The organism is Polynucleobacter sp. AP-Reno-20A-A9, from assembly GCF_018882085.1.
Lineage (GTDB): Bacteria > Pseudomonadota > Gammaproteobacteria > Burkholderiales > Burkholderiaceae > Polynucleobacter.
In genome coordinates this window covers 62425-177767 of sequence record NZ_JACVPB010000002.1, presented here as the reverse complement: position 1 = coordinate 177767, position 115343 = coordinate 62425, and the positions used below count along the sequence as shown (strand labels likewise).

General features: G+C 45.9%; 114 protein-coding genes, 1 tRNA gene and 1 other RNA gene (1 of these 116 running past the window's edge). 64 read left to right on the top strand and 52 right to left on the bottom strand.

All coding sequences use genetic code 11. From position 1 onward, the window contains the following. The 5 genes in view from lptB to ICN39_RS02520 are tightly spaced (at most 28 nt apart) and all read right to left on the bottom strand, a layout consistent with a single transcriptional unit that may run on beyond the window. Positions 1-270 carry the 5' portion of an LPS export ABC transporter ATP-binding protein gene (gene lptB / locus ICN39_RS02540; RefSeq protein ID WP_216232553.1) on the bottom strand. The gene continues 498 nt to the left of window position 1, outside the view, so only the first 270 of its 768 coding nucleotides appear in the window; it begins with the start codon at positions 268-270; the stop codon falls past the left edge of the window. Continuing rightward, positions 267-821, bottom strand: coding sequence for a lipopolysaccharide transport periplasmic protein LptA (lptA, locus tag ICN39_RS02535; RefSeq protein WP_255532257.1), 555 nt, complete (start codon positions 819-821; stop codon positions 267-269). The genes lptB and lptA overlap by 4 nt, the downstream gene beginning before the upstream one ends. A 10-nt stretch (positions 822-831) precedes the next feature. After that, positions 832-1473, bottom strand: a complete 642-nt coding sequence (lptC, locus tag ICN39_RS02530; RefSeq protein ID WP_216232551.1) for an LPS export ABC transporter periplasmic protein LptC — start codon at positions 1471-1473, stop codon at positions 832-834. Between the two features lie 3 nt (positions 1474-1476). Further along, a complete protein-coding gene (locus ICN39_RS02525; protein ID WP_216232550.1) occupies positions 1477-2049 on the bottom strand; it encodes an HAD family hydrolase in 573 nt (190 codons plus the stop codon). A gap of 28 nt (positions 2050-2077) precedes the next feature. After that, positions 2078-3070 (bottom strand): SIS domain-containing protein, encoded by a 993-nt coding sequence (locus ICN39_RS02520; RefSeq protein ID WP_216232549.1) that lies wholly within the window; start codon positions 3068-3070, stop codon positions 2078-2080. Positions 3071-3081: 11 nt separating this feature from the next. On the opposite strand from ICN39_RS02520, the gene ICN39_RS02515 reads away from it, so the two are divergent. After that, complete coding sequence (locus ICN39_RS02515) at positions 3082-5064, top strand: monovalent cation:proton antiporter family protein (RefSeq protein ID WP_216232548.1); 1983 nt, start codon at positions 3082-3084, stop codon at positions 5062-5064. Positions 5065-5092: 28 nt separating this feature from the next. Here the strand turns inward: ICN39_RS02515 and uvrA are convergent, their stop codons facing one another. Beyond that, positions 5093-7999, bottom strand: a complete 2907-nt coding sequence (gene uvrA / locus ICN39_RS02510) for an excinuclease ABC subunit UvrA (RefSeq protein WP_216232547.1) — start codon at positions 7997-7999, stop codon at positions 5093-5095. Between the two features lie 37 nt (positions 8000-8036). On the opposite strand from uvrA, the gene ICN39_RS02505 reads away from it, so the two are divergent. Together ICN39_RS02505 and ssb are read left to right on the top strand one after the other, a co-directional pair. Next, positions 8037-9221 carry an MFS transporter gene (locus tag ICN39_RS02505; RefSeq protein WP_216232546.1) on the top strand — a complete coding sequence of 395 codons (1185 nt, stop codon included), beginning with the start codon at positions 8037-8039 and terminating at the stop codon, positions 9219-9221. A gap of 80 nt (positions 9222-9301) precedes the next feature. Next, positions 9302-9757, top strand: a complete 456-nt coding sequence (gene ssb / locus ICN39_RS02500) for a single-stranded DNA-binding protein (protein WP_216232545.1) — start codon at positions 9302-9304, stop codon at positions 9755-9757. Between the two features lie 77 nt (positions 9758-9834). On the opposite strand, the gene queF is transcribed toward ssb, so the two are convergent. Genes queF through ilvA form a run of 3 tightly spaced genes read right to left on the bottom strand, consistent with a single transcriptional unit; the run spans position 9835 to position 13136 of the window. Next, entirely contained in the window at positions 9835-10662 is an 828-nt protein-coding gene (gene queF, locus ICN39_RS02495; RefSeq protein WP_216232544.1) for an NADPH-dependent 7-cyano-7-deazaguanine reductase QueF, read from the bottom strand. 29 nt (positions 10663-10691) lie between these two features. After that, positions 10692-11600: a 5'-nucleotidase gene (locus ICN39_RS02490; RefSeq protein WP_216152472.1), complete on the bottom strand. Its 909-nt coding sequence runs from the start codon at positions 11598-11600 to the stop codon at positions 10692-10694. Between the two features lie 15 nt (positions 11601-11615). After that, positions 11616-13136 (bottom strand): threonine ammonia-lyase, biosynthetic, encoded by a 1521-nt coding sequence (gene ilvA / locus ICN39_RS02485; RefSeq protein WP_216232543.1) that lies wholly within the window; start codon positions 13134-13136, stop codon positions 11616-11618. A 134-nt stretch (positions 13137-13270) separates the two neighbouring features. On the opposite strand from ilvA, the gene ICN39_RS02480 reads away from it, so the two are divergent. The 13 genes from ICN39_RS02480 (at position 13271) to rnpB (ending at position 29131) form a co-directional block, all read left to right on the top strand. After that, positions 13271-17110 (top strand): FAD/FMN-binding oxidoreductase, encoded by a 3840-nt coding sequence (locus ICN39_RS02480; RefSeq protein ID WP_216232542.1) that lies wholly within the window; start codon positions 13271-13273, stop codon positions 17108-17110. Beyond that, a complete protein-coding gene (locus ICN39_RS02475; protein ID WP_215321057.1) occupies positions 17110-17508 on the top strand; it encodes a gamma-butyrobetaine hydroxylase-like domain-containing protein in 399 nt (132 codons plus the stop codon). The genes ICN39_RS02480 and ICN39_RS02475 overlap by 1 nt, the downstream gene beginning before the upstream one ends. Further along, positions 17508-18251 (top strand): bifunctional demethylmenaquinone methyltransferase/2-methoxy-6-polyprenyl-1,4-benzoquinol methylase UbiE, encoded by a 744-nt coding sequence (gene ubiE, locus ICN39_RS02470; protein WP_216232541.1) that lies wholly within the window; start codon positions 17508-17510, stop codon positions 18249-18251. Before ICN39_RS02475 ends, ubiE begins: the two co-directional genes overlap by 1 nt. 70 nt (positions 18252-18321) lie before the next feature. Then, positions 18322-19230: a Tim44 domain-containing protein gene (locus tag ICN39_RS02465; protein ID WP_216232540.1), complete on the top strand. Its 909-nt coding sequence runs from the start codon at positions 18322-18324 to the stop codon at positions 19228-19230. Positions 19231-19283: 53 nt separating this feature from the next. Further along, entirely contained in the window at positions 19284-19904 is a 621-nt protein-coding gene (locus ICN39_RS02460; RefSeq protein WP_216232539.1) for an SCP2 domain-containing protein, read from the top strand. Positions 19905-19907: 3 nt separating this feature from the next. Then, positions 19908-21494 (top strand): ubiquinone biosynthesis regulatory protein kinase UbiB, encoded by a 1587-nt coding sequence (gene ubiB / locus ICN39_RS02455; RefSeq protein WP_216232538.1) that lies wholly within the window; start codon positions 19908-19910, stop codon positions 21492-21494. 52 nt (positions 21495-21546) lie between these two features. Continuing rightward, positions 21547-22200 (top strand): DUF502 domain-containing protein, encoded by a 654-nt coding sequence (locus ICN39_RS02450; RefSeq protein ID WP_216232537.1) that lies wholly within the window; start codon positions 21547-21549, stop codon positions 22198-22200. 16 nt (positions 22201-22216) lie between these two features. Continuing rightward, on the top strand, positions 22217-24016 hold the full coding sequence (aspS, locus tag ICN39_RS02445; RefSeq protein ID WP_216232536.1) for an aspartate--tRNA ligase: 1800 nt from the start codon (positions 22217-22219) through the stop codon (positions 24014-24016). Positions 24017-24038: 22 nt separating this feature from the next. Next, entirely contained in the window at positions 24039-24482 is a 444-nt protein-coding gene (nudB, locus tag ICN39_RS02440; RefSeq protein ID WP_216232675.1) for a dihydroneopterin triphosphate diphosphatase, read from the top strand. Positions 24483-24519: 37 nt separating this feature from the next. Beyond that, entirely contained in the window at positions 24520-26343 is a 1824-nt protein-coding gene (locus ICN39_RS02435; protein ID WP_216232535.1) for an ABC transporter ATP-binding protein/permease, read from the top strand. A 9-nt stretch (positions 26344-26352) separates the two neighbouring features. After that, a complete protein-coding gene (locus ICN39_RS02430) occupies positions 26353-27705 on the top strand; it encodes a glycerate kinase (protein ID WP_216232534.1) in 1353 nt (450 codons plus the stop codon). Position 27706: 1 nt separating this feature from the next. Continuing rightward, positions 27707-28765, top strand: coding sequence for a dihydroorotase (gene pyrC, locus ICN39_RS02425; protein ID WP_216232533.1), 1059 nt, complete (start codon positions 27707-27709; stop codon positions 28763-28765). A gap of 59 nt (positions 28766-28824) precedes the next feature. Then, an RNA gene (rnpB, locus tag ICN39_RS02420) (RNase P RNA component class A) lies at positions 28825-29131 on the top strand. Here the strand turns inward: rnpB and ICN39_RS02415 are convergent. Beyond that, the gene (locus ICN39_RS02415) at positions 29132-29554 is read right to left on the bottom strand and encodes an OsmC family protein (protein ID WP_216232532.1); all 423 of its coding nucleotides are present in this window, start codon (positions 29552-29554) and stop codon (positions 29132-29134) included. A 409-nt stretch (positions 29555-29963) separates the two neighbouring features. Between ICN39_RS02415 and rplM the strand changes: the two genes are divergently transcribed. From rplM to erpA, 4 genes are all read left to right on the top strand, one after another. Continuing rightward, the gene (gene rplM / locus ICN39_RS02410; protein ID WP_015422034.1) at positions 29964-30392 is read left to right on the top strand and encodes a 50S ribosomal protein L13; all 429 of its coding nucleotides are present in this window, start codon (positions 29964-29966) and stop codon (positions 30390-30392) included. A gap of 9 nt (positions 30393-30401) precedes the next feature. Further along, entirely contained in the window at positions 30402-30803 is a 402-nt protein-coding gene (gene rpsI, locus ICN39_RS02405) for a 30S ribosomal protein S9 (RefSeq protein ID WP_072582726.1), read from the top strand. A 120-nt stretch (positions 30804-30923) separates the two neighbouring features. Then, positions 30924-31982, top strand: coding sequence for an N-acetyl-gamma-glutamyl-phosphate reductase (gene argC / locus ICN39_RS02400; RefSeq protein ID WP_216232674.1), 1059 nt, complete (start codon positions 30924-30926; stop codon positions 31980-31982). Between the two features lie 68 nt (positions 31983-32050). Then, positions 32051-32425, top strand: coding sequence for an iron-sulfur cluster insertion protein ErpA (gene erpA / locus ICN39_RS02395; protein WP_068319574.1), 375 nt, complete (start codon positions 32051-32053; stop codon positions 32423-32425). A gap of 19 nt (positions 32426-32444) precedes the next feature. Here erpA and ICN39_RS02390 read toward each other — a convergent pair whose 3' ends face one another. Beyond that, entirely contained in the window at positions 32445-33572 is a 1128-nt protein-coding gene (locus tag ICN39_RS02390; protein ID WP_216232531.1) for an anhydro-N-acetylmuramic acid kinase, read from the bottom strand. A gap of 76 nt (positions 33573-33648) precedes the next feature. Here ICN39_RS02390 and tyrS point away from each other — a divergent pair, with 76 nt between their 5' ends. Continuing rightward, on the top strand, positions 33649-34881 hold the full coding sequence (tyrS, locus tag ICN39_RS02385; RefSeq protein WP_216232530.1) for a tyrosine--tRNA ligase: 1233 nt from the start codon (positions 33649-33651) through the stop codon (positions 34879-34881). Here tyrS and ICN39_RS02380 read toward each other — a convergent pair. Further along, positions 34878-35210: a hypothetical protein gene (locus tag ICN39_RS02380; RefSeq protein WP_216232529.1), complete on the bottom strand. Its 333-nt coding sequence runs from the start codon at positions 35208-35210 to the stop codon at positions 34878-34880. The genes tyrS and ICN39_RS02380 overlap by 4 nt on opposite strands. A 159-nt stretch (positions 35211-35369) precedes the next feature. Here ICN39_RS02380 and ICN39_RS02375 point away from each other — a divergent pair, with 159 nt between their 5' ends. After that, the gene (locus tag ICN39_RS02375; RefSeq protein WP_216232528.1) at positions 35370-35621 is read left to right on the top strand and encodes a hypothetical protein; all 252 of its coding nucleotides are present in this window, start codon (positions 35370-35372) and stop codon (positions 35619-35621) included. Further along, on the top strand, positions 35621-37996 hold the full coding sequence (locus ICN39_RS02370; RefSeq protein ID WP_216232527.1) for an autotransporter domain-containing protein: 2376 nt from the start codon (positions 35621-35623) through the stop codon (positions 37994-37996). The genes ICN39_RS02375 and ICN39_RS02370 overlap by 1 nt, the downstream gene beginning before the upstream one ends. Before the next feature lie 25 nt (positions 37997-38021). On the opposite strand, the gene ruvB is transcribed toward ICN39_RS02370, so the two are convergent. The 10 genes from ruvB to ICN39_RS02320 form a co-directional block, all read right to left on the bottom strand. Beyond that, positions 38022-39092, bottom strand: coding sequence for a Holliday junction branch migration DNA helicase RuvB (gene ruvB / locus ICN39_RS02365; RefSeq protein ID WP_216232526.1), 1071 nt, complete (start codon positions 39090-39092; stop codon positions 38022-38024). 26 nt (positions 39093-39118) lie between these two features. Continuing rightward, the gene (gene ruvA, locus ICN39_RS02360) at positions 39119-39700 is read right to left on the bottom strand and encodes a Holliday junction branch migration protein RuvA (RefSeq protein WP_072582729.1); all 582 of its coding nucleotides are present in this window, start codon (positions 39698-39700) and stop codon (positions 39119-39121) included. A 29-nt stretch (positions 39701-39729) separates the two neighbouring features. After that, positions 39730-40248: a crossover junction endodeoxyribonuclease RuvC gene (gene ruvC, locus ICN39_RS02355; RefSeq protein ID WP_216232525.1), complete on the bottom strand. Its 519-nt coding sequence runs from the start codon at positions 40246-40248 to the stop codon at positions 39730-39732. Positions 40249-40274: 26 nt separating this feature from the next. Then, entirely contained in the window at positions 40275-41855 is a 1581-nt protein-coding gene (gene purH, locus ICN39_RS02350) for a bifunctional phosphoribosylaminoimidazolecarboxamide formyltransferase/IMP cyclohydrolase (protein WP_216232524.1), read from the bottom strand. 52 nt (positions 41856-41907) lie between these two features. Next, positions 41908-42147 carry a helix-turn-helix domain-containing protein gene (locus ICN39_RS02345; RefSeq protein WP_072582732.1) on the bottom strand — a complete coding sequence of 80 codons (240 nt, stop codon included), beginning with the start codon at positions 42145-42147 and terminating at the stop codon, positions 41908-41910. A gap of 59 nt (positions 42148-42206) precedes the next feature. After that, positions 42207-43223, bottom strand: a complete 1017-nt coding sequence (gene dusB / locus ICN39_RS02340) for a tRNA dihydrouridine synthase DusB (RefSeq protein WP_216232523.1) — start codon at positions 43221-43223, stop codon at positions 42207-42209. A gap of 128 nt (positions 43224-43351) precedes the next feature. Continuing rightward, entirely contained in the window at positions 43352-44509 is a 1158-nt protein-coding gene (locus ICN39_RS02335) for an FAD-dependent monooxygenase (protein ID WP_216232522.1), read from the bottom strand. Between the two features lie 16 nt (positions 44510-44525). Then, positions 44526-45893: a Xaa-Pro aminopeptidase gene (pepP, locus tag ICN39_RS02330; RefSeq protein WP_255532252.1), complete on the bottom strand. Its 1368-nt coding sequence runs from the start codon at positions 45891-45893 to the stop codon at positions 44526-44528. Continuing rightward, complete coding sequence (gene murU, locus ICN39_RS02325; RefSeq protein WP_216232520.1) at positions 45886-46602, bottom strand: N-acetylmuramate alpha-1-phosphate uridylyltransferase MurU; 717 nt, start codon at positions 46600-46602, stop codon at positions 45886-45888. The genes pepP and murU overlap by 8 nt, the downstream gene beginning before the upstream one ends. 10 nt (positions 46603-46612) lie before the next feature. Further along, positions 46613-47614, bottom strand: coding sequence for an aminoglycoside phosphotransferase family protein (locus ICN39_RS02320; RefSeq protein WP_216232519.1), 1002 nt, complete (start codon positions 47612-47614; stop codon positions 46613-46615). A 33-nt stretch (positions 47615-47647) separates the two neighbouring features. On the opposite strand from ICN39_RS02320, the gene ICN39_RS02315 reads away from it, so the two are divergent. The 4 genes from ICN39_RS02315 to rsmA are packed head-to-tail and all read left to right on the top strand — an operon-like array spanning position 47648 to position 53392. Further along, positions 47648-50170: an LPS-assembly protein LptD gene (locus ICN39_RS02315; protein ID WP_216232518.1), complete on the top strand. Its 2523-nt coding sequence runs from the start codon at positions 47648-47650 to the stop codon at positions 50168-50170. Positions 50171-50178: 8 nt separating this feature from the next. Continuing rightward, positions 50179-51630 (top strand): peptidylprolyl isomerase, encoded by a 1452-nt coding sequence (locus ICN39_RS02310; protein ID WP_255532251.1) that lies wholly within the window; start codon positions 50179-50181, stop codon positions 51628-51630. Next, positions 51605-52612: a 4-hydroxythreonine-4-phosphate dehydrogenase PdxA gene (pdxA, locus tag ICN39_RS02305; protein ID WP_216232516.1), complete on the top strand. Its 1008-nt coding sequence runs from the start codon at positions 51605-51607 to the stop codon at positions 52610-52612. Before ICN39_RS02310 ends, pdxA begins: the two co-directional genes overlap by 26 nt. Before the next feature lie 3 nt (positions 52613-52615). After that, positions 52616-53392 (top strand): 16S rRNA (adenine(1518)-N(6)/adenine(1519)-N(6))-dimethyltransferase RsmA, encoded by a 777-nt coding sequence (rsmA, locus tag ICN39_RS02300; protein ID WP_216232515.1) that lies wholly within the window; start codon positions 52616-52618, stop codon positions 53390-53392. 37 nt (positions 53393-53429) lie between these two features. Here rsmA and ICN39_RS02295 read toward each other — a convergent pair whose 3' ends face one another. From ICN39_RS02295 to ICN39_RS02255, 9 genes are all read right to left on the bottom strand, one after another. Further along, positions 53430-54164: a 1-acyl-sn-glycerol-3-phosphate acyltransferase gene (locus tag ICN39_RS02295; RefSeq protein WP_215362160.1), complete on the bottom strand. Its 735-nt coding sequence runs from the start codon at positions 54162-54164 to the stop codon at positions 53430-53432. Positions 54165-54171: 7 nt separating this feature from the next. After that, positions 54172-54744 carry a D-glycero-beta-D-manno-heptose 1,7-bisphosphate 7-phosphatase gene (gmhB, locus tag ICN39_RS02290; protein WP_216232514.1) on the bottom strand — a complete coding sequence of 191 codons (573 nt, stop codon included), beginning with the start codon at positions 54742-54744 and terminating at the stop codon, positions 54172-54174. After that, positions 54741-56879, bottom strand: coding sequence for a glycine--tRNA ligase subunit beta (glyS, locus tag ICN39_RS02285; RefSeq protein ID WP_216232513.1), 2139 nt, complete (start codon positions 56877-56879; stop codon positions 54741-54743). Before glyS ends, gmhB begins: the two co-directional genes overlap by 4 nt. Positions 56880-56906: 27 nt before the next feature. Then, the gene (gene glyQ, locus ICN39_RS02280) at positions 56907-57797 is read right to left on the bottom strand and encodes a glycine--tRNA ligase subunit alpha (protein WP_216232512.1); all 891 of its coding nucleotides are present in this window, start codon (positions 57795-57797) and stop codon (positions 56907-56909) included. A 59-nt stretch (positions 57798-57856) separates the two neighbouring features. Continuing rightward, positions 57857-59359 carry an apolipoprotein N-acyltransferase gene (gene lnt / locus ICN39_RS02275; RefSeq protein ID WP_216232511.1) on the bottom strand — a complete coding sequence of 501 codons (1503 nt, stop codon included), beginning with the start codon at positions 59357-59359 and terminating at the stop codon, positions 57857-57859. A gap of 38 nt (positions 59360-59397) precedes the next feature. Beyond that, complete coding sequence (locus ICN39_RS02270; protein WP_216232510.1) at positions 59398-60237, bottom strand: HlyC/CorC family transporter; 840 nt, start codon at positions 60235-60237, stop codon at positions 59398-59400. A gap of 30 nt (positions 60238-60267) precedes the next feature. Continuing rightward, on the bottom strand, positions 60268-60741 hold the full coding sequence (gene ybeY / locus ICN39_RS02265) for an rRNA maturation RNase YbeY (protein ID WP_216232509.1): 474 nt from the start codon (positions 60739-60741) through the stop codon (positions 60268-60270). Then, on the bottom strand, positions 60731-62077 hold the full coding sequence (miaB, locus tag ICN39_RS02260) for a tRNA (N6-isopentenyl adenosine(37)-C2)-methylthiotransferase MiaB (protein ID WP_216232508.1): 1347 nt from the start codon (positions 62075-62077) through the stop codon (positions 60731-60733). Before miaB ends, ybeY begins: the two co-directional genes overlap by 11 nt. A 66-nt stretch (positions 62078-62143) precedes the next feature. After that, on the bottom strand, positions 62144-63406 hold the full coding sequence (locus tag ICN39_RS02255; protein ID WP_216232507.1) for a putative Na+/H+ antiporter: 1263 nt from the start codon (positions 63404-63406) through the stop codon (positions 62144-62146). Between the two features lie 58 nt (positions 63407-63464). Between ICN39_RS02255 and ICN39_RS02250 the strand changes: the two genes are divergently transcribed. After that, positions 63465-63875 (top strand): rhodanese-like domain-containing protein, encoded by a 411-nt coding sequence (locus tag ICN39_RS02250; RefSeq protein WP_216232506.1) that lies wholly within the window; start codon positions 63465-63467, stop codon positions 63873-63875. A 47-nt stretch (positions 63876-63922) separates the two neighbouring features. After that, positions 63923-64312, top strand: coding sequence for an OsmC family protein (locus tag ICN39_RS02245; protein ID WP_216232505.1), 390 nt, complete (start codon positions 63923-63925; stop codon positions 64310-64312). Positions 64313-64380: 68 nt separating this feature from the next. Here the strand turns inward: ICN39_RS02245 and ICN39_RS02240 are convergent, their stop codons facing one another. Together ICN39_RS02240 and ICN39_RS02235 are read right to left on the bottom strand one after the other, a co-directional pair. Further along, positions 64381-64668 (bottom strand): glycine zipper domain-containing protein, encoded by a 288-nt coding sequence (locus ICN39_RS02240; RefSeq protein WP_173943507.1) that lies wholly within the window; start codon positions 64666-64668, stop codon positions 64381-64383. A gap of 47 nt (positions 64669-64715) precedes the next feature. Continuing rightward, complete coding sequence (locus tag ICN39_RS02235) at positions 64716-65078, bottom strand: Rap1a/Tai family immunity protein (RefSeq protein WP_216120266.1); 363 nt, start codon at positions 65076-65078, stop codon at positions 64716-64718. A 137-nt stretch (positions 65079-65215) separates the two neighbouring features. Between ICN39_RS02235 and ICN39_RS02230 the strand changes: the two genes are divergently transcribed. From ICN39_RS02230 to ICN39_RS02220, 3 genes are read left to right on the top strand one after another with little or no spacing between them, the layout of a single operon-like run. Then, positions 65216-66418, top strand: coding sequence for an ammonium transporter (locus tag ICN39_RS02230; protein WP_216232504.1), 1203 nt, complete (start codon positions 65216-65218; stop codon positions 66416-66418). 56 nt (positions 66419-66474) lie between these two features. Then, on the top strand, positions 66475-66999 hold the full coding sequence (locus ICN39_RS02225; protein WP_216232503.1) for a gamma carbonic anhydrase family protein: 525 nt from the start codon (positions 66475-66477) through the stop codon (positions 66997-66999). A 27-nt stretch (positions 67000-67026) separates the two neighbouring features. Next, positions 67027-67956, top strand: a complete 930-nt coding sequence (locus ICN39_RS02220; protein WP_216232502.1) for an AEC family transporter — start codon at positions 67027-67029, stop codon at positions 67954-67956. Here ICN39_RS02220 and maiA read toward each other — a convergent pair. After that, positions 67927-68607: a maleylacetoacetate isomerase gene (gene maiA, locus ICN39_RS02215; protein WP_216232501.1), complete on the bottom strand. Its 681-nt coding sequence runs from the start codon at positions 68605-68607 to the stop codon at positions 67927-67929. The two genes, ICN39_RS02220 and maiA, sit on opposite strands and share 30 nt — an antisense overlap. A 90-nt stretch (positions 68608-68697) precedes the next feature. Here maiA and ICN39_RS02210 point away from each other — a divergent pair, with 90 nt between their 5' ends. Together ICN39_RS02210 and ICN39_RS02205 are read left to right on the top strand one after the other, a co-directional pair. Beyond that, on the top strand, positions 68698-69327 hold the full coding sequence (locus ICN39_RS02210) for a trimeric intracellular cation channel family protein (RefSeq protein WP_216232500.1): 630 nt from the start codon (positions 68698-68700) through the stop codon (positions 69325-69327). A 233-nt stretch (positions 69328-69560) separates the two neighbouring features. Further along, complete coding sequence (locus ICN39_RS02205; protein WP_216232499.1) at positions 69561-71231, top strand: MFS transporter; 1671 nt, start codon at positions 69561-69563, stop codon at positions 71229-71231. Positions 71232-71284: 53 nt separating this feature from the next. Here the strand turns inward: ICN39_RS02205 and ICN39_RS02200 are convergent, their stop codons facing one another. Then, complete coding sequence (locus tag ICN39_RS02200; RefSeq protein WP_216232498.1) at positions 71285-71896, bottom strand: MOSC domain-containing protein; 612 nt, start codon at positions 71894-71896, stop codon at positions 71285-71287. A gap of 29 nt (positions 71897-71925) precedes the next feature. Continuing rightward, entirely contained in the window at positions 71926-72249 is a 324-nt protein-coding gene (locus ICN39_RS02195; protein ID WP_216232497.1) for a DUF6150 family protein, read from the bottom strand. Between the two features lie 57 nt (positions 72250-72306). Between ICN39_RS02195 and ICN39_RS02190 the strand changes: the two genes are divergently transcribed. The 4 genes from ICN39_RS02190 to ICN39_RS02175 all read left to right on the top strand — a co-directional run bounded on the left by ICN39_RS02190 (position 72307) and on the right by ICN39_RS02175 (position 77177). Continuing rightward, on the top strand, positions 72307-72738 hold the full coding sequence (locus ICN39_RS02190) for a hypothetical protein (protein ID WP_216860931.1): 432 nt from the start codon (positions 72307-72309) through the stop codon (positions 72736-72738). A gap of 319 nt (positions 72739-73057) precedes the next feature. Further along, on the top strand, positions 73058-74269 hold the full coding sequence (locus tag ICN39_RS02185; protein ID WP_216232496.1) for a site-specific integrase: 1212 nt from the start codon (positions 73058-73060) through the stop codon (positions 74267-74269). A gap of 150 nt (positions 74270-74419) precedes the next feature. Then, positions 74420-76279 (top strand): autotransporter outer membrane beta-barrel domain-containing protein, encoded by a 1860-nt coding sequence (locus tag ICN39_RS02180; RefSeq protein WP_216232495.1) that lies wholly within the window; start codon positions 74420-74422, stop codon positions 76277-76279. A 331-nt stretch (positions 76280-76610) separates the two neighbouring features. Next, on the top strand, positions 76611-77177 hold the full coding sequence (locus ICN39_RS02175; protein ID WP_216232494.1) for a site-specific integrase: 567 nt from the start codon (positions 76611-76613) through the stop codon (positions 77175-77177). A 35-nt stretch (positions 77178-77212) separates the two neighbouring features. Here the strand turns inward: ICN39_RS02175 and ICN39_RS02170 are convergent, their stop codons facing one another. Further along, complete coding sequence (locus ICN39_RS02170; protein ID WP_216232493.1) at positions 77213-78148, bottom strand: hypothetical protein; 936 nt, start codon at positions 78146-78148, stop codon at positions 77213-77215. A 135-nt stretch (positions 78149-78283) separates the two neighbouring features. On the opposite strand from ICN39_RS02170, the gene ICN39_RS02165 reads away from it, so the two are divergent. Together ICN39_RS02165 and ICN39_RS02160 are read left to right on the top strand one after the other, a co-directional pair. Further along, complete coding sequence (locus ICN39_RS02165; RefSeq protein WP_216232492.1) at positions 78284-79234, top strand: hypothetical protein; 951 nt, start codon at positions 78284-78286, stop codon at positions 79232-79234. A 50-nt stretch (positions 79235-79284) separates the two neighbouring features. Next, complete coding sequence (locus ICN39_RS02160; protein ID WP_216232491.1) at positions 79285-79995, top strand: AAA family ATPase; 711 nt, start codon at positions 79285-79287, stop codon at positions 79993-79995. A 57-nt stretch (positions 79996-80052) separates the two neighbouring features. On the opposite strand, the gene ICN39_RS02155 is transcribed toward ICN39_RS02160, so the two are convergent. Further along, complete coding sequence (locus tag ICN39_RS02155) at positions 80053-80502, bottom strand: hypothetical protein (RefSeq protein ID WP_216232490.1); 450 nt, start codon at positions 80500-80502, stop codon at positions 80053-80055. A 346-nt stretch (positions 80503-80848) separates the two neighbouring features. On the opposite strand from ICN39_RS02155, the gene ICN39_RS02150 reads away from it, so the two are divergent. The 12 genes from ICN39_RS02150 (at position 80849) to ICN39_RS02095 (ending at position 88974) form a co-directional block, all read left to right on the top strand. Next, positions 80849-81289, top strand: coding sequence for a DUF6641 family protein (locus ICN39_RS02150; protein WP_216232489.1), 441 nt, complete (start codon positions 80849-80851; stop codon positions 81287-81289). 72 nt (positions 81290-81361) lie between these two features. Further along, positions 81362-82387, top strand: coding sequence for a tyrosine-type recombinase/integrase (locus tag ICN39_RS02145; protein WP_216232488.1), 1026 nt, complete (start codon positions 81362-81364; stop codon positions 82385-82387). A 40-nt stretch (positions 82388-82427) separates the two neighbouring features. Continuing rightward, positions 82428-82574, top strand: coding sequence for a hypothetical protein (locus ICN39_RS02140; protein ID WP_216232487.1), 147 nt, complete (start codon positions 82428-82430; stop codon positions 82572-82574). Between the two features lie 2 nt (positions 82575-82576). Then, a complete protein-coding gene (locus ICN39_RS02135; protein WP_216232486.1) occupies positions 82577-82762 on the top strand; it encodes a hypothetical protein in 186 nt (61 codons plus the stop codon). 121 nt (positions 82763-82883) lie between these two features. Next, positions 82884-82960 (top strand) — tRNA-Met (locus tag ICN39_RS02130). 54 nt (positions 82961-83014) lie between these two features. Next, complete coding sequence (locus ICN39_RS02125; protein ID WP_216232485.1) at positions 83015-83557, top strand: DUF2878 domain-containing protein; 543 nt, start codon at positions 83015-83017, stop codon at positions 83555-83557. A 114-nt stretch (positions 83558-83671) separates the two neighbouring features. Then, positions 83672-84757: a recombinase RecA gene (gene recA / locus ICN39_RS02120; RefSeq protein WP_370623665.1), complete on the top strand. Its 1086-nt coding sequence runs from the start codon at positions 83672-83674 to the stop codon at positions 84755-84757. Positions 84758-84761: 4 nt separating this feature from the next. Continuing rightward, positions 84762-85283: a recombination regulator RecX gene (gene recX / locus ICN39_RS02115; RefSeq protein ID WP_216232483.1), complete on the top strand. Its 522-nt coding sequence runs from the start codon at positions 84762-84764 to the stop codon at positions 85281-85283. A 188-nt stretch (positions 85284-85471) separates the two neighbouring features. Next, the gene (gene sucC, locus ICN39_RS02110) at positions 85472-86641 is read left to right on the top strand and encodes an ADP-forming succinate--CoA ligase subunit beta (RefSeq protein WP_216232482.1); all 1170 of its coding nucleotides are present in this window, start codon (positions 85472-85474) and stop codon (positions 86639-86641) included. Positions 86642-86656: 15 nt separating this feature from the next. Continuing rightward, positions 86657-87550, top strand: a complete 894-nt coding sequence (gene sucD, locus ICN39_RS02105) for a succinate--CoA ligase subunit alpha (RefSeq protein WP_072582760.1) — start codon at positions 86657-86659, stop codon at positions 87548-87550. Positions 87551-87640: 90 nt separating this feature from the next. Beyond that, positions 87641-88342 carry a TerC family protein gene (locus tag ICN39_RS02100; RefSeq protein ID WP_216232481.1) on the top strand — a complete coding sequence of 234 codons (702 nt, stop codon included), beginning with the start codon at positions 87641-87643 and terminating at the stop codon, positions 88340-88342. 128 nt (positions 88343-88470) lie between these two features. Further along, on the top strand, positions 88471-88974 hold the full coding sequence (locus ICN39_RS02095; RefSeq protein ID WP_216232480.1) for a pilin: 504 nt from the start codon (positions 88471-88473) through the stop codon (positions 88972-88974). A 33-nt stretch (positions 88975-89007) separates the two neighbouring features. On the opposite strand, the gene ICN39_RS02090 is transcribed toward ICN39_RS02095, so the two are convergent. From ICN39_RS02090 to moaC, 3 genes are read right to left on the bottom strand one after another with little or no spacing between them, the layout of a single operon-like run. Further along, positions 89008-90243 (bottom strand): DUF3443 family protein, encoded by a 1236-nt coding sequence (locus tag ICN39_RS02090; protein ID WP_216232479.1) that lies wholly within the window; start codon positions 90241-90243, stop codon positions 89008-89010. Next, positions 90240-90689 carry a DUF2844 domain-containing protein gene (locus tag ICN39_RS02085; protein WP_216232478.1) on the bottom strand — a complete coding sequence of 150 codons (450 nt, stop codon included), beginning with the start codon at positions 90687-90689 and terminating at the stop codon, positions 90240-90242. Before ICN39_RS02085 ends, ICN39_RS02090 begins: the two co-directional genes overlap by 4 nt. Before the next feature lie 20 nt (positions 90690-90709). Continuing rightward, positions 90710-91189, bottom strand: coding sequence for a cyclic pyranopterin monophosphate synthase MoaC (moaC, locus tag ICN39_RS02080; RefSeq protein ID WP_216232477.1), 480 nt, complete (start codon positions 91187-91189; stop codon positions 90710-90712). Positions 91190-91212: 23 nt separating this feature from the next. Here moaC and ICN39_RS02075 point away from each other — a divergent pair, with 23 nt between their 5' ends. After that, positions 91213-92913, top strand: coding sequence for a M48 family metalloprotease (locus tag ICN39_RS02075; protein WP_216232476.1), 1701 nt, complete (start codon positions 91213-91215; stop codon positions 92911-92913). Here ICN39_RS02075 and ICN39_RS02070 read toward each other — a convergent pair. From ICN39_RS02070 to ICN39_RS02050, 5 genes are read right to left on the bottom strand one after another with little or no spacing between them, the layout of a single operon-like run. Continuing rightward, a complete protein-coding gene (locus ICN39_RS02070) occupies positions 92910-93500 on the bottom strand; it encodes a DUF2946 family protein (protein WP_370623657.1) in 591 nt (196 codons plus the stop codon). The two genes, ICN39_RS02075 and ICN39_RS02070, sit on opposite strands and share 4 nt — an antisense overlap. A gap of 32 nt (positions 93501-93532) precedes the next feature. Then, the gene (locus tag ICN39_RS02065; protein WP_216232474.1) at positions 93533-93967 is read right to left on the bottom strand and encodes a nuclear transport factor 2 family protein; all 435 of its coding nucleotides are present in this window, start codon (positions 93965-93967) and stop codon (positions 93533-93535) included. 17 nt (positions 93968-93984) lie between these two features. Beyond that, complete coding sequence (waaF, locus tag ICN39_RS02060) at positions 93985-95025, bottom strand: lipopolysaccharide heptosyltransferase II (protein WP_216232473.1); 1041 nt, start codon at positions 95023-95025, stop codon at positions 93985-93987. Between the two features lie 46 nt (positions 95026-95071). Next, positions 95072-95260 carry a zinc-finger domain-containing protein gene (locus ICN39_RS02055; protein ID WP_072582777.1) on the bottom strand — a complete coding sequence of 63 codons (189 nt, stop codon included), beginning with the start codon at positions 95258-95260 and terminating at the stop codon, positions 95072-95074. Between the two features lie 24 nt (positions 95261-95284). After that, positions 95285-96208, bottom strand: a complete 924-nt coding sequence (locus ICN39_RS02050) for a branched-chain amino acid transaminase (protein WP_216232472.1) — start codon at positions 96206-96208, stop codon at positions 95285-95287. Between the two features lie 209 nt (positions 96209-96417). Between ICN39_RS02050 and ICN39_RS02045 the strand changes: the two genes are divergently transcribed. The 7 genes from ICN39_RS02045 (at position 96418) to ICN39_RS02015 (ending at position 103949) form a co-directional block, all read left to right on the top strand. Further along, complete coding sequence (locus tag ICN39_RS02045; RefSeq protein WP_216232471.1) at positions 96418-97629, top strand: phosphoglycerate kinase; 1212 nt, start codon at positions 96418-96420, stop codon at positions 97627-97629. Positions 97630-97631: 2 nt separating this feature from the next. After that, the gene (pyk, locus tag ICN39_RS02040; protein WP_216232470.1) at positions 97632-99068 is read left to right on the top strand and encodes a pyruvate kinase; all 1437 of its coding nucleotides are present in this window, start codon (positions 97632-97634) and stop codon (positions 99066-99068) included. Between the two features lie 67 nt (positions 99069-99135). Next, on the top strand, positions 99136-100200 hold the full coding sequence (gene fba, locus ICN39_RS02035; RefSeq protein WP_216232469.1) for a class II fructose-bisphosphate aldolase: 1065 nt from the start codon (positions 99136-99138) through the stop codon (positions 100198-100200). A 7-nt stretch (positions 100201-100207) separates the two neighbouring features. Continuing rightward, positions 100208-101107 (top strand): phosphoribosylaminoimidazolesuccinocarboxamide synthase, encoded by a 900-nt coding sequence (locus tag ICN39_RS02030; RefSeq protein WP_216232468.1) that lies wholly within the window; start codon positions 100208-100210, stop codon positions 101105-101107. Between the two features lie 49 nt (positions 101108-101156). Next, positions 101157-101651 (top strand): 5-(carboxyamino)imidazole ribonucleotide mutase, encoded by a 495-nt coding sequence (purE, locus tag ICN39_RS02025; protein WP_216232467.1) that lies wholly within the window; start codon positions 101157-101159, stop codon positions 101649-101651. A gap of 4 nt (positions 101652-101655) precedes the next feature. Further along, on the top strand, positions 101656-102840 hold the full coding sequence (locus tag ICN39_RS02020) for a 5-(carboxyamino)imidazole ribonucleotide synthase (RefSeq protein WP_216232466.1): 1185 nt from the start codon (positions 101656-101658) through the stop codon (positions 102838-102840). A 2-nt stretch (positions 102841-102842) separates the two neighbouring features. Continuing rightward, the gene (locus tag ICN39_RS02015) at positions 102843-103949 is read left to right on the top strand and encodes an L-threonylcarbamoyladenylate synthase (RefSeq protein WP_216232465.1); all 1107 of its coding nucleotides are present in this window, start codon (positions 102843-102845) and stop codon (positions 103947-103949) included. Here the strand turns inward: ICN39_RS02015 and dacB are convergent. The 4 genes from dacB to ICN39_RS01995 are packed head-to-tail and all read right to left on the bottom strand — an operon-like array spanning position 103895 to position 109354. Further along, a complete protein-coding gene (gene dacB, locus ICN39_RS02010; RefSeq protein ID WP_216232464.1) occupies positions 103895-105424 on the bottom strand; it encodes a D-alanyl-D-alanine carboxypeptidase/D-alanyl-D-alanine-endopeptidase in 1530 nt (509 codons plus the stop codon). The two genes, ICN39_RS02015 and dacB, sit on opposite strands and share 55 nt — an antisense overlap. 31 nt (positions 105425-105455) lie before the next feature. After that, the gene (locus ICN39_RS02005; RefSeq protein ID WP_255532250.1) at positions 105456-107888 is read right to left on the bottom strand and encodes a response regulator; all 2433 of its coding nucleotides are present in this window, start codon (positions 107886-107888) and stop codon (positions 105456-105458) included. Beyond that, positions 107889-108512: a response regulator transcription factor gene (locus ICN39_RS02000; protein ID WP_215358589.1), complete on the bottom strand. Its 624-nt coding sequence runs from the start codon at positions 108510-108512 to the stop codon at positions 107889-107891. Beyond that, the gene (locus ICN39_RS01995) at positions 108512-109354 is read right to left on the bottom strand and encodes a diguanylate phosphodiesterase (protein ID WP_216232463.1); all 843 of its coding nucleotides are present in this window, start codon (positions 109352-109354) and stop codon (positions 108512-108514) included. The genes ICN39_RS02000 and ICN39_RS01995 overlap by 1 nt, the downstream gene beginning before the upstream one ends. A 317-nt stretch (positions 109355-109671) precedes the next feature. Between ICN39_RS01995 and ICN39_RS01990 the strand changes: the two genes are divergently transcribed. After that, on the top strand, positions 109672-109962 hold the full coding sequence (locus ICN39_RS01990) for a co-chaperone GroES (RefSeq protein ID WP_072582790.1): 291 nt from the start codon (positions 109672-109674) through the stop codon (positions 109960-109962). A gap of 28 nt (positions 109963-109990) precedes the next feature. Next, positions 109991-111640, top strand: a complete 1650-nt coding sequence (gene groL / locus ICN39_RS01985) for a chaperonin GroEL (RefSeq protein WP_072582791.1) — start codon at positions 109991-109993, stop codon at positions 111638-111640. 91 nt (positions 111641-111731) lie between these two features. Here the strand turns inward: groL and ICN39_RS01980 are convergent, their stop codons facing one another. Next, complete coding sequence (locus ICN39_RS01980; RefSeq protein WP_216232462.1) at positions 111732-112709, bottom strand: tripartite tricarboxylate transporter substrate binding protein; 978 nt, start codon at positions 112707-112709, stop codon at positions 111732-111734. A gap of 317 nt (positions 112710-113026) precedes the next feature. Here ICN39_RS01980 and ICN39_RS01975 point away from each other — a divergent pair, with 317 nt between their 5' ends. Then, entirely contained in the window at positions 113027-113761 is a 735-nt protein-coding gene (locus ICN39_RS01975) for a hypothetical protein (RefSeq protein ID WP_216232461.1), read from the top strand. 11 nt (positions 113762-113772) lie between these two features. On the opposite strand, the gene ICN39_RS01970 is transcribed toward ICN39_RS01975, so the two are convergent. Then, entirely contained in the window at positions 113773-114564 is a 792-nt protein-coding gene (locus tag ICN39_RS01970) for a hypothetical protein (protein WP_072582793.1), read from the bottom strand. 272 nt (positions 114565-114836) lie between these two features. Here ICN39_RS01970 and ICN39_RS01965 point away from each other — a divergent pair. Then, positions 114837-115343: tetratricopeptide repeat protein (locus ICN39_RS01965; RefSeq protein ID WP_216232460.1), on the top strand; the 507-nt coding region annotated here is incomplete at its 3' end.

Sequence of the window (115343 nt, the reverse complement as noted above, 5' to 3'; positions counted from 1 at the left end):
GAGCCCCATTCGGGCGCGCTCATGAATAGGTAAATGCGTAATATCTGCGCCATCTAAAACAATGTTTCCACCATCGAGCGGGACCAACCCAACAATCATGTAGAAGGAAGTGGTTTTGCCAGCTCCATTCGGACCTAGTAGACCTACAACTTCACCACATCTGACTTGTACGGATACGTCGCGAACTACGGTTCTAGTGCCATAACGTTTTTGTAGGTTATGGGCACTTAGTGTGGGCGCGTTATCGATGTGGGTTAAATCCTCAGTCATTTCTCTAGGGTTGCTTTTCGTCTTGGTGAAAGAATGGCTCTTGCTAAGGGCAGATCATCCGGTTTTGCATCTTTAGGGGGCGTGACACGATAGTACTGCTTTACATCATCGTACTCAATTTTCCAGCCCTTTAATTGATCAAGCATTTGCATATTGAGCAAACGCTTCAAGCTGGCGTCGCCTGTCAGCGTCAGATACTCTGTCTTGGCGTCATAAGTAACCTGGGCGCCACGTCCTTGCATGAATTCATCTGCAAGGCCTTCACGACGTTGTCTAAAGCTCGCTACCGCTTCGGGAGTGCCCACGACATCGATAAACTCATAACCCTGTGAATCCACTTCGATATGGCTATCCTCGCCAGTAACAATAATGCTGCCTTTGATGAGTAGCACCTGACCATTGAGGTCATAGATTTGCTTAACGTCGTTTACAGAAACTTTCTCTGCTTCCAAAATGACGGGTTTATCTTGGTCTGCTTTTTCCGCGAACGACAAAGATGCAATGGAGAGTCCGAGGCTCAAGAGCGCAAGGCGAACAAATAAAATTTTCATCGATGCCATTTTATTGCTGGCCCCGCGGAGCACGCTCAATACGTCCTTTGACTTGGCCGCTGAGGACCATACTTTGTTCGACGTTGTTAAATACGCCACCTTCAGTGGAGTTCATGATTGACATTCCCTGCTCAAGGGTAATTGGTCGATTCGTTTCAATAATGTCATCGTTAATGAGTACTTTGAAATAGCTTGAACTGGCCAACATTCTTAAAGTCGCCGGCTGTGATGCAGTTGCTTCTTGAGCCGGGCGAAAGATACTGGCGTTATCGTATAAATCGAGAATGGTGAGATCACCATCGATGTGCCCGGTATCTGACTTAACGGTTACTGGTGCTTTTTCAGCTTGGAACAGACGCATGCGAGGCGTCAGGATATCAATAGATGCATCGTCATCGTAGTGAGTGACTTTGACGCCTAAAACACGGTATTTGGTATTACCCAATTCATTTAGGGCGGATAGTGCACCATCTTTAATGGTGTAGTCAGGCTCATGTAAGCGGACGCGCTCTAGAGGGGATTTTTCTGGCGGAGTATTTTTTTGGACCAGCCAAAAAGTTGCCAGCGTGAGTGCCCCCATCAAAATCAAGGGCAGCAGGCGCAACAGGGCGCGACCGATACCAACTTTAATTTGCTGAGGCTTTAACTGCATTGCTTAGCTACAAGCTTTAAGAAGTAATTCTTCGTAGCGATTTTGGGCTTTGAGAATCAGGTCACATACTTCACGTACTGCACTATTGCCACCATTGCGAGTTGTCACTAAATGGGAAAATTCTTGAACAGCTTCATGACCTTGTGCTGGGCAAATTCGAAAGCCTGCATTTTTCATCATTTGCATATCTGGCCAATCATCACCCATAACGGCGCAATCGGCAGTAGTCAGCCCTAGAGATTGAACAACCTCTTTCAAGGCAATAGCTTTGTTTTCAACACCCATATGAACATGTTTTATGCCAAGCTCTTCACAGCGCGCTAAAACCATTTTGGAATTTCTGCCAGTAATGATGGCGGTCGGAATGCCGCACTGCTCTAATAATTTGATGCCTAAGCCGTCTTGAATATCAAAAGCTTTTAACGATTCTTTGCCGTCGGCGCCAATCCAAACTTGTCCATTTGTTAATACGCCATCAACATCCAATACCAAAAGTTTTACTTGACCTGCACGCTCCCAGGCTTGTGGATATTGAGCTAGAGGATTGGTGTTATGGGTATTAAAAGCACTAGGCATAAAGGGGCAGCTCGATTGCTAATAGAAATTAAATGACTTTGGCTGCAAATAAATCATGCAGATTTAATGCGCCCAATAAATGACCTTGGATATCTGTGACTACTAGATGATTGATGCGGTGTTTCTCCATCATTTCGATCGCTTCTTCGGCAAGCAGCTCTGCTGGAATAGTGCGAGGATCGGCAGTGGTTGCGCTCTCGAGTTTGATGCCTCCAAGGTCGGTAGTTTTTTCCAGGAGGCGACGCAAGTCACCGTCGGTCAAGATGCCAAATACTTTTTTGTTGGCATCTAGGATTACCACCATACCCATGCGCTTTGAGGTCATTTCTAGCAAGGCATCTTGGAGTGATGCATCGATGGAGATCTTAGGTGTGTCTGCAAGGCTGCGCATCACTTCGCTGACATGCATCAATTGCTTACGACCTAATCTGCCACCAGGATGCGAACGAATAAAGTCTTCAGCTTCAAAACCTCGAGCGTCTAGTAAAGCAACGGCCAATGCATCACCCATAGCTAATGCAGCTGTGGTGCTGGTAGTAGGAGCAAGGTTTAAAGGACAAGCCTCTTTTTCAACGCTGGTATCTAGATGCGCATCTGCCAATTTGGCAAGAGAAGAATTTGGGGCGCCAGTGAGGGCAATGAGTTTTGCACCAGTACGCTTCACGATCGGAACAATCGTTAAAAGTTCGTCGGTCTCGCCAGAGTTAGAAAGGGCGACAAAAACATCATCCCTTGTGACCATGCCTAAGTCACCATGGCTAGCTTCAGCAGGATGAACAAAAAATGCCGGGGAACCGGTGGAGGCAAAGGTGGCAGCAATTTTGCGGGCAATATGACCCGATTTACCGATTCCAGACACGACGATTCTGCCTTTGCAGCCATGCAAAAGCTCAACCGCCAGCACGAGGGCGTCAGCGTTGGCGCCCTCCAGGCGATCACGCATGGTTTGCAGTGCAGCAGCCTCAATAGTGAGGGTGTCGCGCGCAAGCTTTAGGGTACGTTCACGAGTCTTAGCTATCATCGAGTAAGTATATGCCGTCAGTCCTTCAATTAACCCTCATTCTCCTGGCCTCGGGTGTGGCCGGAGTGGTTATTTTCCGCTATTTTGGTTTACCCCCTATTTTGGGCTATTTGGCTATTGGTATGCTGATTGGACCCAATGCCCTGGGCTTGGCAAATGATTCAGCCACAGTGAAGTATTTGGCTGAATTTGGCGTGGTTTTCTTGATGTTCTCGATTGGCCTGGAATTTAACCTGCATAAATTAAGGGCAATGCGGTCTATCGTATTTGGCCTTGGTGGCAGCCAAGTCATTCTGACAATGCTTTTAGCAATCCCTGCCAGTTTGCTAATGAATTGGATTTATCCCATCTCATGGCATGCGGCTATTGCTTTGGGAGGCGCGCTAGCAATGTCATCTACCGCAATCGTGACCAAGCTGATTTCTGATCGCGCTGAGTTGGAGACAGAGCATGGCCGCAATGTCGTGGGTATTTTGTTGTTCCAGGACTTAGCGGTTGTTTTCCTGTTGATCTTATTGCCGTCCCTTGGAAAAAACCCTTCTGACTTGTTTGTTGCATTAACTGCAGCGTCTATCAAAATCACCGTCGCCCTGGTATTGATTTTCTTCATTGGCCAAAGCTTAATGAGTCATTGGTTTAAGTTGGTTGCTAAGTTGCGCTCACAAGAGTTGTTCATGCTCAACCTCTTGCTGATCGTATTGGGTATGGCTGGGTTAACCGAGCACTTTGGCTTGTCTTTAGCGCTCGGCGCATTCTTGGCAGGCATGTTGATTTCTGAAACGCCTTATCGCCATCAGGTAGAAGAGGATATCAAGCCGTTTCGTGATGTTTTGCTTGGCCTTTTCTTTGTAACGATTGGTATGTTGCTGGATTTCAATGTCATTCGTGAACAGTGGTTATTGGTTTTGGTTTTACTGGTCGGCCCACTCATCTTTAAGTTTGGCCTCATAGCCTTGTTATCAAGAGTATTTGGTTCAAGCCCCGGGATTTCCATTAGAACGGGCTTGTGCTTAGCTCAAGCGGGTGAATTTGGCTTTGTGCTGCTCAATCAAATAGATGGCTTGGATTTAATTGACCCCATCCTGAGCCAAGCAGTATTGGCAGCGATGTTGATCTCGATGTTCTGCGCACCATTCCTGATTGAATACAGCGATCGCATTGCAATGCGATTCGCTAGTAATGAATGGCTCCTGCAATCGCTTGCGTTAACTCGTGTTGCTGCCAAGAGTGTTCGCAATGAAAATCACGTGGTCATTTGTGGTTTTGGTCGTTCGGGTCAAAGTTTGGCGCGCATGCTTGATCAAGAAAAAATTCCGTACATTGCTTTGGATTTGGATCCTGATCGAGTTAAAGAAGCTGCGGCTGCTGGGGACAATGTGGTTTATGGCGATGCAAGTCGTGAAAACTATTTGGCGGCGGCGGGCCTCTCAAGAGCAAAGGCAGTTGTCATTACTTATGCCGATACTGCAGCAAGTATGCGTGTTCTCCGCCAAGTAGAACGCTTGCGTCCAGGTATGACTGTATTGGTGCGTACTAGAGATGATGCTGACATCGCAAAGCTACAGGCGGCTGGTGCAACTGAAGTGGTACCCGAGCTCATTGAGGGTAGCTTGATGATTGCCTCCCATGTTCTTTTGATCATGGGCGTGCCAATGCGTAAAGTAGTACGACGCATCACGACAGCAAGGGAAGAGCGATATAGCCTATTGAGAGGTTACTTCCGTGGGTCTGCGGACGATGACTTTGGTTCAAATGATTCTTGGCGTTTACATGCCATTACGCTGCTGCCCCATTCACAGGCGATTGGTAAAACTCTTGGCGAGCTTGACCTGGAGAAAGAAGGTGTCAATGTTCAGGCGGTGCGTCGCAAGGGTCGAAACGCAGATTATGTGAAGTTGGATCCCACTCCCGACCTCAGTCTTGAGGCCAACGATATTTTGGTGATCTCAGGCAATTCAGAGGCAACTGATTTAGCTGAAGCTAAATTACTCTGAGATCGATGAAGGTAGCAATATTAGATTGCTAGCTTGCCACTTTTTTCTTTTTACTAGCTACAGGAGTAGGAGCTTTTCGAGTCAGCAAAGGCGCCAAGTAGTGACCTGTAAAACTCAATTCATTTTTGGCAACATCTTCTGGTGTGCCGGTAGCAATGATTTGTCCACCGCCAGCGCCGCCTTTAGGTCCTAAGTCAATAATCCAATCCGCAGTCTTAATGACATCGAGGTTGTGCTCAATGATGACAATTGTGTTGCCTTGTTTCTTGAGTGTTTGAATCACGGTTAGCAGCAACTGGATGTCATGGAAATGCAAACCAGTAGTAGGTTCATCTAGGATATATAAAGTTCTGCCGGTATCGCGCTTAGAGAGCTCAAGCGAGAGTTTGACGCGTTGTGCTTCGCCGCCAGATAAGGTGGTTGCGCTTTGTCCAAGCTTCACGTAGCCCAGACCAACATCGAGCAATGTTTTGAGTTTCCGCTTAACAACGGGCACTGCTTCGAAGAACTCATGGGCTTGTTCGATGGTCATCGACAGCACTTCATGAATATTCTTACCCTTGTAGCGAATATCTAAAGTTTCACGGTTATAGCGTTTGCCATGACAAACGTCACAAGGAACATAGACATCTGGCAGGAAGTGCATCTCTACTTTGAGCACACCGTCACCTTCACAGGAATCACAGCGCCCGCCTTTAACGTTAAAGGAGAAGCGACCCGCTTCATAGCCTCGTTCACGTGATGCCGGAACACCCGCGAAGAGTTCTCTAATCGGGGTAAATAGTCCTGTGTAGGTTGCTGGGTTAGAGCGCGGCGTTCTGCCAATCGGGGATTGGTCAACGCTAATTACTTTATCGAAATGCTCTAATCCTTTGATTGCATCATGTGCTGCAGGCTCTGCATTAGAGCCATAAAAGTGTTGAGCAACTGCATGATGCAGGGTGTCATTGATTAAGGTGGATTTACCCGAGCCTGATACACCGGTAACGCAAGTTAACAAGCCGACTGGAATTTTTGCGTGAACAGATTGCAAGTTATTGCCACGCGCACCAATGATTTCTAAAAAGCGATCATTTACAGGAATACGTATTTCTGGAACTGCGATTGCTTCACGGCCAGCAAGGTAAGCACCAGTTAAGGAATTCGGGTTTGCTTCTACTTCGGCAGGCGTGCCTTGAGCAACCACTTCACCACCATGAACGCCAGCACCAGGGCCGATATCGATCACCCAGTCAGAGGCGCGAATCATATCTTCATCATGCTCAACGACTAAAACGCTATTGCCTAAATCACGCAGGTGCTTCAGGGTGCCAATCAGGCGATCGTTATCGCGTTGATGCAGGCCAATCGAAGGTTCATCTAAGACATACATCACGCCAGTTAATCCAGAGCCAATCTGGCTCGCCAGGCGAATACGTTGGGCTTCACCGCCCGAGAGAGTGTCGGCACTGCGCTCGAGTGAAAGGTAGTCCAGACCTACGTCATTTAAGAAGCGTAGACGTGCGCCAATCTCCTTGACAATCTTGTCAGCGATTTCTCGTTTAGCACCTTTGAGTTCAAGCGTCTCGAAATATTCCTTCGCTTCCTTCAGCGGTAGGGCACTGATCTCGTAAATGGCGCGCGATTGTTTCTTCTCGCCTACTTTGACAAAGCGTGCTTCTTTACGTAAGCGGCTGCCATTACATTCTGGGCAAGTTTGCACATTCTGATAGCGTGATAGTTCTTCGCGAACTGTCATGGAATCCGTTTCGCGATAACGTCTTTCAAAGTTGGCAACAATGCCTTCAAAGGCATGTTCACGAATACTATTCTTGCCACGCTCGTTGATGTATTCAAAAGGAATGGTGACATCACCAGACCCCAAGAGAAGCAGATCTTGTTGCTTTTTATTTAGAGTTTCAAATGGCTTCTCCACATCAAAGCCGCCATGTTTGGCCAGGGTCTGAAGAAGTTTGAAGTAGAACTGATTGCGGCGATCCCAGCCTTTAATGGCGCCGGAGGCGAGTGATAAATCGGGATGGGCAACGATGCGCTTTGGATCAAAGAAAGACTGATGGCCCAGGCCATCACAAGATGGGCAGGCGCCCATTGGATTATTAAAGGAGAAGAGGCGCGGCTCTAATTCTTGTAGGGAGTATGAGCAAACTGGGCAAGCAAACTTACTAGAGAAGATCATCTCTTTGCCAGTATCCATGTCAACGATCATGGCTTTGCCATCAGCAAGGCGCAATGCTGTCTCAAAAGATTCGGCAAGACGTTGCTGAATATCAGGACGCACTTTGATGCGATCAACCACTACTTCAATGGAGTGCTTGTCGTTTTTCTTGAGTGCTGGTAATTGATCAACTTCAAAAATTTCTGCTTTTGCTACGTTTGCTGTGCCACCGCCAGAGCGCACGCGGAATCGTACAAAGCCTTGTGCCTGCAGGTCTTGAAAGAGATCAACAAACTCACCTTTGCGCTCGCTCACCACTGGAGCCAGAATCATCAGCTTTGTATCTTCTGGCATTGACAATACGGTGTCGACCATTTGAGAAACGCTTTGCGCTTCTAGTGGAAGATCGTGATCTGGGCAATGTGGTGTGCCTGCGCGTGCAAATAACAAACGCAAGTAATCATGAATTTCAGTCACAGTACCAACGGTGGAGCGTGGATTATGACTGGTGGCTTTTTGCTCAATCGAAATCGCTGGAGAAAGCCCTTCAATCGTATCGACATCTGGCTTTTCCATCAGTTGCAAAAACTGACGGGCATAAGCTGATAGAGATTCCACGTAGCGGCGTTGACCTTCTGCATACAGAGTGTCAAAAGCCAATGAGCTTTTGCCTGAGCCAGATAAGCCAGTAAGGACGACGAGTTTCTCTCTAGGGATGTCTAGATTGATGTTTTTGAGGTTGTGGGTGCGGGCACCGCGGATCTTGATTTCGTTATTCATGATTTTTTAGCGTAACTTGTTAATATAGCTCTTTCCCATGAATCCTTCTGAACTTCGCTCCACTCTGGCCTTAGCAGGCATTTTTGGCCTCCGTATGCTGGGTCTATTCTTGCTATTGCCCATCTTCAGCATCCATGCGCGTGGCTTGCCGGGTGGTGAACATGCACTTTGGGTCGGCTTGACCCTTGGGATCTTTAATATTGTTCAGGCCTGTTTTTATATCCCTTTGGGCCGTTTATCAGACCGTATTGGCCGTAAACCAGTTGTTTTATGGGGCTTATCCCTGTTTGTGGCTGGAGCATTGATTTGTGCAGCCAAGGATGACTTGCTATGGATTGCCCTTGGCCGCGGGATTATGGGTGCTGGGGCGGTCTCTGCTGCGATTTCTGCCTGGGTAGCGGATTTGACTCGTGAACAGGTTCGCACCCGAGCTATGGCATTGGTTGGCGGCAGTATTGCTCTCTCATTTGCGCTGTCCTTAGTCATTGCTGCACCGATTTATCGTGCGATTAGTCTGAGTGGAATTTTTATTGTTCTGGCGGCGTTGGGTGTGATTGCGATGTTTGTTACTTATTACGTTTTGCCAACGAGTAAGCCTGAGGCAAAAGTTCAACAAGCTTCATTGAAAGAAGTTTTCTTTCGACCAGAGTTGATGCGTTTGAATCTTGGTGTGTATGTATTGCATGCAACTCAAGTCGCCATGTTCTTGGTAGTGCCCAGATTATTAGTGCAGGCAGGATTACCACTTTCCTCCCATTGGGAAATTTATCTTCCTGTGGTGCTGCTATCTTTTGTCTTCATGGCTCCCGCAATTATTTACGGCGAAAAGAAGCAGAAGCTAAGAACTATTTTGTTAGTCGCGATTGTTTTATTGCTGGTTGCAGAATTGATCTTTACGCAAGCGAATTCAGTCATGACGATTGCATCTGCGCTACTGGTTTATTTTGTAGGCTTCAATCTACTCGAAGCCTTACAACCCTCTTTGGTGTCTCGTTTTGCTAAAGAATCTAAAGGTACCGCATTAGGTGTTTACAACACTACGCAATCCATTGGCTTGTTCTCTGGAGCAGTTATTGGCGGTTATTTGATGGATAGCCATGGTGATTTATCGGTCTTTGCTATGGGCGCAGCACTCCTGGTTTGCTGGCTTATAATTGCTTGGTCGATGGGTGAAATGCCAACAAGAGCAATAGATTCCAAGGATATAAGCACAACGACATAACCGCAGCTTCATTGATTAAATTAAAGCGAGCAGTTTATTTTTAGCAGTAATAACAGCAGTATTTTTCTTCGGGAGACAACATGGCTTCGGTAAATAAGGTCATCATCGTAGGTAACGTAGGACGTGATCCAGAGACGCGTTACATGCCAAGCGGCGACGCAGTTACAAACATCTCAGTAGCAACATCTGATCGCTACAAAGATAAACAAACTAACGAAATGAAAGAAACCACAGAATGGCACCGTGTTGCATTCTTTGGCAAGCTTGCAGAAATCGCTGGTCAGTACCTTAAAAAAGGTTCACAGGTTTATGTTGAAGGTCGTTTGCGTACACGCAAATGGACTGACGCTAGTGGCCAAGAAAAGTATTCCACAGAGATCGTTGCAGAAACCATGCAGATGCTTGGCGGCAAACCAGTAGGCGGAAGTGGTGATGGTGGCGAGAGCTACAGCCGTTCAAGGCCGGCTGAGCAGTCTGCCCCAGCAGCATCAAACGCGGCATCATTAGGTGCAATGGACGACGATATTCCGTTTTAAGCAATAACAACTAGTGCGGTAATTACCGTAATAGCAAAAACCCCTTCTAGGATTTCCTACAAGGGGTTTTTATTTGCCTACTGTCTGGCGTGCCGAATATTATCTGGCCAGGGCGAATTGTGATCTGTGCGGAATGGGTTGATATCTAAACCGCCGCGTCTTGTATAACGGGCATACACAGATAATTTCTCCGGTTTGCACTGACGTTTGATATCAGTAAAGATCGTTTCCACACAATGTTCGTGGAACTCACCTAACTGTCTAAAGCCAATCAGATAGCGCAATAAGCCTTCCTCAAGGATTGGCCTGCCCTGATAACGAATCTGTACGCTCGCCCAATCTGGCTGGCCAGTAACTGGGCAGTTGGATTTCAATAGATGCGAAACCAGGCATTGTTCTATGGGGCCAAAGGATTCATTAACACCTAGCATGCTTGGGTCTGCGGGCAAGTTTGGATCAATCTCGATATCGAGCCGATCCATCAAAATGCCGCCCATTTCTTGCATCCCCTTTTTGGAGACTGCTTCAGTGGGGTTGATGCGGGTGGTAATCTTGCTGCCGGCAACTGCGGATAAGTCGGTAATGAGCCGCTCTTTAACTGCATTCTCATCTTCAAAGCGTGCACTGTTAAGGCTATTGAGATAAAGCTTGAAAGATTTAGACTCAATCATGTTCGGTGAGTCTGCAGGAATCTGAAACTCTGCCAAAGCAATTTGTGGCTTACCCTTTTGATTGAGCCAGCTCAGTTCAAAGGCATTCCAAATATCAACGCCTACAAACGGTAAGGACTGACCCTCTTTAATGCCGAGTTTCTTTCTGTTCTCAGATCTTGGGATGGGAAACAACAAGCTCGGATCATATTGATCTGGGTATTGTGTTGATTGTCCGAGTGGAAGCGTTGCCATGAAATACTTTTTTAAATTTTGTTTAGTGTTTAGTTCTTGGGTTTGTTTGAAACGCCCGATACAACATGTCCGGTTGGAGCTACAGAAGCGGCTGATTGGCAGTGGCCGGTTTGATCATCAAAGAAAAAGTCTGGCTCGAATTCTCGTAAGAACTCGCTCTTCGAGAGGCCACCCAAGAACATCGCCTCATCTACATCAATACCCCATGCCATCAGGGTGCGAATAGCTCGCTCGTGGGCCGGTGCTGAGCGTGCAGTCACTAATGCGGTACGAATGCGCATACCGTTTTCACTGGTGGAGCGCTGTAGTCTGTGGAGCGCTTCTAGTAAGGGCTTGAATGGGCCAGGAGGCAAGGGAATATCAACCTTCTTACTTTCGTGATCAACAAAAGCCTCAAGGCCCTTTTTCTGGAAGACTTGTTCGGCTTCATCGGAGAAAAGGACTGCGTCTCCGTCAAATGCGATGCGGATTTCATTGGGATGAGACTCAGCAGTTTTGCTGGACTCTGGATACACGCGTGCTGCAGGAAAACCTGCATCAATCGTTGCTCGTACATCATCTTCATTTGCGGACAAGAAGAGGTTCGCGTGTAAGGAACGTAGGTAGTGATACGGTGGCCTGCCTCTTGTAAATACGCCACGCTCAAGATGCAGGCCATGATGTTCGGCGGAGCGGAACACGCGCAAACCACTGACTGGATCGTTACGAGAAAGAATGACTACTTCGACACGCTGCTCACCCTCATCATTAAAAGCGAGGAGTTTCTTGACCAAGGGGAATGCCACCCCTTTTTGGGCGGCCTCACTCAGGCGCTCCAGCTGCAACTTCATATAAGCGCTGTCATCGGTTGATTCAAAGATGCGATTTTCTTCTTCGAAATCAAACAGGGCGCGCGATGAAATCGCAACGACGAGTTTTCCAGTGAGTGTGTATGACATCTTGCGGCTTATATCCTATTTGAGGAACAGGCGATAGGCGGGGTTATTGGTTTCATCCCAGTGCGGGTAGCCCAAGGTTGCCAAGAAGCTCTGGAATTTCTTTTGTTCATTCTTGGGAACTTGAAGACCAATCAGAATGCGGCCATAGTCAGCCCCATGGTTACGGTAGTGGAACAGACTGATATTCCAGTTGGGCGCCATACTGGTTAAAAACTTCATCAATGCGCCTGGGCGCTCTGGAAATTCAAAACGGTAGAGCAACTCATCTTTAGCAAGCGCAGAATGTCCGCCAACCATATGACGTAAATGCGATTTTGCTAACTCATCATGCGTGAGATCAATCGTTGCGAACTTTGCTTTGCGGAAATGCTTTGCAATCGCTTCGCTATCGCCGGATTTTAGTGTGCTGATGCCAACAAAAATATGGGCTTCACTTTGATCGCCAATACGATAGTTAAATTCAGTCACATTACGTTTGCCGAGTAATTCGCAAAAGCGTTTAAAAGAGCCACGCTCTTCTGGAATGGTGACTGCAAATACGGCTTCGCGGAACTCACCAACGTCTGCGCGTTCAGCCACAAAGCGCAAGCGGCTAAAGTTCATATTCGCCCCGCAAGCCACAGCCACCAAGGTTTTCTTCTTGATACGTTTTTTCTCGACATACTTCTTCATGCCCGCAATGGCAAGTGCGCCAGCAGGCTCAAGAATGCTACGCGTATCGGTAAATACATCATTGATAGCTGCACAGATTTCATCTGTGTCAACGGTGACGATTTCGTCTACTACTTTCTTGCAGATGCGAAATGTTTCTTTGCCAACTAATTTGACGGCAGTACCATCAGAAAATAATCCAACATCCCTCATCTCAATGCGTTTATTCGCTTTGAGTGATTGATTCATGGCATCTGAGTCAGAAGCTTGAACGCCGATCACTTTTGTCTTCGGGCTAACGGCTTTGATGTATTCGCCAATGCCGGAAATTAAGCCGCCACCACCAATGGCTACAAAAACTGCATCAATCGGTTTTTCGTATTGAGTAAAGATCTCGTGGGCTATTGTTCCTTGGCCTGCAATAACGTCGGGATCATCAAAGGGGTGAACAAAAGTTAAACCCCGTTTTTTACCGAGAATCTCGGAATGTTTAAAGGCATCGCTATAGGATTCACCATGAAGGATGATTTCTACCCAGGATCCACCTCTGGCCTTTACCGCATCGATTTTGACGCTCGGAGTCGTGACTGGCATCACGATGACGGCTTTGCACTTCATTTTGGCTGCCGAAAGCGCTACACCCTGGGCATGATTGCCTGCGGAAGCCGCAATAACCCCGCGTTTTAGGGCTTCAAGAGGCAAATGGGCCATTTTGTTATAGGCACCACGGAGTTTGAAGGAGAAAACCGGCTGGTTATCCTCTCTTTTGAGTAAGACCTGGTTGCCCAAACGCCTAGTCAGTTCTGGGGCGACCTGAAGTTCGGTTTCTCTGGCTACGTCATAGACGCGAGCCGATAAAATTTTCTTTAAATAGTTCGTTGCCATCCGATGAGCGTACCACGGATGGCTCCTAAGCCCTTAGATTTGCAAGGGTTTATTCCTTTGGGGAGCAACTTTCTCGGAATCCTGCCACTATCAGGTTCACTCAATTAAAATGCTTATTTATCAAATATGTCGCTATGAACGCACCATTAGCTTTGAACCAGTTGTTGGATGCTGAGGCGGGCTCCCCCCGTCTTCGCGAAATTCCCTACAACTACACCTCCTTTTCTGATCGAGAGATTGTGATTCGCTTATTGGGCGAGGAATCATGGCGCGTTCTCAATAACTTGCGTGGTGTTCGCCGTACAGGCCGTTCCGCTCGTATGTTGTTTGAAATTCTGGGTGATATTTGGGTAGTTCAGCGCAACCCTTTCTTGCAAGATGATTTGCTAGATAGCCCCAATCGCCGTAAACAATTAATCGATGCACTCTGGCATCGCTTGGGCGAAGTGAAGAAGCGCAATAGTGGCGATTCTGCTGACCAAGTGGAAATTCTATTAAGCGCTGCTTATCGCGCAATCGAAAATTTCGAAAACGGATTTAAAGAAGTTGAAGTCATTCGTAAGCGTGCTCGTAAAGAGTTAGGTCGCCATACTGCTGCAGACAATATTTGTTTTGATGGTGTGTCTCGCGCCGCTCACGTTACGGATGCAACAGACTGGCGAGTTGAGTTTCCGCTGGTTGTTCTAAAGCCGGATTACGAATCTGAAATCCCCGGTTTAGTTAAAGCTTGTATTGAATTAGGCCTCACGATCATTCCTCGTGGAGGCGGTACTGGTTATACCGGCGGCGCTATTCCGCTGTATGCAATGTCTGCAGTGATTAATACTGAGAAGTTACAAGATATTGGCGGCGTAAAAGCTAAAAAACTACCAGGGTTGGATCGCGAAGTATCTACCATCTTTACTGGTGCAGGTGTTGTGACCCGTCGCGTATCTGATGCTGCAGAGCATGCTGGTCTTGTGTTTGCTGTTGATCCTACTTCTGCCGATGCAAGCTGTATTGGCGGCAATATTGCTATGAATGCTGGTGGTAAGAAAGCGGTTCTTTGGGGAACTGCTTTAGATAATCTTGCTAGCTGGCGCATGGTGGATCCGCAAGGCAATTGGTTGGATATCGAGCGTCTTGAACACAATATGGGCAAGATCCATGATGTGGAAACTGTTCGTTTTCAGTTGACTTGGTCTGATGGAAATAGTGAGCCAGGTCAACGTATTCTCAAAACAGAATTATTAGAGGTTGAAGGCAGACGTTTCCGCAAAGAAGGTTTAGGTAAGGATGTTACTGATAAATTTTTATCAGGTTTACCTGGCGTGCAAAAAGAAGGTTGCGATGGTTTGATTACTAGCGCAACTTGGGTATTGCATCGCATGCCTAAATTCATGCGCACTGTTTGCTTAGAGTTTTTTGGTCAAGCGCGAGAAGCAATTCCGAGTATTGTGGAAATCAAAGCTTACTTAGATGGTTTAAGCAAGCAAGGTGGCCCAATCTTGGCCGGTCTTGAGCACTTGGATGATCGGTATTTAAGAGCAGTGGGTTATTCCACTAAATCTAAGCGCAATAGTTTGCCGAAGATGGTGTTGATTGGCGACATTGCTGGTGATGATGAAGAGGCTGTTGCTGCAGCTACTAGTGAAGTAGTGCGGATGGCGAATCTGCGAGTTGGTGAAGGCTTTGTTGCAGTAAGCGCTGATGCCCGTAAGAAGTTCTGGCTTGATCGTGCGCGCACAGCGGCGATTGCCCGTCATACCAATGCTTTTAAGATCAATGAAGACGTCGTGATTCCCTTGCCGCGTATGGGCGAGTACACCGATGGTATCGATCGCATTAATATTGAGCTCTCCCTCAAGAATAAGTTGCAAGTACTCGATGGGCTTGAAACTTTCTTGAAAAAGAGCGCATTACCACTGGGTAAGAGCGATGCTGAGTATGAAATTCCGACGGCAGAAATCTTGGGTGATCGTGTTCAGCAAGCTTTAGAGCTGATTGCCAAGGTGCGTGGACGTTGGGCTGAATGGCTCATTGAAATGGACTCTTATTTCCCGCGCCTACAGGATTACAGTCTGCGCGCTTCTTGGAAAGAAGAGGTGCGCTCTGAATTGCGCATCATTTTTGGCGGTTTGGCATTTGAGCCGATTCTGGCCGAGTTAGAAGCAATTCACAAAAATATTTTGCGCAAGCGCGTATTCGTCGCCTTGCACATGCATGCTGGTGATGGGAACGTTCATACCAATATTCCTGTGAACTCTGATGACTATGAGATGTTGCAAGATGCGCATCGCGCCGTAGATCGGATCATGAAATTAGCCCGCTCATTAGACGGAGTAATTTCTGGCGAGCATGGCATTGGTATTACTAAATTAGAGTATTTAACTGAAGCCGAACTCAAAGACTTCCGTAGCTATAAGAATCGCGTTGATCCGGAAGGTCGCTTTAATAAAGGCAAGTTGATGCCGCATGCTGACCTGAGTATGGCCTACACACCAAGCTTTGGCTTGATGGGCCATGAGTCGATCATCATGCAGCAAAGCGATATTGGTGCGATTGCCGATAGCGTAAAAGATTGTTTACGCTGCGGTAAATGCAAGCCTGTTTGCTCGACTCATGTACCACGTGCAAACTTGCTTTACAGCCCGCGCGACAAAATCCTAGCAACATCACTATTGATTGAAGCCTTCTTATATGAAGAGCAAACTCGACGTGGTGTTTCGATTCGCCATTGGGAAATGTTTGATGATGTCGCTGCGCATTGCACTGTTTGTCATAAGTGTTTAACTCCATGTCCGGTCAATATCGACTTTGGTGATGTGACCATGAATATGCGCAATCTTTTGCGTAAGATGGGTCAGCAGCGCTTCAATCCTGGAACTGCAGCATCCATGTTCTTCTTGAATGCAACCAGCCCAGAATCTATTAATCTCGCTCGCAAGATGATGATTGGTTGGGGTTATAAGTTGCAACGCTTGGGTAATGATGTCTTGCGTAAGTTTGCAAAACAACAAACTGCCCACCCGCCTGCAACAGTAGGAAAGCCGAGTGTTAAAGAGCAAGTGATCTTCTTTGTAAATAAGAAGATGCCTGGCAATCTTCCTAAGAAAACAGCGCGTGCTTTGTTAGATATTGAGGATGCGAACTACGTTCCGATCATTCGTGATCCTAAGACAACTTCAGCAGATACTGAGGCGGTGTTTTACTTCCCTGGTTGCGGATCTGAGCGTTTGTTCTCGCAAGTTGGCTTAGCTACTCAAGCCATGTTGTGGAATGTAGGCGTACAAACTGTATTGCCTCCAGGCTACTTGTGTTGTGGCTACCCACAGCGGGGTAATGGCGACTTCGATAAAGCCGAAAAGATGATTACGGATAACCGTGTGTTATTCCATCGCGTTGCCAATACTCTGAACTACTTAGATATCAAGACCGTGGTTGTTTCTTGTGGTACCTGCTATGACCAATTGGCGGGCTACCAGTTCGAACAGATTTTCCCTGGCTGCCGCATTATTGATATCCATGAGTTCTTGGCAGAAAAGGGCGTTAAGCTCTCTGGTGTAACGGGTGTGAAGTATCTGTATCACGATCCTTGCCACTCCCCAATGAAGTTACAAGATCCCCTGAAGACTGTGAATGAGTTAATTCAACTCGAAGACGGTAAAGCGATTGCAAAGAATGATCGTTGCTGCGGTGAGTCTGGCACATTGGCCGTCACACGGCCTGACATTTCTACTCAAGTACGTTTCCGTAAACAGATTGAGATGGAAAAAGCCGCGACTGAATTGCGCAAAGATGATTTCACTGGCGATGTCAAAGTGTTAACTAGCTGCCCATCATGCTTGCAAGGCCTGACCCGTTTTGATTCAGATAGCGACACTACAGCCGATTACATCGTTGTTGAAATGGCTCAGAAGCTGCTAGGTAAAGACTGGATGCAAGATTATGTAGCTAAGGCTAACCAAGGTGGCATTGAGAGGGTTCTCGTTTAATGATTCCAAGCAATATTGTTGTGCATCAGCAATCCAAGGTGTTGGAGCTCTCGTATGAGAATAACAATACCTATCGTTTGCCTTTTGAGTTGTTAAGGGTTTTATCTCCTTCTGCTGAAGTTCAGGGCCATGGGCCAGGGCAGGAAACATTGCAGACTGGTAAGCGCGATGTTTTGATTGCCAACATTGAACCTGTTGGGCACTATGCACTCAAGCCTAGCTTTTCTGATGGGCATGATTCGGGCCTGTTTACGTGGGACTACCTATTGTTTCTGTGTGAGAACCAGGAGCAGTTATGGAAAGAGCATTTGGATAAATTGGCTGCTGCCGGTTTAGATCGCGATACACCGATGAATCAGCCAGGCGGTGCATCAGGCCATTCTTGTGGAAGTCATTAATGAGTAAAACGCACTTCGGGTATCAAAGTGTTGATGAAGCTGAAAAAGCCGGCAAGGTTGCTGAAGTATTTCATTCGGTAGCTAGCAAGTACGACGTTATGAATGACCTCATGTCATTCGGACTACATCGTATTTGGAAAAAAGTGACGATTGCTCGCGCAAATGTTCGTCCTGGCCAAAAGATCTTAGATATTGCCGGCGGCACTGGTGATTTAGCCGCGGCTTTTGCAAAAGCGGCTGATTGGGGGCGCAACCCAGATGCTCAAGTTTGGTTAAGTGATATTAACGCTTCTATGTTGGGCGTTGGGCGTGACCGTCTATTGGATCGCGGCATGGCTTTACCTTGCGTACAGTTTGATGCTGAAAAAATTCCTTTTCCGAATAGTCATTTTGACGTGGTGACTGTTGCTTTTGGTTTGCGTAATATGACGCATAAAGAGATCGCTTTAGGTGAAATGTGTCGTGTGATCAAACCAGGCGGCCGTGTTCTGGTGCTTGAGTTCTCTAAGCCTGATGCCTTTTTGCAACCCGTATATGACACTTATTCATTTAAGGTTTTGCCTTGGTTGGGTGAGAAGATTGCGCAAGATTCAGAAAGCTATCGCTATCTAGCGGAATCTATTCGTATGCATCCTGATGCGGAAGCTCTCAAAGAAATGATGCTGGGGGTCGGTTTTGATGAAGTAGAAACCCACAGGATGACTGGGGGTATTGTTGCCTTACATATTGGTATTAAATACTAATAGTCGTATAGTTTTTAAAGTCTTAAAAACTAAAGAAGTTGAGTAGTTATCAAAAGGGGTGGATATAAAAATGAATAAACATTTTTTTAAAGCAGTGCTCTTGAGTTTTACTTTGATCATTGCAATGGTTGGCCAAGTTGATGCTGCTCGCTTAGGTGGCGGTAGAAGTCTTGGCCGAGCGCCAAGTGCACCAATGCAACGTCAGGCTGCACCTGTTCAAAAGCCGGTTCAGCAAGCGCAGCCGACTGCTCCAGCCCCAGCTCCTCAGGCACCTGCACCTAGTCGTTTTGGCGGCATGGGCGGAATTTTAGGCGGCTTAGCAGCTGGTTTGGGAATCGGCTACCTCTTATCCCATTTTGGTTTGGGTGAAGCAGCTTCTTCATTGATTACTGGTTTACTGATCGCAATGTTGGCAGGCTTTGTCATCATGTTTGTGATCCGTAGATTATTGCCGGCAATGTCTGGTGCAGGTCAAAACTCAAATGTTCCATCACAAGGTATGCAGCGCAATAATGTTGAGTCTCCAAGACAGGAGCCTGCATTTACTCCTGCTGCAAATGCATTCGGTGGGGTGAGTGCAGAGCCTGAAGTATTTCAGTCAACCTTGCCTCCTGGTTTTGATCAACAAACCTTCTTGGAAAATGCAAAACAATATTTTGTGACTTTGCAAAAAGCTTGGGATCAAGGTGATCTCGCGTCCTTACGTGAATTTACAACTCCCGACATGTTTGCCACGATTCAACAAGATTTAGCTGGTAGAACTGATGGTAGCAATCAAACCGACGTTGTGACCATCAATGCTCAGCTTTTGGGGGTTGAGACAGCAGATGCTCACTATTTCTGTAGTGTTCAGTTCACCGGCATGATTCGTGAGCAACAGGGTGCTCCAGCTAGCGACTTCTCCGAAATCTGGAATTTAAGTAAGCCTGTGGAAGGTCCTGGCGGCTGGGTACTGGCGGGTATCTCCCAGTTGGTTTAAGCTTTAGGTACTTTCCGTCGGAAAACCCGCACTAGTGCGGGTTTTTTACACTCATGAACAGACATTTTTCGACTACCCATACGATTGCTTCTGGCGCAGCTTGCCGGGGGATTAATCACGTTTTGAGCAGTGAGCCATGGGCATCGACTGAGTTGGCTCGTCATGCCAGCAAAACAATTTTGTTGCAACTACCCCTGGGTAACCTGTGTTTTGAGATCAAGTCAGATGGTTTATTGGCTAGCCTGAAAGAGATTGAGGCACCTTCACTAACCTTAGAGGTTTCTGCCAAGGCTTTGAGCGACTTAGCTGGCAGCACTGGCTCTTTGCGAGAGCAGGCTTTTAAGGCGGTCAAGATCACTGGTGATGCAGACTTGGCCCAATTATTGGGCCGTCTCGCAGGGCAGTTGCGCTGGGAGTACGAGGAAGATTTAGCTCGCCTAGTGGGTGATGCGCCCGCAAACTTTGCTGTGCGGCAGGGTAAAAAGTTTGCGTCTGCCACGCGCTCTGCTGCAACCGATTTGCTGGACAATGTAGTGGAATATGTCAGTGAAGAAAAGAAAATACTTTTAAATAAACGAGACTTTATGGTCCGTAAAACCGAATTAAGTGAATTACGTGAATCTGTAGATCGTATGGAAAAACGTATTCAACTTCTAGAGCAAAAGGCTAAATAAATCGTGCGTCGAATTACCCGCCTCTTTTTCATCTTCTTTACTGCATGGCGTTATGGTTTGTTGCCACTGCTACGCGATCTTCTAAAGCCAGGCATTCGTCGCGGTTGCTTATCCGTGCTTTGTTGGATGTCTCCAGGCAGTCATTTACCTAGAGGTGAGCGTATTCGATTGACGCTAGAGGCACTAGGCCCTATTTTTGTGAAGTTTGGTCAAGTGCTTTCTACTCGTCGTGATTTATTGCCAGAAGATATTGCCAATGAGTTGGCTAAATTACAAGATCAGGTACCGCCATTCTCAAATGAAGAATCTCGTCGCTTGATTGAAGTGGATCTGGGTCAGCCAATTGAGGAAATATTTGTTAGCTTTGATGCAACGCCGGTTGCTAGCGCTTCAGTTGCACAGGTGCACTTCGGCGTTTTGCGTGGCACAGATAAGCACCCTGAGTGGGAGGGTCGTTCGGTAGCCATCAAGGTCTTACGCCCTGGCATTCTGCCGGTGATTGATGGTGACCTGGCCTTGATGTACGACTTAGCTAAGGTAATTGAAAAAAGTTCCGAAGATGGCCGTCGTTTAAAGCCGCGTGAAAACGTCTCAGAGTTTGATACCTATCTTCATGATGAGCTAGATCTCATGCGCGAAGCTGCTAATGCGAGTCAGCTACGTAGGCAATTTGCGGATTCGAATAAATTAATGATTCCTGAGATGTATTGGGATTTATGTCACACCAATGTGATTGTCATGGAGAGAATGTATGGCATCTCCATTGGTAAAACTGCAGCACTCAGAGAAGCGGGTGTTGACTTTAAGAAGCTGGCTTCTGATGGCGTAGAAATATTTTTTACCCAAGTGTTTGAGTATGGTTTCTTCCACGCAGATATGCATCCTGGCAATATCATGATTAGCCTAGAACCAGAAACATTTGGCCGTTTCATATCTCTAGATTTTGGAATCGTTGGCGCATTAAGCGAATCCGATAAAAATTATTTAGCCTTGAACTTCTTGGCATTTTTTAATCGCGATTACCGTCGCGTTGCTGAGTTACACATCGAATCAGGTTGGGTTCCGGCGAATACCCGCGTTGAAGAATTGGAAGGTGCTGTACGTTCTGTTTGCGAACCGTATTTCGATCGCCCTCTGAAAGAAATTTCTTTAGGTATCGTGCTGATGCGTTTGTTCCAAACCTCACGTCGCTTTAAGGTGGAAATTCAGCCGCAACTCACCTTGCTACAAAAAACCCTCTTGAATGTCGAGGGCCTGGCCCGTCAGCTCGATCCCGATCTGGATCTTTGGAAAACGGCTAAGCCGATTCTGGAAAAATGGGTAAGCAAGCAGTTGGGATGGCGTGGCCTCATTGATGGCATCAAGGAAGAGGCGCCTACTTGGGCCAAAATTCTGCCAACATTGCCACGTTTGATTGCTGATAGCTTAGCGCAGGCCCGCTCCCCTATAAAAGACCAAAATGGTGAATTAGAGGTCTTAAAGGCCCTTTTGTTGCAAGAAAGACGTACTCATCGTCTTTTGGCGGGCGCTTTACTCTTTGCTGGCGGGTTTTTGGCCGGAATTTTGATCACCGGCCTAGGCATTTATTAGTATCTCGCTGATTGGCTGCTAACCCGCTAAAATAGCGGGTTAGGCAGAACACATGAAAAAATACTTTATCGCTGGCATCCTCGTTTGGGCACCATTGTCGATCACCATATGGGTGATTGCTTGGGGTTTGGGTTTGCTCGACGGTGTTTTTGGCTCTGTCATGCACGCCATTATTGTGGTTCTCCCAGAAGACGCTGCCAGAGATTTACAGCATTTTCGCGACCTCCCAGGCGTAGGAGTATTGATTGTGATTGTGGTCATCCTGCTCACTGGATTGACTGCTATTAATTTTGCAGGACAGTGGTGGTTAAAGGTCTGGGATAAATTTGTTAATCGCATACCAATTGTTCGCTCAATTTATTCCAGCGTTCAGCAAGTCTCATCCACTTTATTTTCTGGGAGTGGACAGGCTTTTAGCAAAGCCTTGTTGATTCGCTATCCCCATGCTGATTCTTGGGTAATCGCTTTTCAAACTGGCATCCCTGCAAGAGAAGTGACTGCCAAATTAGGTGAAGATTACGTTAATGTATTTCTCCCGACAACCCCAAACCCAACCTCTGGTTTTTTCATGATCGTGCCACGTGCACAAACGATTGAATTAGAGATGAGTGTGGAAGAGGCTCTGAAACACATTGTTTCAATGGGCTCTGTTCCTCCCAATAGTTCTAGTGGTTTAACTGCATCCCAGTTGCCACACCATTTTTGATTTATAGGAAATTGTTATGTCAATGCGAAGCCATACCTGCGGCCAGGTAAACGATTCACTGATTGGTCAAGAAGTCACACTATCAGGCTGGGTTAACCGCCGCCGTGACCACGGAGGCGTGATCTTTATTGACTTGCGTGACCGCGAAGGTTTTGTGCAGGTTGTTTGTGATCCTGATCGCCCAGAGATGTTTGCTCTTGCTGAGCAAGTTCGTAGCGAGTTCTGCATTCAGATTAAAGGTCTTGTACGTGCGCGTCCTGCTGGTACTGAGAACACTGATTTGGTCAGTGGAAAAGTAGAGATCCTCTGTCATAGCTTGGTGATTCTGAATGCTTCTGTAACCCCGCCGTTCCAAATTGATGATGAGAATCTGTCGGAGACTACGCGATTAACTCATCGTGTATTAGATTTGCGTCGTCCACAAATGCAAAAGAATTTGCGTTTGCGTTACAACGTAGCGATGGAGTGCCGTCGCTATTTAGATGACGCTGGCTTTATCGATATCGAAACGCCAATGTTGACAAAAAGCACCCCAGAAGGCGCGCGTGATTATTTAGTGCCATCCCGTGTGCATGACGGTCAGTTCTTTGCATTACCGCAATCACCGCAATTGTTTAAGCAATTATTGATGGTTGCCGGCTTTGATCGTTACTACCAAATTACTAAGTGTTTCCGCGACGAAGATTTACGCGCAGATCGTCAACCTGAATTTACTCAGATCGACTGTGAAACTGCTTTCTTAAGCGAGTTAGAAATTCGTGATTTGTTTGAAAACATGATTCGTCATATTTTCAAGAAGACGATGAATGTTGAGCTTCCTAACCCATTCCCGACCATGCCTTATTCAGAGGGAATGGCGCGTTTTGGCTCTGATAAGCCAGATTTACGTGTGAACTTTGAATTCACGGAATTAACGGATTTGATGAAAGACGTTGATTTCAAGGTGTTCTCCGGTGCTGCTAACCAAGTGGGTGGCCGTGTCGTGGGCTTGTGCGTGCCTGGCGGCGCCGAAATTAGCCGTAGCGAAATCGATGACTACACCCAGTTCGTCAGCATCTACGGTGCTAAAGGCTTGGCCTGGATTAAGGTGAATTCTGTTGCTGAAGGCCGCAATGGTTTGCAGTCACCAATCGTGAAGAATTTACATGATGCAGCGATCGAAGGCATCTTGAAGCGCACAGGTGCTAAAGATGGCGACATTATTTTCTTCGGCGCTGATAAAGAAAAAGTAGTAAACGATGCGATTGGTAATTTACGTTTACGTATTGGTCAATCCGCTTGGGGTAAAGAACATGGTCTCTTTACTGAGGGTTGGAAGCCATTGTGGGTGGTGGATTTCCCAATGTTTGACTACGATGAAGGCGAAGCACGTTGGGTGGCTTGCCATCATCCGTTTACAAGCCCTAAAGACGAGCACATGAAGTATCTGGAGTCCGATCCTGGCAAGTGTTTAGCTAAAGCGTATGACATGGTGTTGAACGGTAGTGAGATTGGTGGGGGCTCAGTCCGCATCCACCAAGAAGCGGTTCAAAGCCAGGTATTCCGCGCATTAAAGATTAATGCGGAAGAAGCGCAGGCTAAGTTTGGTTTCTTATTGGATGCACTTCAGTATGGCGCGCCTCCTCACGGCGGTATTGCCTTTGGTTTGGATCGCATCGTGACAATGATGACTGGTGCAGAGTCGATTCGTGATGTGATTGCTTTCCCTAAAACACAACGCGCACAATGTTTGTTAACTCAAGCGCCAAGCCCAGTGGACGAGCGTCAGTTACGTGAGTTACATATCCGTTTGCGTCAAGCCACTCCTGCTGCTTAAATTAATTTAAGTAGTGCCTACCTTGAAAATCCCTATTTCGGTTTTAGTAGTTATCTACAAATCGAATAGGGATGTTTTATTGATAGAGCGCGCTGATCGCTCTGGCTTTTGGCAGTCGGTGACTGGTAGTCTCGATGCTCTGGATGAAGATCTGGCTTTTGCAGCTGCCCGTGAGGTTTTAGAAGAAACAGGTATTGCGGTAGATCAATTGCCAAAGGATGCAATGCAAAACATGCATCATCAAATTGACTATGAAATCTATCCCGAGTGGCGCTTTCGTTATGCCCCGGGTGTCACACGGAATATTGAGCATTGGTTTGCATTACAGGTTGCTAATAACACTCAAGTTACGCTATCCCCAAGAGAGCATGTAGCTTACGAGTGGCTGCCATATGAAGATGCTGCTAAAAAATGTTTTTCTCCCAGCAATGGTGAGGCTATTCTGAAATTATTTTCACCGAACTAAGTCAAGCCAAATAGTCATTTAGGAATAAGATAGAGTGATGAGACATTCATCAGGACATCATCACGGTAGCGCAGATTCAAAAACATCTCAAAGGGGTGACTGGCGCGTTATTCGCGATCTCCTACCTTATCTCCTGGAGTATCGCTTTCGGGTAATTATTGCCCTGAGTTGTTTGATTGCCGCTAAGGTGGTTAATCTCGGTATTCCGATTGTGATGAAAGAGTTAATAGACTCTTTGGATATCAAAGCAAGTTCTGATCAAGCCCTTTTAGTTGTTCCATTGGGAATTATTCTGGCCTACGGCTTATTAAGAATTTCAGCATCCTTGTTTACGGAATTGCGGGAAGCCTTATTTGCCAAGGTCACCCAGAATGCAGTGCGCAAAGTTGCGCTTCAGGTATTTGAGCATTTACATTCACTCGCGCTGAGCTTTCATCTGGCCCGTCAGACTGGTGGCGTCAGTCGAGATATCGAGCGTGGCACCCGTGGTATTCAGTCTCTCATCTCGTACTCGCTCTATAGCATCCTGCCAACAGTAATTGAGTTTTGTTTGGTACTGGGCTACCTTGCCTATTCATACGATATTTGGTTTGCCGCAATTACATTCATAGCCTTAGTCCTCTATATTGTCTTTACGGTTGTAGTTACTGAGTGGCGCACCCATTACCGCCGCACTATGAATGATATGGATTCAAAAGCCAATCAAAAGGCTATTGATTCTTTATTGAACTTTGAAACAGTGAAGTATTTTGGTAATGAAGCTTTTGAGGCTAATCGTTACGATGAAAACTTACTGCGCTATCAATCCGCGGCAGTAAAGTCACAAAAGACCTTAGCCGTATTAAATCTTGGCCAGCAGATCATTATTGCCACTGGCTTAATGTTGATTCTGTGGCGCGCTACCGTAGGTGTTGTTAATGGCACGATGACTTTAGGCGACCTGGTGCTGGTAAATACTTTAATGATTCAGCTCTATATTCCGCTTAATTTCTTGGGGGTGATATATCGTGAAATTAAGCAGTCATTAACCGATATGGATCGGATGTTTTCTCTGCTGAATACCGATAAAGAGATTGCTGATTCTCCAGATGCAAGGCCGCTGCAAGTTCATGACCAGGGACATGGTCCGGACGTAAAGTTTGAACATGTATCGTTTCACTATGACGCGAAGCGTGAAATTCTGCGTGATGTTAGTTTCACCATCCCTGCTGGAACTATTACTGCGGTAGTGGGCCAAAGTGGCGCTGGTAAAAGCACTCTCGCAAGATTGCTATTCCGTTTTTATGATGTGCAGTCTGGTGAGATACTGATCGCTGGGCAGAATATTCAAGATGTGACGCAGGCTAGCTTACGCAAAGCAATCGGCATCGTTCCGCAAGACACCGTTTTATTCAATGACACGATTGGTTACAACATTGCCTATGGCGATCCTTCCGCAACAATTGAAGAGGTACAGGAGGCGGCTAGAGCAGCTCAAATCGATGGCTTTATTAAGCGCTTGCCAGACGGCTATGACACTCAAGTGGGCGAGAGGGGTTTAAAGCTTTCTGGGGGCGAGAAACAACGTGTGGCGATTGCGAGAACGCTCCTCAAGAAACCAGCTATGTTGATTTTTGATGAAGCCACTTCAGCTCTAGATTCCAAAACAGAGCGTGCTTTTCAGGAGGAGCTGCTTAGTTTGGCCAAGAACCGCACGACACTCATCATTGCGCATCGACTATCAACGATTATTCATGCCGATCAAATTTTAGTCATGGACCGTGGGCAGATCGTGGAGCGAGGAACTCACGAAGAGTTACTTGCAGCCCAAGGAAGGTATGCGGAGATGTGGCAGATGCAAGAGCGTGCCACGGTTGATTAGAATAGCTGGATGACTCTAAACAGTTCTTCACCTTCTATGGCAGCAAGTAAAGAAGCAATTCTTAAAAACGCTTTTGCTGCCGCAGTTGCGGTTGCTGATCCACAGGTCATTGTTCCCCAGCACTTGGCAAAGATATTTCCAGCCGGGCAAGAGCCCAAGGGGAGATGCTTGGTAGTGGGTGCAGGTAAAGCCAGCGCTTCTATGGCTAGCGCGTTAGAGGCTTATGCAAGAGTGCATTGGCCAGATGCGAAATTAGAAGGTGTTGTGCTAACGCGTTACGGTCATAGCTCGCCAACTACCCATATTAATATTGTTGAGGCAGGACATCCAGTGCCTGACCAGGCTGGTATGGATGGGGCTAAAAAAGTTTTAGCATTAAGCAATCAATTGGAGAAGGGCGATGTATTGATCGCCCTAGTGTCTGGCGGTGGATCAAGCCTTCTTACCCTGCCACAAGAAGGCATCTCGATTGATGATATGCGCAAGACTACAGAAGCACTCTTACGTAGTGGCGCACCTATCGAAGAAATGAATGTGGTGCGTAAACATTTATCTGCAATCTTGGGTGGCAATTTAGCTAGAGTAGCTATTGCCCGTGGCGCACGAGTAGAGGCTTTATTAATCTCTGATGTCACTGGTGATTCGCCGGCAGATATTGCTAGCGGTCCGTGTGCTGCTGATTACTCCACGTATTTAGATGCACTCAATATTTTGCAAAAGTATGACTTGGATACACCTTCTATACCTGTGTCCGTATTGAATCATCTCAAACAAGGTTTGGCTGGTGAAAAGCCAGAGACTCTGAAAGATTCTGATTTAATTTCTGCTCAAGTAGCCAACCATGTGATTGCAACTGCCTACAAAAGTTTGGAGGCTGCCGCCGAGTATGTCCGCACTCAGGGTTACGAGCCTACTGTTTTAGGAGATACCATTACTGGAGAAGCTCAAGAAGTGGGTATTAAGCAGGCCGCGTTAGTGCGTGACTATATTGCTAAGGGAGTTGATAAACCCCTAGCCCTGATCTCTGGCGGCGAATGTAATGTGACGATTCCTGAGGGTGTCAAAGGTCGCGGTGGTCGTTGCAGTGAATACCTGCTCTCGCTTTTGGCTGCTAGCTCTGATTTGCCAAGAATAGCTGCTTTGGCTGCGGATACGGATGGAATTGACGGTAGTGAAAAGAACGCTGGCGCCTGGTTTGATAATGCTGTGCGTCAGTCAGGTCAGGACAAGGGTCTTTTGCCAGAGAAATTCTTATCAGCGCATGATTGCTATGGCTTCTTTGCAGAATTAGGCGCTTTAGTGGAAACTGGCCCTACACTTACTAATGTGAATGATTTCCGCATCATCTTGCTCGAAAAATAATATGTCTAATAGACCTACACAAATTCAACTGATTCAGCCAGACGATTGGCATTTACACATTCGTGATGGCGAAGTCATGAGGGATGTGTTGGCAGATACTGCGCGTCAATTTGCGCGTGCGATCATCATGCCGAACCTCAAGCCACCAGTCACTACTGTAGCTTTGGCTCAGGCCTATCAATCTCGCATTGAATCGAATTTAAAGTCTCTGGGGGTCAGTGACTTCACGCCTTTAATGACTTTGTACCTCACTGACAACACTTCTGCAGACGAAGTTCGTAAGGCTAAGACTGCAGGCATTGCTGCATTCAAGCTGTATCCCGCAGGTGCAACTACGAATAGCGACGCAGGAGTCAGTGACCTCAAACATTGCCATGGTGCATTAGAGGTGATGCAGGCTGTTGGTATGCCCCTCTTAGTTCATGGTGAAGTAACCAGTTCTGAAATCGATATCTTTGATCGTGAAGCGGTATTCATTGATACGGTTTTAGAGCCTCTTCGTAAAAATTTTCCTGAGCTCAAGATTGTGTTTGAGCACATCACTACCAAGCAAGCAGCTCACTATGTGCGTGATGCCGCAACGGGTGGAAAGAATACGATTGCAGCCACGATTACTCCGCAGCATCTACTCATGAATCGCAATGCCATCTTTGCTGGCGGCATTCGTCCACACAATTATTGTTTGCCTGTGCTTAAGCGTGAAGAACATCGCGTCGCTTTATTGGAGGCTGCAACTAGTGGCAACTCTCGTTTCTTCTTGGGTACGGATAGTGCGCCTCATGCAAAGGGCGCTAAGGAGGCGGCTTGTGGTTGTGCAGGTTGTTACAGCGCCTTTAATGCCTTAGGCCTATATGCAGAAGCATTTGAGAGCGTAGGCAAGTTAGATCGGCTAGAAGGCTTTGCGAGTTTCTTTGGCTCTGACTTCTATGTATTACCACGCAATAGCAAAAAAATCACCTTAGTAAAGCAAGCGCAAAGTATCCCTGCTGAATTGCCATTAGGTGATGCCACTATTGTTCCGCTGCGCGCCGGCGAAACCATTGCCTGGTCACTCGTTTAAAAAACGCAAATCATTACTTTCTTAGCCAAATTGGCCTGACTGCGTTAGACTGCAGGCGCAGAGTCAATTGGGCAATCGCCGCCTCTTTATTGAGGGGGAGGAAAGTCCGGACTCCATAGGGAAGGGTGATGGCTAACGGCCATCCACGGCGACGTGAGGAATAGGGCCACAGAGACGAGCGTATTTAGTTACGGTGAAACGCGGTAACCTCCACCTGGAGCAATCCCAAGTAAGCAGGCGATGAGGCGTCCCGCTGAGTCTGCGGGTAGGGAGCTTGAGCCGTCAGGTAACTGCCGGCCTAGAGGAATGATTGCCCCTAGATGCAAATCTAGGCGACAGAATCCGGCTTATCGATTGACTCTGCACTTATTCCCCAATGATTTCGACGCTGTAAGTCAGTTCCGCAGTTTTAGCCAGCATGGTCGTAGCTGAGCAATATTTTTCATGTGAGAGCTTTACGGCGCGATCTACCTTTGCCTGATCCAAGCCTTTTCCTTTGACCGTAAAGTGCAAATTGATCTTAGTGAAGACTTTAGGGTCTTCTGTCGCTCGCTCAGCCTGGAGAGCCACTTCACAGCCACTAATGGCCTGACGAGCCCTTTGTAGGATTAAAACCACATCAAATGCAGAGCAACCGCCGGCACCTGCTAAAAGCAGCTCCATTGGCCTCGGAGCGAGGTTTTTGCCACCAGCTTCAGGGGCGCCATCCATGTTTACGAGGTGGCCGCTGCCAGTTTCTGCGGAAAAAGCCATGCCGCCATTACCCAACCAACTTACTCGACATTCCATTATTAGTGACCCTTAACTTACTAAATTAATCAATATTATCAATAGTTTACCTATTTTATGGGAAATCAAGTTGCTGCATAGCAACATAAAAATATTGATTTTGGTCAATTTTCTTGCGTTGCACCATGCATATGGATACAATAACCATATTGGTAGTCAGTCTTGTATAAGACTGCGACTTACCTCCCAGTGTCTCCTCCACCCAAACATAGGTGGATTCCAACCCAGGACTCGTTCCTGGGTTTTTTTTAGGTTACAATTCAAGGCTTTACTGAATTACCGAGCCGGTCAGCGGTAATTTGTTGTACCAAGTAAATTGCAGAATCTGCGAGCTTGCAAATATAAGCAGGGCCAAGGTGGACGTAATTTGATTGGAGTAATTTTTTTGACTATAACAATTTGAGAAATCATGAAAACTTTTTCTGCAAAATCCCATGAGGTAGTGCATGAATGGTTCGTGATTGACGCTACGGACAAAGTCCTCGGTCGTGTCGCCAGTGAAGTGGCACTCCGTCTACGCGGCAAGCACAAGCCTGAATACACCCCACACGTTGATACTGGCGACTTTATTGTCGTTATCAATTCTTCTAAGCTCCGTGTCACAGGCACAAAAGGCTTGAACAAAATTTATTACCGTCACAGCGGATACCCAGGTGGTATTAGCTCGACTAACTTCGACAAGATGCAAGACCGTTTCCCAGGTCGTGCTTTAGAGAAGGCTGTGAAGGGTATGTTGCCAAAAGGCCCACTAGGTTATGCCATGATTAAGAAATTAAAAGTCTACGGCGACGCCAGTCATCCGCATGCGGCTCAACAGCCAAAAGCGTTAGAGATTTAAGGAACCCAAATGGCTATTAATTACGGAAATTGGAATTACGGTACTGGTCGTCGCAAGAGTTCTGTGGCGCGTGTATTTATTAAATCTGGCAAAGGCGAAATCATTGTTAATGGTAAGCCTATCGATGCTTATTTTGCTCGTGAAACATCACGCATGATCGCTCGTCAGCCTTTGGCTCTCACAGCCCACTTAACGACCTTTGATATCAAAGTAAACGTTTCTGGTGGCGGTGAAACTGGCCAAGCTGGTGCAGTTCGTCACGGTGTTACTCGTGCATTGATCGACTACGACAACGCTTTGAAGCCAGCTCTGTCTAAAGCAGGTTTGGTAACTCGCGATGCTCGTGAAGTTGAGCGTAAAAAAGTTGGTCTGCACGGCGCGCGTCGTCGTAAGCAGTTCAGCAAGCGCTAATTCTTTCAGTCGCTCAAGTTTTATCGAAAGGGTCGCGCAAGCGGCCCTTTTTGTTTCTACAATTGAGGTATTCAGAAGTTTTAAAAGAAACTTCTCATGATCGGTATTTTGGAGAATGGCATGATTAAGGTTGGTATCGTAGGCGGCACTGGATATACCGGAGTGGAGTTGTTGCGTTTATTGGCACAGCATCCCGAGGTAGAGCTCACCGCAATTACTTCTCGCACAGAAGCTGGCATGCCAGTTGCGGACATGTTTCCATCTTTACGTGGCCGCGTATCTCTGAAATTTACGACGCCTGATGAAGCTAAGCTCAATGAATGTGATGTGATGTTCTTTGCAACCCCACATGGTGTTGCGATGGCACAAGCAAAAGAGTTGCTCGCTAACAATGTGAAGATTTTGGATCTTGCTGCAGACTTTCGTTTGAAGGATGTCAAAGAATTTGCAAAGTGGTATGGGATGGAGCATACCTGCCCAGAAATTTTGGCTGAAGCAGTTTATGGTTTGGCGGAGATTAATCGTGAGGCCATTAAGAAGGCGCGCGTAGTTGGTTTGGCGGGCTGCTACCCAACCTCAGTGCAGCTTGGCCTTGCTCCTTTACTGTCGCCTAGATCGACTGGTGGTAAACACCTCATCGATGGCACGCATATTATTTCTGATTCAAAGTCAGGTACTTCTGGTGCTGGCCGGAAAGCGGAGATCGGCACGCTATTGTCTGAAGCAAGCGACAACTTTAAGGCCTATAGTGTTAAAGGACATCGTCATCTCCCTGAAATCGAGCAGGGCTTAAAAGCAATCGCTGGCCATGATCAGATCGGTTTGACCTTTGTGCCGCATTTAACCCCGATGATTAGAGGTATCCATTCGACACTGTATGTCCGCTTGACTGAGGCTGGTAAAGATGTTGATTACCAAAAGCTGTATGAGAATTTCTATAAGGATGAGCCGTTTGTCGACGTCATGCCAGCAGGTAGTCATCCAGAGACGCGTTCTGTACGGGGTAGCAACGGCATTCGGATTGCGATTCATCGCCCAGGCGGTGGTGATACTTTGGTTATTTTGGTGGTTGAAGACAATTTGGTGAAGGGTGCTTCAGGCCAGGGTGTGCAGTGTATGAACCTGATGTTTGGGTTGCCGGAGACTACAGGCCTTACCCAGATCGCCGTTTCCCCATAATGACCCTTCAGCAAGCTGGGCATTAAAAGCCTAAAATAAGATATTGCCTTTTGAATTGGGAGTAAATCATGACCGAACTAGCTACACAACCTGCACAAGATTTAGCCGAGCCACCAACCCCATTGGTGTTCACGGATAGCGCTGCTGCGAAAGTGGCGGACTTGATTGCTGAAGAAGGCAATCCAGAATTGAAGCTGCGCGTATTCGTACAAGGCGGTGGTTGCTCAGGTTTTCAGTATGGCTTCACATTTGATGATGCTGTGAATGAAGATGACACCCTCTTTGAAAAGAATGGTGTTACTTTGTTAGTGGACTCAATGAGCTTCCAATATTTAGTTGGCGCTGAGATTGATTACAAAGAAGATATCAATGGATCACAATTTGTGATTAAGAATCCGAATGCGCAAACTACTTGTGGTTGCGGATCTTCCTTCTCTGCATAACTAAAAAAAATTTAATGATTTAAGCGGGATAGTAAGCACCTAGAATTCTAGGACCCTTCGCTCCCGTAACGGCCGGCAAATTTGCTGGCCGTTTTTCTTTGTGGGCCCATGCAAGCCATGCAAAGGCAAGGCCCTCTACTAGCTGTGGATCAATTCCTGCGGACTCACTTGTAGAAATTTCTAGGGGCTTTTTGAAAAAATTCTGCGACTGCACTTTGAATAAATTCATCAAGGCATTATTTCTGGCGCCGCCCCCACAGATAATCAGCTTTTGGGTTTGCGGGGCATGACGTGCTAAAGCTTCGAGGGCTGAGTGGGCAGTGAGGTGCAGCAATGTAGCTTGCACATCTTCGGAAAGATAATTATTAGCACCTATTTTTTCTTGCAACCAAGCAATATGAAAGTCGTCTCTACCAGTGCTCTTGGGTGGAGCTTTTACAAAGAAAGAATCAGACAACATTTTCTCAAGTAATGCTTCATTGACTTCACCCTGCGATGCCCAATTACCATTTTCATCAAAGGTATTGCCTTGGTGCTCGTATATCCAGGCATCCATCAACATATTTCCAGGACCACAATCAAAACCGGTGACTTCACCATTCTTTGGAAGCAGTGTGAGATTAGCAATGCCACCAATATTGAGAATGGCTAAATTTTTATCTTCTACAAATTGCTGTGCATGAAACGCGGGGACTAAAGGCGCACCATGCCCACCCGCAGCCAAATCCCGACTTCTAAAATCCGCAATCACATCAATTCCGATTTTTTCGGCCAAGAGGGCTGGGTTGAGTGTTTGATGTGTATAGGCCATGTCCCCAAGATGCGGTTGGTGGCGAATCGTTTGTCCATGTGCACCGATGGCGGAGATTTCAGAAGGCTTTAGATTTGCTTTTTTGAGCAGCTGACCAATGGCTTCTGCATACGCCAGGGCCAAGGCATTGCCTGCCTGTTTCTCGCGATGGAGTTCATTTGAGCCAGGACTTTGAAGCTCAGATAGGGCCTGGCGGAGCTCTGGAGAGAAGGGGGTGCTAATTGCCTCTAGAGCGCTAGCTTCCCCATTGGGGCCAATCTTGGCCAGAACGGCATCTATCCCATCCAGGCTGGTGCCGGACATCAGGCCGATATAGAGGGAGTGGTGTTTGTTCATGTAGCTCTCAGGAATGCGACAATTATGCTTTAGCAATTTAACTACTAATTTAACTGAATCAGCAATCCGAATCAGCATGACGGCTAAACCAGAACAAAAATATCCTTTGACCCCCGAAGTCTTTGCGGCGCTTGAAGTCACCAAACGTGGCTGCGATGAGCTATTGGTTGAGGCGGACTGGGTTCAGAAACTGGCTCGTAGCCAAGCTACCAAGACGCCATTGCGGATTAAATTGGGTTTAGATCCAACAGCTCCAGATATTCATCTTGGCCATACCGTTGTATTGAATAAGTTGCGCCAGTTACAAGATTTAGGTCATACCGTTATTTTCTTGATTGGTGATTTCACCAGCATGATTGGTGATCCATCAGGCCGTAACGCTACCCGTCCTCCATTGACCGCAGAAGAAATTGCCGTCAATGCAGAGACTTACTATCGTCAAGCGAGTATGGTGCTCGATCCCTCAAAGACTGAAGTGCGTTACAACAGTGAGTGGTGCGACCCTTTGGGTGCGCGCGGCATGATTCAGTTGGCTGCTAAACATACTGTTGCGCGTATGTTGGAGCGTGATGACTTTACTAAGCGCTATCGCAATGGCATACCCATTTCGATTCATGAGTTCTTATATCCACTGATGCAGGGTTATGACTCTGTTGCGCTCAAGAGTGATTTAGAGTTGGGTGGTACAGATCAGAAGTTCAATCTTCTGGTTGGTCGTGAACTCCAGCGTGAATATGGCCAAGAGCCTCAATGTATTTTGACGATGCCATTACTAGTTGGTCTGGACGGCGTTGAGAAGATGAGTAAGTCTAAGGGCAATTACATTGGTATCAGCGAGCCTGCTGGCGATATGTTTGGCAAGCTCTTAAGTATTTCGGATGATTTAATGTGGGATTACTTCACGTTGCTGTCATTCCGACCAATGGCTGAAATTGATCTCATGAAGCAAGAAGTTGCTGCTGGCAGAAATCCAAAAGATTGCAAAGTACTGCTCGCTCAAGAAATCGTTGCACGCTTTCATTCACAAGCTGCAGCAGAGAAAGCATTAGAGGACTTTAACCACCGTGCTAAAGGTGGCGTGCCTGACGACATTCCAGAGGTAAATCTTTCTGGAGCGCCAATGCAAATCGCTAGTCTCTTGAAGGCTGCAGGCTTGGCACCATCAACATCAGAAGCGAATCGCAATATTGAGCAAAACGGCGTAAAGATTGATGGTGTAACCGTTGCTGATAAGCAATTAAAGGTTGAAGCCGGTACTTATGTAGTGCAGGTAGGCAAACGTAAGTTTGCGAAAGTCGCACTAGCTTAATTGCACTTGGTGTATTTGCGTTTCTTGGCATCCAGAAGATAGCTATCAAATACTAGTAGCGGATCGAATTGCTTTTCTCCCAGAATGGCAAACTTAAATCCTTTTGGAGTGGCTTGGTTTGAGCCAAACCAAGAGTAGGCTGTCATCACCCGGATAGTCTTGCCATTCACAGTTAAATCAACATCCGAGGCAGTTCCATTCTTCTCGGGATTGACTAGGCGATATTCAATAACAGTCTTGCCATGGCAATAAACAACACCTTCTGGCTTCTCTATAGCGCTGACCGGCATAGAAAGGCATATAAATAGGGTGATAAGAGCTCTGAACATATAAAATATTAATAATTCCAATAATGATATATCCGTATGAATCTTAAGTCACTTATCCTGTCTTGTTTTGCAATTCTTTGCATCAGTTCTTGCACCACATACCGATATGAATATATTGCCCCGCCCACTGAAAGCGGTAAAACATGCGCTATTCATTGCATGAGCACTAAGAATGTTTGTTACAACGGCGCACAGGCTCAAGCCCAGACCAATGTGAATGCTTGTCATCAGCAAAATAGTTATAGCTATCAAGCCTGCGTTAATCGTGCGCAAAGCCACGATGATGTGAAGAAATGTAATCCCAATCCGCAGTACTGTTCTGCAAATCCAAATTACTGGAACTGCGACGAATCCTATAGACAGTGTTTTGCCGCTTGTGGTGGCACAGTTAATGTTTATAAGAATGAATAATGAAAAATAGATGCCTAAAGGCTTTTTCGTTGGTTGCAGTATTGCTGGCTTTTAATCAGGCATTTGGCGCATGCAGCAATACTGGAGACCCAATCAGCATCACTAGTAGTTGCGAAGACTTGAGTATTAATAATACGGTCTCTGGTGTAACGATCGCCTCAGGCGCGACTGTAAGCGCATTCTTTGCTACGGATGCAATCAATATTGGAACCTCAGGCAATGTAACCAATACATTTCTTAACTTAGGAACGATTAGCAACGGAATTTACTGGAATGGTTTGGTAAATAACGGCGTGATTAACACACTTCAGAACCAAGGGGTCATTACTAGTAGTTCTCGAAGTGGATTGATTAACAGTGGAAATATAGGAACATTAACCAATACCGGCACCATCAATTCTGGTGCAAGTGGAAATAGCTACGGCGCCATAGTTAATAACAATCAAATTGGTACGCTAAATAACTCTGGCACCATTTCAGCTACAGTCGGCATGGGGGGTAACGGAGCTTACGCCATACAACAAAACGGTCATATTGGTACGCTGAATAATTCAGGCACTATTTCTGCGCAGAACAATGCAATTTATTTCCAACCAGCCTTTAGCTCCAGGATTGATACTTTAATAAATTCAGGAGCTATTCAGGGTGGAGTTAATGGCTCAGGCTCTTCTACTTTCGCCAGTGCAATCGTACTAGGTGTAGCTAACTCTATTGGCACCATTACCAATACGGGAACAATTGATCACAGCGTTTGTAGTGGGGGCACCTGCTATGCCGCTATTGAAAATAATGGGGGTAGTATTGGGACAATTAACAACTTAGGCAATCTAACAAGCGGTAATACTGGTAACAGTGGCTATGGGATTATCAATAGCACTACGGGAACAATCAGTACGCTGAACAACCTTCAAAGCGCTTTGACCTATTCTGGAAATTTACCTAGTAATTACAACATCATTATTAATAGCCCAACTAGTTATGGAGGATTGATTGCTTCTTCTTTAACTACAGGTACACAAACTAATTTTGGTATTGATATAACTCGCTCCATCATTCCGCTCAATACAACTACCTACAGCTCAGTTTTTACTGGGCTTACAGCTGCAAACATTAATTCATCCACTACAAGCGGTACATTTGGTGGCGGTGCTCTAGTAACAACAGCTTGGCTTTTATATAACCCATCGGGCGGCACTTCTTGGGATTTATTGACAACCAAGACAGTTAATCCTTCATTTGCTGTGGCTGGTAGTAGCGCAGGTACAGCCGTAGCTTCTGTTTTGGCCAGTCAAGCCAGTAATACAACATTGCAATCTAACGGCATATCAATTGGTGCAGCGGTGAGTGGCTTAACTGCGGCGCAAGCTCAGAACTTATCTCAAGTTCACGCTGAAGGTTACTCCTCTAACATGACCATTGGCCTTGAGCAGATGGCGCACATTACCAATACAGTCATGGATCGTATTCATGCGCCTATGAGTGCCTCGCCTTCTACCAAGGTTTATCAAGATGATGAAGGTCGTTATTTATGGGCAGATGCTGCAGCTGTACGAGGCACTGTCAATAATTACAACAACCTGGCTGGCTTTGGTTACAACCTATACGACATCATTATCGGTGGTGACATTAAACGATCTAAAGATGGTGGCTTTGGTGTATTTGCTGGAACGGGCACCACCTCGATGACTGAGAGCCAGCAAGTCACACAAAACTTCAACACTAACAACTTTTATGCTGGTTTGTATGGAGCGCGTAACTTTGCAGAGCAGGTTAAGCTTTCTGGCGCACTGGGTTATATGTATGGCAGCACGAATGCCAATAGAAGCACTCCTAATGTGGGGGATTTGGTTGGTGGAAACGCAACCAGCTCCTTTAAGTCCAATGGCGTATATGCAGCTGCAAAGCTAGCAAAAGCGTATCAAGCGGAAAATTTCACTGTTTCACCATTCGTGGGCGCATCATATTCTCAACTCTGGATGGGTGGAGCGAGTGAGCAGGGTGGTAATACGTTTAACTACGGCATAAATTCAGCAACTGCTTACACTGCTGTGACGTTTGCGGGCGCAGATTTTATCTATCCACTACTCAAAGGAACCAATGATCTATTGTCATTAATTGGTTTCTATAAGTTCGGTTATGACTGGTATGCCAATAGTGCTTCAGCCCATACAGTTACCGCAACCACCTCTTTCAGTGGAAGTACTCAATCATTCGCACAGGTTGGCGCCAATATGGGACCAGTTTCCAACATGGTGGGATTGGGTATTCAAGGTGGAATCACCAAAGAGATATCTGCACGTATTGGTGCAGTGGCCTCCTATAACACTTATGGTCATGAATACGGTGGTGGTGCAGAACTCAGATTTAAGTTCTAACCCTTAAAAATATAGACTTACTTAATTACAAGTCCAGGCTAGCACTTCCACTGGGTGGAGTTAACCCAAAGTGTTCATAGGCCTGGCGAGTTGCTACTCTGCCCCTTGAGGTTCTTTGTAGGTAGCCTTGCTGAATGAGGTAGGGCTCCAGCACATCTTCAATGGTGTCACGCTCTTCGCCAATCGCTGCTGCCAAGTTATCGATACCTACTGGGCCACCATCAAATTTGTGCAAGATCGCTTCTAAGAGTTTTCTGTCCATCACATCAAAGCCACTTGGATCCACGTCCAGCATCTTCAGTGCTGCATCAGCCATGGCTTTAGTAATCGTGCCAGTGCCTTTGACTTCTGCGTAGTCGCGCACCCTTCTGAGTAAGCGATTGGCAATACGAGGAGTGCCACGAGCCCGTTTGGCAATTTCTACGGAGCCTTCTGGATCGATATCAGCCTTAAGTAAGCTAGCTGAGCGATTAATGATTTTGGTGAGCTCTTCAGTTGTGTAGAACTCGAGTCTGGCCACAATACCAAAGCGATCGCGCAATGGATTGGTGAGCATGCCGGCACGAGTAGTCGCGCCAATCAAAGTAAATGGTTTGAGATCAATCTTTACGCTGCGTGCTGCAGGGCCTTCGCCGATCATGATGTCTAGGCTGTAATCCTCAAGTGCCGGATAAAGAATTTCTTCTACTACTGGAGATAGGCGATGAATCTCATCAATGAAGAGAACATCGTTTTCTTCTAGGTTGGTGAGTAAGGCTGCAAGATCGCCTGGCCTATCAAGCACTGGGCCGCTAGTTTGACGAAGATTTACGCCAAGTTCTCTTGCAATGATATGAGCAAGAGTGGTTTTACCAAGTCCAGGAGGCCCAAATAAAAGAACGTGATCCAAAGCCTCTTGGCGTGCCCTCGTAGCGCTGATAAAAATCTCTAATTGTGCTCTGGCCTTAGTTTGGCCAACATACTCATCGAGTTGTTTGGGTCGTAGGGCTCTTTCGAAGACGGCCTCGGCATTGCCTGCTGAACCGCTCACAATGCGGTCATTATTCTCTGGTAAATCTTCCGGGATAGAGCTGAGGTCGTCTGTATGAATTGCCATGCTGAGAGTTTAGTGCTGTTTGGCTATTAAGCCTTAGATAGATACTTCAATCCCATACGGATGCCATCGGAAACACTGGTATCGGGTGGAATTTGCTTGAGTGCTAAAAGCGCTTCTTTTTCTGAGTAGCCTAGAGCCAAGAGTGCTTGTAATACTTCGCTACTGGCTTCAATCGCTTGAGGCTTGTCACCTGTAATGCCTAGGTCTGGAGCTAGCTTGCCTTTGAGCTCTAAGCAAAGGCGCTCAGCTGTTTTCTTACCAATGCCGGGTACTTGAGTAAGACGCCCAGCTTCTTGAAGCGCAATGGCTTGGGCTAGTTCATTAACACTCATGCCGGAAAGAACTGCTAGTGCTGTGCGCGAGCCAACACCACTAATTTTAATGAGCTGTCGAAATGCTTCACGTTCAGTTTCGGTGGCAAAACCAAAAAGTTGCTGCGCATCTTCACGTACTTGGAAGTGCGTTAGAAGAGTGATTTTTTGACCAGCCTGAGGCAATTGATACAGCGTGCTCATGGGTACATCCACCTCATAACCAATCCCTTGGCAATCGACCAAAAGACGAGGAGGGTGAACTGAAACGAGAGTACCTTGAATGCGACCAATCATGTGGAGATCTTAACCTGTGATGTGTATTTTTACTTGCTACGTTTCTTGGGAGCCAAGGCAGCAGTAATTGCTTTTGGTATTTGTGCGTGATGAGCAGCGCAAATGGCAACACCTAGTGCATCAGAGGCGTCAGTACCTGGGGCGCGATTGAGTTTCAGGAGGCGCTTTACCATTTCTTGGACCTGAGGCTTGGATGCTCTGCCAGTGCCAACAATGGACTGCTTGACTCTTAAGGCGCTGTACTCAGCTACTGGGAGTTTTTCAGAAACAAGGGAGGCAATGACTGCACCCCGAGCTTGGCCCAACATCAGCGTAGAGCGGGGATTAACGTTTAAGAAAACCTCTTCGATCGCGGCAGACTCTGGGTGATAGGTCTCTAAAACTTCTTTAACGCCTGCGTAAAGGGCGCCTAAGCGTTCAGGCAAGCCTTTGGCTGGATCACCGCTCTCAATCGTCCCAGAGGCTACATAAGTCAGTTTTTGGCCATCGACATCGATGACTCCAAAACCGGTAGTCCGTAAACCTGGGTCGATTCCTATCCAGCGCATGAGTTTGTTTATAACCTCTTATTTTCTTAGTGACGGAAGTGACGTGTGCCAGTAAAAATCATGGCAATGCCATGTTCGTTTGCTGCCGCAATGATTTCATCATCACGCATGCTGCCGCCCGGTTGGATAGCGCAGCTGGCGCCACCATTCACAACGACATCTAAGCCATCGCGGAATGGGAAGAAGGCATCACTTGCTACTGCTGAGCCTTTAAGACTTAAACCAGCGTTCTCAGCCTTGATACTAGCCATACGCGCAGAGTCTACGCGGCTCATTTGCCCTGCGCCGATGCCGAGTGTCATACCGTTCGCGCAATACACAATCGCATTTGATTTAACAAACTTAGCAACACGCCATGCAAACATCATGTCGTGCATCTCGCTTGGGGTTGGTAGACGTTTGCTGACAACGCGCATTTCACTTTCTAGAACATTTTTAGCGTCTGGGGACTGCACGAGCAAACCACCGCCAACGCGCTTGAAATCAAAGACATTAAATGCAGTACCCAATGGAATTTCTAGAAGGCGTACATTTTGCTTGGCCGCAAAGATCGCTTTCGCCTCATCGCTAAAGCTGGGGGCGATCAATACTTCGACAAACTGTTTAGAGATGGCTTCAGCGGCTGCGCCATCGCAAGGTACGTTGAAGGCAATGATGCCGCCAAATGCAGAGCTTGGATCAGTCTTGAAGGCTTTTTGATAGGCTTCAAGGGCTGAGGCGCCAACAGCTACGCCACAAGGATTGGCGTGCTTAATAATGACGCAGGCTGCAGCGCCACCGGCGTTGCCGGTAAAGCTCTTAACGCATTCCCAAGCAGAGTCTGCATCAGCAATATTGTTATAAGAGAGTTCTTTCCCTTGCAACTGCTTGTAATTGGCTAGTGCGCCATCGACTGGGTAAATATCTTTGTAGAACGCTGCAGACTGGTGTGGATTCTCGCCGTAACGCATCTCTTGGACTTTTTCGAAGGCAAGGTGCAAAGTTTCGGGATAGGCAGAACGGGCTTTGTGATCGAGATCATCACCTAATGCTGAGAGATAGTTAGCAATCGCACCATCGTATTGTGCGGTATGGGCAAATACTTTTTTCGCTAAGGCCAAATTGGTTTTGTAAGAAACGACATTCTTGTTGGCCTTCATTTCGGCTAAGACAGGAGCGTAATCTTCTGGTGAGATCAATACCGTAACGTCCTGGTGATTTTTAGCTGCTGCACGTAACATCGCTGGGCCGCCGATATCAATGTTTTCAACGGCATCTTCGAATGAGCAGCTTTCCTTGGCAACAGTCTGATTGAAGGGGTAAAGATTAATGACGAGCATATCAATAGTATCAATACCATGCTCTTTCAAGGCCGCCATATGCTCCGGAAAATCTCTACGAGCCAATAAGCCGCCATGCACCATAGGGTGAAGCGTCTTTACGCGACCATCTAGCATCTCCGGAAATTTCGTTAGGGAAGAAACTTCGACAACAGGCAGATTGTTTTCAGCCAAGAGTTTTGCTGTGCCGCCAGTAGAAATGAGCTTAATGCCTTGTTCGTGGAGAGCTTTAGCAAAAGGCACGATGCCATTTTTATCGGAGACGGAGAGGAGTGCTGTACGGATCATAGTTTTCGGAGGATTTAATTAGAAAATGACTTTGTTGTTTTGTTGCTGATATTTACTTCAGTAGTTGATGCTCAACCAACTTCTTGTGAAGGGTGTTGCGATTAATGCCCAGATACTGCGCTGCCAGTGATTGATTTTGCTTGGCATGCTGCATTACTAATTCCAACATTGGTTTTTCAACAACAGCCAATACCATGTCATAGATATCAGTCGGCGCCGTTCCTTTGAGGTCATTCAGGTATCCCTGCAGTTGGGTTTCAATACATTCGGTAATCGGGTGCTTATTGGTCATAAAAATCTATCAATGCAAAAACTAAAAAGTAAAAATAAGAAAACTAAATAAGGTTAGAACTACGCCGCTTCTAAAAATAACAAGCGGTCGGAATGGGATTTCATCTCGTCAAAATAAGCATTGACCATTTGAAGTTGGGTTTTGCAGTCATCGGCGGTATTCATGCGCTGGCGAAACGCATGAGAGTCACGCAAACCTTTGCAGTACCAGCCAATATGTTTGCGGGCGGTACGAAGGCCAATGTGCTCCCCATAAAACTCGTAGTGATCTAAAAGGTGGGCGTTCATGATTGCCTGGATCTCATTGATCTCAGGGGTTGGCAGCTTGCCACCAGTTTCAAGATAGTGATTGATTTCACGGAAGATCCAAGGGCGACCTTGAGCAGCGCGACCAATCATGATGGCATCGGCACCAGTAATCTTTAATACTTGCTCTGCCTTTTCTGGGCTGGTGATATCGCCGTTAGCCACCACCGGAATGCCCACACTATTTTTGACTGCGGTAATGGTTTCGTACTCTGCTTCACCGTGGTACAGGTCTGCTCTCGTACGGCCATGGACCGTCAACATGGAGATTCCAGATTTTTCTGCAAGGCGCGCTATTTCAATAGCATTCTTATGTTCGCGATCCCAGCCCGTACGAATTTTCAAAGTAACTGGTACTGCATCTGGTCCGATGCCAACAGCATTCACAACTGCTTCTAGAATTTGTTGCACTAAAGGTTCATCGCGCAGCAATGCAGAGCCAGCTGCAACATTACAAACTTTCTTTGCAGGGCATCCCATATTGATATCGATAATCTGGGCACCGTGATCTACGTTGATTTTTGCCGCTGCCGCCATCATTGCTGGATCAGCGCCGGCAATTTGAACGGCAATCGGCTTGAATTCACCAACATGGTTCGCGCGACGTTGTGTCTTTTCGCTTTTCCAAAGCAGGGCATTTGAGGCCACCATTTCAGAAACTGCATACCCGGCACCCAGCTTCTTACAAAGCTGTCTAAATGGGCGATCCGTTACCCCAGCCATAGGGGCCACAAATAACTTATTTGCGAGGAGGTGAGGACCAATGTTCATCTAAAAGGGCATGTGCGGGAAGCATGACACTTTAGCACAGTCAGACCCAAATCTGCCTATTTTTTAGGCAGATTGCTTGTTACAGATCAAACGGAGAATGCTTATGTTTTGGGGGCAATTTAAGCCCTTTAGCGCCTACCAAACATCATCTGGCGAGCTAAGGCCGTCTTGACTGGTGGAAACCACTGAAGGGCGCTTAAAGCCAATCCACGGGCTGCAACAACTGGAGCTAAATTGGATGTAAATACTCTAGCCATAAAGTCTGTAAGACCAATTGTGGTTTTTCTATCCACTTTGCGACTTTGCGCATAACTCTGCAGTGTATTTTGGACATCTGCTGGGGATTGTTTCTCTGCGGCCCCAGAAAATACCTCAACTAACTTCTCTGACAGTAAGAAGGCATCTCGTAATCCCAAGTTCAAACCTTGGCCTGCTACAGGATGCAAAGTTTGAGCGGCATTACCAATCCAAACTTCATTATCTTTTGTAATTTCTTTGCGATAGTTCAAGCCCAGTTCATATAAACGACGATCTTGAATTTTTAGAAAGCGACCTATACGTGAACCAAATTCTTTTTGTAGTTCCACTAAGAAATTGGCTTCACTCAATTGCAAACGATGCTGCGACGATTCTGGTGAGCCGCACCAAATCAGATTCAAAATATTGGATCCATAGTGACTTGGTAAAACTGCTAAAGGGCCTTCGGCAGTAAAGCGCTCCCAAGCTTGATGAGGTACCGCATTCTCAACTTCAACTAAGCCTACGAGGGCTGACTGCCCATAGTCCCGTCCAGATTCAACCCAGTCTTGGGTCTTAAATAAACCACCTTCAGCATGCACTATGCATTTGGCGTGGATATGATGTTCTTCAGTGTCTTTATTGATGTGCTGCCAAACGAAGTTGGGGCTCTTTGCTTGAATGGCCCGCAAGGCTTGGCGTAGCGTTATATGAATATCGCGATAGCGAATGATGTGTCCCAATGCATCTTGCTTGAGCTCTTCACGCGTCATGAGTGCGCGGCCAAAGCGGCCCGTTTGTGAAACATGTACCCGATGAATTTCAGCGAACTCTTTTGGCCATGCATTAATCGTATCAAGTAAGAGTTTGCTGCCGTGGGAGAGAGCAATGCCTCTAGTGTCAGCAGCTGCAAGATCCTCATCGTTTACCGGATTACGATCAAGCAAAATAATCTTTGCTTCAGGAAATTTCTGCAAGGTCCATGCGGCACAGGCGAGCCCAACCGGGCCGCCACCCTGAATCAAGATATCGCAACTAGATGGATTCATTTTTATTGGAGCGACCTTAAGCATTCTTCATGAGTGCTTCAATTTCATCGGCATTGACAGGTACGCCACGAGAAATTAACTCACATCCTGAATCATTGATGACAGCGTCATCTTCAATGCGAATGCCAATATTCCAAAATGCCTCATCAATATCATCTGCAGGTCTGACGTATAGGCCTGGTTCCACCGTAATCACCATGCCACTCTTCAGAATGCGCCAAGGCTTTTCTTCACTTGATGAATTTTGGCTAGCTTCACGGTAGGAGCCCACATCATGAACATCCATGCCTAACCAGTGGGAGGTGCGGTGCATATAGAAACGACGATAGGCGCCCGTTTCAATAGCGCTATCAAGCGATCCTACCTCTGAAAGCTTCAATAGCTTTTCATCCAGCAGGCCTTGGGTAAGCACTTTAAGTGCTGCCTCATGTGGCTGCATAAATGTGTTGCCAGGTTTAGTCAGAGAAATTGCGGCTTCTTGTGCAGCTAATGTGATGTCATACAAGGCGCGTTGAGGCCCTGTAAATTTTCCATTGACCGGGAAGGTGCGTGTGATATCTGATGCATAGCCATCAAGTTCACATCCCGCATCAATCAGGCAAAGCTCGCCACTACGTAATTCGGTTGAGCCGGCGCGATAGTGAAGAATGCAAGAATTTGCGCCACCAGCAACAATGCTGTTGTACGCAACGCTTTGCGCACCACTATTACGGAACTCATGAAGTAATTCAGCTTCAAGTTGATATTCACACATGCCAGGCTTACAGATTTGCATGGCGCGGATATGGGCACGAGCAGAGATGGCCGCGGCGCGACGCATGATGTCAATTTCATGCGCATCTTTAAATAAACGCATTTCATGAATCAGTGTCTCAACATCATGAAATTCTGATGGTGGATTTACCCCAGAACGCGCTTGTCCACGCACTTGTTTCATCCAGTGACGCAGACGTCTATCTGCTTCAGCACTCTCAGCAAGGCGAATATAGACTGCATCTTGATCGGCTAATAGGTCACCCAGTTTTTGGTCTAGCTCTTGATTGCTATGAGCGTATTCAATGCCCAAAGCTTCTGGTGCTGCTTCAGGGCCAAGGCGGATACCGTCCCAAATTTCTCGTTCAGAATCTTTGGGCCTGCAAAATAAGTAGGATTGCAGTTGGAAGTTTTTTCCATTGCCTCCAACCTTCATGACGAGTGTTGCGCCTGGCTCTTCAAAACCCGTTAAGTAGTAAAAGTCACTATCGTGGCGATAAGGAAACTCACTGTCACGGTTGCGAGCAAGCTCAGGGGCTGTTGAGATGACGGCAATGCCTCCGCCAGTCTTGGTAAAGATTTGCTCTGCTAATTGGTTTCTACGAAGCTGATAAATATTCGTTTTATTCATATGCTGCATTAAGCTCTCGTAAGCGTTGTGGTGTGCCTACATCGTGCCATGGACCGAGATATTTTTCACCAGACACTTTATTTTGCTCCATTGCAGTTCTTAAGAGGGGCGCGAGCTTGGCTGGAGCCCCGAATACCAGGCCTTTAAATAAAGCTTTGTGATAAATCCCTATTCCCGAAAAGGTGAGCTTTTCAGCGCCGCTGAACCCTGTATTACTAACGGATGTGCCTTGGAGATAAAAATCACCCTCGGGGTGCTGGACTGGGTTGGGGACCATTAATAGGTGTGCCAAAGGCCTGCTGGCATCCATGCGCATTTTGGAGGCTGTTTCCAATAACTGGGCAATCGGTAAGTTCGGGCTAAATACATCCCCATTAATGACTAAGAAGTAGTCTTCTGGTGCAATGATGGGGAGTGCCTTGCAAATGCCCCCCGCGGTTTCCAGGGCGCTGCCTTCGGGGGAGTATTGAATGCGAAGACCAAATTGCTCTCCATTACCTAGGGCTGCCTCAATTTTTTCACCCAACCAAGCATGATTAATGACGACATCCTGAATCCTTGCCTTTGCCAGCGCTTCCAAATGCCACTCCAGCAAAGATTTTTTTTGAATACTGAGTAAAGGCTTGGGTAATTCATCCGTAAGAGGCCGCATGCGCTCACCGCGTCCAGCCGCTAGTAAAAAACAAGGTATGGGTTTAAGCTGACTCATGGCTTGTGAATTACGTTTGATTAATACGGGTAGATTCCAAAATTCGGGCCAATGGTTTTAATTCAATATAACGATTAGCGGTCGCAATAGCGTACTCCAGTACGAGCGGGATATCCTTAAGATAGCCATCCTTGCCATCGCGATGAAAGAGTCTTGCAAAAATACCTAAGACTTTAAGGTGGCGCTGTAAACCCATCCATTCAAAATCACGATAAAACTGTCCAAAATCATTTGGCATTGGCAATCCTGCTTTGCGACCTTCTTCCCAAAATTTAATCACCCAGTCAATCACACGTTCTTCTGGCCATGCAATATAAGCATCGCGCCACAGTGAAGAGGCATCATAAGTAATGGGCCCATAAACTGCATCCTGAAAGTCAATCACTCCAGGATTATTTTTTTCAGTCACCATCAAGTTACGAGAATGGTAGTCGCGGTGAACATACACTTTGGCTTGCGCTAGGTTATTCTCAATAATGAGTTCAAAAGATTTTTTGAGCTGTTCTGTTTGCTGCTCATTAAGTGCAATATTGAGATGCTTCCTTAAATACCACTCAGGTAGTAAATCTAACTCTCTTTGCAAAAGAGCCTCATCGTAATTGGGCAATACATCTGGTTTACTCGCCAATTGCATGAGCACGAGAGCATGGGTCGCATCTTTATAAAGATGATCAGCCGTCTCATTGTTAAGTTCAGCTAAGTAGGTTTTGGTACCCAAATCATTTAAGAGCAAGAAGCCTTCAGCAAGATTTTTCTCTAGGATTTTTGGCACATTTAAGCCTGCCTCTGAAAGCAATAAATCGACTTTTATGAAGGCGTCCAAAGGCTCATGTTGGGGCGGGGCATCCATCACGATCAAAGTCCCAAAATTGGGGTTTTTGGACTCAATTCGAAAATAGCGTCGAAAGCTGGCATCAGCCGAGGCCGGCGCCAAAGAGTCGAGATCTAATTGCCAGCTTGCTTCTAGGGCTTTTAGCCAGTTACGGAGGGTATTTAAGCGTGGGTCAGTCATGGTCGATTCGTATAATAAGGCGGGTCTGGAACTATGAGTCATTATCGCCGTTGCGCTGGCCTTTGCGCCCCTCTTTTTTTGCATGTAACCCTGCGCGTAATGATGGGGGTGGCATTGCTTCAATTTGCCCTCAATGGGCATGCTCAAGCGCCTGCTCCTTTGCCCGCAAATGCACAAGCTAATGCTAATGCCGTTTTATTGCCAGATCGTGGCAATGTCACCGTTTTAAAGTTGGATGATCAACTGCGAGTTGGGCTTCCGCTAGATGATAGTAAGGCACTCACTTTTACTTCAAGTGACTCTATTGATGGTGTCGTTGATAGAAAGATGAAGCTCAAAGGTCGCGCACAAATGCGTCGTAATGGCGGAGTGATTAAAGCTGATGAGATTATTTATGACCCTGATACTGATATTGCCGATCTCGTAGGTAACGCAGAGTTAACTAAAGGCAATACTACTTTTAAGGGGCCAGCTGCCAAATTTAAAGTAGATGCACGTGAGGGTGAAATGGAAATGCCTTCGTATGAACTGCGGGATACGCGCGGAAATGGCACAGCCAGAAAACTCACTATTGAAAACTCAGATATTTTTGTTTTTGATAAGGCAACGTACACGACATGTACACCGCAAAATATGGATTGGTATTTTTCGGCCAGTACTTTAGAAATTGATAATGAGCAAAAAGAGATGGTTGGTACCCATGGCGTGATGCGCTTCTTTGACGTGCCTATTGCATATGTTCCTTACTTTACTGCCCCTACTTCCAATGAGCGTCGTTCGGGTATCTTGGCGCCGGTGGCTGGATACAACTCCAATAATGGCTTTGACATTACGCAGCCTTATTACGTCAATATTGCGCCCAATAGAGATTTGCTCATTCTTCCACGTTATATGAGTGAGCGAGGCCTGCAGGTGGGTGCAAGCTACCGATTTATGGAAAGCAAGTACACCGGTAGCTTGGGTGGCGACTATCTTGCGCATGACAATAAGACCGGAACTGACCGTTGGCGTTATGACTGGCAGCAGCGACAAGTATTTAGTGGTGGCGTCGCTCCAGGCGGAATACCGCTCCCGGGCTCTTGGACCGGTTACGCCAATATGTCGCGGGTATCGGATAATTTGTATCCGACCGATTTCTCACAAAGTATTGCTGGAGCGGTTACGAGTCAGTATCGCCAAGAGGTGGGAACCACCAAAGGATTGACTGGTAGCTTGAGCAATTGGAATGTGTCCGCTAGAGCCTTAACATTCCAAACTTTGCAACCAGATCCAACTGCGTTAGTTCAAGCCCCATACAACGTATTGCCAAACATTACAGCCGCCTATAACAACCGCCTGACTCCGGCAGTGGCTGATACCAGCGGTAAGTACGTTACTTTGCCTACTGGACCGGCAACCACATTCTCTACAGATTACACAAGGTTCTCATACAACATTGGCGGTAACTTGGCTTCTACTGCGCCTGGTGTTTACAGTCAGGCTGATCGAACAGTCGTTAAAGGCGCGATGGCGTTGCCTCAGATCACACCGGGCTATTACATCACCCCAAAGATGAGCTTTCAGTCGAACACGTATAACGCCACCCCTTTTGCAACTGGTGGCGCGCCTGTAGCGCAAGGCTTCACCATCCCTACATTCAGTTTGGATTCTGGATTGGCATTTGAAAGAGATGCAGCTGAATTGAAAGGCTTCTACGGTCGAGACATGTTGTTAACTATGGAGCCTCGCGCTTTTTATGTTTACACACCTTATCAAAATCAATCACAAACACCTTTGTTTGATACCGCTGATGCGGGCTTCGGCGTTTCGCAGATCTTTAGTGAAAATACTTTCATTGGTAATGACCGTGTGGCAGATAACAATGCAGCCACACTTGGTTTAACGAGTCGTATGATCGAAGCCAGCACTGGAGCAGAGCGCGCCACTGTAACCGTTGCCCAAAAGCAGCAGTTCACTGGACAGCGAGTTGGTTTGAACGGCAAGATTGTGAATCCCACTACTTATTCAGATACTCTGGGTTCTGGTTCGGTTCGCTTGCTTGGTAATTTCAGTGCGGATGTATTTGGCCAATACAACACGCAGTTAAATAAATTTGTTCAAACTACGATTGGCGGAAGTTGGCGGCCAACGCAGGGTAGAAGTTTAAATTTTGGCTACCGTAACGTTTGGTCTCCGCCGGTACAGGCATCTATTCAAAATAACCAAGCATTCGTGCCTTCCTCCACCACAACGGATCAATACAATATTTCAGGGCAGTGGCCAATTACTCGGGAAATTTCGGTTTTGGGGCGTTGGGGATATGATGCTTTGACCACTAAGACTTTAAATAGCTTGGTGGCATTGGAGTGGAGCAGGGACTGCTGGACTTTCCGTGGCGCTTACTCTCAGGTCTTAAATACTTCTCAAATAACCACCACCCAGGTACTCTTTCAGGTCGAATTTAGGGGCTTTGGTAGCGCTGGAAGCAATCCAGTTGATATCATGAAGCTTAATGTTCCTGGATATATGCCTACTTCTAAGCCTATACCACCCTCAACATACGAGAACTATCAATAATGCTTTGTATGAAACGTTTTAAACAAATGAGTGTTTATGCCATCTTGATTGGTATTGGATTATTTGTGAATATTGCATTTGCTCAGGATGCTACAAAAGCGAATGCTATTTCAGAAAGCAAAATTCGCAACATCGATGGCGTGGCTGCAGTCGTCAATACAGGCTATGTAACACGTAAAGAAATTGATGACAGAATTGCCGCACTTAAAAAACAAGGTGTGAAATTGCCGGAAGATGGCACTGTGCGTAAAACCATTCTGGATAGACTCATTCTTGAAAAAATTCAACTGCAGAATGCTGAGCAAGAAGGTGTTGCTGTAAGTAACAAAGAATTAGACAAGATTATTGGCGATATTGCAGCAAAAAATAAGCTGTCGGTTGCTGAGTTCAAGGCAAAAGTAACGGCCTCTGGCACTACATTTGAGCGCTATAAGCAGCTATTGCGCGATGATGTCATGATCACCCGCTATCGCGAAAGAGAAGTGGAAGGTAAGCTCAAAATCTCAGATGCTGAGATTGATAACTTCATTGCTGAGCGTACGCGGGCAATTGCTGGTGCTGGTGCTGGAGCTCCGCGGTCAGCACCAGCCGCCAAAGGTGAGCCTGAAGAAATCGATGTAGCCCAAATTTTTATTCCTGTTGATGCTGGCGCAGGAGCGGGTGCTCAAGCTGACGCAAAAAAGAAGGCAGATACACTATTGAAAGATGCTCGTGGGGATGTTGACTTCTTGCAGTTAGGTGCAATGGCTGCAAAAGAGAATCCAAAGATTAAGTTTCAAGAGTTGGGTTATCGCACTCCCGACCGTTTGCCGCAATTATTTTATGAAGCTATTCGTAATACTGGTGGGGGACAGGTTGCCAATACGGTTGTGAAAAGTCCGGCTGGGTACCATGTGCTTAAAGTTTTGGATCGCCGTGCAGCTGGAGCAAGTGCGCCCCCGCAGCAGGCTGCAGCGACTGATGCTGGCTCACCTACACCGCAAAATATTCCAATTACACAAACCCTTTCTCGCCATATTTTATTGCGCAGTCGTGCTGGTTTAAGCGATCAAGATGCAGAGAGACGCTTGCAAGGCTACCGTGATCAGGTGCGGGCAAAGACTGCAGACTTTGCAGAGCTTGCAAAAAAATATTCCGAAGATGGATCTGCACCAAATGGCGGTGAGCTAGGTTGGATGAGTCCTGGAGATTTGGTTCCCGAATTTGAGCAAGCCATGAATCGCTTGCAAATTGGTGAGGTTAGTAACCCTGTTAAATCAGAATTTGGTTGGCACTTGATTCAGGTATTGGACCGTCGCGAAGGTCAGCTTACCGTTGAGAAGCAACGTCAATTTGCACGAGCAGCGATCCGTGAGAGAAAGTTTGATCAAGCTTATCAAGAGTGGATGCGTGAGCTCCGTGATAACGCAACTGTAAAAATTCTGAACGTGGAAGATGAAGCAAGTAGCGCACCTCGTTAATCTCGTTGTAACTACCGGCGAACCAGCCGGTATCGGACCAGAAGTTTCTTTAGCTGCTTCGCTTGAGTTTCTACGTGTGCATGCAGATGCTCGAATCACTTTATTAGGTAATAATCAGCTATTGTTATTGCCAAAGGGCCTTAGCCCAGACCTGTCTAGTCGATTACAAATTGAATCTATCCCACTGGGAGCACCTGTCATTGCAGGGGCTTTGAATTCGCAAAACGCACAGTATGTAGTGAATCTTTTAGATCAGGCAATTGACGGTTGTCAGCAAGGGCGTTTTGATGCCATGGTGACTGCGCCACTGCAGAAAAGCATTATTAATGATGCTGGGACACCATTTACAGGGCATACAGAATACCTAGCGCAGCGCTGCCAGGTTTCTCATGTGGTGATGATGTTGTGCGCGCCTTTGCCCATAGGATTTTTGGGGCTCAAGGCACCTAGAGACTTGCGTGTTGCCCTTGTCACAACCCATCTTCCCTTAAAAAGTGTTCCGCAAGCACTGAGTTATGACTTGATATTGGAAACCATTCAAATCGTTAACCAAGATTTGCAGAAGAAATTCGGAATCACTAAGCCGATTATTCGAATGGCCGGTTTAAATCCTCACGCAGGTGAATCTGGATATTTGGGTAGAGAAGAAATTGACATCATCTCACCAGCAATTGAAGCGGCTAAAAAGATGGGGATTCATGTTTCCGGTCCTTATCCTGGTGATACGATGTTCGACCCAGAATCTATTGCACAAGTAGATGCTTTTGTTGCGATGTATCACGATCAAGGACTCGCGCCATTTAAGTTCGTTACTTTTGGTAATGGCGTCAATGTCACTTTGGGGTTACCCATTATCCGAACCTCAGTTGATCACGGAACCGCTTTGGATATTGCTGGTAAAGGAGTGGCTGACTCAGGCAGTATGCTTGAGGCTTTACGCCTAGCTTATGAGTTAGCGCTGAACCAACGAAAGCAAGACTAATACATGCATCGCGCTCGCAAACGATTTGGCCAAAACTTTTTGCAGGACAACGGAATTATTTATTCCATTGTTGCGCTTATTAATCCCAGTGCGGATATGCATGTCATTGAGATTGGTCCTGGCCTAGGCGCGCTAACACTTCCTTTGCTGAGTAATCTTGATCACTTGGATCTTTTAGAGATAGACCGTGATTTAGTGGCTTTTTGGAATGAGAAAAATCTTAAAGGCCTCACAGTGATTGAGGGCGATGCTCTCAAGTTTGACTTTTTGACATGGGCTCAGAATAGATCGACCAAGCAAGGCTTATGTAAAGTGGTCGGCAATCTGCCATACAACATCTCATCACCTTTGTTGTTCCATTTGGTTTCTGCGGCAGCCTCAATTGACGAGCAGGTATTTATGTTGCAAGCTGAGGTAGTGGAAAGAATGGTTGCGAAGGCCGGAAGCTCAGATTTCAGTCGTCTGTCGGTCATGCTGCAAGCTCGTTACGATATGGAGTTGGTGCTAGAGGTTCCTCCTGAAGCTTTTGACCCTCAGCCCAAAGTGAACTCAGCTGTAGTGCGGATGATCCCGAGAAGGGATTTCACATTGACGGATGCGCAATGGAATTCGTTAGAAAAAGTAGTTGCTGCCGCCTTCTCCCAAAGAAGAAAAATGTTGCGGACTAACTTGAGCGCTTTTTCAGACAGATTGAGTTTGACAGAGGTAGAGCTTAAAGCAAGAGCTCAGGATATTTCTGTTGACCGCTATATTGAATGGGCTAAGATCCTCGCCTCATAATCAATCCTGAGTAACGATTGATTGCCTACAGTTAATATTATTTATAAGCGCTAGGGTCAATCACGCGCATCTCAGCCTCAATCCAACCTTCTACTTCCCGCTGGAGCTCTTCTGCTGACTTATTGGTTGAGCTAATCGCAGGCCCAATTGAAAAGATCACTGTGCCCGGTTCCTTGATAAAGCTATTTTTCGGCCAGCAACGACCCGCATTGTGCGCAATCGGAATTACTAGCGCATCAGTCGCACTTGCAAGACGTGCTCCACCCTTACGGTAGGGCTTAGTTGACCCAATAGGGGTTCTGGTGCCTTCTGGAAATAGCATGATCCATTTGCCTTCGCTCAAGCGTTTGCGGCCTTGGGTTGCTACAGAATGCGCTGCAGTCTGCTTATTAGAGCGATTAATATGGATCATCTTCAGTAACGCCAGAGCCCAACCGAAGAAAGGAATCCAGAGAAGTTCACGCTTAAAGACGAAGCAGAGTTGTTTTGGTAGTAATGCGATGTATGCAATAGTTTCGTAGGCAGACTGATGTTTGCTTAAGATGATGACGCGTTCATTGAGTACGGCCTGCATATTTTCCATACCGCGGATTTCATAATGAATGCCGCACAATGGCTTTAATAAGGCAATAACGATTTTGTTCCAGAGTCCAATAAAGGTATAGCGGTTTTCTGGGCTCAGGAAAGGAAAGGCCAGCATGCATAGCACTGACCAAATAGGTGTAAATATCACTAAAAATAAGGCAAAGAGGATGGAGCGAATCAATTTCACGATTGTTCTAAACCTTATTTTCTAAAAGTGCATTTGCAAATGCCAGTAGATCAGCATGAATTTGTGTGTCTTCCGGTAAATCACCTTTTGCAAGCGTTTTTTCACCCTTGCCGGTGAGTACCAGGTGAGGTGAGGCTCCTAAGGCTACTCCAGCTTGGAGATCGCGTAAAGAATCGCCCACTATGGGAACGCCAGTCAGCGGTTTGATGCTATCCGTTTTCTTGTAGCGCAATGCGATTTCTTTCATCATGCCTGGTGCCGGTTTACGGCAATCACATTCATGTGAGTCTTGGTGAGGGCAAAAGAAGATGCTATCGATATGGCCGCCCAATGGCTTAAGCAGAGCCTCCATTTTGCTATGCATGGCATGTAAATCATTGATTGTGAAGTAGCCCCTGGAAAGGCCTGACTGATTGGTCGCCAAAGCAATTTGATAGCCTGCTTGATTGAGTAAGGCAATTGCCTCCAGACTTCCTGGGAGGGGGATCCATTCATCTACTGACTTCACATAATCATCGCGATCTTCATTGATCACGCCATCGCGATCAAGAATGACTAATTTAGTAGAGCTGGTGCTCATGCTAATTTGCCGAGATCGGCAACGAGATTCATTTTCTGGTGAAGTTGTTGCAGGAGAGCAAGGCGGTTATCGCGTAGCTCAAGATTGGGGTCCATGACCATCACATCGGCAAAGAATTGATCAATTGGCCCGCTCAAAGCAACAAGCGCTCTTAAGAGTTCAACAAATTGGCGTTTTTCATAAGCAGTATTGATGGTGGGAGTCACTGCTTCCAATGCTTTGTGTAGTGTTGCCTCTGCTGGAATTTGCAGTAATTTTTCTGAGCAGGCGGTAGGAATAGCGGTAGTAGTTTTCTTCAGAATATTGCTGATACGCTTATTGGCGGCCGCGAGTTGAGCGGCTTCTGCCAGAGCATTAAATTCACGCAAGGCAGTCAAGCGCTCGATCAAATCATTAATTTGTGCTGGGTCTTGACTCAGGACAGCATCAATTTCTGCGCTAGTAAATGCTTTGCCGGCAACCGATTGGTCGCGTAAATAGGCGCGTAAGCGATCAATAATGAAGGCATAGATATCGGCAGCTTTTGCTTTTTCTTGTACATCAGTTTGCGGAAACTGAGCACGAGCTAATTCAATTAATTCAGGCAAATTGAGCGAAAGATTCTTTTCTAAGAGTAAACGGCAAATACCTAAGGCATGACGACGTAGGGCATACGGGTCTTTATCACCAGTAGGGGCAAGTCCAACACCCCAAATGCCAACCAGTGTCTCTAATTTGTCGGCGATGGCTAAGATCGTGCCAGTTTGGGTTTGCGGCAAAGTATCGCCTGCAAAGCGCGGCATATAGTGTTCGCTGCAAGCGCTAGCAACATCCGCATTCTCACCATCATGGTTGGCGTAATAACGCCCCATGATTCCTTGCAACTCCGGAAACTCACCAACCATATCAGTCAGTAAATCTGTTTTAGCAATTTCTGCGGCACGGGAAGCCAGCTTTTCATCGGCACCTAATTTTTTAGCGATACCTATAGCCAATCCTTGAACGCGCTTGGTGCGATCCAGTTGATTGCCTAGTTGATTGTGATAAACCACCTTACCAAGATCTGCCACGCGAGAGGCTAATGGGCGCTTTTGATCTTGCTGGAAGAAGAAGCGAGCATCGGATAAGCGTGGACGTACAACACGCTCATTGCCTGAGATGATGGCCTCTGGCTTGTTTGTTTCGATATTAGAAGCAATCAAGAAGCGATTACGTAATTTGCCCTGCTTATCTGTTAACGCAAAGTACTTTTGATTGGTTTGCATTGTCAGAATTAAGCATTCTTGAGGCACTTCTAAGAACTCTTGATCAAAATGGCATTCATAGATGGCCGGCCACTCAACAAGGGCTGTTACTTCATCTAGAAGGCTATCTGGCATCAATACCAAGTCATCGCCAGCTGCTTTTAATAGGGCGGTCTCGATTTGTGAGCGACGCTGATTAAAGCTGGGAATAATCTTGGCTTTTGATTGGAGCTCAGTCTCGTATTGGTCTGCATTCGAAATAGTGATGAGATCAGGCGCTAGGAAACGATGTCCTTCGGTTTGATTCGCCGCATCAATACCTAAAGCACTGATGTTTAAAGTGGTAGCGCCATGTAGCGCAATGATGCGGTGGGCGGGGCGAGCAAATTGCACGTCGGCCAATTGACCATCTTTCCGCAGTACTTGGTAGTGCATCATTTTTGCAATGGGCAGCTTGCTTAATGTTTGCTCAAGTGCGGCTTGCGCAGTTTGCTCAAGTGCAGCACCTTTAGCAATGACATTGAGGTACAGCGCTTCATTCTTACCCTCGCCTGCTTTTTCTAGAGTGGCGAGATCAATGTCTCCGTACCCAAGAGCACCTAATTTTTTGAGTAGTGGTGGGGTTGCTTTACCTTCAGCGTCAAATGCAATGCTGGTAGGTAATAATTTTTCCCGCACAGGGTAGTCGGGAGCTTGATCAAGAACATTGGTGACTTGAGCAGCTAAACGGCGTGGTGTGGCGAAGCCAGTTACTTTAGATGCATCAGATGCTAGACCGGCTGTTTTGAGTGCTGCAAAGATGCCTTCGCTAAACGCATCGCCCAAGCGACGCAGAGTTTTAGGTGGCAGTTCTTCGGTAAATACCTCGATCAATAAAGTCGCTGATTGAGGTTTTGAATTAGGTGTGCTCATAAATGGAAGGCAAAAATCTCGATGTGCTTAAGCCTGAGCTTTAGCTTGACGTTGACACATTGGGAAACCCAGTTTTTCTCTAGACTCAAAGTAGGCTTGAGCCACTGCGCGAGAAAGATTGCGAATACGTCCTATATAGGCTGCGCGTTCGGTGACCGAGATAGCGCCACGAGCATCCAGTAAGTTAAATGTGTGCGCAGCTTTCAGAACCATTTCGTAAGCAGGTAGCGCTAGTGGTACTTCCATTAAACGCTTGGCTTCACTCTCGTAGTTTGTAAAGTTAGCAAAGAGTAAATCTGCATTAGAGTGTTCAAAGTTGTAACAAGACTGCTCCACTTCATTCTGGTGATACACATCACCATAAGAGATGCCATCAGCCCACACTAAGTCGTAGACGTTAGAGCAGCTCTGGATATACATTGCTAAACGTTCGATGCCGTAAGTGATTTCACCAAGAACTGGTTTGCAATCTAGACCACCTACTTGCTGGAAGTAAGTGAACTGCGTTACTTCCATACCATTGAGCCAAACCTCCCAGCCAAGACCCCATGCTCCTAGTGTTGGGTTTTCCCAATCGTCTTCTACAAAGCGAACATCATTCTCTTTAAGGTCTAAACCTAAAGCGGCAAGAGATCCCAAGTAAAGGTCGAGAATGTTTTCAGGTGCTGGTTTAAGAACAACTTGATATTGATAGTAGTGTTGCAAGCGATTTGGGTTTTCACCATAGCGACCGTCTTTAGGCCGGCGGGACGGCTGAACGTAAGCTGCCTTCCAAGGTTCTGGACCAATGGCGCGCAAGAAGGTCGCAGTGTGCGATGTACCGGCACCAACCTCGAGGTCGATAGGTTGCAATAGGGCACAACCTTGTTGGTCCCAATAATCTTGAAGTTTGAGTATGATTTGCTGAAAAGTAAGCATGATTAACCTGGCTAAGCCATTGATTTTACATGGCTAGAGCACTCGAGAGTTAAAAATGCTTAAAAACGTCTACGCTGAATCAGACCCCAGAGCAGCAGTAGGCAAGAAATACCCAAAATCGGCAAATTACCCCAAATGACATAAGGCGTTTTTCCAGAATAGGCCTGCACCTGGGTGCTAAGGGTTGTTTGGGCAAACTCCGGGAGTGCTTTGAGTACTTTGCCATCAGGACCAAGAACCGCAGTAATCCCTGTGTTGGTGGCACGCAAGGCAGGAAGCCCAGTTTCTAGTGAGCGCAGCTGTGAAAGCCTAAGTTGTTGAGTGGATGCTTGGGATTCACCAAACCAGGCCAGATTGGTCATATTGATGAGTAGGTTTACTGGCTTATCGCTGTGTTGAATACGAGAGGCAAGCTCACCGCCAAAGACATCTTCATAGCAAATCGTGATTGCCGCATGAATGTCTTCTTGATCCTTGCGCACAATCGTAAAAGGAGATTGGTCTAGTTTTCCTCTTGCAAAGTCACTCATGGGTACATGAAAGGCTTTGACGAACCACTGAAAGCCTGGGGGAATAAATTCTCCAAATGGGACGAGGTGGGCTTTATCGTATTGATAGGGCAATGCATTCGGTGACAGTCCAGTGGCGCGATTCGAGTACTGCATGCCGTCTTCCCCTGGCACTTCGCCGATTAATCCAAGCAGAATGTTGCTACTACTTTTATTGGAAAAATCTTGTAAGTAATTCAATAGACCAATCGGTAAGTTAGGCAGCGGCCATGGAAACGCAGTCTCAGGAATGATGATGAGGTTAGACGCCTCTTTAGTAATTTCTCCGGCATAGAAATCAATTTGCTTGCTAATAGCCTGTGGATTAAATTTCAGACTTTGTTCAAAGTTACCCTGAATTAAGCGAACGCTAATCGGCTCTCCAACTGGTTTCGTGAAAGTAAATAAACCAGCACTTTGAGAGATGCCAATGACAGCCAAGATTAGGAGCACGCTAGAAACTAAATGCTTGCGAGCTTGGTAAATTTCCCAAGAAGTCCACACCGCCAAAAAGGTGCAAGCTAGACCGCCAAAGAAAGGGGCTACTGGTGCGAATGGTCCATTGAACTGGGTTTCCGCAAAGCCCATCCAAGGAAATCCGGTGAAGATATAGCCTCGCAGAAATTCTGCAAGAACCCAACTCGCTGCCAACAGTAGGCCAAATAAGCGATTCTTTTTAAACAGTGGAATAGCCAGTATTGCCAATGAGAAATACAGTGCTACATAAGCCGAAAGTAAAAATACGCCCATGCAAGCAAGTGGTGCGCTCATTCCACCAACATCATGGAGACTGATATAAAGCCACCATAGACCCACTACAAAATAAGCAATGCCAAATGAGAGGCCTAAGAGAAATTGTTTTTTGAAGGAGGTAGACCGCTGATCATCAAGGCGCCACCAGAGAAGGCTGAGAACGGGGATCTGAAGCCAACCGCCATAAGGTAGTTCAGCAATAGCGGCAAGTGTCGCCCCCAATACAAAAAAAATACAAACTGAAAAGATTTTGCTGCTCATGCGTGAATGATTGGGGTACTGATCAAACAATGTGAATCTCAGTCAGATTTTTTATTGGTTTGTCGCGCAAGCAGAATGTGAATTTGTCTTGGGTCGGCGCGTTGCACTTCAAATTCAATGCCACCTAATTCAATCAGCTCACCCATTTTAGGAACGCGTCCCAAATGCTGAATCACCAAGCCCGCTACAGTCTCAATATCTTCGACTTCAAAATCGGTGCCAAGTCTCTCATTGAACTGCTCAAGCTCGGTAATGCCTTTAACGCGGATGTCACCATTATCTAAAGCAATGAGGTTGTCGGCTTCTTCATCAATATCATGTTCATCCTCAATATCGCCAACGATCTGCTCGAGCACATCTTCAATGGTGATAATTCCAGCAACGCCGCTGTATTCGTCAACTACGATCGCTAAATGATTGCGATTGTCTTTAAAGTCCCGTAACAAGACGCTGAGGCGTTTGGATTCTGGAATAAATACCGCTGGGCGCAACCAATCACGTACCTGAAAATCTTTCTCGGTGGCGTGACGTAATAAATCTTTTGCCAACAAAATGCCAATGACGTTATCTCGACCGCCTTCGAATACAGGAAAACGTGAGTGAGCCGCTTCAATAACGCTCTTAATAATTTCTGAAAGGGGCTGGCCAATATCGATCCAGTCAATTTGGGCGCGGGGCACCAGGATGTCTCGGGCACACAACTGCCCTACTTGAAAAACACCCTCAATCATAGAGAGGGCATCTGCATCAATTAATCCCTCAGCTTGAGCTTCTCGGAGGGTCTCAATCAATTCTTGACGGCGTTCACTGGGTTCCGTTGGCTGCGGAGTTAAAAAATCAGCCAAGCGATCTAAAAGGGATTTATTGGGGTCAGGCATATAGCAAGAATAGCGTAGAAATATGGCAAATCAAGAATAGGGGTTGGCAAAGCCCAATTTTTGGAGAATCTGGATTTCCAGGGCCTCCATTTTTTTAGCGTCCCGATCTACCTCGTGGTCATGGCCTTGGGCATGAAGGCAGCCGTGCACAATTAAATGGGCCAAGTGGGCTTTTAGTAGTTTATCTTGCTCCTTGGCTTCTTTTTGAAGTACTGGGAGGCAAAAAATAATATCTGCCACTAAGTTATTTTTTGAAAGCTCATAAGGAAAAGTTAAAACATTGGTAGCGTAATCTTTTTGACGAAAAGCTAAGTTCAGCTTTTTGCCTTCTGCAGCATTGACAAAGCGTAGGGTAATTAAGCCATTAAGAGTCGTGGCGCTCTTGACCCATTTCTTAATGAGGGAAGAAGAAACTACTTTACTCACGGCGGACTCAATTGCCGGACTGGCGTATTGCAAATCGATCGTGAGTTTAGGTGAAATACTTTTGCTATTAATTGACATGGGCTTCTACTAACTCACCTCTAAGGGTGTAGCTGAGAACTTCCGTAATGCGAATGTCTACGAATTGCCCAATGAGGCTCTCAATATCTTGATCAGACGCTGTGAAATGAATCACACGATTATTTTCAGCACGACCTTGTAAGTTAACACCATCTTTAGCAAGACCTTCAATCAATACTCTTTCGGTGTTACCCAACATTTTTTGGCTAATTTGGTTTGCCTGTCCCTCAACCAATGCCAATAAAGTTTGTAGGCGCTTGAGTTTGACTTCGTAAGGCGTGTCATCGTGAAGGTTGGCTGCTGGCGTTCCTGGGCGTGGGCTGAAAATGAAGCAAAAACTGTTATCAAAGTTCAGTTCTTTAACCATTTTGAGTAACTTCTCAAAGTCAGCCTCAGTTTCACCTGGAAAGCCCACGATGAAATCACTCGACAACGTTAGGTCCGGGCGAACAGCGCGCATCTTGCGGATAATGCTCTTGAACTCTAGTGCCGTATAGCCGCGCTTCATCGCTGAGAGCATGGAGTCTGATCCATGTTGTACCGGCAGATGTAGGTGGCTAACAAGCTTAGGTACTTTGGCGTAGACGTCGATGAGTCGTTGTGTAAATTCTTTGGGGTGGCTCGTTGTGAAGCGAATCCGTTCAACCCCAGGAATGTCAGCAATGTATTCAATCAATAGGGCAAAGTCAGCGATTTCTTCGGTATCACCCATCTTACCAAGATAGGCGTTTACGTTTTGACCAAGCAGAACAATTTCTTTGACGCCTTTACTTGCTAAGCCAGCTACTTCAGTCAGCACATCATCAAAAGGTCTGGAGACTTCTTCACCGCGCGTATAAGGGACAACACAGTAGCTGCAATATTTGGAGCAGCCTTCCATAATAGAAACATAGGCCGAGCCACGAGTTTGGCGAGACGCAGGTAGATGATCAAACTTTTCAATCTCAGGAAAGGAGATGTCTACTTGAGGTATACCCGTTTTACGTCGCTCAGCAATAAGGTCGGATAAGCGATGCAGTGTTTGAGGGCCAAACACAACATCAACATAAGGTGCGCGACTAACAATTTGTTGGCCTTCTTGACTGGCTACACAACCACCAACACCAATCAGTAAATTTGGTTTTATCTTCTTGAGCTCGCGTAATCGACCTAAGTCCGAAAAGACTTTGTCTTCTGCTTTCTCGCGGATGGAGCAGGTGTTGAGTAGCACGACATCAGCATCTTCAGGTCGATCTGTCATGACCATGCCTTCATCGGCATGTAGAAGGTCTGCCATTTTTCCCGAGTCGTACTCGTTCATTTGGCAGCCAAAGGTTTTGATATAGAGCTTTTTCATGGGCCGTTCTCAGGTTTATAGCTGGGGGCGAAGCTGAGATTTTACTGCCTAAGGCCTAAGTTGTTCTTATATAAGTCTGTAAGCCAGAATTGCCACGATGGTAGGTGGAATAGCTGCAATCAACAGATATAGTGCTGAAACCGTATGTCCAGGAAAGTGAGCACGCAAGATCGCAATACCTGCTGGGTTAGGGGCATTGGCAATAACGGTAAGACCTCCGCCGGCAACCGCCCCACCCACTAATGCCAGCTTGAACTCCGGTGAGGTGCCAGTTACCAATGATCCTAAATAGGTGAGTGCCGCATTGTCGGTAAAAGCCGTTAGAACAAGACTACCGTAAAAGACTGCGGTAGGACTCATCATTTCGAGAATGGGTTGCAGCCACCATCCTTGTAATGCACCCAATACTACTAAGCCGCCTAGGAAGAAGCCTACTAAAAGTGCTTCTTTCAGAATGAGAGGACTTTGATGTTTTGGATAGGCTGTGGTGAAGCCAATAAAGAAGAGCAGAATCCACGTAAAAATAATAGGATCATGCGCAAAGTAAACCACTCCAAATAGGAAAAGCAGATGCGTCAAAATGACTGCCAAAGGAATTTTTACTTCCTTTTTATCGGTATTAGGTTCAATCAATTGACGATGAAAAAACAGAGTCGCTGCCAGGGCATTGATGAAGATTGCAACGCAGGATTCCAGCCCGAAGTTGCTAAACATAAATGCTGAACTCCATCCCCAGGTAGAAGCCACCATCAGAACGGGCGGAGCAGCAAAGTTGGTGAGTGTTCCCCCAATTGAAATGTTCACAAAGAGCACGCCAAGAGTGCTAAACAGAAGTGCTTTAGAGCATTGATGACGATAGACTAGATCGCGCAATAAAAAAGCAGCCAGAGTCATCGCTGCAGGCTCAGTAATCAGGGAGCCCAGGAGCGGCGTGGCTCCTAAAGTTAAAAAATATAGAGCAGGAGCACTTCTGATGCGGAATAGGTATTGCAGGCCATTGGCTAGCGTATGCAAAATTTGAGTAGAAGCATACAGAATAGGTTTTGTGCCAGCCACAATCATGATGGCGAAAACAAAAAGTGGTTCTGTGAAATTGCGTTTATTGAGAAAGTTCTTAGCAGTCCCTAAGTCGTCATATAAGGAAATGAAAATAACCAATATGGCAGCCCAAAATCCAAAGACAATTTCTACTTCGCCAAGCAGATGCCAAAGACCTGCATGCCGAGGAGATTTTTTAGCAATCGATTCAAAATAGCCTGTGCAAAAGGTATGCAAAACAGCAATTGCAAAAATAATGCTCGCACCAAGTTCTGTAGGGGTAAAGTTCATAGCAGAATGGTAGCAGGTGCTTGATGCGTCTAAGGCATTGGTAATTTAGGAGATTTTGGTGAAATTAAAGATTGGGTATCAAGCGCTTATTCAGGAGGCAATCGCTGAAATTGAGACTCTTCCCGTGGAAAAAGCGTTAGATTTACTGGCGGACACAAATGTGGTGTTTGTGGATATCCGGGATGTTCGTGAGCTGGAGCGAGAGGGCATGATTCCGAATGCGCTGCATGCCCCCAGGGGGATGTTGGAGTTTTGGGTTGACCCTGACAGCCCCTATTACAAGCCAATCTTTGGCGAAGGTAAGAGGTTGGTGTTGTATTGCGCCTCGGCTTGGCGTTCGGCGTTAGCAACACAAACCCTCCAAAGAATGGGCGTACCTAATATATGCCATTTAGAGGGCGGCTTTACTGCTTGGAAGAAAGCGCAATTACCCGTGGCAGAAAAAGCAGGCAAATCCCATTCAGGTTAAATTCAGCATTGATGATTTTTTCGTATTAATAATTTTTTAGGATCTTTATGAGAAAAGTAGTGTCGCAGTTTGGTCAAGGCCCCCTTCAGCAGAAATTAACTGCAGGTGATTTACATTTTTTGTCTGATGCTGAAGTTTCTAAAGGGGGCTCTGGTGCTGGCCCAAGTCCTCACGAGTATCTTGGTGCTGCTTTGGCGGCCTGCACTTCAATGACTTTAAAGATGTACGCTGGGCGCAAAGAAATGAAATTGGACAATGCGATTGTGACTGTGAATATTGAGAGACATGATGATATCGAAACATTCTCGCGTGATATTCAGTTGCAAGGCAATTTGAGTGCTGAAGAGAAAGAGCGCTTACTTGAGATTGCGCAGAAATGTCCAATCCATAAAGCGTTGGCAGGACAGATTCAAATAAAAACCCAGCTGGTAAATTAATACGAGCTGGGTTGGTATTGCTGAACTCGGGCCTCAATAGGCCTGGGTATTTTGCTTAGCTAGGCTTATTAATTAGGTGCCTTAGCTGGCTGATTATTTTTTCCAGCGTTATAGCCAGAGTTGTATTCAGAGGCTTGCTCTTTCTTATATGCATCGTATACATAACCAGATGCTGCGCCAACTGCTGCGCCACCAACTGCGCCCCAGATAGGATTGCCGTGGAAGATTGCGGTGCCAACGGCACCAGCTGCTGCGCCAATGCCTGCGCCTGAAAGTGTGCGCTGCTCTGTGTTGCTCATATTTGAGCAACCAGCGATAGCTAAAGTTGCTGCGGTAATTGCGATAATTTTTTTCATCTCAACTGAACCTTTAAATGGGTATTAGTTTGTCTAAGTTGCTTAGATTATTTTCTGGCGCAAGGGAAGCGTGAAGCTAAGAAGCCCAAGAAAACGCCTGCCGCTGGTTTGTCTGCAACTTGTGGAGTGCTGTTTGCAAACTTCACAAAATCACCAATGACTTCATCGCGTGCTGGAGCAGGTTGCTTAACGCAAATAAATGGCTTTGCACGTTGTGGATGACGAGTTGCTAGATAGGTTTCATAAACAGCAGTAGTAAAGCCAATACAGAAGCTTCGTGACTCTGGGCTTGCGGGAAGTTTGCAAACATTCGCGAGCTCTTGTGTGCTCAATACTTTGATGGTTTCTTGTGCTTGAGCAAGACTGGAAAATGCAGCTAAAGCGGCCAATGCGATGAGGATTTTTTTCATGGGTTCTCCCTTGGGTGTATGTAAAAACGATGATAAACCATAAAAATCTCTATTTATGCACTAAATAAGTGCGCTATGCCCCTTTTTGGGATTTTTCGGTCCCCATAATGATGCAAAAAATAAGAGGGAGAAATGTCATGGAAACTTTGAAATCTGGAAGTGATGCTTTATTTATCTTGCTTGGCGCCATCATGGTTCTTGCCATGCATGCAGGCTTTGCATTCTTGGAGCTGGGAACGGTACGGAAGAAAAACCAAGTCAATGCCTTAGTCAAAATCTTAGTGGACTTTGCCGTCTCAACGATTGCCTATTTTTTTATTGGCTACAGCATTGCTTATGGCGTGAACTTTTTCTCTGGGGCAGAGTTGCTGGCAGAGAAAAATGGCTACGAGTTGGTCAAATTTTTCTTCTTACTAACTTTTGCTGCTGCGATCCCCGCAATTATTTCTGGTGGCATTGCAGAGCGCGCTAAATTTAATCCACAACTAGTGGCTACTTTTATATTGGTGGGTTTTGTTTACCCCTTCTTTGAAGGTATTGCTTGGAATCAGCATTACGGCATTCAAGCTTGGATCAAAGGCTTTACTGGTGAAGAGTTTCATGACTTCGCAGGATCAGTTGTGGTTCATGCGGTAGGTGGTTGGATTGCCTTGCCAGCTGTCATTTTGCTAGGCGCGCGTCGTGGCCGTTATACAAAAGAAGGTCAAATCTCTGCTCATCCACCATCAAGCATTCCTTTCTTAGCCTTGGGTGCTTGGATCTTGGCAGTGGGTTGGTTTGGTTTTAATGTGATGAGCGCACAAACGATCGACAAGATCAGCGGTTTGGTTGCGATGAACTCGTTGATGGCAATGGTTGGTGGAACATTGGCTGCTTGGGTGGTGGGCCGTAACGACCCTGGCTTTACTTACAACGGGCCACTTGCAGGTTTGGTTGCGGTGTGTGCGGGATCGGACTTGATGCATCCTCTCGGTGCTTTATTTGTTGGTTTGATTGCCGGCGCATTGTTTGTATATATGTTTACCTTGGTTCAAAACCGCTGGAAGATTGATGATGTTCTCGGTGTTTGGCCTTTGCATGGTTTGTGTGGTCTTTGGGGTGGATTAGCTGCTGGTATCTTCGGCACAAAAGCTCTAGGTGGAATTGGTGGCGTTACTTTTACTGGCCAGCTGATAGGGAGCACCTTGGGTGTTGGCATTGCATTGCTTGGTGGCTTCGTTGTTTATGGCACCCTGAAAGCGGTCCTAGGCATTCGGATGTCTCAAGAAGAAGAATTTGAAGGTGCGGATTTAAGTGTGCACCGTATTTCTTCTACGCCCGATCGCGAGCCAAACTGGTAATTTACAGGTAGTGCATAGTCGTTCATCTATAGCCTGATTCATACCTATAATGAGTCATGGCTATATTTGAACTAGACGGAAATGCCCCTCATCTGGCTGAGGGTGCTTGGGTTGCTGACAGCGCAGAAGTGATCGGCAAGGTTGAGCTTCATCAAGATGCGAGCATCTGGCCTAAAGTCGTTATCCGCGGCGATAACGATCTTATTCAAATTGGTGAAGGTAGCAATGTGCAAGACGCTTCTGTTTTGCATGCCGATCCAGGTTACCCGCTCATCATTGGTAAGCATGTCACCGTTGGTCATCAAGTGATGCTGCATGGTTGCCACATTGGAGACGGCAGTTTAATTGGCATTGGCGCAGTCATTTTGAATGGTGCGAAGATTGGAAAAAACTGTCTTGTTGGTGCGGGCGCGCTCGTTACCGAAGGAAAAGAATTTCCGGATGGCTCCATGATTTTGGGAGCTCCGGCTAAGGCAGTAAAAGAGCTGACCCCAGAGCAAATTGCTGGCATCCACGATATCGCTGGTCGCTATGTCAAAAATGCGCAGCGTTATGTCAAGACGCTGAAGAAAATTTCTTAATCCCTTAACTATCAGCCGTTAAATATTTTGCTCTACGTATTTAATGTAGTTCTCCCAGTATTTCTACTCATCTTGATTGGGTATGTTGGTGGGCGTAGTGGTAAGTTGGGCATCAATGCTTCAGTTGAGCTCAATCGTTTTGTTGTTTGGTTGGCATTGCCCGCGCAACTCTTTAACTTTGCAGCTAATAGTGGCTGGCAAACACTTTGGCAGCCCGGTTTCATCACTGCTTTTTTTCTGAGTTGTTTAATAGTTTTTGTTTTAGTGCTTCTGATTAGCTTGATGCGCAACCGCGATTTGGCGGCAGCCAGTTTTGATGGTCTCAGTGCGTCTTATTCAAATACGGGGTATATGGGCATCCCCTTGTGTGCGCTTGCCCTTGGTCAAGATGGTTTAGCGCCTGCGATTATTTCCACCTTTATTGTGTTTGTCATGTTTGCTTTGGCGACGGTCTTGATTGAGATTGGCATCTTGTCGCATAAGAGGCCGCATGAGATTGGGTTGAGCGTCATTAAATCGCTTTGCACTAACCCCCTATTGGTAGCTCCAGTTGCGGGACTGTTGTGGGCCTCGAGCGATCTAACTTTGTATGATCCCATTGCGCAAGTGATTGCGTTCTTAGCTGCCGCGTCGACACCTTGCGCGCTTGTTTCCATCGGTTTATTTTTGATGCAAAAAAGTACTTCTGCTCCTGCTCAGGCTTGGGGTATCAGTTTGGCAAAGCTGATTCTGCAGCCCTTGATTGCTTGGGTCATCGCAGCTCCCATACTGGGCCTACCTACATTATGGGTGAGCGCTATCGTGATACTCAGCGCACTACCAACTGGTACGGGGCCCTTTATGTTGGCGCAGTATTACAAAGCGGACGGCAGTGTGATTTCTAGAGTGGTGTTGATTACTACTGTGGGTTCTTTGCTGACGCTCTCTTTATTCCTGTGGTGGAGTAACGGGGTTTAATCCTTCCGCATCCATTTGATTTTCCCAAGAGGCACCGATAAAAGCAGGCAATGTCATGCACTCATGAAAGATTCGCATGAGGGTGGGATAGGGTTTCACATCAACTTTTACGCTGAGTGCGTTAAATAGCTGAGGTACCAAGCAGAGATCAATCAAGCCTGGTTGATCGCCATAGGAAAATCTCCCAACACGAGAATCGAGACTCAGTTGTTTCTCAACACTCTCCAGTCCAACCTTGATCCAGTGCCCGTACCACTCATCTTTCGACTCAGTGCTGATGCCAAGTTTTTTGATCAGGTAACGCAGTACCCGTAAATTATTGATTGGGTGAATCTCGCTCGCAATATCCATTGCGACAGAGCGAACCCATGCTCGATCTATTGCTGGTTTTGGTAAGAGTGCTGGCTCAGCTTGAATCTCTTCGAGGTACTCAATAATGGCTAGGGATTGATGAATGCTTTTTTCGTCATCCTCCAGAAGGGGGACTAAGCGATTGGGATTTTTCTTGCCATATTCCTCGCCCAATTGATCCCCGCCATTTTTACCGAGATGAATGGGGATGATTTCGTAATCTATGCCCTTGAGATTAAGAGCAATACGAACACGAAAAGCAGCGGAGCTGCGCCAAAAGCTATAAAGCTTGTAGGTCATATCAACACCTTATTTACACTCATAACTAACAGTATATTCAGGGCGGTCATTCAAGTCTGCGCTCTGACAAAGTGCATTAGACTCATTGCTATGGAAGATATTAATTTCTGGATTGGCATCATCGCTACTATGGCCTTTGCGGTAACAGGAGTCTTAGCCATTGCGGATCGTGGTGTGGACCTCTTTGGTGTTTTAGTGCTGGGCTTGATTACTGCAATTGGCGGCGGCACTATCCGCGATATTATTTTAGAAGCACCTATTTTTTGGTCTGAGAACCAAATATATGTGTGGCTTGCGCTCGGTGCTAGCATCCTCACCTTCTTTGCAGAACCTTTCTTTACCCAGCCGCAAATTTATCGGTGGATGCTTTATATCGATGGCTTTGGTGCCGCTCTCTTTGCTATTCAGGGGGCTGACAAGGCCTGGGGTATGGGTTATGGCCTACCTGTGGCACCAGTCATCTTGGGTGTTATTACTGCCATTGGCGGCGGCTTATTGCGCGATGTCTTGGCTGGCAGAAAAACACTCATCATGTCGCATGAGCTTTATGCCATTCCGGTGACGTTAGGTTGCTGTGCTTATGTTCTGGTGCTGAACTTCTTGCCTCAGTATGTAGTTGAGGGTTCCGTGATTTGTATGCTCGGCATTTTTGGACTACGCGCAGCTGCTATTTACTGGGATCTGCGTGTGCCCAAAATGTTCATTACTAAAACACGCTAACTTTGCCATTTTTTTATGGTGTGGTTACATATCCCCGCTACATAGAGGTTTTGATCTGGCATTAGACGCTCGGCTAATGCATGTTGCGTAATTACCTCCAGTTTCCCGATTTCTCGGGAAAACCCCGATCTTATTTGATGGGGAATTACCCTAACTAGTGGATTTCTTTGAATTTTTTCAAAGCATAATCGATTCGTTGTTTTTTATTTAATAAAAATAGTTAGGAGCTACTGATGTCAACATCAACTAAAGCAGCCCCAATGACCCCTGAAGAACGCAAAGTTATCTTTGCATCATCTTTAGGTACGGTTTTTGAGTGGTACGACTTTTATCTTTACGGTTCTTTGGCCGCCGTTATCGCCAAGCAGTTTTTCTCAGGCTTAGATGCTGGTTCTGCCTTCATTTTTGCTTTGTTAGCGTTTGCTGCTGGTTTCATCGTACGTCCATTTGGCGCGTTGGTGTTTGGTCGTCTAGGTGATTTGATTGGTCGTAAATACACCTTCTTGGTAACCATCTTATTGATGGGCGGCGCAACTTTCATCGTGGGTATTCTGCCTAACTATGCAACTATCGGTGTTGCTGCTCCAGTGATCTTGATCGCATTGCGTATGCTTCAAGGTTTGGCTTTGGGCGGTGAGTACGGTGGTGCTGCTACTTATGTTGCAGAACATGCTCCTCATGGTCGTCGTGGTGCATACACAGCTTGGATTCAGACAACAGCTACTTTGGGCTTGTTCCTCTCCTTGCTCGTGATTTTGTTTACACGTGAATTCACTGGTCCAGACTTTGAAGTTTGGGGCTGGCGCGTTCCTTTCATCGTTTCTATCGCATTGTTGGCGGTTTCTGTATGGATTCGTTTGTCCATGAATGAATCACCAGCTTTCAAGAAGATGAAAGAAGAAGGCAAATTGTCTAAAGCGCCTTTGTCCGAGTCATTTGGTCAATGGAAGAACCTAAAGATTGTGATCTTGGCATTGTTTGGTCTAGTTGCAGGTCAAGCCGTGGTTTGGTACACAGGTCAGTTCTACGCTTTGTTCTACCTCACACAAGTGCTGAAGGTAGATGCCAAGACTGCGAACTTGTTGATTGCTGCTTCATTGGTAATCGGCACACCATTCTTTGTGATCTTCGGTAGCTTGTCTGACAAGATTGGCCGTAAAGTGATCATCATGGGCGGTTTGTTATTGGCTGTAATTACTTACATCCCTAACACTCCAGTTTCCGTGTTCAATGCTTTGACACACTTTGCTAACCCAGCGTTGGAAAAGGCAATGGCAACTTCACCAGCAACGATTACTGCTGATGTAAGTGAATGTACATTCCAGTTCAATCCAACTGGCACTGCTAAGTTCACAAGTTCTTGCGATATCGCAAAACAAGTGATGGCTTCTAACTCTGCTAGCTACAGCACCATCCCTGGTCCTGCAGGCGGTCTTGCAGTTGTGAAGATTGGCGATACAGAAATCACTGGTTACACACCAAAAGGTATGGACCCAGCAGATGCTAAAGCTAAAGATGCTGAGTTCAAAAAGCAAATTCGTGATGCATTGAATGCTGCTGGCTATCCAGCTAAAGCTGATCCAGCTGGTATCAACTACGTTGCTGTATTGGCTTTGTTGGTGTACTTGGTACTCTTGGTAACCATGGTTTATGGCCCAATCGCTGCAATGTTGGTTGAGATGTTCCCAACACGCATTCGTTACACCTCTATGTCCTTGCCATACCATATTGGTAACGGTTGGTTCGGTGGCTTGTTGCCAACGATCTCCTTCGCCTTGGTAGCGCAAAACGGTAACATTTACTACGGTCTCTGGTACCCAATCATCATCGCTGCGATGACATTGGTAATCGGTACACTGTTTGTACGTGAAACTAAAGACGTAGATATCTACGCACGTGACTAAGCGGTTTTAGTCTGTATCAAATAAGAAACCCGATCAGAAATGGTCGGGTTTTTTTATTCCCACAAATCTTTTTGATTGCGATTGTTCAATAACTTTTGATTTTGCTGGGCAATGGAAATTTCTCTTGGGCCTGGAATCAAAGTAATCTCAGTCCCAGCAGTGAGAGCCCCAGTTTTTAATACACGCAAATACCAACCACTAAAGCCAGACTGCAGCATTGCTTTGCTTGCACCCTTATAACCAACAGCAGCGTTGAATTTAAAACAAGGCTCACGGAGTTTGACGACAGCGAATTCCAAGTCTCCTATTTGTAGTCTATCCCCAACAAACACTTCTGTTTCTAGTAGGCCTTCGACTGTGAAGTTCTCACCAATGGCGCCATGCTTTAAATCAACTGGTTGCTTGGTTTCTCGGGTGAGTAGCTCATTCCAGAAAATGTAGTGCTCTACTGGATAAACATAAATTGCCTTTTCAATGCCCCCGTGTACCGATAAGTCAGCTTGCTCGTCGCCTTTAATGCCAAGGGTAGTAACTTCAACTGGGGCAGGATTGTCTATATCGCTTACCGCCTCCTTGCGAATGGCTGAAGCGACTGATTTGTAGTTGGGGTGGTGATTGCCAAATAAAGGAGCTACCTTGCCGGCGGATATAGAAAGAAGTCTCATAAGATGAATAGGGGCTAAAGAGATATTGATTAGTAACGGCAGCGTGCGTCACTTTTGTACTTAGTGAAATACACAATGAGATCGGCTTCAGACTTATATTGGGTGTAATAAATCACGGCACGCGCATCGCTTTTGTATTTCGTATAAAACCAAACGCCCGGCTCGTTATCGCTGGAGTATTGGGTGTCATACACAATGCAGTTTGCTTCTGATTGGTACTTTGTGACAAATACTTTTGCATTTGCCTCTGAGGGGTAATTGGTGATGAAGATTTGCGCTGCAGAAGCAGTAATGGGAATGTAACTACTCAAGAGCAGAAAACTGAGCAGTCGCAATAGAAACGAATTCATCATTTAGGAATCTTACGCCTTCTACTTTTTGAGTGTGCATCTGGCTGATATGATCACATCATGAATTCCCCTCAAAAGAAATCCGTTTTTGTATTGAGCCAATTGGCCTTGATATTTTTTTGTGCCACGATGAGTTCTGGTATTTACGCCAAGTGGGATGAAGAGCGTGACATGACTACCAATGGCAAAGAGGAGTTGGTCTACTACTTCAAGACTAATGAGCAGGGTCAAAAGCTTGTCTTGGATAAGTATGTAAAGCGCCTGATTTTTATACGTCCCGATAAGTTCTATAAGCGCTCAATCAAGCAAATCAAGATTGATGGGGTGCCGGTAGATGTCAATAGTGACCCTTTTTCGCATTACCCTGAGCAAACCGCGATTGTGTTTGAGAACAAGGATGAGGTCCTTAAAAAGCTCTTTTTAGCCAAGAAAATCGAATTTAATGTCCTTTATGGCCGAGAGGAGGCTGTCAGCACCTTTCAGATCAAATAGGGATTTGAGCACCTCCAGCGACCATAGGATTGGATTCGTTTAGACAGAAGCATTCCGATCATTTACAATAGCGAGTTCGGCGAATTAGCTCAGCTGGTTAGAGCGACGGAATCATAAAAATATTTTTGAGTACTAAAACAGTTTTAAAACATTGTTTTAAGCATACGCAAAAAATCCCGCCCACTACACACCAAAAACATTGGCATCAAAAAATACTTACACGCATTAATCTGCGTTCGCAGAACATCGTGTGAGATTTTGACTACGAAGAAAAAATAATCGTCGTAGAAAATGCAAGACGACAGCACACTAAGCGTGTATGTCTAATCTCAATCAACTCTTTGCAAACCCCGTTCCCGCAACCCCAAAGGCTATAAGGCTTATAGACGGCAAGGTTACTGTCTATAAGCGTCCCCAGTCGGCGCAATGGCAATGCCGCTTTAAGCTGGCAAATAACAAGTGGCATTCGGCAAGCACTGGTACAGACGAGCTAACTGAAGCTAGACGCAATGCCATAGTTCTTTATGAAACTGTGCGTATCAAAATCGATGCAGGGTTGGCACTCACAGAAAAAACATTTGGACAGTTGGCATTAGAAGAGATGGCAAATATGCGTCGCACTTCGAATGGCAAGAGAGGCGAGCGTAACTACAAAGATTATTTTTTTATCTGGCAAAAATATCTCATTCCATTTTTCGGAAAATACAAAGTTGGTGAAATCACGCAAGAGTTAGTTGCAGACTTTGAAGCGTGGAGAACTTCGGTAATGGGCAAAGAGTCCAAAGCAATCACTAAAAAACATCACGCACTGGCATACAACAGAGTGGTGACGTTAGCAAAAGAGCAAGGACAGATTTCGCAGAACAAGATTGTTCCGTTGCTAAACATTGCTGGTGCAAAGAGTGAGCCTCGTCCCGCTTTTTCGCAAGAAGAGTTAGAGCAGTTGTATACCTACTTTCCGATTTGGCAAAAAGACGTTCACCACAGACATTCGGGTGAAGTTAGGGTGCTATGTGCCGCTTACATTCAGTTTTTGGTGAATACAGGCATTAGGCACAGCACCGAATCTATGCCGCTTCGGTGGAAGCACCTGCAGTGGCACTATATCGGCGAGAAGCGGTACTTACGTATATGGGTGAGTGGCAAGACAGGACAGAGGTATTTAATCGCTAAAAACGCTGTTTTAGACGTTTTGGAGGGGTTAATGCACTGGCAGAAGCTCCCTTATGCCAGTTTGGGGGAAATAATCGAAATAAAGCTCGATAAAAAGATATTTACGCTCCCCACAGGTGAAATGCCCCATTTGCTGGAAAACATCTTTCGGCACTTAATGAAAAAGAGTGGGTTGCTTAAAAATGGTGCTGGGCAAAATAGAACGCTGTATAGCTTGAGGCATACGTATGCAACGCAAGCATTGGCTAGTGGGGTAGATATTCACACGCTAGCTAAGCAAATGGGCACTAGCGTCTTAATGATTGAGCGGCATTACAGCAAAATCACCCCAATGATGAATGCGGAGAGGCTTGCTTAAATGAGGGGGCGGGAGTGTCGTGCTTAACACGACAGGCAGGATGTTGTGCGGCCCATAGCATCCAAATTGAGGATAAGTAGAAACCAGTATTTACTATAATATTTATATATTTACAGTACTTGTAATCATAATAATGACTAGGGAATAAATTTGAAGCGCAAACTAACTTTCGCACTTATTTCGGCAGTTTTATTTTCAGGACAAGCCTTCGCACAAAGTTATTCGAACCTTATTATCTTTGGTGACAGTAATTCAGATAGCGGTAGATATAAATACATACCGTCATCCACAGGGGGATCACTTGCAACATATGGAGCGTTCACTACAAATCCAGGGGCTGAGTGGACGGTGGGTTTGGGGCAAAAATTTGGTGTGACTGTTACTCCAACCTCAGCACCGGGCGGTGGCAATAATTATGCGGCTGGAGGTGCTCGCGTTTCGTATACTGCCGCGAACAGTAATGCTTGGTCTGCAACCTCTCAGGTTAGTGCTTATCTAGCAACCACTTCAAGTATTGCCGATCCAAATGCCCTATATGTAATGTCAATTGGTATTAATGACCTTAAGACAACTACAACTGGGGGCGCTGGCAATATAGTTGATCCTCAAAATATATCGGCAATTAATACCCTTGGTCAGCAAACGGCTAATTTAGTTGGTAGCCTTTACTCTGCCGGCGCTAGAAATTTCTTAATACCTAATATGAATGCTTCTAAATCCGCCGCAGTAGCGACGGCCTTGGGGTATACGTATAACGCTGTTCAGTCGGCTTCTCGTGACTTATACAGCCAAACTGTTTGGAATAATGTTGCGGCCCAAGGTATTAATTTTGTGCCTGCAGACTGGAGTACAGTGTTTAATTACATTGCACTTAACCCTGCACAGTTTGGTATTACAAATACCAACGTTAATACTCCCGCTTGTGGCACGACTACTGCGTCAATCAACTGTGGTCCATCCAACTATGTCACCCCCACAGCAGATCAAACATACTTGTATGCCGACGGTCCATTATCGTCAACTGGAGGTGGACATTTAACTACGGCAGGCCAAAAAATTGAAACCGATTACTACTACGGTCTTTTAGTTGCGCCAGGTCAAGTCTCGATGCTTGCTAATCAAGCCTCGATTGGTCAGATCGCAATGAACAATTCTTATTTAGATCAGGCGGGCTATAGTTTTCGCGCTAACGCCCCTCAAACATTGGGTGCTTGGGTATTAGGCGGTGCGCAACAGGTCAATATGACTGGTAGTCAAACCAGCACTAGCAGTACGCCCTACAACGGTGCCGCTGGTATGGATTATCAGTACAACCAAAATATCTTACTAGGCGGTTTTGTTGGCTACGGTCAAGCCCAGGTGAATTACAACACTAGCGGTAATTTTACGCAGTCGGGCACAACCTTGGGAGCGTATTCAGCTTATAAGGATGGCGCTATCTGGGCTAATGGGTTGGTTGCTTACAATTGGTTAAATAGCAATGTCAATCGCGTTACTCCAATTGGCGTTACTTCATTCTCAAACGCCTCAACGGTTAATGGTTCCAATACTTCTGTAGCAGTACAAACGGGCTATAACTTTGACTACAGCGTAATGAATCACGGCCCTGTTATCGGCTATGCGTATGTTAATACCAGCATTAATGGCTTTACTGAATCAGGTAACTTTAATAGTCTGCAATTTGGAAGTCAGAATATTAATGCCCAGGTAGGCTCGATTGGATATCAGGCTCAGGCAAAAGTGGGTGATTGGCTTCCATTTGCAAAGGCTATCTACAACAGCCAACTTGGTAACTTAGATCGTTTAGTAACAACTACATTAACTACGGTGGCGGCGCCAAGCTATACGATGCCGGCAATGGGTTATGGCAGAAATTGGACAAACCTAACGGCTGGTATTGGCTATCAAATTGATCCTAAGACTGTAATCAGGGCTAGCTTTACTGAGCAGGTGGCGCAGCAGAGTGTAAATAGTTATAACGCTATTGTCAGTTTGAGTTCACATTTCTAAGTATATTAAGGTGTCGTGTTAAGCACGACATCACAACCACCTCAAAAACCGTCTCTCCGCAAACTAATTGCGGCGCCAAATGCTCTACATCAGGGAACCTCTAATTTAAGCGTGTAGCGTGCATTTGAGGCGTTTGCTTAAATTCGTAGTCTTAATCCCACAGGTTTAATAAATACATTTAGCTCCACCAAAGATTATTGCTATTTTCTTTGGCGGAGCTAAATGCTAAGTCATTGATTCTTGGAAGGATTATTGATCACACATTTTGGTCGTTCTTTTGAGCAAAAGAATACAAACTGTATACACAGTTTTATTTATCTAAAGGACAAAAATGGCTCAAGCAAAAACACTCACCACAGCAGAATTAGAACAACTCTTACGCTACATTAGCAGCACAACTTATCCAGAACGCAATCGTGCAATGCTTCTTATGGGATATTGGGCAGGACTTCGCGTGAAAGAAATCGCTCAATTAAAAATGGGGGATGTATTAAATGAAGATGGCACGATTAAGAGCGAAATCCGTTTAAGTGCACAGCAAACTAAAGGCAATGACGGCAGAACTGTGTTCTTACCAGCAAAGCTAAAAGAAGAATTGGCTGTTTATCTCAAAACTCGACATATAACGATGTCTGATATTCCCTTATTCCACACATCTAAGCGTTTGGGCTGGACACCTAATACCTTATGTCAGCACTTCTTTTGGCTTTATAAGAAGGCGGGTATAGCGGGTGCTAGTAGCCACAGTGGGCGCAGGCAATTTATAACTACCTTGGCAAACAAGGGCATCTCTGTGCGTATTTTGGCTAGCTTAGCGGGACATAAGAGTATTGCTGTAACGCAGAAATATATTGATGTGAATGACGATATGAAAAGAGCGGCTGTTGAGTTGATATAGCTAGTTTCGTGTGTAGTGTCGTGTGTAAAACGACACTACTTGCTTCCATACCAGCTATAAACAATCTTCTTAGCATCCTTCACCTTTGTTCCGCTTAAGGTGGAAGATAAATCCAAGTCCCACCAAAGTTTTTCTAGCTCTATGTGGGATTCTCTTTGCCTCTTGCTAAATCTCTCTGTAGAAGATACCTTCTTAAAAACGGGAAACTTGCCAACCTCTACATTGCTAATCAGCATATTGGCTCGGCTCAAATAGCGACTAACCGTTGCCCTCATTATGTTTAATCGCTTGTGATGAATAAATGGATCTTCCGCTGGACTCTCATTAGCAGGACTAAGTCGTAATGCTTTACCAATTCGAAATAAATCCCCTTTGGTTGAGTACTTATCTATCGCTTCACTCAATGCAACAGGTCTTGCAATTAGTTCCCTATGCAGACACCAGACTTCGTGCATTTTCTGCAATGTTGGCAGGCGATATAGAACGGGATTTATTGGAAATTCGGATTTGCTTGTTTCTAGCTTATTGGTGGGGCGCTTATCTATATGCTGTTTGAGAAGACGATTAATTTGTCGATTAATTGTTGCCTGACTGAGTGATAACGGAATTTCTACTAATAACTTGCCGTCCCGCTCTTCAGCCAAATTGCTTAAGTTATTTGCTACTTCTATGACTTTGGGTAATTGCACCTGCTCCCTAAAAATACGGGATCCAGTGCGCTCATACCAAGTATCAAAATCCACGCTGTAAATATCCCCAAACTTCCTATATAGCCATCGCATACCTTCATCTGTAGTGCGAGGATTGTTAATGCTTGAAGAGGTTTTGCAAATGAGCCAATAGTCCTTGCTTAGCCGTAAATACTCCCACCACCAGCGCCGAACGCTAGTTCTTGCATAGCTGAGCTCTTCCTCGATGGTGCGAGAACGTAGGCGCCCTATTCCCTTTTGAATACCTCTGATATGCCTCATAAGCCATTACCTATATAGGATTAACAGTATATAGCATATTAACCAATTAAATAGTTAATGCGGATAGTAGGGGTTGTGGGCAGCAAAACAAAAGCGGCTCACACATTACTAACCGTCATTCAAAAGGAAAACAAAATGACTAATACATCACTAGCAGCACCTGTAACTAATCCTTCAATCAACTTGGCAGCTTTAAATGTGCCTGCAACGGTTGTCGTGTCAAACACGACACCTGCAGCCCCGTCTATCGCTAGCGGGGAATTGAAGTCCTTAGAAACCGCTCGTATCAGCTGGGAAACCACTGAACTGGCTGCATCTAATAACCGCCTGTATTCGATCTTGCAACAGGCTTACAGCTTTTATCTTGTAATGAAGCAAGACAGTAGCAAGAATGTGCGTAAGGAAAAGCTCGCAGCAATGGAGGCTTTTATTGAAGAGCGTGGCTATAGGAATAGTTTTGGCTCAACTACGCACGATATGACTCGTGTTGTTAAGTGCGTATTTGGCGTTGATCGTCGTCGTGTGTCTGCATACAGCATCGCTTTGCGTGAAGCATTGCGTCAAGAAGTGGGTGCTACGGACTTAATTGTCTTTTTGGAGCAAAACGGCGGTGTTGAACAAGTTCGTATGGGCGGCACTAAACCCTTGTCACTCACTAAGCGTGCTGATCTAGTAAAAGCAGAAGTTTGCGAAGCGGTGATTAGTACGGTGAAGTTTGACGCTTTAGCGGTTAAAGCGAACGCTGACTGGAATGACAAGCAAGTTGTATTAGTTGCAACTTATTTGCCTACTGGTGAATTTGAAATCAACGCCGTAGTTAAGCACGAAGGCGCTGTGAAAACAGCATTAGCAGCTTATTACACTCTGGCAAAAGCAAAAGAACGTGAAGAGGCAGCTGCGCTGAAAAAAGCGGCGGCTGAAGCTGAGGCGAAGGAAAAAGCCGAAGTAAAGACAGAAGACAAGACGGCTAAGCAGATTGCTAAAACTGCAGAAGAAATTACTGCAAATGAGCAGTTAGCAATAGCAGCCGCTTCGTTTGATGCTGTATTCGTTACAGAAGCTAAAGCAGAACCTGAGTTTGCTTAAACACATTGGGGCTATGGAGACATAGCCCCTTTTTAATTATTGGAGGATTTATGTCTTTTTTTACACCAAGCTGTTTAGATGATTTTTTGTTTAATAATCAAGCAGAGCGCGATTTGCTTGAATTGATATTAAGTAGTAAATTGCCATTCCCGTTTAATGGCAAAAGTGGCATTTTGTTACACGGCACTTATGGCACAGGCAAAAGCACATTGGGATTTTTGTTGCCCCATTTGTTAGAAACCGCTTATGCAGGCAATCACCCTGTTACTAGCAGTATTGGACGGATGCACGCTGCAGAAGAAGCAATACCTGAAATCTTTCGTTGTGGCGGTGGCTTAAGTAGTACAGCAATTGTGAAAACCATTAACACCTGCAATAGTAGAATGCCTGCACATCATTACGGCAAAACAGACTACTTTATCTTTGATGAAGTGGATAAGCTAACAGTGTCAGCGCAGCAATCCCTAAAGTCTGTGATGGACTTAAAGCGTTGCCGGTTCATATTCACTACGAATTACATTGACAGAATTGACGATGGCATTATTAATCGCAGTTTCGTGATTGAGATGAACCAGTCAGCAGACGCTAATGCTTATGTATTGATGGGGCAAAGTATCTTACAAAAGATGTCACTTGCCTCCACTGCGCTACCTGTAGCAACTATTACTGCAATGGCGCATAAAGCAAAAGGGTCTTTGCGAACCTTTGCTAGCGATGTAATGATTGCAGGGGTTGGTATGGGCGGCGTTTTGCCGCAATAGTTTATTGTATTTACTACAGCCACTGTCGTGTCAAAAACGACAGTGGTTTTTTATCATCTACCAGTTGGCTAATTCGCTATTAGTTGCTAGCAGTTCAGCGACATTCTTACCAGCTACCGCTCTGCAGGGCTTTGCTGTTAATTGCCAACTATCTTCTATTTCTGCATCACCATCTAAAACACACAGTATTAGCTTATTGGTTTTCATATCTAAAGTACTAAAGCCATAGACAGGTGTTTTTGTCTTTGTCGCCAAGTCATAACGCACTACCCAGCTCACTAAAGAATCCTTATCGATCTCGCCTTGTACTTGATTGACTATATCTAGCTGGTTTTCTTTAGCCAAAAACTCCCAATGCTCATAAGTATAAAAATCCAAGACATATTTGACTTTGGGATTTTTAATGTCTGCCGCGGCATTAAACAGGGCTTGATGGCGAACACCTTTAGCGTAGGTAGTGCCGTATTTGGCGTTTTGATATAGACGGACTGCGATTTCTTTCTGCATATTGATTTCTCCTTATTGGTTGCAGTGAGTGGCGCAGTTAGTTGCGTAGAAGTTGCAGGGGACAGGAAAGAGGTTGCTTGTTTCTGGTTGCATAGTTACGAAGTTACAAGTCGCAGTTATCCATATATCCCAACTGCAACTAGTAACTCAATTAGCAACTTCGTAACCCATTTCTTAATAGCTACTCATTCGCAACTCACTTCGCCACTCACAGTTATTTAGCTTCGCTAAAGGAAATCAATTAAAAAAGACGGTGATATTTGGTGGTTTTGGATAAATTGAGGTCGACCAATCCATAGATCAGGCAATAAATTAAGTGTGCCCATTCACAAACAAGGAGAAATAAATGAGCACATTAGATTCACTCAAGCTAACAACAGCTAAAAAGCCAACCCATATTCCTGCAATCGTGTTTCGCAGAAACAAACTTTCAAATAAGTTGTGGGAGCAAATCCAGCTAGCTAAAAGTCATATAGACGGCACGCCATTTGTTGTGACTAAGTTCAAAAGCGTTAAAGATAAAGAAACTGGTTTGCGTCGCCAAGTAGAAATTCCCAAGCGTGTTCGCGAGTGGTGGTTTAAGAATGAAGCTGGCAAAGTCTGCGTGTCAGTTAAGTATGGAACTAAAGTCATTGAGCTTGCTAAAGGCAAGCACAGCGTTGAGGTAGATAGTGCCCAAAACTTAGTGAAGGCATTGGAAACCATTAAGTCTGCTGTTGAGCAAGGGGAGTTAGATGCTCAAATTGAAACAGCGAGCGGGGCGCTAAAGGCAGGTTTTCGTAAGTAAGTTGGTAAAGGGGTGTCGTTTTAAACGACACCCTTCGTTGAGCAATCCAACTTTACTTTAATAAGGAAAACTATGCGTAGCATCGTAATAAAACCACACCCAATCGTCTTTGACAAAGTCGAACGTTTAATCAATGTAAACGGAATGAACTTTGAAGAAGAGTTTTTAGCTAAGGTAGTAAGTGAGCATTTAGCAAGGCAGAAGGATGGTAGATTGCCTACCATTACGGATGCATTTTCAATTTATATGAATGAAAGTGCTTCCGCTCACCGTCCCACGTTTGTAAAGCACGCCACCTATCACTTCCGTAGTTTTAAAGAGTTTTTTGGTGATTTAACTTTAGAGGAGTTAAAGCACTGGCACATTACTGAATATCGCGACTATCAGCTTCAGCGTGGATTAAACCCTACAAGCGTTAGGAAACATAACAACACACTCAATGCGATGCTCAATGTGGCATTCAAGCATTTGGATATAGACAGACTTAGTCCGTTTAGGGGTTTGAAGATAAGGGGCGAAGGGGACATCAAGCGTCCAATGCCCATTATTACTACTCAGCTAATCAATCAAGTTAAAGAATGTTTACTAAGAAACTCCACACCACATAAGCTCGTTGCCTTAATACAGTTGAATACCGGATTTAGGCTATCTGAACCAGTATTTGCAAGACTGGAAGACTGTGTGCTCGAGCACGACATACCTCATTTGTGGATTAGACGGAATGCGTTAAGCGATAGAAAGACTAAATCAAGTATTCGTGCTGTGCCATTGTGTGGAGTTTCGTTAGATGCCGCTAAAGAGCTATATAAGATTGCGAGAACGAAAAGAAGCGAATGGTTTGTGCCGCATTATGCGAGAGACAACGGCAACTCCAGTTGTTCTCAAATCATTAAAAAGACGCTAAAGGAGCTTGACTTTAAAAGTCATATGTTTAGGCACGCAATCATTGATAGGATGAAGGCCAGGAACGATATACCCACTCGCCTTGCTGAGAGTATTACTGGGCACAGTAGTGGGGGTTCGGATTTCAACACCTACGGAACTGTCGGCTACACACTTGAGCAAAAACGAGATGTGATTTTGAAGGTACTGGTTTAGGTAATGGGTGTCGTTTAAAACGACACCACTAAATACTTGTATGAAGAGATATAAGGCAACAGTGAATGCGGCAGGTATGTGGGTAGAAACTATCTTGTACGCTCAAAACCAAGCTCAAGCGTATGCCTTATTTAAGGCAATATTCGGTTCAGCAAATGTGCCGCACCAGCCTCAGCAGATTGGGTAGATATGAGATTTAGTGAGATAGCCAATACACATTCCGTCGCTCCAATAAAGCCGCTTAATCCCAGTCAGGCACGCATAGAAGCATTAAAAACGCAGAAGGAACGTGCTGGAACAGCGTTAGATGCTGAAAGAAAGCGTCAAAAAGTATCAAAAGCACAAGAAAACTTAAGAAAAGCAGTTTCTGCGTAGCAGGGAAAGCCGGACAGGATTCAGCACCGTAAAGAAACCTACGGACAGCTTAAATAGACAGAGTTTTCACAGACTCGCACATTTGCACAGCACCACTGCAATCATTTACAATAGCGAGTTCGGCGAATTAGCTCAGCTGGTTAGAGCGACGGAATCATAATCCGCAGGTCCGGGGTTCAAATCCCTGATTCGCCACCAAATCTAAAGGCCATTGCCCCTCGGCAGTGGCCTTTTTCTTAGGTTGCTAGGTATATGGCTAAATTTTGGAACTTTGTTATTTTCCAGCTTGGTTGGTTTGCCTGTGTATTGGGCGCAGCCAATAAAGATGTGCTTTGGGCGGTGATTGCCACTTTGGCCTATATCGCTTTCCATGCCTGGCGTTCGCCTTCTCCTAAAACAGAAATCAGCCTTTTATTTAAAGCCTTTGTCTTTGGTTTGGTGGCCGATACTCTCATCATGCATTTGGGCTACCTGGATTTTCGGGATGATTGGCCGTCACCCTATTTGTCGCCTCTCTGGATGTGGGTCTTGTGGGTTTTGGTGGCGACCACCATTAATGGTTCCTTGACTTGGTTGCGCGGCAGACCTGTTTTAGGGGCTGTTTTAGGGGGCATTGCTGGTCCGATGTCCTATGAGGCTGGTATTCGGATGGGTGCTGGATCCTGGGTTCCTGGTGGCGAAATCACTGGATTTATCCTGGTAGGGGTGGTCTGGGCTATTGCTATACCCCTCTTTTTCTATTGGGACCGAGTCAATCAAGTACAACCTAGTCAAAAATCCGTAAATTCAGTTTAAAAGACGCTTGCAAAGACTACTGTTTTTATATACAGTAACTCCTAAGTTGTTACACAGTAGATAAAACTTCGGGAAAAAGCCCAGTACAAAGCGAAAAGGGAATCAAAAATGGCCTTGGATAACAAAAAGCAATCAGCCTCTTCAGAATTTGAAGGAATGAGCGGAGACAAGCAAAAAGCATTAACGGCAGCACTGGCACAAATTGAGAAACAGTTTGGCAAAGGTTCAATCATGAGATTGGGCGATGCCGAAATTAGTCAAGATATTCAGGTGGTATCTAGCGGTTCACTCGGGTTGGATATTGCTCTTGGAGTGGGTGGTCTTGCGCGTGGTCGCGTTATCGAAATCTACGGCCCAGAATCTTCTGGTAAAACGACTTTGACATTGCATGCGATTGCAGAAATGCAAAAGCTGGGAGGCACTTGCGCATTTATTGACGCAGAGCACGCTTTAGATGTGCAGTACGCATCCCGTCTCGGTGTAGATGTAAATAATCTGTTGATCTCTCAGCCGGACACTGGTGAACAAGCATTAGAAATTGCAGATGCATTAGTGCGTTCCGGCTCTATTGATTTAATCGTTATCGACTCGGTTGCCGCTTTGGTTCCACGAGCTGAGATCGAAGGCGATATGGGCGACTCCTTACCAGGCTTGCAAGCGCGTTTGATGAGTCAAGCTTTGCGTAAGTTGACTGGTGCTATCAAGCGTACCAACACTACCGTGATCTTCATTAACCAGATTCGTATGAAGATTGGTGTGATGTTTGGTTCTCCAGAAACCACTACCGGCGGTAATGCGCTGAAGTTCTACGCCTCTATGCGTTTGGACATCCGTCGTATTGGTAGCATCAAAAAAGGTGACGAGGTTGTTGGTAATGAAACCCGTGTGAAGGTTGTGAAGAATAAAGTTTCCCCTCCATTCCGCGAAGCGATTTTTGACATCATGTACGGCGCTGGTATTTCTAGAGAAGGCGAAATCATTGACATGGGTGTCGAGGCTGATCTCGTTGAAAAGTCAGGCTCTTGGTATAGCTATAACGGTGATCGCATTGGTCAAGGTAAAGACAATGTGCGCGAGTTCTTGAAAGAGAACCCAGCTATTGCCAAAGATATCGAAGCAAGGGTTCGTGAGAAATTAGGCGTTAAATCTGGTTCAGCAGTAGTAACAGATGTGCTGAGCGAGGAAGAGGAAGTCGAATAATTCGATGCAAGAACTGAGCAGTAATCAGAAGGTTAAACAAAGCCCGAGTCTCAAAGCTCGGGCTTTGCGCCTTTTGTCGCAGCGAGAATACAGTCGCAAGGGCTTAGCTGCAAAATTAGCCGAATCAGAGGCGAGATGGAGTAAGTTAGGCGGTGAGCAGGCTGAGCAAACGCCTGAAGCCAGAAATTCACAGATTGAAGCCGTTTTGGATGACTTTGAAGCCAGGGGCTGGCTGTCTGACGAGCGTTTTGCTGAGGCGCTGGTTCGCCGCCGCAGTGAGCGCTACGGGATGAGAAAGATTGCTGATGAACTTGACAGGGCTGGGGTGGGTGCCAAGCAGTCAGCTAAGTTGCTTGGAGCTCTAAAGGAGACTGAGTTTCAGCGCGCCTTCGATCTCTGGACTAGAAAATACGGTGTGCCCGCTCAGGACCAAAAAGAGCGAGCACGGCAGTATCGCTTTTTAGCTTCCAAGGGTTTTGGCTCCGAAGTGGTGGCAAAAGTGATTGGCGGTCAGCGCCCGGATTAGGGCAATTACGGATCCGCAGAGGCAATTTGCGGCATTGCAGCATGCTAGACTTATGGAGTCGGTCAAGCCGTTCGCATTTATTCAAATTTGGCTAATTAAGCTATTTCTAGGGTAAGTATGGGATCAAGGCAACATCGGTTTAACTAATCCTCATCGCTTGCTAAAAAAGATACCGTTTCGGAGTAATTATGAAAATTCACGAGTACCAAGGCAAAGAACTTCTTAGCCAATTTAATGTGCCAGTTCCTAACGGCATTCCTGCATTCAGTGTTGATGAGGCGATGAAAGCCGCTGAAAAACTCGGTGGCCCAGTATGGGTTGTGAAGGCGCAGATTCATGCTGGCGGTCGCGGTAAAGGCGGCGGTGTTAAGTTGGCAAGAAGTATGGATGAAGTGAAAAAATACGCTTCTGAAATTTTGGGCATGCAGCTCAAGACACATCAAACTGGACCAGAAGGTCAAAAAGTAAATCGCCTCCTGATTGAAGATGGCGCTGATATTAAAAAAGAGTACTACTTCAGTATCGTTACAGACCGCGGAACACAGAAGAATGTGATCATGGCTTCAAGCGAAGGCGGAATGGATATTGAGGAAGTTGCTGAATCTCATCCAGAAAAAATTATCAAAGTATTTGTTGATCCAATGATTGGTTTGACAGATGCGGATTGCGACATTGTTGCTAAAGGTATTGGTGTTCCAGAGGCGTCCATCCCAATGGCTCGCGATGTATTCAAGAACTTGTACAAAACTTACTGGGATACCGATGCTTCATTGGTTGAAATCAACCCATTGATACTTGAAGGTAACGGCAAGATTAAGGCTTTGGATGCGAAGTTCAACTTTGATCCAAACGCTTTGTTCCGTCATCCAGAAATCGTTGCGTACCGCGATATCGATGAAGAAGATGCTGCTGAAATCGAAGCCTCTAAATTTGACCTCGCTTACATCTCATTAGACGGCAATATCGGCTGTTTGGTGAACGGTGCAGGCTTGGCGATGGCGACAATGGACACTATTAAGTTGTTCGGTGGCGAGCCAGCGAACTTCTTGGACGTTGGTGGCGGTGCTACAGCAGAAAAAGTAACTGAAGCATTCAAGATCATGTTGAAGAACAAGAGCGTTGAAGCAATCTTGGTAAACATCTTCGGCGGCATTATGCGTTGCGACGTGATCGCCGACGGTGTTGTTACTGCATGTAAAGCAGTTAACCTCACAGTACCTTTGGTTGTGCGTATGAAGGGCACAAACGAGGAGTTAGGCAAGAAAATTCTTGCGGACTCTGGTTTGCCAATTATTAGCGCCGATTCAATGGCTGAAGCTGCTACTAAGGTAGTTGCTGCTGTTGCCAAAAACAAATAATCCAGGAATTTCAATATGTCTATTTTGATCAATAAAAACACCAAAGTCATTACACAAGGTATTACTGGTAAGACCGGTCAGTTCCATACTGAAAAATGTCAGGAATACGCAAACGGCAAAAACTGTTTTGTTGCTGGTGTTAATCCTAAAAAAGCAGGCGAGTCTATTTTTAATATTCCTATTTATGGGACTGTTAAAGAGGCTGCTCAGCAAACTGGCGCAACGACTTCTGTTATCTATGTTCCGCCTCCTGGTGCTGCTGCTGCGATTTGGGAAGCTGTTGAAGCTGACCTCGACTTTGTGATCTGTATTACTGAAGGCATTCCTGTACGCGACATGCTTGAAGTACGCAATAAGATGCATGCTAAAGAAGCTGCTGGTGGCAAGAAGACTTTATTGCTTGGCCCTAACTGTCCAGGCATCATTACTCCAGATGAACTCAAGATCGGCATCATGCCTGGTCATATTCATAAGAAGGGTCGTATTGGCGTTGTTAGCCGTTCCGGTACATTGACTTATGAAGCAGTTGGTCAGTTGACAGCTATTGGCTTAGGTCAGTCGACAGCAGTTGGTATTGGTGGTGACCCAATCAATGGTTTGAAGCACATCGATATCATGAGAATGTTCAATGAAGATCCAGAGACGGATGCTGTGATCATGATTGGTGAAATCGGCGGTCCAGATGAAGCAGAAGCTGCTCGTTGGTGCAAAGACAATATGAAGAAGCCAGTAGTTGGCTTTATTGCCGGCGTAACAGCGCCTCCAGGCAAGCGTATGGGTCACGCAGGTGCCTTGATTTCTGGTGGTGCGGATACTGCGGATGCGAAGCTTGCCGTAATGGAAGAGTGTGGCTTCAAGGTAACGAAGAACCCTTCAGAAATGGCTGCTTTGCTAAAGGCAATGTTGTAATTAGTTATAGGGAAAAGGATGCCGATAAAACGGCATCCTTTTTTATAGTGTCAGTAGTTAAAACATAAAAATAACGTAGGGAGACGACTCATGGATTTTTCAGTATTTTCAGGCCCAGCATTTTGGGCTGCACTTTTATCAATCATTGTTGCCAACATCTTGTTATCAGGCGATAACGCTGTGGTGATTGCATTAGCATCACGCAATCTGCCAGCTCATCAGCAAAAGAAAGCGATCTTTTGGGGTAGCGCAGCAGCGATTATTTTGCGCGTTGTTCTGACAGTGACGGCAGTTCAGTTGCTGACATTGCCTTACTTAAAGATTGTTGGCGCTATTCTGCTCCTCTATATCGGTGTGCAACTCTTGTCTGATAGCGGTGATGAAGAGGAAATGCATGGTCACTCCAATATTTGGGGTGCGATTCGCACAATCCTAGTCGCTGATTTGGTAATGAGTTTGGACAATGTATTGGCTGTTGCCGCAGCTGCGCAAAAGGGTCCAGAAGAAACTCGTTTAGCTCTTTTAATCATTGGTCTTGGCCTTTCTATTCCGTTGATCATCTTTGGTAGCACCATGCTTTTAAAGGTAATGGATCGCTTCCCAGTCATCATTACTTTGGGCGCTGGTTTATTGGGTCTATTGGCTGGTGGTATGTTGGTGGAAGATCCGGCGATCAAGGATTCTATTCAGGGCGCGATGGAAGATGCTCACATGATTTTTGAGGGCATTGGAGTTGCCTTTGTTATCTTGCTAGGCACTTATTTGAAGAAAAAGAATCGCGCTAAAGCATAAGCTTTTATTAGCCTTCTTCTAAATCAGAAAAGCCGGTTATATAAACCGGCTTTTTTTACGCCCCCGTTTCTTGTGAGCTAGGGGCATAGCCTGGATCATGAAGTATTTGACCTCAGGAGCCAGAAGATATGCGTATTCAAAATTTAGAAAATAATCAAGAAACAGGCTTTACCTTGATTGAAGTGATGGTGGTGGTTGCCATCATTGGTATCTTGGTTGCGGTAGCTGTTCCACAGTATCAAGACTACATCGCCCGAAGCAGGGTTGTAGAGGGTATGAATTTATCTTCCAGCGCAAAGCTTGCGGTGACAGAGGCTTTTGCAAGTCGTGGCACCGTTCCCATGGATGATGCAACGAATGGGGCTTTTACTTTTACACCAACACGTAGCGTCAAGTTAATTGAGATCACGCCCTCGGGTGCTATTGCGATTGACTATCAAGTTAGCGTAGCGCCTGAAGGAAAAAATACACTTCATCTCGTCCCGACTAACGAGCCTGATGCGAATTCTCCTAAGCCTATTGATTTGTCAAAGCCAGAGGGGGCAACTTGGGCGGGTGGATGGTCATGCAGATCTACTGAAACGAACTTGATTTCTCAGCTGCTGCCTTCTGAGTGCAGGATAGGTAAGTAACGAATTAAATAAAAGCCGCTCATGAAGCGGTTTTTATTTGTATCCATAGTATGGCCCGGTGCCCGCATTGGCGCTTGCTTTTCCGGTAATGCCAAAGAACACTGTCTTGCCGAAGAAAAATGGCAGGCCCCAATCGAATAACCCTAGTTGGCTGCCGGCTAAATTCGAGTAAGCATAGTTATTAGAGGCAAATAAAGAATCCGCATTGGCGACTGAAAAATTAATAGTGCCGGTCACATTATTCCTGAGTGGTACTGAAGCTATATAGTTTTGAGTGGAGCTAGGACAGTAAAAGCTAGTACTTACGCTACATGCTTTTAGGACTGCACTCTGATTGCCTGCAGGAAAAAATAGCCCATTACTTCCGCTATCGATAAAGCTGCTGCTATAACTAACCCCGTTAAAAGTGGTGGTGAACAAACCAATGCTATTGGTTGGAATGATGCTTGCCCCACTTGAGGAGTTATTACTCTGAGTATCCACTCCAAAGTATACGGTCCCTGTAGCTGAGCTTGCTCCAGCAGAGCTAATGGCGGGGGTTTGCATTAGCAGACCATTGTTATTTGTAGAAAATGCCGCCACAGGATTTCTGACTTGTAAGTTGGTGGCCTGAGTGATGGCTGTGCAAGTTGCATTCTGAGTACCGCTGCAGGAGAAATAGTCTTGATTATCTGAAATGAGTACTGACACCCCTAAAATGCCGTTTGCTTTGAGGGTCGAGGCATCTTGCATCGATGGTAAGCCATTGCAATAGCTATTTGGGGCGCTTAGATAGTCAGGGTCGCCGATTACTTGAATGGGTATAGAGCTTGCGACCTCCGAACTGATTTTGATATCAGCGGTTTTGACTGGCCCCCAAGTTAGTCCAGACAAAAAAGATGTGCACTCTAGAACCGGTAAGTTATTGTGTGTTTGTGTACTAAGTTGTAGAGATCCCAGTGCCGATGACAGCACTCTTAAACCGCTAGATCCTGTATCTAGAATAATATTTCCGATGATTTGGCATTGAGAGGTGCCCGGTTGACAGATGGTCACACTGACATAGGGGATATTAACGCTATTACTAGAGCTGTTTTGCACACTAAAACTGATTGCGTTCGGAGCGATATTGCTACTTATATAGTCGGGTATAGGCGTTGGAGTATCGGGAGTAGGGGTATTGCTCGATGTGCTTGAACTGCTCGATCCACCACCACCTCCACCGCAGGCAAAGAGCGTCAGCACTAATAGGGATATACAAACCCGCTTGTAAAAATGCTGGGTTTTCATTGGGGCAGATTATTTACGGTGAAGCCAGCAGGGGCTTGCTTCGGAAGAAAAGCAAAGCCCTGAAATGCACCCATCATCCCTGTTGACTGAATGACAAGGGAGTCACTGCTGCTGTAAATGGAGCGACGAGATTGCTGGGCAGCCGATAAATAATTGCCATAGTAGTTCCCGAAAATGGCTTGGATATTCGGGAGGGTTGGGCCGCTCCAGCTGATTGCAAAAACAATGCCACTAGGTGATACATATTCCTGGAAGCTTGTTCCAGAAGTTAGGATTTGGGAATATACCGAATAACCGTTTTGCTGTGTAGAGGTAAGCTGTGAATTAAATTGTTTTTGCTCTGCCAATATGGAAGCTGTGGTGCCACCTAATTCTGCGCGACTTAGCCCCGTAAATACGAGCCCAAAAACAAAAAGGCTATTGAAAATAAAACGTTGAATTTTCATGCAGCCATCTCTTTCAAAATTTATTCTGCTACTTTCCACTCCCCAGACTTCCCGCCACTTTTCTCTAGAAGTTTGATCTCTCCTATCACCATACCCCTATCTATTGCTTTAGTCATGTCATAAATAGTGAGTAATGCGATTTGGACTGCAGTGAGGGCTTCCATTTCTACACCGGTTGGTCCGGTGGTTTCTGCTCTGACTTGGCAGGTGATACTACTTTCTTGAGAATTGGTCTGAAACTCTAGGCTCACGTGGGTCAGTGCTAGTGGGTGGCAAAGGGGAATGAGATCTGACGTTCTCTTGGATGCCTGAATACCTGCAATTCGGGCTATACCTAGGACATCACCCTTTTTATGGGTACCAGCCTCCACCATTTTGAAGGTTTCAGGAAGCATGGTGATCTTGCCGGTGGCAATCGCTATACGATGGGTGTTAGGTTTATCGCCAACGTTTACCATGTGGGCTTGCCCGCTGGCATCAAAATGAGTTAGTTTGTTCATGGGATAAGTTTTACCATATAGAGATGCAAGACATAAAGTCAGTTCCAAAAACCTCTTTTTTGTACCGTGCTTTGGCTATTCAGCTGATGTTGGGGATGGCTTGCTCTGGGTTTCCTGCATATGCTGCTACCCCTGCTGGTGATGTGTCAGTAGAAGGTAACTCAGCCGCCATTCAGAATATCGGTAGGGCAATGCAGTCACCCGATGCGCGTCCTGCTAATGCGCCTACACGCAGCTCTATGCAGAGTCAGCCTACTATTGTTTTGCCGGATATGGGCGATCCTGGTGGTGATGCCTTAAGTAGAGTGGACGAGCGTAAGTATGGCGAAATGATCATGCGCCAGATACGTCCTGACCCTGATTATTCAAATGACTTGCCGCTCTATGACTTTTTAAATCAGATGGAGCGCCGCTTATTGCAAGCCGCCAGAAAGTTACAGCTCGGTGGCGCTAATGAGCAGGGTAGTGGTGCGTATAACTTTGAAGTGTTTGCTGTTAAAGACAGCAGCATTAATGCGTTTGCATTGCCTGGCGGATTTATAGGATTTCATACGGGCTTGATTGTGAGTGCCGAATCCGACTCTGAAGTCGCATCTGTCATGGGCCATGAAACAGGTCACGTATTACAGCGCCATTTGGCGCGTCAGATGGATAAGCAAACAACCAATACGATGATTGCTATTGCTGGTATGGTGCTTGGTGCATTGGCGATGTCTCGTAACCCACAGGCCGGGGCTGGTTTGATGCAAGGCGGGCAAGCAGTGGCGGTAAATAATCAGCTTTCCTATTCGAGAGATGCTGAGCGCGAGGCTGATCGTGTTGGTTTTCAGATACTGGACGCCAGTGGATATGACGTCAATGGTGCGCCAGGATTTTTCCAGCGCTTACAAAAGGCAACCGGTATTATGGATAAAGGCGTGCCTGCTTATGTTCGCACCCATCCTTTAACAACAGACCGTATTGCAGATATGCAAGATAGGGCGCGTACTGTTGCATCACGTAATGTGCCTACGTCAGTAGAGTTCTATTTCATTAAGGCCCGTGCGCGCATGGAGCAAGCTGGGACATCCAGTGGCATGTACGACTTAAAAAATACCTTTGAGAGCTTGAGTAAACAGCAGCCGATTGGTAAGCAATTAGAAGGTTTTTATGGCCTGGCCTTGATAGCGCAGCGCCAAGGAAAAATAGACCAAGCGGAGGCGGATTTGCAGCAAGCACGCAATCTAGCTCAGAAGGCAAGTGCACCAGGATCTCCTATTCAAAGACAGAGTCTATCCCTGGATATCACTGCCTCTGAACTTGCTCTAGCAAAAGGCAAAGGTGAGGAAGCATTGCAAATTGCCCAAGCTACTTTGCGCGCTTACCCTCAGTCATATGCTGCTGGTGCCGCCATGATTAACGCGGAGTTGAAACTAGGCCGCACCAATGATGCGATTACTTGGTTAAAAGCGCGCACAAGAGCTCAGCCTAACGAAGTCGTGTGGTGGAACCTGCTATCTAAATCCTATGATCAAGCCGGCAATATTCCCATGCGTCATTACGCGTTGGGTGAAAAATATGCGCTTGAGGGGGCTTGGCCTTCGGCGATCGAGCAACTTCGCATTGCTCGTTCAGCAGGTGGCGCCGATTTTTATCAGGGCTCGAGTATTGATGCTCGTTTACGAGAAATGCAAAGACAATATCAAGATGAGCTTAAGGAGCAAGGCAAGCAGATGCCTGGCTAAGGCTGTGGCTGCGCTATATAGCGAAAGCGAGAGGCTAATTCTTCGGAATGAATAGGGTCTAGAGGCAGCTGTTCATCTTGCCAAGTCCAGGAGCCACCAAAGCTACAGGCCTCCTCACGAAGCTTGGCTAGCTCAGAAAAATGATCTAGATCGTGATCGTGTAGGAGGGCGATTGTTTGACTCTCTCTTTTAATAAATTGATCGCTGGTGTTGCTGCTGTCGTAAACACTTTGAATTACGTTTCCAACAATATAAATATTGCCTTTTTCATCACTTAGTGCGGCAGCAGGTTCCATGGTTTGGTGGCATTGATTAGTCAGATTCGGACCGATGTCGCTTGGGATGATTCGCACTATCCAAGGGGTCGCATCTAGCGTAATAAAAACGCGTTGCGGACCATTCTGGAAAAAATATTTACCGAGCTCATCGCAAGCGTAGTTGCGCGCAATAAATTCGTTTAAGGCTACGTGCTTAATTACCTGGCCTGGAAGATGATTTTCTTGTGTGAACTCATCCCGCATGCGCCATTGACCACGGCGATCTAAAGCAAGCCAACCATAGCAATCAGGTACATTTGGCCACTTCATGAGTGACCGAAGCACTTGATCATCCATGATGTTTAGTGCAAGCCGTGCGGTGTAGAAGGAGCGTCGAAGGTGTCTTCGGTAGAATGGCTGGCATGCAAATGCGCAATGCGCCAGCCCTGACTGTCTTGAAGAAGTACGAGCGTAATATTCAGAAAAAATGCTGCTTCAACTTGATCGGCTCTTAGATGAACTGCTTCAGTGGTGTCATATACAGCAGCACCTAAAACGGAATGGCTAATGCAAGCAATCGGTTCTAAAAATAAAGGTTGCTTGGCGAGCAGTCTATCCAAGCCTTCACGAATTTCTGCATGACCCGTTAGGCGATGACCTTCTGGAAGAACGCAGGTAATGGAATCATCATCTAGCCAAATATCGAGAGCGCCTTGAACATCGCGATGACGTAAGGCATCTCGCCATGCCTCGACAACATCATCCGCGCTGTGAAAGAGTCTGGCAAGTTTGGTCATGGCTTACTGTTCCTGGGTTATGGCTGCAATGTATTCAGTGTAGCGAATACTTGTTCCGGTAAGATGTCGTTTAAGCACTTTAAGTGACCCAGTGGACATTCTCTTTTATGACATGGACTACAAGGGAGATTTAACCAAATGACTTTGGCTTTGTCTGATAGAGGCGGGGTATGGGCTGGGTCGCTTGACCCAAAAATGGCGACTTGAGGGGTTTTGAGAGCTGCCGCAATATGCATTAAGCCAGAGTCATTGCTGATAACTGCTTTGCTCATGCCAATCAGTGCAATTGCCTCATCCAGCGAAGTATCTCCACACCAGTTATGTATGTGACCATTTTGCTTGGACTGGGATTGAATTTCTTGGGCAAGAGCGTGATCCCCTTTGCCGCCCAAAAGAATGATCTGATTATTGGGATTGCTGGCAATTAATTTTTGTGCCAATTGTGCAAAGTGTCTGGTTGGCCAGCGTTTGGTTCGTCCATATTCAGCACCTGGGCACATCACATAGATATTTGCCGCATCAATATTGGCGCTGAGTAATTTGGCCTGTACTGATTGATGAGCTGCAATCGAAACATTTAACTTGGGCACGAGATTACTTGCGGTTGATGCAAATAATTCTTCATTGAGAAGTTGGCTCAATGCAAGATAGTGCTCCACCATAGGCGGACGATTTACCTTGCTTGGATTATCTAGTGCTAAGTTAATCAAGCCAAAGCGCAATTCACCGCGATAGCCTACTCGGAATGGAATATTTGCAAGCCAAGGAATGAGTGCTGACTTAAGGCTATTTGGTAATACAAAACAGGCTTGATATTTTTTTGTCGCCAGCTTTTTTGCTAGTTGTTTACGTAAGCCCCACTGCAATTGTTTGTGTTCGAATTTGGCTTCGATGACCTCATGTACTTCAGAGCAAGCGCGATATATTGGAGCAACCCAAGTGCTAGCAAGTACATCAATATTGGCTTCTGGATACTGTTCTTTGAGGGTTGCCAATAATGGCTGAGTCATCACAGCATCCCCAATCCAGTTTGGGGCAATGATCAGAATACCGTGCATGTAATGTATCTCGACTCAGCACCTCAAGAAGAGGTGCTGATAAGGCTTAGTGACCGTGCGGCTCAGTGCCGGGAATGAGTTTGTACTCTGTGCCACAGTATGGACACTTGGCTTCACCGGTCTCGGTAATGTCTAGAAAAACGCGTGGGTGCGAGTTCCATGCTGGAGTTTTATTGGTGGGGCAATGTAGAGGTAAATCTTTGCCATCCACCATAACCACTTGAGCTTGAGTCATGTGCTTTCCTAATTACTTAATGGTTTACTTAACGTAAGTGAGCCAAGATTTGTATTGGTCATTTCTGCCGTACACCGCATCGAAATACGTCTTCTGAATTTTCTCAGTGATAGGGCCACGCTTGCCATCACCAATGGTGCGATCATCTAATTCACGAATAGGAGTGACTTCAGCAGCCGTGCCGGTGAAGAAGGCTTCATCAGCAGAATAGACTTCATCACGAGTGAGGCGTTTTTCGCGAATTTCGTAACCCAGATCTTTTGCGATCTGAATGACAGAGTCACGCGTGATGCCGTCTAAGCATGATGCTAGGTCAGGTGTGTAAACGATGCCGTTGCGAACCATGAAAAGGTTTTCGCCAGATCCTTCAGAGACATAACCTTCGGTATCAAGCAATAAAGCTTCGTCATATCCATTGGCAGTCACTTCTTGGTTGGCCAAAATGGAGTTGATGTAGTAACCCGATGCCTTGGCGCGAACGAGTGAAGAATTGACAAAGTGACGTGTAAATGAGGAGGTTTTAACCCGAATACCCTTATTTAGGCCATCTTCGCCCAAATAGGCGCCCCATTCCCAAGCGGCGATGGAGGTGTGAATGCTATTGCCCTTAGGGGAAATTCCGAGTTTTTGGGAGCCGATAAAGATAATTGGGCGGATATAACAGGCTTCGAGCTTATTGCTGTTTACCACGTCAATAATGCCCTTGGTGATCTCTTCTGTGCTGTAAGGCATGTTCATTTGGAAGATCTTAGTGCCGTTAAAAAGGCGCTTTACGTGCTCTGGGAGGCGGAAAATAGCGGTTCCCTGGGGTGTTTTATAGGCTCGGATGCCCTCAAATACGCCCATTCCGTAGTGGAGACTGTGGGTTAGAACGTGAATATTGGCCTCGCGCCAAGGAATTAGCTTCCCATCAGTCCAAATAAAGCCATCGCGGTCGGACATCGACATTTTCTTTACCTTTTGTGTCTATTAAGTATCTGTAAAAGCGGTTTAAACAGGGCACTAGGCTGGCAGTTTTTGGTCTTCCGGCCCAGAATGCATTTAAGTCCTTATTGTAGAGCAGGCAGGGGAGTCTGTCGGCTCGGATCCTCGGGGGTGGATGGGCCAGAGCCTTTAGAATGGAACATTCCCCATAAACCACTTATTTACCCAAACTCATGCCGGAATCCTTATTTAAAGTTAATCGTTTAAGTGAATTAGCCCAATCAGGTCAGTTAAAGGGTAAGCGGGTATTTATCCGTGCCGATTTGAATGTTCCTCAAGACGAGGCAGGCAATATTACGGAAGACACGCGTATTAGGGCATCGATGCCTGCTATACAGATGTGTTTGGATGCTGGGGCGGCAGTGATGGTGACTTCGCATTTAGGTCGTCCAACCGAAGGGGAATTTAAACCCGAAGATAGCTTGGCTCCTGTAGCCGATCGCATTGCCACTTTCCTGAATCGTAAAGTCCCTTTAATTAGCGATTGGGTTGATGGCGGATTTGAAGTTAATCCAGGCGAGGTGGTTCTACTGGAAAACTGTCGATTGAATATCGGCGAGAAAAAGAATAGCGATGAGCTCGCTAAAAAGATTGCTGCATTGTGTGATGTGTATGTCAACGATGCATTTGGAACGGCGCATCGCGCTGAAGCCACTACCTATGGTGTGGCGAAGTTCGCACCAGTCGCTTGTGCTGGTCCTTTGATGGCTGCTGAATTAGATGCGCTTAGTCGTGCATTAGCCAGTCCAAAACGTCCTCTAGTTGCCATTGTTGCTGGTTCTAAAGTTTCTTCAAAGCTGACGATTCTCAAAGCCCTCTCTGAGAAAGTGGATGAACTCATTGTGGGCGGCGGTATTGCCAATACCTTTATGCTGGCCAAAGGATTGCCGATTGGTAAATCCCTTGCTGAGCCTGATTTAGTAGACGAGGCAAGAGAGATTATGGAGATCATGGAAAAGCGTGGCGCCCATGTTCCAATTCCTGAGGATGTGGTCGTTGCTAATGAATTATCTCCATTAGCCCGCGCAAACCGCGTACCTGCCGATCAGGTTGCGGAAGACGACATGATCTTGGATATTGGCCCAAAGACTGCTGCACGTTTATCCATCATGCTCGCTCACGCTGGCACGATTGTATGGAATGGCCCATTAGGCGTATTTGAAATTGATCAATTTGGTGGTGGCACCAAGATGTTGGCCGCTGCGATTGCGCACTCACCTGCATTCTCGATTGCTGGTGGTGGCGATACTTTGGCGGCAATTGCGAAGTACGGTATTGAGAATCAAGTGGATTACATCTCTACTGGCGGCGGCGCCTTCTTAGAATTCTTGGAAGGCAAAACTTTGCCAGCCTTTGCGGTACTTGCTGAAAGAGCGAAAGATTAAATATGTTGAGAGCAACAAAGATCATTGCAACCTTAGGGCCTGCTTCTGAAAAGCCCGAAGTGTTGCGTGACATGATTTGTGCTGGTGTAGATGTGGTGCGCATGAATTTCTCTCACGGCACCGTTGCTGACCATAAAGCACGTCATGATTTAGTGCGCACTATCTCCGCCGAAGTAGGCAAGGAAGTGGGCATCATGGCCGACTTACAGGGCCCTAAAATTCGTGTGGGTAAGTTTGCAGACAGCAAAATCCTCCTGAAAGAAGGCGAAAAATTTACCCTGGATGTGGCCTGTGAGCTAGGTGATCAAACTAAGGTAGGTCTTGACTACAAAGAGCTGCCAGGCGATGTAAAGCCGGGTGACCGTCTTTTATTAAATGATGGCTTGGTGGTTCTGACGGTTGAAAGCGTTAAGGGTGGCGAGATTTTTACCATCGTTGAGCAGGGTGGACCGCTCTCCAATAACAAAGGTATTAATCGTGCTGGTGGTGGTTTGACTGCACCTGCGCTGACCGAAAAAGATATTGCTGACTTAGATGCAGCGATTGCCATGGGCGTGGATTTCTTGGCAATCAGCTTTCCTAAAGATGGCGCGGATATGGCCTATGCCCGTAAGTTGGCTGATGCCGCTAGCGCTAAGTATGGCGTTGGCAAAGTCAGAACAATTGCGAAGGTAGAGCGCGCAGAAGCGATTGAGCCTGAAGCCCTTAAAAGCATTATTGCTGAAAGTGACGGCATCATGGTTGCTCGTGGTGATCTCGCTATTGAAGTTGGAAATGCTGCAGTGCCTGCGCTGCAAAAGCGCATGATTGCTTGGGCGCTTGAGGCAGACAAATTTACGATTACCGCTACGCAAATGATGGAGTCGATGATTAATGCTCCAGTACCAACGCGTGCTGAAGTGAGCGACGTTGCTAATGCTGTGTTGGATGGCACTGATGCAGTGATGTTATCCGCTGAGTCTGCTGCCGGCATGTATCCAGTACAAACCATCAAGGCGATGGCAGAGATTTGCGTTGAAGCAGAAAAGTCTGATCGCGTAAAACTCGATACTGATTTTTTAGATCAAACCTTTACTCGCATCGATCAAACGATTGCGTTGGGCGCCTTATTTACTGCCCATCATTTAAATGCAGATGCTATTGCAGCCTTAACTGACTCTGGCTCAACCGCGATTTGGATGAGTCGTCACAACATTCACGTGCCAATCTTTGCGCTCACTTCGAAGATCGCTACCCAGCGTGCTTTAAGTACATATCGCAATGTCACGCCAATCGGCTTGGATTACACCAAGGACCGTGATACCGCCTTGCAAGAGGTGGAGGCTTGTTTGAAAAAATCGGGTGCGTTCAAAAAGGGCGATACCGTTGTGCTTACTTCAGGTGAGCCCATGGGCGAGCCTGGGGGTACCAATACCCTAAAGATTATTCATGTGAAGTAATTTGCGCTTAAAACAGATTCAAAACAGATTTATTTTTAACTTTATTACTATTTATTAAGAGAACATCATGGCTTTAGTATCTTTAAGACAACTCTTGGATCATGCTGCTGAAAACGGTTACGGCCTGCCAGCATTTAACGTGAACAACTTAGAGCAAGTAACGGCGATTATGGAAGCGGCAAATGAAGCTGACTCCCCAGTCATCATGCAAGCTTCAGCAGGCGCCCGTAAATATGCTGGCGAAGCATTTTTGCGTCACCTGATTTCTGCAGCGGTCGAGGCTTATCCGCATATTCCGGTAGTGATGCATCAAGACCATGGTCAAAGCCCGGCTGTTTGTATGGCAGCGATCAAAAGTGGCTTTACTAGCGTGATGATGGATGGCTCTCTAGAGGCTGATGGCAAAACCGTTGCTAGCTATGAATACAACGTAGATGTTTCTAAAGAAGTCGTGAAGTTCTCCCATTCCATCGGAGTTACGGTTGAAGCTGAATTAGGTGTATTGGGCTCACTAGAGACCATGCAAGGCGACAAAGAAGATGGTCATGGTGCTGATGGCAAGATGACACGTGAGCAATTGCTGACTAACGTTGAACAGGCCGCTGATTTTGTGAAGGCTACTCAGTGCGATGCCTTAGCAATTGCTATTGGTACTAGCCATGGGGCATACAAGTTCACCAAAAAGCCAACAGGCGATATTTTGGCAATCGATCGCATTAAAGAAATCCATGCGCGTATTCCGAATACGCATTTGGTAATGCATGGTTCTTCGAGCGTTCCACAAGAGTTGCTTGCTGAGATTCGTGAATTCGGTGGCGATATGAAAGAAACTTACGGCGTGCCTGTTGAAGAGATTCAAGAAGGCATTAAGAACGGTGTTCGTAAGATCAATATCGATACGGATATTCGTTTGGCAATGACTGGCGCAATCCGCCGTTACTTTATTGAGAATCCAAGCAAGTTTGATCCACGCGATTATTTGAAGCCAGCCCGTGAAGCTGCTAAGAAGGTTTGTATTGCGCGCTTCCAGGCCTTTGGGTCTGCTGGTCAAGCCTCCAAAATTAAGCCAATTTCTTTAGAGAAGATGGCTGAGCTATATAAGAGCGGCAAATTAACCCAAATTGTGAAGTGATTTAAATATGCCTGCTTTGTACGCTACCTCTATTAAGTCATTGCCTTTGCTGTCTAAAGGCAAAGTGCGCGATGTTTACGCATTAGATGATGACAAGTTGTTGATGATTACTACTGACCGTCTTTCTGCTTTTGACGTAGTAATGGGTGAGCCAATTCCTGAGAAGGGCGTAGTTCTTAATCAGATGGCAAATTTTTGGTTTGATAAATTAGCCGCAGTGATCCCTAACCATTTAACTGGCATTGATCCAGCTACCGTAGTGGCGGCGGATGAGGTTAACCAAGTCAAAGGTCGTGCGGTAGTTGCTAAACGCTTAAAGCCTATTTTGGTTGAGGCGGTGGTTCGTGGCTATCTAGCTGGCAGTGGTTGGAAAGACTATAAAGAAACTGGCAAGGTTTGCGGTATTGCTCTACCAGAAGGTTTAGAGAACGCACAAAAATTACCTGAGCCTATTTTCACTCCTGCTGCTAAAGCGGAATTTGGTCAGCACGATGAAAACATCTCGTTTGAAAGAGTAATCGAACTCATTGGTGAAAAGTTGGCCAATCAAATTCGTGAAGTGAGTATTCGCTTGTACAAAGAGGCTTCTGAATACGCGGCTACTCGCGGAATCATCATTGCCGATACCAAGTTTGAGTATGGCTTGGATGCTAATGACCAATTGGTACTGATGGATGAGATCCTAACGGCAGATTCTTCTCGTTTTTGGCCGGCAGAGACCTACTATGTAGGCTCTAACCCACCTTCTTATGACAAGCAGTTTGTGCGTGATTGGCTAGAAACCGCTGTGGTGGACGGCAAGTTATGGCCTAAAACAGCCCCTGCACCGCAGTTACCAGCAGATGTGATTGAAAAGACTGCCCAAAAGTATCGCGAAGCGCTTACCCGTCTTACTGAGGCTTCTTGAGTCAGGGATAATAGAGTCCTTAATAGATATAAGGCATTTGGAGAGGTAAATGAGCAAGAAGCCAATCGTCGGAATAGTGATGGGATCCAATTCAGATTGGGACACCATGCAGCATGCTGCTCAAATGCTTGAGCAGTTTGGTATTGCTCATGAAGCTAAAGTACTCTCCGCGCATCGTATGCCAGACGATATGTTTCAGTATGCAGAACAAGCCCGAGCCAACGGTTTACAAGCAATTATTGCTGGCGCAGGTGGCGCAGCCCATTTGCCAGGCATGCTTGCTTCAAAAACTATTGTTCCAGTTTATGGCGTACCTGTTGCCAGTAAATATTTGCGTGGCGAAGATTCTCTCTTCTCTATTGTGCAGATGCCAAAAGGTATTCCGGTTGCAACTTTTGCGATTGGTGAAGCCGGTGCAGCAAATGCTGCCTTGCATGTGATTGCAGGTTTAGCGTTGCATGATGCTGAATTAGCTAAACGCTTAGAAGATTTCCGTGCAAAACAGTCTGATGCTGCACGCTCAATGAATTTGCCGGGATATTAATTACATGGCAGATCGCATGGAACCCATTTTGCCGGGTTCGTATTTAGGAATTTTAGGCGGCGGTCAATTGGGGCGTATGTTTACTCAGGCCGCCCAAGCAATGGGCTACAAGGTTTGCGTGCTCGATCCGGGCTCTGATAGTCCAGCAGGTTCTATTGCTGAAAAATTTATTCAAGCTGAATACACTGATAGTGCCGCTTTAAAAGAGATGGCTGCATTGTGTTCATCAGTGAGTACTGAATTTGAAAATGTACCCGCACAAGCCTTAGATGAGTTGGAATCCTTGGGTGTATTCGTGGCGCCACGCAGTAGCTGTGTGTCTTTAGCTCAAAATCGTATTGCTGAGAAAAATTTCTTAGCCACATGGAAGTCAGAAACCAATATTGGTCCAGCGCCTAACTTTGTGATTGAGCATGAGGCTGATATTGCCCATACTCCAGTCGATCTCTTTCCGGGAATCTTAAAAACTGCTCGCATGGGCTATGACGGCAAAGGTCAGGCGACTGTTTACAGTATTGAAGCACTCTCTACCGCCTGGAATGAATTCGGGCGCGTACCTTGTGTACTCGAAAAGCGCATGGAACTTGATTTTGAAGTGTCCGCACTGGTGGTGCGTGGCTATGATGATGCTGTGGTGGCCTATCCAGTGGCGCAAAACATTCATCGCGATGGTATTTTGCATACCTCGACTGTGCCGGCCCCATCACTTAAGCCTGCTCAGGAAAAGAAAATCATTGATGCCGCCAAGGCGCTGATTCGGAAGATTGATTACGTTGGCGTTCTTTGCGTTGAGTTCTTTGTTCTCAAAAGCGGTGATATTGTCGCTAATGAAATCGCTCCACGTCCGCATAACTCTGGTCACTACACCATGGATGCTTGTGTGAGTAGTCAGTTTGAGCAGCAGGTGAGAGCCATGGCGAGGTTGCCTTTGGGCGATACCCGTCAGCTTGCGCCTGTATCCATGTTGAACTTATTAGGTGATCTTTGGTTTGAGGGTAGTGAGGATCAACCAAAAGAACCTGCTTGGAATAAAGTACTTGCCCACCCTGATGCGAAGTTACATCTCTATGGCAAATCCGCTCCCCGTATGGGTAGGAAAATGGGTCATATTAACTGCCTGGGCGAGAATCTCAATGAAGCTCGTAAAAATTGCGCAGCTGTCGCTACTGAGTTAGGGATCGAGCCCTAGAAATGTCCGCAGACAGTACCCCGCTGCAAATGTCAGCAGTGATTAATGAGGCAGTACAAAGCTTGCGTGACGGTGGTTTGGTTGCATTCCCCACAGAGACCGTTTATGGCTTGGGTGCGGACGCTAAAAACCCTGAGGCGATTAAGAAAATCTTCACCACTAAGGGGCGCCCATCAAACCACCCGTTAATTGTTCACTTAGCTGCGCCAGATAAGTTTGATCAAACCCAAGTCGATTGGGTTGCGCTATTAGCGCCGTGGGTAAGAGACTTATCCGAGGAGGCTTTAAAGCTCATTAATGCCTTTTGGCCTGGGCCATTAACCTTGGTCTTCAAGAAAGATAAAAGCGTTTTAAATGAACTGACCGGTGGTCAAGATACGGTAGCGATTCGGGCTCCTTCCCATCCGATAGCCCAAGAGTTACTACGTAAATTTAAAGGTGGAGTTGTTGCGCCTTCAGCCAATCGATTTGGCAAGGTATCGCCGACTAGTGCTGCTGACGTCCGCAATGAGTTTGAGGGTATGTTGGATTTAATGGTCTTAGATGGTGGTGATTGTGAAGTTGGCATCGAGTCAACCATCATTGATTTGTCATCTGGCGATAAGGCCGTACTACTCAGGCCCGGTGCAATTACTCCCAGTGAAATTTTTGCCAAAACGGGTGTGAAGGTTTATCAGCCCGGAGAAGTAAAAAAAACTGAAGCGGGCAATGAAGCAACAACAGATCTACCTAGGGTATCTGGAAGTCTTAAGGCCCATTACGCCCCAACTACCCCTTTGCGTTTATATGCTCCAGGTCGTGTCTTGGATGCCTTGAGTGAATATCCAGATATTAAATCGCGCGTTGCTGTAGCGGTATGGGATTCAGAATCCCCCTTAAGTGAAGATGGACATCCTTCGGCCCACTTTGAAGAGGTTGAAGTCCCAAGTGATAGCGGCGCCTTTGCAAGTCGACTATATCGATCCTTGCGCGATCTAGATCAGCAAGGTTGGGATTTAATTTTGTTCCCTGAACCGCCAGCAGGCGAGGAGTGGGACGGCGTTAGAGACCGACTTCAGCGCGCATGCTTTGGTTCTGGCCCATCTTCAAGCAGCCACGATAGCAACTGATCGTGCGCCTCTAGACCTCTCCAAGCATTGGGGTGGTTGATGAATGAAGTCACTGCATACATCTTTCCAGATTTACTCATTACATAGCCTGAGATCGCTCGCACATCCGCAAGAGAACCGGTTTTAATTCTGGCCTCTGGTTTTTTCTTCAGATGTAAAAACTTGCGTAGTTGAACCATCAAGCGATTGCGCATCGTGCCATCGGTACCAGCAATTGGTAGGCTGTTATAAAAAATATCACCCACTGGTAAATTGCGAGCAGTGAGCAAGAGCTGATTCATCTGACTTGCAGAGATTGCTTCATTGCGAGATAGTCCAGAGCCATTCTCAATCACCAACCCCTGAAAGTCCAAACCATTTTGTTTGAGCCAACTCTGAATCACTAACTCACCATTGGCAGTTGTTGCTGGCTTACCCATTTTCTCTAAAGCCATAGTCAAAAGAACTTGGCGCGCCATGACGTTATTGGAGTACTTGTTGATATCTAAGACATCATCTGCAAGTTTGCTGCCTTCAAATTGCAAAAGAAGTCGAGCGGCCAAAGGAACTGAGCCATCCTTGCCGATAGGAGCTTGTGCCCAGCTGCCACCAGCCAATTCCCAAGCGGCAGCAAAGCCTTGCGTTAGAAAGGTATTGGCATCAAGCGCAACAACGTTAAAGTTCACTCCCTTACAGGAGCTTGGGAACGCCCCAGAGAACTGTGCAGTCAAAGGCTGATCGGTATTGCTGACGCCTTCAGGATCTAGGTTAAAGCGAATATTACTTTTCCAGTTATCGCAGGAACGATCAACCAATTGCATTTGATTGGACACCTTAAGTTGCGATAGTGCTGGTGTGTAGCTGATATCAATAAAGTCAGCTGTACGTGATTTGCCGATCTGAAACGACAGCGTTCTAAAGGCATATAGCAAAGGATCTGGGGGTACGTTATAGGCGCGCAGAGCTTCACCATCAATGGTGTTGTGCTCCATGACACTGGGTGCATATGCGCTGCGATCAAAGAATAGATTGCCATCAATCTTTTGGATACCAAGGCCCTGAAGATCTTTCATCATCTTCGCAAGCTCTTCAGGAACAAGCTTAGGATCGCCAGTTCCTTGCAAATACAAATTACCCTTCAATGCTCCCTGGCGAATAACACCATCGGTATACACATTGGTACGCCAACGATATTGCGGGCCCAAAATATCTAAGCCCGTTAGGGTTGTTAACAACTTCATCGTTGAGGCGGGGTTCATCGGATCGCCACCACGCCAGTCCAAAACTTTCTTAGATACATTCTTTCCGGGACGACCAGGCTCAATCTCCACTACTGAAATGCTTACCGTATCAAGAGGGATTTGATTGCGTTCTAGGCTGGTTACTACTGATTGTGGAATTGTCAAGGATGGGGTTTCACTGGCGAAGACCAAAGGACTAGCTAACCAAAGGAGGGTCGCAATAAAGGTGTGTGGGCGAGGAAGAGAAAAACGCATCTCCCATAGGATAAACCTACCTTATTAAAGATTAAAGCTTTGCATATCGAGATTGATAGCTATTAATAATTTGATTTTGCTCCTCAAGTAAATGGATAAAGGTGTGGATTTGAAGATCTAGTGACTCTACTTGCTCTAAAACCTCACATTCTTGAATAAAGTGTTTGGCATTGAGAAGCTGCGCTCCCCCTTTAACTTTATGAACCATGCTTCTGAAGGCGCCTTCATCTACGACTTCATTTCTTAGGGCGAGGAGAGTCTCATCATGAACCTTTTTAATTTCTTCCAGGATGATGAGTATGTAATCTGGACTATTTTTGAGGAGGTTTCCAAAGGCATCAAATGAATATTCCTCTCGATGGTTTTTGGGTATCTTAGTTTCAGTTGAGTCTTCGGTTTGAAAATACCGCGACAGCTCATTCTCTAAAGTCATGAGACTTAAAGGTTTGATCAGGACGCCATTCATGCCAGCCTCCAAGAATTGATGGCGTGAGTCTAGAGCATAGATATCTGCAGTAATGCCAATGATGATAAGGTCTTGATTTCCTGTATTACGTATATGTTTAGCAAGCTCTGAGCCCTGCATGCCTGGAATAGATTGATCTGTTAGCAGAAGATCAAAGTGATTTTGGCTAATAAGATCTAGCGCGGTAGTGGCGTTATCGCAAACCGAAGCTTTAATACCTAATGCTTGTAGTTGTAGCGAAATAATTTGACGGCTCGCTGGATGATCTTCTACTACTAATGCTTGCAAAGGTTCCCCGGTATTCTGGTTGCGCTTAGTAACCAGTCTTCTAGATGAGTTGATGTGTTCTCGTGCTGAGGCTCTTGTAGCGGCGATGCTGGTCCGTGGAAATGCCAAGCAAAAATGAATATTGCTACCAAAACCGGGCGCACTCTCAAAGTAGAGCTGACTGCTCATGGAGGTGACTAAGTGGTTGGTGATGGTTAGACCAAGGCCAGTTCCATTAGCTTGTTCGCTATTGCCTGGTATTTGCTCAAAGGCACGAAGTGCTATGGCAATTTCTTCTGTTCCCATCCCAACCCCGGTATCAATGATTCTGAATTCAATCAGCTGTCCCGCATGATCATCTGCCAGCACGCTAATGGAGAAATAGATTTCACCGCGATCAGTGAACTTAATAGCATTACTGATCAGGTTCTGCAGTATTTGGCGTAGACGTAAAGAATCTAACAATAAGACTTCTGCAATGCGTGGATCTTTGGAGGTTTGCAGCTTGAGATTCTGCCTATGCGCCACTGTTGAGAATGCCGAGTCAATGTCATCAATCAAGGCATTGAGATTGCAGGGCTCAATATTAAGTGTGAGCTTGCCTGCTTCAATTTTGGAGAGATCCAAGACTTGATTGAGGATGCCCAATAGAGATTCGGCAGATGAGTGCGCGCTTTTGAGCAATACCTTTTCATTGGTAGGCAAATGGCTGCTTAGCAATAACTCCTGCACTCCTAAAATGGCGTTCATTGGCGTGCGGATTTCATGGCTCATGGTGGCTAGGAATGCCGACTTCGCTGCATTTGCATTCTCGGCCTGCTCTTTTGAGAAAATAAGATGTCTCGCCTCTTGTTTTTGAAGTGTTTGCTTCTGATGCATGCGCCAAAGCAAGGTAGAGCCTATCAGTAAAATTGCCAAAGTGGAGAGCCAAGGTAAATGGTTGGGTGAGGATGGGCGTCCTGATTCAAAAGTAGATGCATTGATGTTAAAAAGATCTCGCGATGCGATTGGATCTAAGTTATTGAGAAAACGCTCAAGCACCCCATGCAACGCTTCATCTTGATTGGAGATGAGCCAACGATATTCAAATGGCTCTCTGCTGTAAAGCCCGTCAACTTGTAATTTATCTGCTTTGAATTTCTGAATGAGTTGTTGCGCAAGACGAAGCGGCAAGACGAGTGCCTCAATATCGTTTTTAAGAAGATCGAATACTAATTTATCCGCATGACCGGATACGCTAGCTTGGGGATGATTGGGTATTGGCGGGTTTTCAAAGCCGCGGTCAAAGTAGGCGATATTAATTGGCTCAATAGGCGCATCATTCTTTGACCGTTTAGTCAGAATAGCGTCATGCCCCCAAAAGATTGCCTCTGATAAGGAACCAAACTTCAGATACTCGTCATCTAGGGTCGGCGGGTCAATGATGAAATCCACCTCACCATTGGCCAGTTGTTGAAGCCCCTCCTGATCACTCTTTCGCCACTTCGGCAAAAACTCCTGTTGGGTAAATTTGCTGAGCTTTTTTAGAAGGCTATGGAAAACTCCAGGCTCACCCTTTTCATTTACATCTAAATAAGGCGCGTATTTCTCATGAATACTAAAACGCACTACGGGGTGGGCATCGATCCACCGTTGCTCTACTGAGTTCGGTAAGTTCGCATAGGTATTGCCTAATACCCCATTCAATAGGATAAAAACCGCAATACTGATGATGGATCGATGCATACTCATTTAACTTTCAATAATGTTGTTCATGCGACAGAACAAAATCAAGTCTGCAATATTGTTAATGCCTAGCTTGTCAAAGACCCTGGTCTTATAAGTTGCTACCGTCTTATTGCTGATATGCAACATTTCGGAGATTTGTTGATTAGAGTTACCTTTGCCAAGGTATTTCATGACCTGGAGCTCTCGATCAGAAATCAGCGCTAACTTATCGTTATCACTTAATGAGCTATTGCCATTTTTGCCATGAGTGAAAAAGTTATAGCCTTGGGATATGGCAACGCAGGCAGCTAGTATGACGTCAGCACCTGCAGTTTTGTTTACAAAGCCATGCCCGCCTAATGAGCGCACTCTACCGCCATAGACTGCTTCATCCATACTCGACAGCACTAGCATCCGCACATCTGGGTACATCAATCCAATTCGGCGGATTACATCAAAGCCATCCGTCTTAGGCATATCTAGATCCAGGATCACCATATTGGGATTCACCTCTTTCATGGATCTCAGGCACTCTTCGCCATTCTGAGCTTGTCCTGCAATCTCAAATAACAACTGGTCTTGCAACATACTTTTAAGAGCCATCAGCATTGCCGGATGGTCATCTACCAACATCACGCGTTTTCTCATTACTTGTCTCCGTTTTGGTTTGGGTGTTGATGAGGGTGCAGCGAAAAAATGGCTTTAGCGATACGGCTATCGTTAATTTGAAGCATCTGATGGCGGCTTACAGGCGACATCATGAGGCCACCATAAGAGTGGTCGGCAATCAGGGTTGAGGCATTTTCTAAATCCTTAACCAGGCTTATATTGCTCGCATAAATTTGCGTAGGTGAGTAGGGCGACTTTCTTAATTGAGATAGAGCATCGCTTGCCAGCTCGTGCTCACGTATCCGACTCATATCAATATGAACACCCTCCAGTTGCATCTCAGTAATCCAATGCAATTCTTCGGCGCTGCCAGAGAATTTTAAAAAGTGAAGCAGGACACCCAGTCGTCGCAAACGAAGTAACCCTTCTTTGCATGCATCGGCAATATCGGATTCAGGAATGGATTGAATGCCAATGCTGAACAAGCCTACAGGTAGGCGTGAGTTCAGAATGAGCTCACTCATTGCATCTACATAGCCACTTGAGGCGATGGCATGTGAAGGCACTGGCAAGATTCCAGGGATAAAGCGACCGCTGCGATACCAATAGGCAATCGTGTCTAAGCCTTCCATAAAAAGGCGTAGTAATTGCAGGTCAGAAGCAGTCAGTAATGGTCTAAATAAAGATCCTGTCAGTTTGGTTCCCTTGCAGTTAAAAATGGGTTCATGACTAATCGCTTGTCGTTTAGACCAGGATTGGTGTTCTTCAAGGGCTTGGCTACTCAGGCCAAGCCAGGGGTCGCCACAGGCGTCTCGTACTTCTTGGAAGGGTTTGTTCTTCCATGCCTTTACAAGCGTGTACAGCCGGGATTTCGGGCTCATCAGCATTCTCCAATCGGTGACTATCCAGTCTAGGCAGGACGGATTGGAGCGGTAAGGGCTTTGGGCTGATTTATCTGTAGGAATTGACCTACCAGCTTGTCCCCATTATAAAAAATAGGCTAAATCCTTAAAGAATTTATGGTGATCCGCCCTTGAAATCCTGGGAATCAGACCTATATAATCAGCACTCCCAACATGCGAGTGCTAAAGAGGCGATTTATTCGTAAATTACTCTTTGATTCCATGTGAAGAGATTATAAAGCATTGATTTATATAGTTTATTTAATTAGTTAACACTTACTAACATAGGAGAAGAGATGAATTTGCGTCCCTTACATGATCGCGTAATCATCAAGCGTTTAGATCAAGAATCAAAAACTGCTTCTGGAATCATCATTCCTGACGCTGCTGCAGAAAAGCCTGATCAAGGTGAAGTATTGGCAGTAGGTCCAGGCAAGCGCGATGACAGCGGCAAATTAAACGCACCTGACGTCAAAGTAGGCGATCGCGTTTTATTTGGTAAATATGCAGGTCAAACAGTCAAAGTTGACAGCGAAGAACTCATCGTGATGCGTGAAGACGACATCATGGCTGTTGTACAGAAGTAATTTCGGTATTTAAGAGAGGAATTTAATCATGGCAGCAAAAGACGTTGTATTTGGAGATAGCGCCCGCACCAAGATGGTCGAAGGCGTCAACATTCTTGCTAATGCAGTGAAAACAACTTTGGGACCAAAAGGTCGCAACGTAGTAATCGAGCGTTCATTCGGTGGACCAACGATCACTAAAGACGGTGTATCCGTAGCAAAAGAAATCGAACTCAAAGACAAGCTCCAGAACATGGGTGCGCAGATGGTTAAGGAAGTGGCTTCCAAAACTGCTGACATCGCTGGTGACGGTACAACTACCGCTACTGTATTGGCTCAGTCTATCGTTCGTGAAGGTATGAAGTATGTTGTTTCAGGCCATAACCCGATGGACTTGAAGCGCGGTATTGATAAAGCTGTTGCAGCTGCTATCCAAGAGCTCGCAAAGATCAGCAAGCCTTGCACTACTACTAAAGAAATCGCTCAAGTTGGCTCTATCTCTGCTAACAGCGATCACAGTATTGGTCAGCGCATTGCAGAAGCAATGGAAAAAGTGGGTAAAGAAGGTGTTATCACTGTTGAAGATGGCAAGTCATTAGAAGACGAGCTTGAAGTAGTTGAAGGTATGCAGTTTGACCGCGGTTACCTTTCTCCATACTTCATCAATCAACCAGAAAAACAAGTTGCCGTATTGGAAAGCCCATACGTTCTCTTGTTTGACAAGAAGATTGCTAACATCCGTGATTTGCTTCCAGTACTCGAGCAAGTAGCGAAGTCTGGTCGCCCATTGTTGATCATTGCAGAAGATGTCGAAGGCGAAGCCTTGGCAACTTTAGTGGTGAACAACATCCGCGGCATCATCAAGACTTGTGCTGTTAAGGCTCCAGGTTTCGGTGACCGTCGTAAAGCAATGTTGGAAGACATCGCGATTTTGACTGGCGGCACAGTAATCGCTGAAGAAATTGGCCTCACACTCGAGAAAACAACTCTTGAGCACTTAGGTCAAGCAAAGCGTATCGAAGTAGGCAAAGAAAACACCATCATCATTGACGGTGCTGGCGATGCTAAAGCGATTGAAGCTCGCGTGAAGAACATTCGTGTTCAGATCGAAGAAGCTACTAGCGACTACGACAAAGAGAAATTGCAAGAGCGCGTAGCCAAGTTGGCTGGCGGTGTTGCGGTGATTCGTGTTGGTGCTGCTACTGAAGTAGAAATGAAAGAGAAGAAGGCTCGTGTTGACGACGCATTGCACGCAACTCGTGCGGCTGTTGAAGAAGGCATTGTTCCTGGTGGTGGTGTAGCACTGATTCGTGCAATGCAAGGTATCAAAGGCTTGAAAGGCGATAACGCTGATCAAGACGCTGGTATCAGCATCGTATTGCGCGCTATGCAAGAGCCATTGCGTACTATCGTTAGCAATGCCGGTGAAGATGCTGGTGTGGTTGTTAATGCAGTACAAGCAAGCACAGGTAATAACGGTTACAACGCAGCTACTGGTGAATACGGCGACCTCGTTGCACAAGGTGTTATCGACCCAACCAAGGTAACAAAAACTGCATTGGTAAATGCTGCTTCTGTTGCTGGTTTGTTGTTGACAACCGATTGCGCAATCTCCGAAGCACCAAAAGATGAATCTGCTGGTGGCATGCCTGATATGGGCGGCATGGGTGGCATGGGTGGAATGGGCGGCATGATGTAATAGCCGTTACTTTCCTCAGCTATCTGGCTGTAGAAATAGGAGCGCCTGGTTCAAAAGACCAGGCGTTTTTTTATTTGGCTCTCTTCTCGAATTAATCAGGCTGTATACCGCCATCCTTAATCACTTTTTTCATCCTTACCAGTCCTTGCGCAATCATTTCTTTTAAATGATCTGGGCCAAGGGGGACAAATTCAAAGCCTTGCTGAATGAGTTGTTCACGCAGCTTTGGATCCTTTAGCGCATTTGCTAAAGACTCATTTAGTTTTTCAATAATTGCTGGTGAAGTACCCTTGGGTGCTAGTAGAGCGCTCCAGGTTGAGAATTCATAACCCTTCACACTCTCACTAATTGTTGGGGCGTTGGGTAGCAGCGGAGATCGTGTTTTACTCGCCACTCCCAATACCTTTAGCTTCCCAGCGCGAATATGTGGAAGTACAACCGATAAAGCGCTGATCATCACTGGTACTTGGCCAGCCATGACGTCAGTGACTGCAGCAGCAGCTCCACGATAAGGAATATGAACGATTGGGGCGCCGGTATATTGGCGGAAGATTTCCATGCCAATATGCTGTGGTGATCCATTGCCCCCAGATGCATAGTCAATCCTACCAGGCTTTTCTTTAGCAATGCGCACTAGGTCTGCTGCCGTATTCCCGGGAAATGTTGGGTTGGCAACCATCACAAAAGTAATCGCAGCTACTTCAGATATTGGAGCAAAACTTTGAATCGGATCGTAATCAATCTTTTTGTATAGATTGGGTAACATCGTTAGGATGCTGTCATTAAATGCGCCCAAGACATAGCCATCAGCAGGACTTTGTGCAACCTTAGCTGCGCCAATTATTCCCGCACCTCCTGGAATATTTTCTATTAAGATTGCTTGACCTAGGTTTTCACCCATTTTTTGTGCAACTGGGCGCATCAAGATGTCAACGCCACTCCCTGCTTGAAGTGGCATGATGGTTTGAATAGTTCGGTTAGGATAGTTGCTTTGTGAGCTGGCTGATCCTGCCCAAAAGATTGCGCAGATTGAGATGAGAAAATTAATAAATGCTGATTTGAATTGCATATTGTCTCGACTTATTAAGTGATGAAGCATTCTGTCGACGCTTCTATGACGTATCTTAGCGTAATAAAAAAACCGCCTGTAGGCAGTTTTCTAAAGCGACTAGTTCTTAAATTTACTAAACAACCTTCTTCGCATCACCGAACACCTAAAAGATGAATCTGCTGATGGTATGCCTGATATGGCCAGAATTATGTAATAGCTGTTAATTTCCTCAGTTATCTGGCTGTAGAAATAAGAGCGCCTGATTCAAAAGACCGGGCGTTTTTTATTTATGGGTGTAAGCTGTACCCAACATTACCACTGGAACGGGCGTCAAGATGACTAGTCGCAATCAAGCAACCCCCCTTATTTCAATGGGTTTGCTCTTTCTGAGCTCCACCTTCCTTTGTGGAGCTTCAATCGCCCAGTCATTCGACTCTCAGCCAGTATTTCAGAAAAGTGTCTCCAATCTGCGTAATCAGCGTTATTGCGAAGTTCTGGTGGGCAAGCGAGCGTGGCTTAACTTGGAAGTAAAGGTATTTAATACGCAAGGTCTTAATCTTTGCCCTGAAATACAGTGGAAGACTTTAACTAAAGAATCTATTGAAAAGAGTTTTGATGCCTCTTTTGCCGTCCTCAATGGACCGCGCTATTGGACTATGGATGAAATTCAGGCGGCGGGCAACACTATCAATGACGTAAAAGAATCTTTTGGCGGTATCGAGATGAATTTACGGGCAACAATCCAATTGAGTTTGTTAAAGCAATTGATGGGTAGCAAACAATACACCCCAAATGAAATTACGCGTACTACTAATTTTATTTATAGAGTTGGTAGCGCTGTATACGAACTGACTTCTCCTGGGGGTGATGTTTATGTAATGCAGTCTTATTCACAAATCGTGAATCCCGCGCTCAGTATGAAAGATCTCCCAGTATTGAGTGAGCAGCTGAAATTACCTGCTGGCTGGACTTACCGAAGCCGCGTGCTCGACCAAGACCTTTCTTTGGTAGCCAATGGCGTTGCCTATGTACTGCAGGACAACTTATCCAATAGTTACCAGAGAAGGTAATTTCGTAAGAATTACTGCCAGACTTTATGAAGTTTTAAAAAGTCTGCATTCATGAGTTGTGGATCTTGTAGTTGATGTGGAAATTCCAAGGCAAAAATCACGTAAAGCGCAAATCCCATCAAGCCTAAGTAGAGAGCTGTCAGAAACCAGTCCTCCTCTTTTTTGATTGCCATAGAGTAGCCGCTTAATAAGGCACCTATTGAGAGCAGGGTAAAGAGGAAGCGGTCAATAATTGCTGGGGGATGATGTTTTCCATTGAGTATTCCTTCTTGGAAAACATCTAATAGATGGGCGAGTTGAGGTCTCAAGATGGCATCAGCTAAATCCCTAGTGCTGACTGGCGCACGGCCAATAGCTTTATTGACTTCTTCATTAAGGGTATTTAAAGACTGAGCTAAGACATTATTATTGGCGTCAAGGTCATCCATTTTTTTAATGTTTTCATACTTAGACATTCTCAAGTCAAGTATTTGCTTTAGGGTATTTTGTACCGTAACACGATCTGTAGGATTCAGATAATTGCTCGATTGATAAACCTGCTTGAGGGTATACGCCTGGTCGCGTATTAAGCTCATCCGTTTGTCGTAGTGATCGGTTGCATTTGAAAAAGTAAAGCCGAGTACAAGTGCTGATAACCCAAAAATTGCTGTTGCTAATGAATCTCGGACGACGACGTGTTCCGTTGTGCGGGTTCGATATCTTCCATAGAGCCAGCCTAGTAATAAGAATGTCAGGATCGAAGTAAAAAATATTAGTGGCGCATATTGAACGATATTAAGATGATTCTCAACGAAATTTGGCATAGCAAGCTCTTGTAAGGGGGTATCGCTTTATTGAGGAGTTTGTTTAGTGTAATGAAAAACTATCCGAAAACGGTTAATTATTTGATCAGGCAGGCCCCCTTCCGACTTTTTGGAAACTTATCCCCGGCGCACATCAATCACCCATTTTTAAAAATGGCTCCATCCACAGAGCTCCTTCACCTCATTTTCCGCTAACGATTTACAATTTTTTAATTCATGCCTATTTGCAACTCTATTTTCAAAATGAGTGTTGTGCCTATAAAATGTCCGCTATGAACCCCCAATTTCAATTCATGCTTCAACAGGCCATTCAAGCATTTCAGGGTGGAAATTTTGATAGCGCTGATTTGATTCTAAAAAGAGTTCTTCAGGTAGACTCAAAAAATCTTCCAGCACTACATATTCTCGGCCTCATTAAGGCCTCGCAATCAAATTACAGGGAGGCTGCAGATTATTTAGCTAGGGCAGCTCGAATTCATCCAAATGATGCTTCAATACAGTACAACTTAGCCAAAGCCCTTTCGGATTCTGGAAATGACAAGGATGCTCTTGTCCATCACAAAAAAGCAGTTACCTTGGCCCCCAATAATCAAGAGGCTTGGCTTAGCTATGGAAAAACTGCGTCTAGTTTAGGTCGCTATGAGGATGCTTTGGTTTGGTATGGTAATGCGTTAAATTTGAAGCCTGACTATGCTGAGGCTGCATTAAATAAAGGCGCAACCCTTAAAGAGCTTAAAAGATACGAAGAGGCTATAGCTTTTGCCGACCAGGCTTTGTCC

Bases quoted from the DNA above. Each gene is read 5' to 3' on its own strand.
- lptA (WP_255532257.1), bottom strand. From the start codon at position 821: ATGAAAATTTTATTTGTTCGCCTTGCGCTCTTGAGCCTCGGACTCTCC.
- lptC (WP_216232551.1), bottom strand. From the start codon at position 1,473: ATGCAGTTAAAGCCTCAGCAAATTAAAGTTGGTATCGGTCGCGCCCTG.
- ICN39_RS02525 (WP_216232550.1), bottom strand. From the start codon at position 2,049: ATGCCTAGTGCTTTTAATACCCATAACACCAATCCTCTAGCTCAATAT.
- ICN39_RS02520 (WP_216232549.1), bottom strand. From the start codon at position 3,070: ATGATAGCTAAGACTCGTGAACGTACCCTAAAGCTTGCGCGCGACACC.
- ICN39_RS02515 (WP_216232548.1), top strand. From the start codon at position 3,082: ATGCCGTCAGTCCTTCAATTAACCCTCATTCTCCTGGCCTCGGGTGTG.
- uvrA (WP_216232547.1), bottom strand. From the start codon at position 7,999: ATGAATAACGAAATCAAGATCCGCGGTGCCCGCACCCACAACCTCAAA.
- ICN39_RS02505 (WP_216232546.1), top strand. From the start codon at position 8,037: ATGAATCCTTCTGAACTTCGCTCCACTCTGGCCTTAGCAGGCATTTTT.
- ssb (WP_216232545.1), top strand. From the start codon at position 9,302: ATGGCTTCGGTAAATAAGGTCATCATCGTAGGTAACGTAGGACGTGAT.
- queF (WP_216232544.1), bottom strand. From the start codon at position 10,662: ATGGCAACGCTTCCACTCGGACAATCAACACAATACCCAGATCAATAT.
- ICN39_RS02490 (WP_216152472.1), bottom strand. From the start codon at position 11,600: ATGTCATACACACTCACTGGAAAACTCGTCGTTGCGATTTCATCGCGC.
- ilvA (WP_216232543.1), bottom strand. From the start codon at position 13,136: ATGGCAACGAACTATTTAAAGAAAATTTTATCGGCTCGCGTCTATGAC.
- ICN39_RS02480 (WP_216232542.1), top strand. From the start codon at position 13,271: ATGAACGCACCATTAGCTTTGAACCAGTTGTTGGATGCTGAGGCGGGC.
- ICN39_RS02475 (WP_215321057.1), top strand. From the start codon at position 17,110: ATGATTCCAAGCAATATTGTTGTGCATCAGCAATCCAAGGTGTTGGAG.
- ubiE (WP_216232541.1), top strand. From the start codon at position 17,508: ATGAGTAAAACGCACTTCGGGTATCAAAGTGTTGATGAAGCTGAAAAA.
- ICN39_RS02465 (WP_216232540.1), top strand. From the start codon at position 18,322: ATGAATAAACATTTTTTTAAAGCAGTGCTCTTGAGTTTTACTTTGATC.
- ICN39_RS02460 (WP_216232539.1), top strand. From the start codon at position 19,284: ATGAACAGACATTTTTCGACTACCCATACGATTGCTTCTGGCGCAGCT.
- ICN39_RS02450 (WP_216232537.1), top strand. From the start codon at position 21,547: ATGAAAAAATACTTTATCGCTGGCATCCTCGTTTGGGCACCATTGTCG.
- aspS (WP_216232536.1), top strand. From the start codon at position 22,217: ATGTCAATGCGAAGCCATACCTGCGGCCAGGTAAACGATTCACTGATT.
- ICN39_RS02435 (WP_216232535.1), top strand. From the start codon at position 24,520: ATGAGACATTCATCAGGACATCATCACGGTAGCGCAGATTCAAAAACA.
- ICN39_RS02430 (WP_216232534.1), top strand. From the start codon at position 26,353: ATGACTCTAAACAGTTCTTCACCTTCTATGGCAGCAAGTAAAGAAGCA.
- pyrC (WP_216232533.1), top strand. From the start codon at position 27,707: ATGTCTAATAGACCTACACAAATTCAACTGATTCAGCCAGACGATTGG.
- ICN39_RS02415 (WP_216232532.1), bottom strand. From the start codon at position 29,554: ATGGAATGTCGAGTAAGTTGGTTGGGTAATGGCGGCATGGCTTTTTCC.
- rplM (WP_015422034.1), top strand. From the start codon at position 29,964: ATGAAAACTTTTTCTGCAAAATCCCATGAGGTAGTGCATGAATGGTTC.
- rpsI (WP_072582726.1), top strand. From the start codon at position 30,402: ATGGCTATTAATTACGGAAATTGGAATTACGGTACTGGTCGTCGCAAG.
- argC (WP_216232674.1), top strand. From the start codon at position 30,924: ATGATTAAGGTTGGTATCGTAGGCGGCACTGGATATACCGGAGTGGAG.
- erpA (WP_068319574.1), top strand. From the start codon at position 32,051: ATGACCGAACTAGCTACACAACCTGCACAAGATTTAGCCGAGCCACCA.
- ICN39_RS02390 (WP_216232531.1), bottom strand. From the start codon at position 33,572: ATGAACAAACACCACTCCCTCTATATCGGCCTGATGTCCGGCACCAGC.
- tyrS (WP_216232530.1), top strand. From the start codon at position 33,649: ATGACGGCTAAACCAGAACAAAAATATCCTTTGACCCCCGAAGTCTTT.
- ICN39_RS02380 (WP_216232529.1), bottom strand. From the start codon at position 35,210: ATGTTCAGAGCTCTTATCACCCTATTTATATGCCTTTCTATGCCGGTC.
- ICN39_RS02375 (WP_216232528.1), top strand. From the start codon at position 35,370: ATGAGCACTAAGAATGTTTGTTACAACGGCGCACAGGCTCAAGCCCAG.
- ICN39_RS02370 (WP_216232527.1), top strand. From the start codon at position 35,621: ATGAAAAATAGATGCCTAAAGGCTTTTTCGTTGGTTGCAGTATTGCTG.
- ruvB (WP_216232526.1), bottom strand. From the start codon at position 39,092: ATGGCAATTCATACAGACGACCTCAGCTCTATCCCGGAAGATTTACCA.
- ruvA (WP_072582729.1), bottom strand. From the start codon at position 39,700: ATGATTGGTCGCATTCAAGGTACTCTCGTTTCAGTTCACCCTCCTCGT.
- ruvC (WP_216232525.1), bottom strand. From the start codon at position 40,248: ATGCGCTGGATAGGAATCGACCCAGGTTTACGGACTACCGGTTTTGGA.
- purH (WP_216232524.1), bottom strand. From the start codon at position 41,855: ATGATCCGTACAGCACTCCTCTCCGTCTCCGATAAAAATGGCATCGTG.
- ICN39_RS02345 (WP_072582732.1), bottom strand. From the start codon at position 42,147: ATGACCAATAAGCACCCGATTACCGAATGTATTGAAACCCAACTGCAG.
- dusB (WP_216232523.1), bottom strand. From the start codon at position 43,223: ATGAACATTGGTCCTCACCTCCTCGCAAATAAGTTATTTGTGGCCCCT.
- ICN39_RS02335 (WP_216232522.1), bottom strand. From the start codon at position 44,509: ATGAATCCATCTAGTTGCGATATCTTGATTCAGGGTGGCGGCCCGGTT.
- pepP (WP_255532252.1), bottom strand. From the start codon at position 45,893: ATGAATAAAACGAATATTTATCAGCTTCGTAGAAACCAATTAGCAGAG.
- murU (WP_216232520.1), bottom strand. From the start codon at position 46,602: ATGAGTCAGCTTAAACCCATACCTTGTTTTTTACTAGCGGCTGGACGC.
- ICN39_RS02320 (WP_216232519.1), bottom strand. From the start codon at position 47,614: ATGACTGACCCACGCTTAAATACCCTCCGTAACTGGCTAAAAGCCCTA.
- ICN39_RS02315 (WP_216232518.1), top strand. From the start codon at position 47,648: ATGAGTCATTATCGCCGTTGCGCTGGCCTTTGCGCCCCTCTTTTTTTG.
- ICN39_RS02310 (WP_255532251.1), top strand. From the start codon at position 50,179: ATGAAACGTTTTAAACAAATGAGTGTTTATGCCATCTTGATTGGTATT.
- pdxA (WP_216232516.1), top strand. From the start codon at position 51,605: ATGAAGCAAGTAGCGCACCTCGTTAATCTCGTTGTAACTACCGGCGAA.
- rsmA (WP_216232515.1), top strand. From the start codon at position 52,616: ATGCATCGCGCTCGCAAACGATTTGGCCAAAACTTTTTGCAGGACAAC.
- gmhB (WP_216232514.1), bottom strand. From the start codon at position 54,744: ATGAGCACCAGCTCTACTAAATTAGTCATTCTTGATCGCGATGGCGTG.
- glyS (WP_216232513.1), bottom strand. From the start codon at position 56,879: ATGAGCACACCTAATTCAAAACCTCAATCAGCGACTTTATTGATCGAG.
- glyQ (WP_216232512.1), bottom strand. From the start codon at position 57,797: ATGCTTACTTTTCAGCAAATCATACTCAAACTTCAAGATTATTGGGAC.
- lnt (WP_216232511.1), bottom strand. From the start codon at position 59,359: ATGAGCAGCAAAATCTTTTCAGTTTGTATTTTTTTTGTATTGGGGGCG.
- ICN39_RS02270 (WP_216232510.1), bottom strand. From the start codon at position 60,237: ATGCCTGACCCCAATAAATCCCTTTTAGATCGCTTGGCTGATTTTTTA.
- ybeY (WP_216232509.1), bottom strand. From the start codon at position 60,741: ATGTCAATTAATAGCAAAAGTATTTCACCTAAACTCACGATCGATTTG.
- miaB (WP_216232508.1), bottom strand. From the start codon at position 62,077: ATGAAAAAGCTCTATATCAAAACCTTTGGCTGCCAAATGAACGAGTAC.
- ICN39_RS02255 (WP_216232507.1), bottom strand. From the start codon at position 63,406: ATGAACTTTACCCCTACAGAACTTGGTGCGAGCATTATTTTTGCAATT.
- ICN39_RS02245 (WP_216232505.1), top strand. From the start codon at position 63,923: ATGAGAAAAGTAGTGTCGCAGTTTGGTCAAGGCCCCCTTCAGCAGAAA.
- ICN39_RS02240 (WP_173943507.1), bottom strand. From the start codon at position 64,668: ATGAAAAAAATTATCGCAATTACCGCAGCAACTTTAGCTATCGCTGGT.
- ICN39_RS02235 (WP_216120266.1), bottom strand. From the start codon at position 65,078: ATGAAAAAAATCCTCATCGCATTGGCCGCTTTAGCTGCATTTTCCAGT.
- ICN39_RS02230 (WP_216232504.1), top strand. From the start codon at position 65,216: ATGGAAACTTTGAAATCTGGAAGTGATGCTTTATTTATCTTGCTTGGC.
- ICN39_RS02225 (WP_216232503.1), top strand. From the start codon at position 66,475: ATGGCTATATTTGAACTAGACGGAAATGCCCCTCATCTGGCTGAGGGT.
- maiA (WP_216232501.1), bottom strand. From the start codon at position 68,607: ATGACCTACAAGCTTTATAGCTTTTGGCGCAGCTCCGCTGCTTTTCGT.
- ICN39_RS02210 (WP_216232500.1), top strand. From the start codon at position 68,698: ATGGAAGATATTAATTTCTGGATTGGCATCATCGCTACTATGGCCTTT.
- ICN39_RS02205 (WP_216232499.1), top strand. From the start codon at position 69,561: ATGTCAACATCAACTAAAGCAGCCCCAATGACCCCTGAAGAACGCAAA.
- ICN39_RS02200 (WP_216232498.1), bottom strand. From the start codon at position 71,896: ATGAGACTTCTTTCTATATCCGCCGGCAAGGTAGCTCCTTTATTTGGC.
- ICN39_RS02195 (WP_216232497.1), bottom strand. From the start codon at position 72,249: ATGATGAATTCGTTTCTATTGCGACTGCTCAGTTTTCTGCTCTTGAGT.
- ICN39_RS02190 (WP_216860931.1), top strand. From the start codon at position 72,307: ATGAATTCCCCTCAAAAGAAATCCGTTTTTGTATTGAGCCAATTGGCC.
- ICN39_RS02185 (WP_216232496.1), top strand. From the start codon at position 73,058: ATGTCTAATCTCAATCAACTCTTTGCAAACCCCGTTCCCGCAACCCCA.
- ICN39_RS02175 (WP_216232494.1), top strand. From the start codon at position 76,611: ATGGCTCAAGCAAAAACACTCACCACAGCAGAATTAGAACAACTCTTA.
- ICN39_RS02170 (WP_216232493.1), bottom strand. From the start codon at position 78,148: ATGAGGCATATCAGAGGTATTCAAAAGGGAATAGGGCGCCTACGTTCT.
- ICN39_RS02165 (WP_216232492.1), top strand. From the start codon at position 78,284: ATGACTAATACATCACTAGCAGCACCTGTAACTAATCCTTCAATCAAC.
- ICN39_RS02160 (WP_216232491.1), top strand. From the start codon at position 79,285: ATGTCTTTTTTTACACCAAGCTGTTTAGATGATTTTTTGTTTAATAAT.
- ICN39_RS02155 (WP_216232490.1), bottom strand. From the start codon at position 80,502: ATGCAGAAAGAAATCGCAGTCCGTCTATATCAAAACGCCAAATACGGC.
- ICN39_RS02150 (WP_216232489.1), top strand. From the start codon at position 80,849: ATGAGCACATTAGATTCACTCAAGCTAACAACAGCTAAAAAGCCAACC.
- ICN39_RS02145 (WP_216232488.1), top strand. From the start codon at position 81,362: ATGCGTAGCATCGTAATAAAACCACACCCAATCGTCTTTGACAAAGTC.
- ICN39_RS02140 (WP_216232487.1), top strand. From the start codon at position 82,428: ATGAAGAGATATAAGGCAACAGTGAATGCGGCAGGTATGTGGGTAGAA.
- ICN39_RS02135 (WP_216232486.1), top strand. From the start codon at position 82,577: ATGAGATTTAGTGAGATAGCCAATACACATTCCGTCGCTCCAATAAAG.
- ICN39_RS02125 (WP_216232485.1), top strand. From the start codon at position 83,015: ATGGCTAAATTTTGGAACTTTGTTATTTTCCAGCTTGGTTGGTTTGCC.
- recX (WP_216232483.1), top strand. From the start codon at position 84,762: ATGCAAGAACTGAGCAGTAATCAGAAGGTTAAACAAAGCCCGAGTCTC.
- sucC (WP_216232482.1), top strand. From the start codon at position 85,472: ATGAAAATTCACGAGTACCAAGGCAAAGAACTTCTTAGCCAATTTAAT.
- sucD (WP_072582760.1), top strand. From the start codon at position 86,657: ATGTCTATTTTGATCAATAAAAACACCAAAGTCATTACACAAGGTATT.
- ICN39_RS02100 (WP_216232481.1), top strand. From the start codon at position 87,641: ATGGATTTTTCAGTATTTTCAGGCCCAGCATTTTGGGCTGCACTTTTA.
- ICN39_RS02095 (WP_216232480.1), top strand. From the start codon at position 88,471: ATGCGTATTCAAAATTTAGAAAATAATCAAGAAACAGGCTTTACCTTG.
- ICN39_RS02090 (WP_216232479.1), bottom strand. From the start codon at position 90,243: ATGAAAACCCAGCATTTTTACAAGCGGGTTTGTATATCCCTATTAGTG.
- ICN39_RS02085 (WP_216232478.1), bottom strand. From the start codon at position 90,689: ATGAAAATTCAACGTTTTATTTTCAATAGCCTTTTTGTTTTTGGGCTC.
- moaC (WP_216232477.1), bottom strand. From the start codon at position 91,189: ATGAACAAACTAACTCATTTTGATGCCAGCGGGCAAGCCCACATGGTA.
- ICN39_RS02075 (WP_216232476.1), top strand. From the start codon at position 91,213: ATGCAAGACATAAAGTCAGTTCCAAAAACCTCTTTTTTGTACCGTGCT.
- ICN39_RS02070 (WP_370623657.1), bottom strand. From the start codon at position 93,500: ATGAAGTGGCCAAATGTACCTGATTGCTATGGTTGGCTTGCTTTAGAT.
- ICN39_RS02065 (WP_216232474.1), bottom strand. From the start codon at position 93,967: ATGACCAAACTTGCCAGACTCTTTCACAGCGCGGATGATGTTGTCGAG.
- waaF (WP_216232473.1), bottom strand. From the start codon at position 95,025: ATGCACGGTATTCTGATCATTGCCCCAAACTGGATTGGGGATGCTGTG.
- ICN39_RS02055 (WP_072582777.1), bottom strand. From the start codon at position 95,260: ATGACTCAAGCTCAAGTGGTTATGGTGGATGGCAAAGATTTACCTCTA.
- ICN39_RS02050 (WP_216232472.1), bottom strand. From the start codon at position 96,208: ATGTCGATGTCCGACCGCGATGGCTTTATTTGGACTGATGGGAAGCTA.
- ICN39_RS02045 (WP_216232471.1), top strand. From the start codon at position 96,418: ATGCCGGAATCCTTATTTAAAGTTAATCGTTTAAGTGAATTAGCCCAA.
- pyk (WP_216232470.1), top strand. From the start codon at position 97,632: ATGTTGAGAGCAACAAAGATCATTGCAACCTTAGGGCCTGCTTCTGAA.
- fba (WP_216232469.1), top strand. From the start codon at position 99,136: ATGGCTTTAGTATCTTTAAGACAACTCTTGGATCATGCTGCTGAAAAC.
- ICN39_RS02030 (WP_216232468.1), top strand. From the start codon at position 100,208: ATGCCTGCTTTGTACGCTACCTCTATTAAGTCATTGCCTTTGCTGTCT.
- purE (WP_216232467.1), top strand. From the start codon at position 101,157: ATGAGCAAGAAGCCAATCGTCGGAATAGTGATGGGATCCAATTCAGAT.
- ICN39_RS02020 (WP_216232466.1), top strand. From the start codon at position 101,656: ATGGCAGATCGCATGGAACCCATTTTGCCGGGTTCGTATTTAGGAATT.
- ICN39_RS02015 (WP_216232465.1), top strand. From the start codon at position 102,843: ATGTCCGCAGACAGTACCCCGCTGCAAATGTCAGCAGTGATTAATGAG.
- dacB (WP_216232464.1), bottom strand. From the start codon at position 105,424: ATGCGTTTTTCTCTTCCTCGCCCACACACCTTTATTGCGACCCTCCTT.
- ICN39_RS02005 (WP_255532250.1), bottom strand. From the start codon at position 107,888: ATGAGTATGCATCGATCCATCATCAGTATTGCGGTTTTTATCCTATTG.
- ICN39_RS02000 (WP_215358589.1), bottom strand. From the start codon at position 108,512: ATGAGAAAACGCGTGATGTTGGTAGATGACCATCCGGCAATGCTGATG.
- ICN39_RS01995 (WP_216232463.1), bottom strand. From the start codon at position 109,354: ATGAGCCCGAAATCCCGGCTGTACACGCTTGTAAAGGCATGGAAGAAC.
- ICN39_RS01990 (WP_072582790.1), top strand. From the start codon at position 109,672: ATGAATTTGCGTCCCTTACATGATCGCGTAATCATCAAGCGTTTAGAT.
- groL (WP_072582791.1), top strand. From the start codon at position 109,991: ATGGCAGCAAAAGACGTTGTATTTGGAGATAGCGCCCGCACCAAGATG.
- ICN39_RS01980 (WP_216232462.1), bottom strand. From the start codon at position 112,709: ATGCAATTCAAATCAGCATTTATTAATTTTCTCATCTCAATCTGCGCA.
- ICN39_RS01975 (WP_216232461.1), top strand. From the start codon at position 113,027: ATGACTAGTCGCAATCAAGCAACCCCCCTTATTTCAATGGGTTTGCTC.
- ICN39_RS01970 (WP_072582793.1), bottom strand. From the start codon at position 114,564: ATGCCAAATTTCGTTGAGAATCATCTTAATATCGTTCAATATGCGCCA.